Origin of the sequence: Flavobacterium denitrificans DSM 15936, assembly GCF_000425445.1 — a bacterium.
Taxonomy (GTDB): Bacteria; Bacteroidota; Bacteroidia; order Flavobacteriales; family Flavobacteriaceae; genus Flavobacterium; species Flavobacterium denitrificans.
In genome coordinates this window covers 57,096-172,438 of record NZ_AUDL01000008.1, presented here as the reverse complement: position 1 = coordinate 172,438, position 115,343 = coordinate 57,096, and the positions used below count along the sequence as shown (strand labels likewise).

92 protein-coding genes, 1 tRNA gene and 1 riboswitch (2 of these 94 cut by a window edge) are annotated in these 115,343 nt (G+C 34.5%); of the genes, 54 read left to right on the top strand and 39 right to left on the bottom strand.

All coding sequences use genetic code 11. The features are described from left to right. Positions 1 to 864: the 5' portion of an isoaspartyl peptidase/L-asparaginase family protein gene (locus tag H600_RS0104380; RefSeq protein ID WP_026727650.1), read on the bottom strand. Its footprint begins 144 nt before the window's first position; the window shows 864 of its 1,008 coding nt (coding positions 1-864); it begins with the start codon at positions 862 to 864; its stop codon lies off the left edge, out of view. 215 nt (positions 865 to 1,079) lie between these two features. Continuing rightward, positions 1,080 to 3,536: a prolyl oligopeptidase family serine peptidase gene (locus H600_RS0104375; RefSeq protein ID WP_026727649.1), complete on the bottom strand. Its 2,457-nt coding sequence runs from the start codon at positions 3,534 to 3,536 to the stop codon at positions 1,080 to 1,082. Positions 3,537 to 4,019: 483 nt separating this feature from the next. On the opposite strand from H600_RS0104375, the gene H600_RS0104365 reads away from it, so the two are divergent. The 12 genes from H600_RS0104365 (at position 4,020) to H600_RS0104305 (ending at position 24,324) form a co-directional block, all read left to right on the top strand. After that, the gene (locus H600_RS0104365; RefSeq protein WP_026727648.1) at positions 4,020 to 4,886 is read left to right on the top strand and encodes an AraC family transcriptional regulator; all 867 of its coding nucleotides are present in this window, start codon (positions 4,020 to 4,022) and stop codon (positions 4,884 to 4,886) included. Positions 4,887 to 5,252: 366 nt separating this feature from the next. Then, positions 5,253 to 6,698: an alpha-L-fucosidase gene (locus H600_RS21835; protein WP_084157347.1), complete on the top strand. Its 1,446-nt coding sequence runs from the start codon at positions 5,253 to 5,255 to the stop codon at positions 6,696 to 6,698. Between the two features lie 83 nt (positions 6,699 to 6,781). Further along, on the top strand, positions 6,782 to 7,129 hold the full coding sequence (locus H600_RS0104355) for an L-rhamnose mutarotase (protein WP_026727647.1): 348 nt from the start codon (positions 6,782 to 6,784) through the stop codon (positions 7,127 to 7,129). After that, positions 7,116 to 7,943, top strand: coding sequence for an amidohydrolase family protein (locus H600_RS0104350; protein ID WP_026727646.1), 828 nt, complete (start codon positions 7,116 to 7,118; stop codon positions 7,941 to 7,943). Before H600_RS0104355 ends, H600_RS0104350 begins: the two co-directional genes overlap by 14 nt. 71 nt (positions 7,944 to 8,014) lie before the next feature. Further along, positions 8,015 to 8,794 carry an L-fucose dehydrogenase gene (locus H600_RS0104345; RefSeq protein WP_026727645.1) on the top strand — a complete coding sequence of 260 codons (780 nt, stop codon included), beginning with the start codon at positions 8,015 to 8,017 and terminating at the stop codon, positions 8,792 to 8,794. A gap of 32 nt (positions 8,795 to 8,826) precedes the next feature. Next, the gene (locus H600_RS21830; protein WP_084157346.1) at positions 8,827 to 10,626 is read left to right on the top strand and encodes a right-handed parallel beta-helix repeat-containing protein; all 1,800 of its coding nucleotides are present in this window, start codon (positions 8,827 to 8,829) and stop codon (positions 10,624 to 10,626) included. A 44-nt stretch (positions 10,627 to 10,670) separates the two neighbouring features. Further along, complete coding sequence (gene galB / locus H600_RS0104335) at positions 10,671 to 13,220, top strand: beta-galactosidase GalB (protein ID WP_209320115.1); 2,550 nt, start codon at positions 10,671 to 10,673, stop codon at positions 13,218 to 13,220. A gap of 21 nt (positions 13,221 to 13,241) precedes the next feature. Further along, positions 13,242 to 14,579, top strand: a complete 1,338-nt coding sequence (locus tag H600_RS0104330) for an alpha-L-fucosidase (protein ID WP_026727643.1) — start codon at positions 13,242 to 13,244, stop codon at positions 14,577 to 14,579. Positions 14,580 to 14,880: 301 nt separating this feature from the next. Continuing rightward, on the top strand, positions 14,881 to 17,550 hold the full coding sequence (locus H600_RS0104325; protein ID WP_035108369.1) for a glycoside hydrolase family 3 protein: 2,670 nt from the start codon (positions 14,881 to 14,883) through the stop codon (positions 17,548 to 17,550). A 556-nt stretch (positions 17,551 to 18,106) separates the two neighbouring features. Continuing rightward, positions 18,107 to 19,120, top strand: a complete 1,014-nt coding sequence (locus tag H600_RS0104315; RefSeq protein WP_026727640.1) for a LacI family DNA-binding transcriptional regulator — start codon at positions 18,107 to 18,109, stop codon at positions 19,118 to 19,120. A 274-nt stretch (positions 19,121 to 19,394) separates the two neighbouring features. Further along, entirely contained in the window at positions 19,395 to 22,730 is a 3,336-nt protein-coding gene (locus H600_RS0104310; protein ID WP_026727639.1) for a SusC/RagA family TonB-linked outer membrane protein, read from the top strand. Between the two features lie 31 nt (positions 22,731 to 22,761). Further along, positions 22,762 to 24,324 (top strand): SusD/RagB family nutrient-binding outer membrane lipoprotein, encoded by a 1,563-nt coding sequence (locus H600_RS0104305; RefSeq protein WP_026727638.1) that lies wholly within the window; start codon positions 22,762 to 22,764, stop codon positions 24,322 to 24,324. A gap of 369 nt (positions 24,325 to 24,693) precedes the next feature. Here H600_RS0104305 and H600_RS0104300 read toward each other — a convergent pair whose 3' ends face one another. The 3 genes from H600_RS0104300 to H600_RS0104290 all read right to left on the bottom strand — a co-directional run bounded on the left by H600_RS0104300 (position 24,694) and on the right by H600_RS0104290 (position 29,007). Next, a complete protein-coding gene (locus H600_RS0104300) occupies positions 24,694 to 25,662 on the bottom strand; it encodes a M20/M25/M40 family metallo-hydrolase (protein ID WP_035108367.1) in 969 nt (322 codons plus the stop codon). A 12-nt stretch (positions 25,663 to 25,674) separates the two neighbouring features. Continuing rightward, entirely contained in the window at positions 25,675 to 27,006 is a 1,332-nt protein-coding gene (locus tag H600_RS0104295; RefSeq protein ID WP_026727636.1) for an alpha-L-fucosidase, read from the bottom strand. A 330-nt stretch (positions 27,007 to 27,336) separates the two neighbouring features. After that, complete coding sequence (locus H600_RS0104290; protein WP_026727635.1) at positions 27,337 to 29,007, bottom strand: GLPGLI family protein; 1,671 nt, start codon at positions 29,005 to 29,007, stop codon at positions 27,337 to 27,339. A gap of 391 nt (positions 29,008 to 29,398) precedes the next feature. On the opposite strand from H600_RS0104290, the gene H600_RS0104285 reads away from it, so the two are divergent. The 16 genes from H600_RS0104285 to H600_RS0104205 all read left to right on the top strand — a co-directional run bounded on the left by H600_RS0104285 (position 29,399) and on the right by H600_RS0104205 (position 53,814). Continuing rightward, positions 29,399 to 30,175, top strand: a complete 777-nt coding sequence (locus tag H600_RS0104285; RefSeq protein ID WP_209320114.1) for a GntR family transcriptional regulator — start codon at positions 29,399 to 29,401, stop codon at positions 30,173 to 30,175. An 81-nt stretch (positions 30,176 to 30,256) separates the two neighbouring features. After that, positions 30,257 to 32,038, top strand: coding sequence for a class I mannose-6-phosphate isomerase (locus H600_RS0104280; protein WP_051234364.1), 1,782 nt, complete (start codon positions 30,257 to 30,259; stop codon positions 32,036 to 32,038). A 102-nt stretch (positions 32,039 to 32,140) separates the two neighbouring features. After that, positions 32,141 to 33,526, top strand: a complete 1,386-nt coding sequence (locus H600_RS0104275; RefSeq protein ID WP_051234363.1) for a sugar porter family MFS transporter — start codon at positions 32,141 to 32,143, stop codon at positions 33,524 to 33,526. A gap of 19 nt (positions 33,527 to 33,545) precedes the next feature. Then, positions 33,546 to 35,927, top strand: a complete 2,382-nt coding sequence (locus tag H600_RS0104270) for a GH92 family glycosyl hydrolase (protein ID WP_026727631.1) — start codon at positions 33,546 to 33,548, stop codon at positions 35,925 to 35,927. Positions 35,928 to 35,990: 63 nt separating this feature from the next. Beyond that, the gene (locus tag H600_RS0104265; RefSeq protein ID WP_026727630.1) at positions 35,991 to 37,280 is read left to right on the top strand and encodes a glucosidase family protein; all 1,290 of its coding nucleotides are present in this window, start codon (positions 35,991 to 35,993) and stop codon (positions 37,278 to 37,280) included. Positions 37,281 to 37,607: 327 nt separating this feature from the next. Further along, the gene (locus tag H600_RS21825; protein ID WP_051234376.1) at positions 37,608 to 39,791 is read left to right on the top strand and encodes a glycoside hydrolase family 3 N-terminal domain-containing protein; all 2,184 of its coding nucleotides are present in this window, start codon (positions 37,608 to 37,610) and stop codon (positions 39,789 to 39,791) included. A 67-nt stretch (positions 39,792 to 39,858) separates the two neighbouring features. Beyond that, the gene (locus tag H600_RS0104255; RefSeq protein ID WP_157509874.1) at positions 39,859 to 42,120 is read left to right on the top strand and encodes a GH92 family glycosyl hydrolase; all 2,262 of its coding nucleotides are present in this window, start codon (positions 39,859 to 39,861) and stop codon (positions 42,118 to 42,120) included. A gap of 226 nt (positions 42,121 to 42,346) precedes the next feature. Next, positions 42,347 to 43,636 (top strand): L-fucose:H+ symporter permease, encoded by a 1,290-nt coding sequence (fucP, locus tag H600_RS0104245; RefSeq protein WP_026727628.1) that lies wholly within the window; start codon positions 42,347 to 42,349, stop codon positions 43,634 to 43,636. A gap of 16 nt (positions 43,637 to 43,652) precedes the next feature. Beyond that, positions 43,653 to 45,308: a UxaA family hydrolase gene (locus H600_RS0104240; RefSeq protein ID WP_026727627.1), complete on the top strand. Its 1,656-nt coding sequence runs from the start codon at positions 43,653 to 43,655 to the stop codon at positions 45,306 to 45,308. Between the two features lie 93 nt (positions 45,309 to 45,401). Beyond that, positions 45,402 to 46,166, top strand: coding sequence for an SDR family NAD(P)-dependent oxidoreductase (locus tag H600_RS0104235; protein ID WP_026727626.1), 765 nt, complete (start codon positions 45,402 to 45,404; stop codon positions 46,164 to 46,166). Positions 46,167 to 46,171: 5 nt separating this feature from the next. After that, positions 46,172 to 46,909, top strand: coding sequence for a (Fe-S)-binding protein (locus H600_RS0104230; protein WP_026727625.1), 738 nt, complete (start codon positions 46,172 to 46,174; stop codon positions 46,907 to 46,909). A 13-nt stretch (positions 46,910 to 46,922) separates the two neighbouring features. Then, complete coding sequence (locus H600_RS21820) at positions 46,923 to 49,178, top strand: glycoside hydrolase family 95 protein (protein ID WP_051234362.1); 2,256 nt, start codon at positions 46,923 to 46,925, stop codon at positions 49,176 to 49,178. Between the two features lie 2 nt (positions 49,179 to 49,180). After that, entirely contained in the window at positions 49,181 to 50,554 is a 1,374-nt protein-coding gene (locus H600_RS0104220) for a lactate utilization protein B (protein ID WP_026727624.1), read from the top strand. Continuing rightward, positions 50,554 to 51,138 carry a LutC/YkgG family protein gene (locus H600_RS0104215; RefSeq protein ID WP_026727623.1) on the top strand — a complete coding sequence of 195 codons (585 nt, stop codon included), beginning with the start codon at positions 50,554 to 50,556 and terminating at the stop codon, positions 51,136 to 51,138. Before H600_RS0104220 ends, H600_RS0104215 begins: the two co-directional genes overlap by 1 nt. 30 nt (positions 51,139 to 51,168) lie before the next feature. Then, entirely contained in the window at positions 51,169 to 52,023 is an 855-nt protein-coding gene (locus tag H600_RS0104210) for a fumarylacetoacetate hydrolase family protein (RefSeq protein ID WP_026727622.1), read from the top strand. A 159-nt stretch (positions 52,024 to 52,182) separates the two neighbouring features. Next, positions 52,183 to 53,814: a beta-N-acetylhexosaminidase gene (locus tag H600_RS0104205; RefSeq protein WP_035108362.1), complete on the top strand. Its 1,632-nt coding sequence runs from the start codon at positions 52,183 to 52,185 to the stop codon at positions 53,812 to 53,814. Positions 53,815 to 54,102: 288 nt separating this feature from the next. On the opposite strand, the gene H600_RS0104200 is transcribed toward H600_RS0104205, so the two are convergent. Beyond that, positions 54,103 to 54,176: transfer RNA gene (locus tag H600_RS0104200), tRNA-Met, on the bottom strand. Positions 54,177 to 54,329: 153 nt separating this feature from the next. Between H600_RS0104200 and H600_RS0104195 the strand changes: the two genes are divergently transcribed. Continuing rightward, entirely contained in the window at positions 54,330 to 54,722 is a 393-nt protein-coding gene (locus H600_RS0104195; RefSeq protein WP_026727620.1) for an START-like domain-containing protein, read from the top strand. Between the two features lie 54 nt (positions 54,723 to 54,776). Next, positions 54,777 to 55,616 carry an aminotransferase class IV gene (locus H600_RS0104190; RefSeq protein ID WP_026727619.1) on the top strand — a complete coding sequence of 280 codons (840 nt, stop codon included), beginning with the start codon at positions 54,777 to 54,779 and terminating at the stop codon, positions 55,614 to 55,616. On the opposite strand, the gene H600_RS0104185 is transcribed toward H600_RS0104190, so the two are convergent. The 7 genes from H600_RS0104185 to H600_RS0104145 all read right to left on the bottom strand — a co-directional run bounded on the left by H600_RS0104185 (position 55,613) and on the right by H600_RS0104145 (position 61,839). Next, the gene (locus H600_RS0104185; protein ID WP_026727618.1) at positions 55,613 to 56,173 is read right to left on the bottom strand and encodes a YqgE/AlgH family protein; all 561 of its coding nucleotides are present in this window, start codon (positions 56,171 to 56,173) and stop codon (positions 55,613 to 55,615) included. The genes H600_RS0104190 and H600_RS0104185 overlap by 4 nt on opposite strands. Positions 56,174 to 56,301: 128 nt before the next feature. After that, positions 56,302 to 56,574 (bottom strand): HU family DNA-binding protein, encoded by a 273-nt coding sequence (locus H600_RS0104180; protein ID WP_026727617.1) that lies wholly within the window; start codon positions 56,572 to 56,574, stop codon positions 56,302 to 56,304. A 180-nt stretch (positions 56,575 to 56,754) separates the two neighbouring features. After that, complete coding sequence (gene fmt / locus H600_RS0104175) at positions 56,755 to 57,702, bottom strand: methionyl-tRNA formyltransferase (RefSeq protein WP_026727616.1); 948 nt, start codon at positions 57,700 to 57,702, stop codon at positions 56,755 to 56,757. After that, on the bottom strand, positions 57,702 to 59,597 hold the full coding sequence (locus H600_RS0104170; protein WP_026727615.1) for a RecQ family ATP-dependent DNA helicase: 1,896 nt from the start codon (positions 59,595 to 59,597) through the stop codon (positions 57,702 to 57,704). The genes fmt and H600_RS0104170 overlap by 1 nt, the downstream gene beginning before the upstream one ends. Positions 59,598 to 59,662: 65 nt before the next feature. Further along, positions 59,663 to 60,196 carry an AAA family ATPase gene (locus tag H600_RS0104165; RefSeq protein ID WP_026727614.1) on the bottom strand — a complete coding sequence of 178 codons (534 nt, stop codon included), beginning with the start codon at positions 60,194 to 60,196 and terminating at the stop codon, positions 59,663 to 59,665. 273 nt (positions 60,197 to 60,469) lie between these two features. Next, on the bottom strand, positions 60,470 to 60,907 hold the full coding sequence (locus H600_RS0104150) for a hypothetical protein (RefSeq protein ID WP_026727613.1): 438 nt from the start codon (positions 60,905 to 60,907) through the stop codon (positions 60,470 to 60,472). A gap of 17 nt (positions 60,908 to 60,924) precedes the next feature. Beyond that, positions 60,925 to 61,839 carry an alpha/beta hydrolase family protein gene (locus H600_RS0104145; protein ID WP_026727612.1) on the bottom strand — a complete coding sequence of 305 codons (915 nt, stop codon included), beginning with the start codon at positions 61,837 to 61,839 and terminating at the stop codon, positions 60,925 to 60,927. A 253-nt stretch (positions 61,840 to 62,092) separates the two neighbouring features. Here H600_RS0104145 and H600_RS0104140 point away from each other — a divergent pair, with 253 nt between their 5' ends. The 4 genes from H600_RS0104140 (at position 62,093) to H600_RS0104125 (ending at position 65,560) form a co-directional block, all read left to right on the top strand. Then, positions 62,093 to 62,389, top strand: coding sequence for a DUF493 family protein (locus tag H600_RS0104140; RefSeq protein ID WP_026727611.1), 297 nt, complete (start codon positions 62,093 to 62,095; stop codon positions 62,387 to 62,389). A 4-nt stretch (positions 62,390 to 62,393) separates the two neighbouring features. Continuing rightward, positions 62,394 to 63,113 (top strand): DUF4290 domain-containing protein, encoded by a 720-nt coding sequence (locus H600_RS0104135; RefSeq protein ID WP_026727610.1) that lies wholly within the window; start codon positions 62,394 to 62,396, stop codon positions 63,111 to 63,113. Positions 63,114 to 63,214: 101 nt separating this feature from the next. Then, a complete protein-coding gene (murA, locus tag H600_RS0104130; RefSeq protein WP_026727609.1) occupies positions 63,215 to 64,528 on the top strand; it encodes a UDP-N-acetylglucosamine 1-carboxyvinyltransferase in 1,314 nt (437 codons plus the stop codon). Between the two features lie 156 nt (positions 64,529 to 64,684). Further along, complete coding sequence (locus H600_RS0104125) at positions 64,685 to 65,560, top strand: cation diffusion facilitator family transporter (RefSeq protein ID WP_026727608.1); 876 nt, start codon at positions 64,685 to 64,687, stop codon at positions 65,558 to 65,560. A 156-nt stretch (positions 65,561 to 65,716) separates the two neighbouring features. Here H600_RS0104125 and H600_RS0104120 read toward each other — a convergent pair whose 3' ends face one another. The 3 genes from H600_RS0104120 to H600_RS0104110 all read right to left on the bottom strand — a co-directional run bounded on the left by H600_RS0104120 (position 65,717) and on the right by H600_RS0104110 (position 69,567). Next, the gene (locus H600_RS0104120; RefSeq protein ID WP_026727607.1) at positions 65,717 to 68,206 is read right to left on the bottom strand and encodes a DUF5686 and carboxypeptidase regulatory-like domain-containing protein; all 2,490 of its coding nucleotides are present in this window, start codon (positions 68,204 to 68,206) and stop codon (positions 65,717 to 65,719) included. Positions 68,207 to 68,467: 261 nt separating this feature from the next. Continuing rightward, the gene (gene aroQ / locus H600_RS0104115) at positions 68,468 to 68,881 is read right to left on the bottom strand and encodes a type II 3-dehydroquinate dehydratase (protein ID WP_026727606.1); all 414 of its coding nucleotides are present in this window, start codon (positions 68,879 to 68,881) and stop codon (positions 68,468 to 68,470) included. 128 nt (positions 68,882 to 69,009) lie between these two features. Next, positions 69,010 to 69,567 carry a porin family protein gene (locus tag H600_RS0104110; protein WP_026727605.1) on the bottom strand — a complete coding sequence of 186 codons (558 nt, stop codon included), beginning with the start codon at positions 69,565 to 69,567 and terminating at the stop codon, positions 69,010 to 69,012. A 271-nt stretch (positions 69,568 to 69,838) separates the two neighbouring features. On the opposite strand from H600_RS0104110, the gene H600_RS0104105 reads away from it, so the two are divergent. From H600_RS0104105 to H600_RS0104080, 6 genes are all read left to right on the top strand, one after another. Beyond that, positions 69,839 to 70,342: a porin family protein gene (locus tag H600_RS0104105; RefSeq protein WP_026727604.1), complete on the top strand. Its 504-nt coding sequence runs from the start codon at positions 69,839 to 69,841 to the stop codon at positions 70,340 to 70,342. 158 nt (positions 70,343 to 70,500) lie between these two features. Beyond that, positions 70,501 to 71,082 (top strand): porin family protein, encoded by a 582-nt coding sequence (locus H600_RS0104100; protein ID WP_026727603.1) that lies wholly within the window; start codon positions 70,501 to 70,503, stop codon positions 71,080 to 71,082. Between the two features lie 281 nt (positions 71,083 to 71,363). Then, positions 71,364 to 71,921: a porin family protein gene (locus tag H600_RS0104095; protein WP_026727602.1), complete on the top strand. Its 558-nt coding sequence runs from the start codon at positions 71,364 to 71,366 to the stop codon at positions 71,919 to 71,921. A gap of 86 nt (positions 71,922 to 72,007) precedes the next feature. Continuing rightward, a complete protein-coding gene (locus H600_RS0104090) occupies positions 72,008 to 72,616 on the top strand; it encodes a porin family protein (RefSeq protein ID WP_026727601.1) in 609 nt (202 codons plus the stop codon). An 82-nt stretch (positions 72,617 to 72,698) separates the two neighbouring features. After that, entirely contained in the window at positions 72,699 to 73,595 is an 897-nt protein-coding gene (gene xerD, locus H600_RS0104085) for a site-specific tyrosine recombinase XerD (RefSeq protein WP_026727600.1), read from the top strand. 141 nt (positions 73,596 to 73,736) lie between these two features. Beyond that, entirely contained in the window at positions 73,737 to 75,257 is a 1,521-nt protein-coding gene (locus H600_RS0104080) for a PAS domain-containing sensor histidine kinase (protein ID WP_026727599.1), read from the top strand. A gap of 79 nt (positions 75,258 to 75,336) precedes the next feature. Here the strand turns inward: H600_RS0104080 and rny are convergent, their stop codons facing one another. The 3 genes from rny to H600_RS0104065 form a co-directional block, all read right to left on the bottom strand. Next, complete coding sequence (gene rny, locus H600_RS0104075; RefSeq protein WP_026727598.1) at positions 75,337 to 76,896, bottom strand: ribonuclease Y; 1,560 nt, start codon at positions 76,894 to 76,896, stop codon at positions 75,337 to 75,339. A 209-nt stretch (positions 76,897 to 77,105) separates the two neighbouring features. Further along, entirely contained in the window at positions 77,106 to 77,399 is a 294-nt protein-coding gene (locus tag H600_RS0104070) for a cell division protein ZapA (RefSeq protein ID WP_026727597.1), read from the bottom strand. A gap of 6 nt (positions 77,400 to 77,405) precedes the next feature. Next, positions 77,406 to 77,696: a hypothetical protein gene (locus H600_RS0104065; protein WP_026727596.1), complete on the bottom strand. Its 291-nt coding sequence runs from the start codon at positions 77,694 to 77,696 to the stop codon at positions 77,406 to 77,408. 179 nt (positions 77,697 to 77,875) lie between these two features. On the opposite strand from H600_RS0104065, the gene H600_RS0104060 reads away from it, so the two are divergent. From H600_RS0104060 to H600_RS0104045, 4 genes are read left to right on the top strand one after another with little or no spacing between them, the layout of a single operon-like run. Beyond that, a complete protein-coding gene (locus H600_RS0104060; RefSeq protein WP_026727595.1) occupies positions 77,876 to 79,558 on the top strand; it encodes a M23 family metallopeptidase in 1,683 nt (560 codons plus the stop codon). 11 nt (positions 79,559 to 79,569) lie between these two features. Further along, positions 79,570 to 82,032 (top strand): TonB-dependent receptor, encoded by a 2,463-nt coding sequence (locus H600_RS0104055; protein ID WP_051234361.1) that lies wholly within the window; start codon positions 79,570 to 79,572, stop codon positions 82,030 to 82,032. Then, positions 82,029 to 82,697, top strand: coding sequence for a hypothetical protein (locus H600_RS0104050; RefSeq protein WP_026727593.1), 669 nt, complete (start codon positions 82,029 to 82,031; stop codon positions 82,695 to 82,697). The genes H600_RS0104055 and H600_RS0104050 overlap by 4 nt, the downstream gene beginning before the upstream one ends. 31 nt (positions 82,698 to 82,728) lie before the next feature. Further along, on the top strand, positions 82,729 to 83,451 hold the full coding sequence (locus H600_RS0104045) for a hypothetical protein (RefSeq protein WP_026727592.1): 723 nt from the start codon (positions 82,729 to 82,731) through the stop codon (positions 83,449 to 83,451). A gap of 193 nt (positions 83,452 to 83,644) precedes the next feature. Here H600_RS0104045 and H600_RS0104040 read toward each other — a convergent pair whose 3' ends face one another. The 5 genes from H600_RS0104040 to H600_RS0104020 form a co-directional block, all read right to left on the bottom strand. Continuing rightward, positions 83,645 to 84,346: a DUF2971 domain-containing protein gene (locus tag H600_RS0104040; protein ID WP_026727591.1), complete on the bottom strand. Its 702-nt coding sequence runs from the start codon at positions 84,344 to 84,346 to the stop codon at positions 83,645 to 83,647. A 121-nt stretch (positions 84,347 to 84,467) separates the two neighbouring features. After that, on the bottom strand, positions 84,468 to 86,297 hold the full coding sequence (locus H600_RS0104035) for an ABC transporter ATP-binding protein (protein ID WP_026727590.1): 1,830 nt from the start codon (positions 86,295 to 86,297) through the stop codon (positions 84,468 to 84,470). Positions 86,298 to 86,536: 239 nt separating this feature from the next. Next, entirely contained in the window at positions 86,537 to 88,264 is a 1,728-nt protein-coding gene (locus tag H600_RS0104030; protein ID WP_026727589.1) for a phospho-sugar mutase, read from the bottom strand. A gap of 50 nt (positions 88,265 to 88,314) precedes the next feature. Then, positions 88,315 to 89,271 carry a glycosyltransferase family 2 protein gene (locus tag H600_RS0104025; protein ID WP_026727588.1) on the bottom strand — a complete coding sequence of 319 codons (957 nt, stop codon included), beginning with the start codon at positions 89,269 to 89,271 and terminating at the stop codon, positions 88,315 to 88,317. A gap of 9 nt (positions 89,272 to 89,280) precedes the next feature. Continuing rightward, positions 89,281 to 89,811 carry a DUF4199 domain-containing protein gene (locus H600_RS0104020; RefSeq protein WP_026727587.1) on the bottom strand — a complete coding sequence of 177 codons (531 nt, stop codon included), beginning with the start codon at positions 89,809 to 89,811 and terminating at the stop codon, positions 89,281 to 89,283. A 250-nt stretch (positions 89,812 to 90,061) separates the two neighbouring features. Here H600_RS0104020 and H600_RS0104015 point away from each other — a divergent pair, with 250 nt between their 5' ends. Further along, on the top strand, positions 90,062 to 90,316 hold the full coding sequence (locus H600_RS0104015; protein ID WP_011921626.1) for a type B 50S ribosomal protein L31: 255 nt from the start codon (positions 90,062 to 90,064) through the stop codon (positions 90,314 to 90,316). A 195-nt stretch (positions 90,317 to 90,511) separates the two neighbouring features. Then, complete coding sequence (locus H600_RS0104010) at positions 90,512 to 91,687, top strand: GlmU family protein (protein WP_026727586.1); 1,176 nt, start codon at positions 90,512 to 90,514, stop codon at positions 91,685 to 91,687. A gap of 274 nt (positions 91,688 to 91,961) precedes the next feature. Here H600_RS0104010 and H600_RS0104005 read toward each other — a convergent pair whose 3' ends face one another. Continuing rightward, entirely contained in the window at positions 91,962 to 92,405 is a 444-nt protein-coding gene (locus H600_RS0104005; RefSeq protein WP_026727585.1) for a PepSY-like domain-containing protein, read from the bottom strand. 243 nt (positions 92,406 to 92,648) lie between these two features. Between H600_RS0104005 and H600_RS0104000 the strand changes: the two genes are divergently transcribed. The 3 genes from H600_RS0104000 to H600_RS0103990 all read left to right on the top strand — a co-directional run bounded on the left by H600_RS0104000 (position 92,649) and on the right by H600_RS0103990 (position 97,115). Next, complete coding sequence (locus tag H600_RS0104000; RefSeq protein WP_026727584.1) at positions 92,649 to 94,283, top strand: ABC-F family ATP-binding cassette domain-containing protein; 1,635 nt, start codon at positions 92,649 to 92,651, stop codon at positions 94,281 to 94,283. A gap of 229 nt (positions 94,284 to 94,512) precedes the next feature. Beyond that, positions 94,513 to 95,664, top strand: coding sequence for a porin (locus H600_RS0103995; RefSeq protein WP_026727583.1), 1,152 nt, complete (start codon positions 94,513 to 94,515; stop codon positions 95,662 to 95,664). A 20-nt stretch (positions 95,665 to 95,684) separates the two neighbouring features. Then, a complete protein-coding gene (locus H600_RS0103990; RefSeq protein ID WP_026727582.1) occupies positions 95,685 to 97,115 on the top strand; it encodes an anion permease in 1,431 nt (476 codons plus the stop codon). Here the strand turns inward: H600_RS0103990 and H600_RS0103985 are convergent. Then, complete coding sequence (locus H600_RS0103985) at positions 97,112 to 97,417, bottom strand: GNAT family protein (RefSeq protein WP_026727581.1); 306 nt, start codon at positions 97,415 to 97,417, stop codon at positions 97,112 to 97,114. The genes H600_RS0103990 and H600_RS0103985 overlap by 4 nt on opposite strands. Positions 97,418 to 97,700: 283 nt before the next feature. Between H600_RS0103985 and H600_RS0103980 the strand changes: the two genes are divergently transcribed. Beyond that, positions 97,701 to 98,360, top strand: a complete 660-nt coding sequence (locus H600_RS0103980; RefSeq protein WP_026727580.1) for an alpha/beta hydrolase family protein — start codon at positions 97,701 to 97,703, stop codon at positions 98,358 to 98,360. Between the two features lie 201 nt (positions 98,361 to 98,561). Here H600_RS0103980 and H600_RS0103975 read toward each other — a convergent pair whose 3' ends face one another. After that, positions 98,562 to 99,077: a hypothetical protein gene (locus tag H600_RS0103975; protein WP_026727579.1), complete on the bottom strand. Its 516-nt coding sequence runs from the start codon at positions 99,075 to 99,077 to the stop codon at positions 98,562 to 98,564. A 169-nt stretch (positions 99,078 to 99,246) separates the two neighbouring features. Between H600_RS0103975 and rpmH the strand changes: the two genes are divergently transcribed. Beyond that, positions 99,247 to 99,408 (top strand): 50S ribosomal protein L34, encoded by a 162-nt coding sequence (gene rpmH, locus H600_RS0103970; RefSeq protein WP_008464848.1) that lies wholly within the window; start codon positions 99,247 to 99,249, stop codon positions 99,406 to 99,408. A gap of 144 nt (positions 99,409 to 99,552) precedes the next feature. Next, complete coding sequence (carB, locus tag H600_RS0103965; RefSeq protein WP_026727578.1) at positions 99,553 to 102,408, top strand: carbamoyl-phosphate synthase large subunit; 2,856 nt, start codon at positions 99,553 to 99,555, stop codon at positions 102,406 to 102,408. A gap of 277 nt (positions 102,409 to 102,685) precedes the next feature. On the opposite strand, the gene H600_RS0103955 is transcribed toward carB, so the two are convergent. From H600_RS0103955 to H600_RS0103940, 4 genes are read right to left on the bottom strand one after another with little or no spacing between them, the layout of a single operon-like run. Continuing rightward, the gene (locus H600_RS0103955) at positions 102,686 to 103,222 is read right to left on the bottom strand and encodes a DUF4252 domain-containing protein (protein WP_026727577.1); all 537 of its coding nucleotides are present in this window, start codon (positions 103,220 to 103,222) and stop codon (positions 102,686 to 102,688) included. A gap of 2 nt (positions 103,223 to 103,224) precedes the next feature. Further along, entirely contained in the window at positions 103,225 to 103,752 is a 528-nt protein-coding gene (locus H600_RS0103950; protein ID WP_026727576.1) for a DUF4252 domain-containing protein, read from the bottom strand. A gap of 19 nt (positions 103,753 to 103,771) precedes the next feature. Then, entirely contained in the window at positions 103,772 to 104,230 is a 459-nt protein-coding gene (locus H600_RS0103945; protein ID WP_026727575.1) for a hypothetical protein, read from the bottom strand. Then, complete coding sequence (locus tag H600_RS0103940) at positions 104,217 to 104,726, bottom strand: RNA polymerase sigma factor (protein ID WP_026727574.1); 510 nt, start codon at positions 104,724 to 104,726, stop codon at positions 104,217 to 104,219. Before H600_RS0103940 ends, H600_RS0103945 begins: the two co-directional genes overlap by 14 nt. Before the next feature lie 162 nt (positions 104,727 to 104,888). Here H600_RS0103940 and H600_RS0103935 point away from each other — a divergent pair, with 162 nt between their 5' ends. Beyond that, a complete protein-coding gene (locus H600_RS0103935) occupies positions 104,889 to 106,352 on the top strand; it encodes a S41 family peptidase (RefSeq protein WP_026727573.1) in 1,464 nt (487 codons plus the stop codon). 84 nt (positions 106,353 to 106,436) lie between these two features. Here H600_RS0103935 and H600_RS0103930 read toward each other — a convergent pair whose 3' ends face one another. The 8 genes from H600_RS0103930 to H600_RS0103890 form a co-directional block, all read right to left on the bottom strand. Then, the gene (locus H600_RS0103930) at positions 106,437 to 107,471 is read right to left on the bottom strand and encodes a YncE family protein (RefSeq protein ID WP_026727572.1); all 1,035 of its coding nucleotides are present in this window, start codon (positions 107,469 to 107,471) and stop codon (positions 106,437 to 106,439) included. A 5-nt stretch (positions 107,472 to 107,476) separates the two neighbouring features. Then, positions 107,477 to 109,330, bottom strand: coding sequence for a TonB-dependent receptor plug domain-containing protein (locus H600_RS0103925; RefSeq protein WP_026727571.1), 1,854 nt, complete (start codon positions 109,328 to 109,330; stop codon positions 107,477 to 107,479). A gap of 27 nt (positions 109,331 to 109,357) precedes the next feature. Further along, positions 109,358 to 109,563, bottom strand: a riboswitch (cobalamin riboswitch). 67 nt (positions 109,564 to 109,630) lie between these two features. Then, on the bottom strand, positions 109,631 to 110,167 hold the full coding sequence (gene cobC, locus H600_RS0103915; RefSeq protein WP_026727570.1) for an alpha-ribazole phosphatase: 537 nt from the start codon (positions 110,165 to 110,167) through the stop codon (positions 109,631 to 109,633). Then, positions 110,152 to 110,955, bottom strand: a complete 804-nt coding sequence (locus H600_RS0103910) for an adenosylcobinamide-GDP ribazoletransferase (protein ID WP_026727569.1) — start codon at positions 110,953 to 110,955, stop codon at positions 110,152 to 110,154. The genes cobC and H600_RS0103910 overlap by 16 nt, the downstream gene beginning before the upstream one ends. A gap of 56 nt (positions 110,956 to 111,011) precedes the next feature. Then, positions 111,012 to 112,691, bottom strand: coding sequence for a nicotinate-nucleotide--dimethylbenzimidazole phosphoribosyltransferase (cobT, locus tag H600_RS22675; protein ID WP_026727568.1), 1,680 nt, complete (start codon positions 112,689 to 112,691; stop codon positions 111,012 to 111,014). A 171-nt stretch (positions 112,692 to 112,862) separates the two neighbouring features. Next, a complete protein-coding gene (gene cobU, locus H600_RS0103900; RefSeq protein WP_026727567.1) occupies positions 112,863 to 113,372 on the bottom strand; it encodes a bifunctional adenosylcobinamide kinase/adenosylcobinamide-phosphate guanylyltransferase in 510 nt (169 codons plus the stop codon). A gap of 36 nt (positions 113,373 to 113,408) precedes the next feature. Next, on the bottom strand, positions 113,409 to 113,768 hold the full coding sequence (locus H600_RS0103895; protein ID WP_026727566.1) for a four helix bundle protein: 360 nt from the start codon (positions 113,766 to 113,768) through the stop codon (positions 113,409 to 113,411). 31 nt (positions 113,769 to 113,799) lie between these two features. Further along, the gene (locus tag H600_RS0103890) at positions 113,800 to 114,162 is read right to left on the bottom strand and encodes a C1orf53 family protein (protein ID WP_026727565.1); all 363 of its coding nucleotides are present in this window, start codon (positions 114,160 to 114,162) and stop codon (positions 113,800 to 113,802) included. 95 nt (positions 114,163 to 114,257) lie between these two features. On the opposite strand from H600_RS0103890, the gene H600_RS0103885 reads away from it, so the two are divergent. After that, positions 114,258 to 115,343: the 5' portion of an ABC transporter substrate-binding protein gene (locus H600_RS0103885; RefSeq protein ID WP_026727564.1), read on the top strand. The gene runs 57 nt beyond the window's last position; 1,086 of the gene's 1,143 nt are visible here — the first part of the coding sequence; the start codon lies at positions 114,258 to 114,260; the stop codon falls past the right edge of the window.

Sequence of the window (115,343 nt, the reverse complement as noted above, 5' to 3'; positions counted from 1 at the left end):
TTTGTTTCTGTTTTTCATCAGTTTAACTACTCGCTGAACTGCTTCTTCACAAGCTTTTTGAGGCGATCTTCCCTGGCGCATCAATTCGACAACCAAATGGCATCCCGCAATTCTAATTACTTCTTCACCATGTCCAGTTGCAGTTGCAGCTCCAATTTCGTTATCAACATATAAACCAGCACCAATAATAGGAGAGTCTCCAAGACGGCCGTGCATTTTGAAAGCCATTCCGCTGGTCGTACACGCACCTGAAAGATTTCCGGCAGCATCCAAAGCAATCATTCCAATAGTATCGTGGTTTTCGATATTGGCAATTGGTTTATATTCTGAAGTTTTTAGCCATTCTTTCCATTCTCTTTCTGAATCTGGAAGCAATAAATTTTCTTTTTGAAAACCTTGTGACAAAGCAAATTGAAGCGCTCCATCACCAACAAGCATAACGTGAGGCGTTTTTTCCATTACAGCACGAGCAACAGAAATAGGATGTTTTATATGTTCAAGACAACCCACTGAACCAATATTTGACATTTCGTCCATGATACACGCATCCAGCGTTACGCGTCCGTCACGGTCTGGTCTTCCTCCGTAGCCAACACTTCTTTCTTTAGGATCAGCTTCTGGAACTTTTACGCCGGCTTCTACGGCATCAAGAGCTCTACCGCCATTTTTTAATACTTCCCAAGCGGCTTCATTTGCTTGAAGGCCAAAACGCCATGTTGAAAGTACGATTGGTTTTCTAACTTTTCCTTCTGGAAGTTCATTATGTTCCTCTTTAAGTTCTTCCGCATTTCCGGTGAAAGAATTCAATACAACAGCAGCCGATGCGATTGCTGTTGTTTTTAGAAAATTTCTACGATTTGTCATGTCTTTGTTTATTTAATCTGACTGAATTCAATCAGAAAGTAGTTTGTTTTTTGATTGTAAATAGCGCAATTTCAGAATATTGCTTTTTCTGTGAGAATATCGCTATTAGTTTGATTCTCTGTCTTTTTTTGCTAAAAGTAGGTGTTTTTATTGAAATACTAAATCGTATTAGTAAAATTAACGCGCCTGTTATATTCTGAGTTTATTTTTTTATTCTAATTGAAAAATTCCAACGTTTTGGCAGACCAGTCGTTGTCAAAGAAACCGCTTACTTTCATATCTGGCAAGCCATTTAAAAGCAAATCGGCTTTGAAAATCATTACATCAGGAAAGCCTGTAATTCCAGAGATATAATTATTTGCCCAAGTCGCTTTCATTCCTTTTTCAGAAGTTCCAGATACAACGCCAACCATTGCAGTTTTGCTGTCGGATCTTGGTACAACAAAATATGCGGCCAAATCATCTCCTTTCAATATTTTGTTGTCAATTTTTACTTGTTGATTGTCAATTTGGATTGGAGAATTTTTCAACAACAAATTCCATGCGCTATTGTTTGAAGCATTTCCATAGATAATAACATTTCGGTCTTTGTATTTTTCCAATGAAAATTCCTTGTCGGAAATGACATCAATACTTCCATTTCCTCTGTAATAGAACGTTTCAGCATCAAATCGCGCTCTGTTTTGGTACCATTCTTTTTCCATAGCGGAACCGCCCGTTGCGTAAACGAAAACCATATTATTGTTAAAAGCGAATTTAAATCCGCCTTGACGCTCGGCATATTTTTTAGCAGTATTGATTTCGTTGATTAAATTCCATTTACCATCTTTTAAAGCCAAAATAGCTTTTTTGTTTGAAGGGGTTTTCAGAATTTGATCGTCAATATTGATTGTGATTTCTTTGTTTATTTCTAATGAAGGCAAATCAAGTTCGATGATTGAAGCATTTTTGGTTTTAACAATAATTTCTTCTTTACCGATTTTGCTATTAATATTAGAAAAATCAAAAGGAAGAATTTGCTGTTGCAATTTAATCCAATAATCTGTTGAAGAAACTGCAGGAGTTGCTGTATGGAAATCAATTTCTTTTATATTTTTATTCGCTGGAATTGTTTGACGTTTGAAAAATTCAAAAATAGGAAACCAGTCCACTGAATGATCTCCGTACCAATGTTCTCCTCCAGGGTATTCGTAGTAACAAAAGTTTGGATGAAAAGTGCCTAAAATCTGACGCATTTCGCGCACTTGCGAAATGGGAACAGTTGAATCGGCATCACCGTGAAGAATATATACTCCATCTTGTTTTAAATTTTGCACAAGACTTTTTACGCGTCCTGAATTTGCAGAACGTTTGATAGGTTCATAAGCTTTGAATTTGTCGTGCATTTCATCTCCTTTGTCAAATCCGTAAGTAGAAATATCAGGATAAGAAGCGCAAGGCGCAATTGCAGCAAATTTCCCCGGATAAGTAGTTCCCAAAAACCAAGTACCGTGGCCGCCCATCGAGTGACCTGTCAAGTATGTTTGTTCTGGAATCGTTTTGAAAACTCTTTTTGCTTCTTCTAAAACTTCTAAGGCATCAATTCTTCCCCAATCTTCCCAATTGAATCCAAAAGGGCGGCGGTTTGTCGCAGCGGCAATTGTTACCCAATCTTTTTGTTTGTAAGCACGCGCCTGATTTCTGGCTTCAACTGAAGCGCCATGAACGGATAATACTAATGCTTTTGGTCCGCTTTCTAAAGCAGGAGCAATGCTGTAATATTGTACACTATTGTCAACTTTACTTAAAAAAGTACGTTCGTGATGAACAGTTGCAAAACGTTGCTGAATTGGGAATTCTGTTTTGTCTAATACTTTTCCGCTTTTATCTGTTAATGTAAGTTCTAATTTTAGTTCGCCAGTAAAGTCGTTTTTTGCAGCTGGAACTTTAAATTTTACTTTTCTCACAAACATTGGCATAATCGCGTCGGTCGCATATGAAGTCGTTTCTCCGCTAGATAATTTCGCAACAATTTTTAATTCTTTCAAATCTTTTTCGGTTGCATTGATGACACGAACAGAAGCCCATTTTTCATCTTTTTCTCCATTGATCACATCCGGAAGGGTCAAGTCGCGTTTAGTAAATTGAATGTTTTTTGAAAGCGTAATAATTTTTGATTTCACACGGCCAAAACGTCCTTTCGTATAAACAAATTCGTTTGTTCCTTTTCGAAGTTTAAACGGAATCAAAGTATATCCAAAATCATAATGATCTCCTTCATGTGGCATTCCATTTATATAAGTGCGCGTTCCGCCTGTAGTTTCCAGAAGTACGATTTGCTCTTTTGGAGAATTATATTCGGTAAACAAAAAAGCAGATCTCAAATCCTTTCCGCTAAAAACGCCTACTGAATCCACTTTAATGTTCTTCCAATCTCCCTTTTGCTTGTTCGGATTAACAAATTTTCCCGTGGCGTATTGCCAAGCAACCGGATCTTGTCCGTTGAAAAGTGTACCGCTTTTTTTGTCAGCAGGAAGAAAATAACCTTCAGTAAATTGATGCAAAACACTTCCTTCGGCTGTTGTTTCTATTTTTTCTTTTCCAAAATATTCAACAACATTTCCTGTAGTTTTAGTTTGGGCAGTCAAATTTGAACCGAGAGCAAGAAGGAAAATTAAGAGTTCTTTTTTCATTTGTTTTTTAGTTTTTGTTTTTTTATTCCAACACTTTTCAATTAAGTTGTCGTTAAATAATTTTTAAGTTTAGAATAAAAAGGAGCGTTTGTAGATTTTTAAAACGCTTTTAAATTTTGCTTAAAAACGTTTTGTAAAATTGGTTGTCAATCCAGATATATATTTTTATCGAGAAATCACTTATTAATTCAATTCTATCATTTTATCCAAAAAAAGGACTTGATTTTTGGGCTTAATTTTAGTTCTGCTTCCAATGTTTTTAGGACTTTCGGAGCAAAAAGCAAGTCTGTTTTTTTTTCTAAAATAAGAGGCGAAAACAACTTTTTTTTGATTTTTTTATCTTATTAAAACGATTTAGTATTGTAGAATGCATTTTTATGTTATTTTTGTTTTTAGGGTAAATTAAAATTATATTTAAATCAATTTAATAATTAATTCAATTTTATCATTATTTAATTATTAATTATCATTATTATTCGGAAAATGAAAATTGTTAAAACTACTATTGCTTCCTATACAAATACGTCGCTATCTGTATTCTCTCGTGAAGAGTCGTTTTTTCAGTCTCCTTTTCATTCGCATCCAGAATTTGAATTGGTTTATATATTAGAGAGTCATGGTAAAAGAATTATTGGAAATTCGGTAGAATCTTTTCAACCTGGCGACATGGTTTTTCTTGGAGATGACATTCCACACGTTTGGCTTAACGATGAAATTTTTTATAAAGGAATAAATAGTCTTAAAGCCAAAGCCATTGTAATTTATTTTAGCCGAGATCTTTTTGGAAACTCTTTTTATGAATTGCCCGAAGCGCAAGAAGTTAAAAAGTTTTTCGCTCAAGCTATAAAAGGCGTTTCTATTACGGGAGAAACCAATACTTTGATCGCAAAAAAAATGAACAAACTTCTCAAAAAGAAGGGTTTTGAAGTGGTGATGGGACTTATGGAAATTTTGTCTCTCTTGTCTAGGAGTAAAGATTTAAGGTATATTAATGATAATTCATACGTGCCGATTAATGAGGACAATAAAAATGATCGTCTGGCAGAAGTTTTTAAATATGTAAAATCAAATTACAAAGAAGAAATTTCACTTGATGAAATTTCAAAAATTGCAAACCTGACTCCAACTTCTTTCTGCAGGATGTTCAAGGCTAAAACCAAAAAGCCTTTTGTGGAATACTTAAATGAAATCAGAGTTTCAAATGCCTGCAAATATTTAATTGAAACCGATTTGGGCATTTCTGAAATTGCCTACGAATGTGGTTACAAAACGGCTTCAAACTTCAATAAACTCTTCAAGAAATTGATAGGTACTACACCAAAAGAATATCGAAAAAATGCTTTGGTATAAGATTGGTTTTCACTTGTAATTTTGTTAAAAATTAAGGATTTGATTTTGCTAAAAATTAAAATCTTCATTTTAAGGATTTCTTTTTATAACGTACTATTTTTTTTTATCTCATAATTTATTGCAAAAAAGTGAGCTAAAAATCTGTCTTTTGGTGGTATTTATTAAAAAGATAATAAATGCTTAATTAATGATAATTTTGAGGTAAAATAAAAGATTATAATGCAATAATTTTATTTTTCTAAGATTACAATAAAACTATGTCTGATTATATAAAACGATTTAGTTAATAACTTGTACGATTTGAAAACATGAAATTAATTACTCACATTTAAAGTGTGCCTATATAATTAGGTGTCAAAATAAAATATGAAAAGCAGCATAAAATTAATACTGTCCGTTTGTTGTTTTGCAGCAGGAACCCTGTCGTATGCTCAGGGCGATATTATGCCGGAAAATGAAAAAATACCCGGAAATACTTATATAGGTCCTAAAGACAAAGCGGTAAAAGACAATTTGGCAAAATGGCAGGATTACAAATTCGGCGTTTTAATTCATATGGGATTATACAGTCAGTTGGGAATTTGCGAGTCGTGGGGATTGGCACCTGAAGACTGGGTTACCCGAAACGGGTATGACGATTACGATTCGTTTGCATCTGATTATCGCGGTGCTAGATTTAGTTTAAATCCTGTAAATCTGGATGCTGAAAAATGGGCAAAAATGTTTAAAAGCGCTGGAGCGAAGTATATGATTTTTACTTCCAAACATCATGATGGATTTTGTATGTACGATTCAAAATTCACTGATTTCAAAATTACAAATCCCAATTTGCCTAATGCCAAGAATCCAAAACCAGATGTATTGAAAAATGTTTTAGATGCATCGCGCAAAGAGGGTTTGTCTGTTGGAATTTATTTTTCAAAACCAGACTGGACTTCGCAGGATTTTTGGTGGAAATATTACCCTCCAAAAGATAGAAATCCGAATTACGATGTTAAAGCACATCCCGAGAGATGGCAGAATTTTGTGAAATACACGCAAAATCAGCTGAATGAATTGACTTCTGATTACGGAAAAGTAGATATACTTTGGCTTGATGGCGGATGGGTTCGTCCTTCAGATCCAAAACAAACTGCTGGCAAAAAAGGCCGTCAGAATTTGGATATTGATATGAAATTGATTGCCGAAACAGCACGTAAAAAACAACCCGGACTTATTGTGGTAGATCGCTGGGTTCCTGGAGAATATGAAGATTATTTGACTCCTGAGCGAAAAGTGCTTGAAAAACCAATTCCAGTGCCATGGGAAAGCTGTGTAACACTTGGAAATGATTGGGGATGGGTGCCAAATGATAAATACAAATCAGGTAAAGAGGTTATTCAGCTATTGACCGGTATTGTTGCTAAGGGCGGAAATTTATTGCTAGGTGTTGGCCCAGACGGAAAAGGAGATTTTGAACCGAAAATTCAGCAAGCGTTAGCCGAAGTTGGAAAATGGCTTGATATTAATGGAGATGCTATTTATGGGACAAAACCTGTAGCACCTTATTCTGAAGGCAATTTATGTTATACTTCGAAAGGAGAAAAAACAATCTTCGGAATTTATCTTCCACAAGCAAATGAAAAAGAAATACCTGCAGAAATTGTAATTAAAAACAATTTAAAAGGTAAAGCAAATGTGATGCTTTTGGCAAGCAAACAAAAGCTAAGTTATAAAAATGTAAAGGGCGGAATTAGTATAACAATTCCGAAAGCATTGCGCGCAGAGCTTGCAAAACAAGCCGGAGTAGTTTTAAAAGTAACGGCTCAATAACAATTTCTAATCTCTGATTTAAATTGTTTTTTAATCGATAATCAGTAATTTTAGGTTTCAACCTAAATTTTAAATAAAATACTATGGTAACTCAAAAATATTGTCTCGCTTTAGATTTAATTGAAGATCCCAATTTAATCGAAGAGTATAAAAAATATCATGAAAAAATTTGGCCAGAAATTACAGAAAGCATTACCAATTCGGGAATTGAGAATCTTGATATTTATTGTGTCGGAAACAGAATGTTTATGATTATCGAAGCCAACGAGACGTTTACTTTTGAAAGAAAAGGAGAAATGGATGCCAATAATCCCGTAGTTCAGAAATGGGAAGAATTGATGTGGAAATATCAAAAAGCTTTGCCATGGGCAAAAGAAGGTGAAAAATGGATGATGATGGAAAAAATATTTGACCTAAATGAAAATCGATAGCCACCAGCATTTTTGGAAATACGACCCTGTAAAGGATGCTTGGATTACGGATGAAATGAAAGTGATCAAGCGTGATTTTTTGCCTGCTGATTTGGAACCCATATTATTCGAAAATCAGTTTGGTGGTTGTGTAGCGGTTCAAGCTGATCAAAGTGAAGAAGAGACATTTTTTCTGCTTGACTTGGCTAAAGACAATCCTTTCATAAAAGGCGTTGTTGGATGGATAGATTTATGTGATGCGAATATTGAAGAGCGCTTGGGATATTATGCCCAATTTGAAAAGTTAAAAGGATTCAGGCATATTATTCAGGCAGAAGCTGATATTGATTTTATGCTGCAACCAAAATTTCAGCGTGGAATTTCGCAATTAGCAAAACATAATTTCACCTATGATATTTTGATTTTTCCGAAACATTTGGAAAATGCAGCAAAACTTGTAGCAAACTTTCCGGAACAAAAATTTGTTATTGACCATTTGGCAAAACCGGATTTTAAAAATAAAGAATTCACAGATTGGGAAAACGGAATACGAGCTATTGCTAAATTTCCAAACGTGATGTGCAAAGTGTCTGGATTAGTAACCGAAGCCGACTGGAATAATTGGACTGCAACAGACTTTATGAGTTGTTTAGATGTTGTTACTGAGGTTTTTGGGATTGAACGCTTAATGTTCGGAAGCGATTGGCCTGTGAGTTTACTCGCTGCTTCATACGCCGAATCATGTGAAATTGTTGAAGACTATTTTTCGAAATTTTCAAAAACAGATCAGGATAAATTTTGGAGCGAAAACGCCTTTAATTTTTATCATTTGTAAAAAAAAACGACCATGATTGTGAGTTTATGTACGCACAGTCAAAAAACTATCTAACTAAAATAGCATACAAAATGAATCTTAACCTTACTGATAAAATAATTATTGTAACTGGCGGAGCAAAAGGAATTGGACTTGGAATCTGTAAAGTTTTGGCGGGAGAAGGTGCAATTCCGGTAATTGTAGGAAGAAGTAAAGCCGATAATGAAAATGCAATCAGAGAAATAGAAGCTGAAGGCGGAAGAGCATTAGCAGTTTCTGCGGAGCTTACAAATCCCGAGGCTTGTAAAGATGCAGTTGACCAAGTTGTTGCATTATGTGGACGAATCGACGGATTGATTAATAATGCTGGAGTAAATGATGGCGTTGGTTTGGAAAGCGGCGATTATGAAAAATTCATGTCTTCAATTCATAAAAATCTGGTGCACTATTATTTAATGGCACAACATGCTTTGCCTGAGTTGAAGAAAACAAAAGGAGCTATCGTTAATATTGGTTCAAAAACGGCTGATACTGGACAAGGAAACACATCAGCGTATGCAGCTTCAAACGGTGGACGCAATGCCCTGACTCGCGAATGGGCTGTTGAATTGTTAAAATACGGAATACGTGTAAATGCCGTAATTGTGGCCGAATGTTATACACCATTATACGACGCATGGATCAATACACTTGAAAATCCAGAGCAAAAATTAAAAGAAATTACTGCTAAAATTCCATTTGAAAACAGAATGACAACAGCAGAAGAAATCGCTAATATGGCAGTATTCTTATTGTCTGACAGATCAAGTCATACAACAGGACAACTGATTCATGTTGATGGCGGTTATACACATTTGGATCGTTCATTATAATTTTAAGATTAACTATTAATCCAAAAATTAAAATGATATTCCATAAACAAATGTTCTTATCCTTTTTGTTTTTTTTGATGGCAATAAAGGTTTCGTGTCAGGTTATAGATACTGTAAAAGTGACGGAATTTGGAGTGAAACCGAATAGTTATCAGAACGCTAGTAAAGGAATTTCTGAAGCATTAAAAAAATGTTCGGGAAGGAAAAATGTAGTTGTTCAATTACCTGGTGGAAGAATTGATTTGTGGCCGGAAGATTCGGTTAAAAAAGAAATTTACATTTCGAATGCGACTGAAAGTGATACATTATCCAAGATCAAAAACATTGGCTTTTTCTTCGATCATTTAAAAAATGTGACTTTAGACGGAAACAATACATTGGTTGTTTTACATGGAAAAATGATTTCGTTTGCCTTATTCAATTGTGAAAACATTGAAATTAAGAATCTTCAGTTTGATTATGAAAGACCAACAATGTCAGAGGCGACTGTTGTTTGGGTTTCGCCATCTGCAGTAAAATTAAAAATCCATCCCGATTCTAAATATTTTATCGAAAACGGAAAAATTGGTTTTTATGGGGAAGGTTGGAAAAGTAATTCGCATCATACGATTGCACTGGATCAGCAAAACAGAATGCATTATTCCTCATTTGAACCTTTTTTGAAATCAAAAGCAATTCAGCAGGAAAACAGAGAAGTTTTATTTGAAGGTGATTTCTCAAAAGATAAATATAAGACAGGAGATGTGCTTTCAATCCGTGATACATACCGTGATAATTGCGGTGGATTTATTACATTGAGTAAAGATGTTGTGTTGTCTAATATCAAAATGCATTTTATGCACGGTTTGGGAATTGTTTCTCAGTTTGCCGAAAATATAACACTTTCAAAAGTTGTAGTGGCACCCCGCGAAAATTCGGGACGTGTAATTGCATCTTTTGCTGATTGTTTCCATTTTTCAGGTTGTAAAGGAAAAATTTTGGTCACCGATTGCAAAACATCAGGAGCGCATGATGATGCGATAAATGTGCACGGGACGCATTTAAAAATAACTGAAATTTCAGGAAACAAGAAAATAAAAGTGCAATTCATGCACCATCAGACGTATGGGTTTGAAGCTTTTTTCGCTGGTGACAGCATCAGTTTTGTAAGTCCGAAAACATTGAAAACAATTGTTTTTGGCAAAGTGAAATCGGCAAAATTGATCAGCAAAAAAGAAATGGAATTGGTTTTAGAAAATGAAATTTCAGAAAAAATAAAAATAGGGGATGTAATTGAAAATATAACTTGGACTCCGGAAGTTACAATCCGAAATTCAAGATTTGAGCGCACCAATACAAGAGGAATATTGTTGACTACGCGCAGAAAAATACGGATAGAAAATAACATTTTCTATCGAACAGGAATGCATGCAATTTTAATAGCTGACGATGCTTCAAATTGGTTTGAATCGGGGTCAGTCGCTGATGTGACGATTCAGAATAATACTTTTGAAGAATGCGCATATAATTCGGGTACGGTTATAAATATAGCGCCTGAGAATCATGAACTAGTAAAAGGGTATTTTGTGCATCATAATATCAGAATTCAGGAAAATACATTTACTGTTTTGGACAAATCTATTTTGTCAGCTCGTTCGACTGATGGATTGTTTTTTTCTAATAATACTATAAATCAGTCAGATTTAGTGGGAGAAGTTTCAAACGAAGATGCTTTTAAACTTACTGCCTGCAAAAAAGTTGTAATAAAAAACAACACATTTAATACCCATTGGAAGCCAAAAATTGCAACTTTCAATATGATGAATTTTGATATAAAGACAAATATAAAGTAAACGAATAAAGCGTAAGCTAAAATCAAAGCAAAATATATAAGAATATGAGCAATAGCATGTTTTCATTAAACAAAAAAATCGTTTTAGTACTCTGTTTAGTGATGGGATTGTCTGGTTTTTCACAGCAAAAAGCAATTAAAAGAATGGGCTCAGTTGATACGGAGTCTTTTGATGATAATTGGGTTTTTTCAAGATTCGGACTTCAGGCGGATGGATTAATTAAAGAGGAACCTAAAAATTTAGAAGCCTTTTCAACTAATGAAGCCAATTGGGAAAAATTGAATCTGCCTCATGATTGGGCGATCAAAGGCCCCTTTAGAATTGAGCTTAGAGGAGAAACAGGAAAATTGCCATGGAAAGGAATTGGCTGGTACCGAAAACATTTTACTGTTCCGGCGTCAGATGCTGGGAAACAGATTTTTGTCGATTTTGACGGCGCTATGGCAAATGCCAAAATTTATTTAAACGGAAATTATGTTGGAACCTGGCCATATGGTTATAATTCTTTCCGCATGAATTTGACACCATTTTTAAAATTTGGAGAAGAAAATGTTTTAGCAGTTCGTCTGGACACAGAAAACTGGGATTCCCGTTGGTATCCGGGAGCTGGAATTTACCGTCATGTATGGCTGGTAAAAACAAATCCGGTGCATGTTGGGCATTGGGGAACTTACATCACAACCCCAAATATTACCAAAGAAGAAGCCGCTATAAAAGTTTTAGTGAAAGTTGATAATGCAACAAATAAAACGGTTAAAGCAGTTGTAACTACCGATTTATATGAAATGGATATTGATAATAAACCGACTGTAAAAGCAGGTTCATTAATAGTTTCCACTTTAGAAATCAAACCAAATACAACCGAGGAAGCAGAAACGCATTCGATCTTAAACAATCCTAAATTATGGGATTTAAAAACGCCGAATCGTTATGTTGCGCAAACGAAAGTTAGCGTTGACGGAAAAGTGGTTGATACTTACAATACGCCTTTCGGAATTCGTACCATCGAATTTACGCCACGAAACGGATTCCTTTTAAACGGAAAAAGAGTCGAGATTTTCGGAACCTGCAATCACCATGATTTAGGAGCTTTAGGTGCGGCAATTAATACGTCGGCATTGAAAAGACAATTGGTTATGCTGAAAGAAATGGGGTGTAATTCGTTGCGAACTTCACACAATCCTCCAGCTCCGGAATTATTGGAACTGGCTGATAAAATGGGATTCTTGGTATGGGATGAAGCTTTTGATGCCTGGAAAATCGGAAAGAAAAAACTGGATTATAATGTCATTTTTGATGAATGGCATGAGAAAGATTTAATGGCTTTGGTACACAGAGACAGAAATCATCCCTCAGTATTTATCTGGTCAATTGGGAATGAAGTTCCGGATCAGCAAAATGTTAAGTTAACAAAAGAATTGGCCGATATTATGCGAAGAGAAGATCCAACGCGTCCTATTTCAAACGGATACAATGATCCAGACGGCGGAAGAAGTTCCGGAGCAGTTGTAGCATTGGATATCATGGGAGTAAATTACTTTTTTGATCAGCAGCCAAAATGGGATGTGGATCCGAGATATGAGAAAAAGCCAACATTGGGAAGTGAAACAGCTTCAACAGTAAGTTCTCGTGGTGAATATTTCTTTGATGATAAATTCAATAAAACGACCTGGCAGATTTCATCTTACGATGATGCATTTCCGGGTTGGGGTTGCTCGCCTGATACGCAGTTCAGAACCAATGCAAAATATCCGCATTTATTGGGAGAATATGTTTGGACCGGTTTTGATTATTTGGGAGAACCAACACCTTATAATTCTGATGAAACGAATTTGCTGAATTTTAGAACTGATCCTTCCAAACAAAAAGAATTGGAAGCGAAACTGGCTGAATTACAAAAAAGCAATCCGCCATCAAGAAGCAGTTATTTCGGTATTATTGATTTGGCCGGTTTCCTAAAAGATCGTTATTACAGTTACAAATCACACTGGAGACCAGATGTTCCTACAGCACATATTTTGCCACACTGGAATTGGAGTGAACGTAAAGGACAAGTAGTTCCTGTTCATGTTTATACTTCGGGAGACGAAGGTGAATTATTCCTTAACGGAAAAAGCCTTGGAAGAAAAAAAATGGTAAAAGGACAAGATTTCCGCCTTACTTGGGATGATGTAATATATGCGCCAGGTGAGCTGAAAGTGGTTTGCTATAAAAATGGAAAAGCATGGGCGACTCATATTGTAAAAACAACAGGAAACGCCACAAAACTAAAAATGACAGCTGATAGAAATACTGTAATTGCAGATGATGTTGATTTGGTTTTCATAACGGTTGATGTCGCAGACAGTAATGGTTTGGTTGTTCCTCGTTCAAATCCATTGGTTAAGTTTTCAATCGAAGGAGCAGGGGAAATTGTAGCAACTGATAATGGGGATGCTACTAGTTTTGTGCCTTTTCAAAGTACAGAAAGACCAGCTTATAACGGAAAAGTTCTTGTAATTGTTAAAGCGAAAAAAGATCAAAAAGGACAATTTACGGTAAAAGCACAAAGTGAAGGATTGCAAGCAACTTCAACAACTATCTTGATTAAATAATAACTACATAAAAACAAAAAAATGACCAAAAAGATAATCTTAGCGATTTTGGTAATTGGAACTACGATCGCAGGCTATTCGCAGAATAAAATTGCAGCGCAAGATATTGCTGAAAAAATGAAATGGTTTGAAGATGCTAAATTAGGAATCTTCATTCACGCCGGTATATATTCTGTTGCCGATGTTTCTGAATCTTGGAGTTTTCACAACGGGAAAATTTCTGTTGAAGATTATATGAAGCAACAAAAAAGCTACACTTTAAGCAATTATGATCCTGCTGCTTGGGCAGAGATGATAAAAAACTCTGGAGCAAGATATGCCGTAATTACAACTAAACACCACGATGGCGTAGCAATGTACGATACGAAGTTAGGTAAATTGAGTTCAGTAAAAACGTGTCCAGCAAAAAAGGATATGATCAAGCCATTTTTTGAAGAATTGCGTAAAAGAGATGTCAAATGTGGGGCTTATTTTTCATTAATCGATTGGACTCATAATGATTACCCAGGCTTTTTGAAAGAAAAAGCGCGTTACGATATTAAAAAAGAACCAGCACGTTGGGAGCGTTTTCAGAAATTCTTCCAAGGTCAAATCAAAGAAATTTCAGATTGGTACAATCCGGATTTATGGTGGTTTGATGGTGATTGGGAACATAGCGCAGAAGAATGGCAGGCTGAAAAAACTCGTAAAATGATGTTAGACAGAAATCCGAACACAATTATCAACGGACGTTTGCAAGGTTACGGTGATTATGATACTCCTGAGCAAAACTTTCCAGTAGTGCGTCCAGCATTCAAATGGTGGGAATTATGTATGACAATGAATGAAAACTGGGGTTACCGTGTGAGCGACAACAATTGGAAAACACCTTACGAAATTGTAACGATTTTTGTTGACGCAGTTTCAAACGGAGGAAACTTGTTGCTTGACATCGGACCAAAACCTGATGGAACTTATCCAGAAACTGTTGTGTCGACTTTAAAAGAACTTGGTGATTGGAACAGAAGAAATGGAGAAGGTATTTTTGGAACAGTTCCTGGAATTCCGATGGGACATTTTTATGGGCCAACGACACTTTCTAAAGATTCAAAAACACTTTATTTATTTGTTCACGGAAAAACTTCGGGTCAATTAATGCTGAAAGGTCTTGATAATAAAATTCAGGATATTACAGTTTTGGGTTCAAATGTAAAATTAACTCATAAAGTGGTAGGGAAAATTTCTTGGAGTGCAGTTCCAGGATTGGTTTATATTGATTTACCGGAAACTGCAATTGATAAATATGTGACTTGTATTAAAGTTACTTTAGATGCACCAATTAAATTATACAGAGGTCACGGAGGATTCCTGACAAACTAATACTAAATTTTAAAATGTCATCTCCAGAAAAGGAGATGGCATTTTTTTATCCAAATTTTTTGAATTGATTCCATAAAAATCAGTCTTTTGGATACAATTTTTGAAACATAGAAAAATAGATTTTTGGTGCTGAAGAATTAAAATAAACATAGTTGGCTATGTGTTAGAAACTAGTTTCTTTTAGTCAACTTCATTTAGATATAAATTCTATGTTTCTATGTGTTTAAAAAAAGATCAAGTATCCTCAACAGGTTAAAATCAATAAAAATATATGCCTTATCGTTATTTCAATATTATCATTATGAACAAAAAAATACTTTTACTAGGCTTATTTCTGGGATTTCAGACATTATATGCTCAGAATGCGCCAAAATATAAAAATTCAAAATTGCCTGTTGAAGAACGCGTTCAGGATTTATTATCCAGAATGACGACGGAAGAGAAATTTTGGCAGATGTTCATGATTCCCGGTGATTTGTCTGATGGAGAAGCCAATTATAAAAATGGAATTTTTGGTTTTCAAGTCAGTGCCAAAGGAAGTACCGATGCCAGCAATCAGATTTTAGATTATAGTGCAGCAAGTAATGCAAAGGAAACGGTTAAACTGGTTAATAAAATTCAGAAATATTTTGTTGAGAAAACACGTCTCGGAATTCCGATTATCGCTTTTGATGAAGCGTTGCACGGATTGGTAAGAGATGGCGCGACAGCTTTTCCGCAATCTATTTCATTGGCAGCAACTTTTGATCCCGGATTAGTGAAAAGAGTTTCAACCGCCATTGCAATGGAATCAAAAAGCCGAGGAATTCGCCAAATTTTATCGCCAGTTGTCAATCTTGCTTCAGATGTTCGCTGGGGACGAGTAGAAGAAACATACGGAGAAGATCCTTTTCTTTCTTCAAAAATGGGCGTAGCATATGTTTCCTCGTTTGAAGAAAGAGGAGTAATTACAACTCCGAAGCATTTTTTAGCGAATAGTGGAGACGGAGGCCGTGACAGTTACCCAATTGATTACAATGAACGTTATCTGGAAGAATATCAGTTTCCGCCTTTCCGTGCGTGTTTTACCGAAGGAGGAAGCCGAAGTGTGATGACTTCGTACAATACTATAAATGGAAGTCCTTGTACGGCAAACGACTGGTTGTTGAATAAAAAATTAAAAGGAGAAATGAATTTTAAAGGATTCATTATTTCTGATGCAAATGCTGTTGGAGGTGGAAATGTGTTGCATTATACAGCAAAAGATTATCCTGAATCTGGAACAAATGCCATCAACAACGGACTGGATGTAATCTTTCAAACAGCCTACGATCATTATAAATTATTCCAGCCGCCTTTCCTTGACGGAAGAATTGATATGAAAAATATTGACGAAGCTGTGGCGAGGGTTTTGCGATTGAAATTTGAATTGGGATTATTTGAAAATCCGTATGCGGATGAAAAAGAAACCAATAAATGGAATGGAAATCCAGCCCACAAATTGTTGGCAAGAGAAGCAGCCGAAAAAGGAATGGTTTTGCTTAAAAACGAAAACAATGTTTTGCCTCTTAAAAAATCGATAAAATCAATTGCCTTAATTGGAAATGATATTACCGAAGCACGTTTGGGAGGTTACAGCGGTCCGGGCAACGGAAAAGTAAATATGCTTGACGGAATAAAAGCGAAGTTAGGAGCGTCAGCTCAAATAAATTTTGCAGAAGGAGTTGCGAGAAGAAGCAAAGAATATGTGTCGGTTCCATCGTCTCAATTATCTAGTATTGAAAATGGCAAAACCAAAAATGGTTTAGTGGGCGAATATTTTAATAATGTGCAATTAAACGGAAGTCCGGTTTTGACTAGGTTGGATCAAGCAGTTAATTTTGATTGGACGCTTTATTCTCCTGATCAAGAAAAAATTAATTACGATTTTTATTCTGTTAAATGGAGCGGAAAAATAAAATCTCCAGAAACGGGAACTTATAAAATTGGTTTTGAAGGAAACGATGGTTACCGTTTGTACTTAAACGGAAAACTACTTATTGACAATTGGAAAAGCCAAACCTATTCAACTAAATTGGTTGAATTCAAATTTGAAAAAGACAAAGAATACGATATCAGAATTGAGTTTTTTGAATCACAAGGCTATGCTAAATTTAAGTTAGTCTGGAATGTTGGAGTAGATAATGATTGGCAAAATAAAATTGATGAAGCTGTAGCGGCTGCCAAAAAATCGGATGTGGCGGTAATTGCAGCCGGAATCGAAGAAGGCGAATTTAATGACAGAGCTTATTTAGGTTTGCTTGGACATCAGGAAGAATTAATAAATGCTGTTGCCGCTACGGGAAAACCAGTTGTAGTTGTTTTGGTTGGAGGAAGCGCTATTACAATGGATAAATGGATCAACAATGTGCCGTCAATTTTAGATGTTTGGTATCCAGGCGAAGATGGAGGTCATGCCGTTGCCAATATTTTGTTTGGAGATAAAAATCCTGCAGGACGTTTACCAATTACGTTTCCTGTTTTTGAAGGACAATTGCCATTGGTCTACAATCATAAGCCAACAGGACGTTCTGATGATTATACCAATTTAAACGGAGCGCCATTATTTCCTTTTGGCTTCGGATTGAGTTATTCAACGTTTGAATACAGCAATCTACGATTTGACAAAAAACAATTAGGGAAATCAGAAACAATAAAAGTGTATTGTACGATAAAAAATACAAGTAATGTTGACGGCGATGAGGTTGTTCAATTGTATGTACGCGATGTTTTGGCATCAATTGCTCAACCCATAAAACAATTGAAAGGCTTTCAGAGAATTTCGCTTAAAGCGGGAGAATCAAAAGAAATTTCATTTGAAATCAATAAAGAAACACTGAAGATGCTAAACGAATCGATGCAGTGGGTTGTGGAGCCAGGCGATTTCAGAATTATGATTGGAGCTTCTTCAAGAGATATTCGATTGAGAGACATTCTTACTGTTACGGAGTAAAATCAATTCTGAAAAACAAAAGAATGTGAGAATTGAAATAAAAAATGGAGATCAATTTTTGAGATTTAGCATTCAGGATAAAATCAAATGCAATAAAAAGCTTACAACTTTTAAAATCAAGGAAAAAGAAATCAAATTTTTTAAAAAAGTGATTTGTTATGATTTCTAAAAAAGGAATAAAAAACAAATAAAAATATTTATGGATTAAAAATTATGATTTTGCAAATACGGAAATGTTATATGAATATTAGTTAACATATATTTAAGTTAAATATGTCGCATTTTTCCTGATTTTATAGCATCATTTTTTGCAATATTTATTTTTATTGAATTTTTGTATGATTTTAGGATTTTGTGAGAAAAATAATATCTGAATTTATATCATATAGTGTTTTATTTTCAGTGGGTTAGGCTTAAAATTTGATTTTAGGTTTTTTAAATGTTAAAATAATTAAATAGATATAAAAAAAATACTAAAACGTTTTTGTAAATCGTTTTATTAAATATATATTTGTTTAAATGTATTAACTAAAGTTTAAGATAAGCTTAACGTTTCATGAAAAAAAACATCACCATTAAAGATATCGCCAAAGCTGCAAATGTATCAGTTACGACTGTTTCATTTGTTTTGAACAACAAAGGCGAAAAAATGGGGATAAGCAAAGAAGTGATTAAGAAAGTCTTCAAGGTTAGTGAAGAAATGAAATTTAAACTCAATATGATTGCCAGTAGTTTGCGAACTGGAAAAACAAGATCAATTGGGCTTATTGTGGAAGATATATCAAATCACTTTTTTTCAGATTTGGCAAAAGTGATCGAAAGAGAAGCAATCGATTCTAATTATAGAGTGTTTTATTGCAGTACTGGTGGAAGTGATGAACGAGCGATAGAGTTGGTAGATAGTTTATTGCAGGCAAATGTAGATGGTTTTATCATAACGCCTACCGAAAATATGAAAGGTACGATTGACAGATTATTAGAACTTCAATGTCCGGTAGTATTAGTCGATCGTTATTTTGAAGGACAAGATGTAAGTCATGTAGTGCTTGATAATTTTGAAGGAGCAGAGAAAGCAACGCGATTTCTGTTAGAAAAAGGATTCAAAAAAATTGCATTTGTTACCAATTATTCACAGCTGATTCAAATGGATCTGAGGAAACAAGGCTATGCACACACATTGAAAGAAGCAGGTTTGTATGATGAATCAAGAGTTTTGGATATGGATTATCAAATAACAGAAGATAAACGAATTGAAAAAATCTCTGAATTTTTGAGCCAAAATACTGATATCGATGCCATATTATTTGGCGCAAATTATTTGTTGCTTGCAGGATTACAATCTTTAAGGAAACTCGGATTGAAGATTCCAGTAGACAAAGCAGTGATTAGTTTTGATGATCACGACAGTTTCAGGCTTAATTCGCCATCTATTACAGTTTTGGCGCAGCCTATTGAAGAAATGGGAAAAAAAACAGTAAAGCTCCTAATGAAACAAATGACAGATGGGAGTGATTACAAGATTATAAAAGAAAAGAAAAAAGGAAGTTTAACTATAAGAGAGTCGGTATAGCATAATGTTCCTTTTTTTTAAAAGCCAATTGCTAAAACGTTATAGTTAACGAAAAAAAAATAATAACTCAGAAAACTTAAAACAAATTATTAAACAAAAAACACGCTTATGATATAAAAGAAAAAATAGAGATGTTACAAACAAGAAACTTAGTTATTGCCAGGTTGAGAAAATGGTAATATGGAATTAAAGGTTTTAGTATCCAATATTTTTTTAAATAATCAGAACCTTTTAATTTAAAAATAATTTAAACCAAACCAAACTAATATTAATTATGAGAAAACTGTTATACAAATCATTGTTAGTTTTTCTAATGATGTTGTGTTACCAAGGAGTAAATGCACAAAACAAGACAATCTCCGGTGTAATTACAGATAATACGAATCTGCCAGTTCCTTTTGCGAATGTTAAAGAAAAAGGAACAAAGCAAGAGACAATTACTGATGAAAATGGAGGATTTAAAATTTCAGTAAAAGAAGGAGCTACACTTATTATAAGTGCTGTGGGATTTAAAACAGTAGAATTAAGAGCTACTGACGGGATGGATGTTAGACTAGCAACTGCGACTAATGAACTTGATGGGATCACAGTTACAGCTTTGGGGCAAACTAAAAAGAATAAATCTATCGGATACGCTACAAGTATCATTAAAGCTGATGCGATTACAAAAACAGCATCGCCTACAATTGCAAACTCTTTATATGGTAAAGCACCAGGTGTACGTGTTACATCTGCACCAGGTGGAGGTGGACCAATCAATATCCAAATTCGTGGATTGAATAGTGTTTCTGGTAAAAACCAACCCCTTATCGTTATGGATGGTATTCCAATTCGTGATGGTGATGTTAATAATAGTGATTATTGGAACGCACCACGTATGAAAAACAATGGTTTAGCAGATATCAACCCTGAGGATATTGAGAACATCTCGATTCTTAAAGGTGCTTCTGCAGCTGCATTATACGGTTCTGAAGCTGTAAATGGGGTTGTATTGATTACTACAAAATCAGGTAAAGGAAAAAAAGGTTTAGGTATTGATTTCAGTACGAGTTACTCTGGAAATCAAATTGCTTACTTGCCAAGATTCCAGTATGAAAGAGGTCAAGGATATGCGAATCCAAATTTCAATCCTTCAGCATATTTGGCACCAGACGGTTTCGCACATTATGATACTAATGGTGATGGTACTGCTGATATGAGAGGGGTTCCAAATAGCTCTGTTAACTTTGGAAACTGGTTTGATGGAAAACCTATTATGACTTGGGATGGTGTGGTTCGTCCATACTCTGCTCAAAAAGATGGTTATAAAAACATGTTCCAAGATGCTTGGGATGCTACAACAAACGTTGCTCTTACAAATACTACTGACAACAGCAATATCCGTTTTTCTTATACACATATTGAATCTGACGGATTATCTATGGGTAACAGTAATAAGAAAAATAACTTAAGCTTAAATGCATCATTTAAAACGGGTAAATTCTTAAAAACAGATGTTATTGTAAACTACATGAACCAAAAAGTTCATAATCGTGCTTATGCGACGGACCGTTTGGTAAATAACTTTACAGGTATGTTAAGCCCATTTGATAATGGAGATTGGTACAAAGCTAAATACCAAACAAGTTTAGGTTATAAATATGTTACAGGAGTAAATGGTCAGAGTTTGACTCCAAGTGAAAACATTATTCGTAATGGATTCAAAGCGGATATTGGAGATTATTTTTGGAACACAAATGCTAAGCAACAAGATGAGATTACAAACCGTTTGATTGCTAGTGTTACTGAAACACTTACGTTTGGTGATTTTTCATTACGTGGACGTGTTTCGACAGATTTATCTTCTGTGAACATCGAAAATAGAGATCCTGTTGAAGTTCCGTTGATTTATCAATTCGGAGGAGACAGATCTGGTGCTTTTGGAATGGAATCTCAAGATTACAATATCCTTTATGGTGAAGTATTGTTAACATACAACAAAAAACTTAATGACGATTTTACTGTGGGAGCACAAGCTGGTTTCAACGGTTCTCAAGAAACAGGTAAGTTTTTGTCTCGTTCTACTAATGGAGGATTAAGTGTTGAAGGATGGTACGACATGAACGCTTCTATCAATATGGCAAACAGTACTTCTAGAAGATATGAAATTTTGAAAGATGCTGCATTTGGAACAATCAATGGTAGCTACAAAAACTATTTATTCCTTGAAGGTACAATCAGAAGAGACCGTACTTCTACAATGAATCCAAACAACAATTCATTTACATACCCTTCTGTTAACTCAAGTTTTGTGTTATCTGAAGCAGTAAAATTACCAGAAGTGGTTAGTTATGCAAAATTGCGTGCTTCTTGGGGAATTGTGGGTAGTTATCCAGAATCTTACCTAGCAAACGTTGCATTCAACCAAGCTACATTAGGTACTCAAGGAACAACTACTCCTGTTTTGATTACAACATCAAATGCATCATATGGTAACGAAGGAATTAAGCCTGAGATGAAAAACGAGTATGAGCTTGGTTTTGAAACTAAATTCTTTGACAGAAGACTTGGTTTAGATTTCTCATACTATAATGCAAAAATTAAAGACCAAATTCTTCCTTTGACATTAGCGCCTACTACAGGAGCAAAATCGATCTTGGCAAACGTTGGAGAATTGGCTAACCACGGTTTTGAGGTTTCATTAACAGGTTCTCCTTTTAGAACAGAAAGTTTTTCTTGGGATGTTACTTTAAACTGGGCAAAAAACGTAAACAAACTAGTATCATTAGCTGATGGTTCAACAGAATATTTACATGCGGACTATGATGGATCAGCAGCTCAATTGAAATCAGTTGTAGGTCAGCCAATGGGAGGTATTTATGCACACCCTATTAAAACAGACACTAACGGTAATAAAATGGTAGATTCTGATGGTTTCTATATAATCGATGGTGATAAATGGGAGAAATATGGATCAGCTATGCCTAAAGGTGTTGGTGGTTTGATCAATACATTTACATATAAAAACTTCACTTTAGATGTAAATATTGATTATTCTTATGGAGGTTATATAATGCCAACGGGTATCAGCTGGATGAATTCAAGAGGTTTGACAGAAGAGACTTTGAATTACAGTACTAATGAGCGTGGAGGTTTGACATATTATATGGATAATGGCAGAGGAGTTCAAGTTCCTAATAGTGCTACTGCAGGACCAGCTGGTCAAACTTTATATCGTGATGGTATGTTAATGGATGGTGTTGATCCAAATGGTAATCCAAATACGAATGTTGTTTCTCAAGCAGGATATTATGCATTGACTTACAACTGGGGTGGACCTCAATATGGCAGTATTTCTCGTTATGAATTGTATATTAAAAAGAATGACTATGTTAAATTGAGAGAACTATCAATAGCTTACAATGTACCGTCTGCTTGGGCTGCAAAAATTGGAGCTACTAGATTGACTGCTTCTTTCTTCGGACGTAACTTGTTTTTTATCTATAGAACAATTAAGGATATGGATCCTGAGGGAACTACTGCAGGAACAAGATGGGCTCAAAACGTGAACAATGCAGGATTATCTCCAGCGACTAGAAGTTATGGAGTTTCGTTAAGAGCATCTTTCTAATTTGATAAATTCTAATTTAAAAAAATACAACATGAGAAAATTATTATATATATCATTAGCGTCAGCAGGACTTTTTCTTAGCTCTTGTTCGCAGGATGATTTCGCAGATGCGTACAGAGATCCATCTAAGATTGAAACGACAACTGTGCCTAAACAGTTTGCGGGATTCTTAAAAGTTAATTTTGAGGATGTAATTCCATCATATTGGAACTATTTTACAGTTCTTAGATCAACTTCTCTTTCGTACACACAAGCACACGGATTTACGAATATAACAGGGCGTTATATTCCAGGAGCCGCTACAGTTTACAGATGGGATAGATATTACAACTTTGTTACGCAATATAGAGAATTGGAAAAAGCATTTGCTGCGCTTCCAGATGCAGATAAAGCAGATAGTAGAATCTATACTATAACTTCGACAATTTATTTGTACGATCATACGCAAAAGATGATTGACAATTATGGCGACATCCCTTTTTCTGAGGCTGGTAAAATCAGTATGACAGGAGGTGATTATACAAAAGCAGCAGCAAAGTATGACAGCCAAACTGAGATTTATGCAAAGATGTTAGATGAGTTGAAAGGTTTTTCTACTGAATTGAATACAATTACATTATCTACTAAAACAGGAGTAGAGTTCAAAAATCAGGATTTGATCAACAAAGGAAGCTTAGTAATGTGGAAAAACTATTGTAATTCATTACGTTTAAGAATCCTAAACCGAGTATCTGGAGTTTCATCTTTAGCCGCAAGAGCAAATTCTGAAATGGCTGAAATCATTGCTGAAGGAAAAATTGTTGATGAAAATGCAGAGAATATTGCATTCAGAGTATACACTCAGGATACAGATTTGGATACTTCAGGGTTCTTTGATGCTATGGAGTCAGGAAACAATATTGCACCAAAAGTAATGATTGATCACATGAATGCTAATCTTGACCCTCGTGAGCCTTGGTTGTTTGAAAAAGGTGTAAATGCGACAGTTTATACTGGACTTGACCAATCAGCAACTTCAGGAGCACAAGACCAAGTAATCGCTGATGGTAAAATTGCAATCTACAACAGATCTGTAATCAGTAGAAATGACTGGTTGCCGGGTACATTGATAAATGCTGCGGAAATGAACTTGCTTCTTGCTGAGTACTATTCAAGAAATGGTAATGCGGCTACTGCAAAAACACATTTTGAAAAAGCAATCAGACAATCTATCGAATACTACGTAAGATTAGGAGATAAAGCAGATGATTTAACTTGGAAACCAACTTCAGAGCCAACAACTGCTGAAATTGAGGCATATATTCTTAAAATCAACTTTGCAGGTGCTACCACAGCAGCAGCTCAGTTGCAGTTAATTGCTTTCCAAAAGTACATTCACTTCAACATCATGCAAGCTGACGAAGCTTGGGCAGAGCAAAGAAGATTGAAACTTCCAGCATTAACTTTCATGCCAGATGAAACAAGCTCTGCTGGGAAATTACCTCCAACACGTTGGACATATCCAAGTTCTGAGAGTGTTTATAATACAAATAACTACAATACAGTTAAAGACAAGGATAATTTAAGTACCAAAATTTTCTGGGACGTAAAATAGTTTTCATTTTTAATGTTTGATTAGTAATTGGTAAACCCCAGATTCAGGATAACCTGAGTCTGGGGTTTTTTGTTTGGAGAAATTAATTTCAACAATGTGCTAAAGTGATGTTTGAAACTCAGAAACGAATAGAAATCGAGTGAGAAAGACTCGTTACTGTTAAAGACTTTACTTTTTTTTCCTATTACACTTTTAGTATAATTTGCTAAAGTTTTTTTGGGAAGTCAGCTAAAGGTTTAAGAGATACAATCATTTGACTGCCATTTTAGAAAAGTTAAGTCATAAATAAAAACGTCGAATTTGCATTTGAATAATCGCAAATTCGACGTTTTTATTTAAAATATGTATTGTTTTCTTTTTTCGCTAAGTTTAATTCTGCTTAATGAAAGTCAGCGGTTGTTCATAATTAGCAATAGAAACTAAAGCATTATAAATATATTTAGCAACCAAAGCACCGCCTTCACTGTTAATTAAGGCAGTATCGTCTTCCGGTGTATGATATTGTGGATGCCCGCCTGTATGTAATCCTACGGCAGAAATTTCGTTTTTGTAAAAAGTAACATGATCAGAACCACCAACATCTCCAGCAAATACAACTGGATTTAGTCCGCTGCCTTCACCTAATTTTTTCATCAGTTCAACACCATCTGGAAAAGTGCCTGCACCGCCCATATAAAGTTCTTTTTTATCATTTAATCTTCCCACCATATCCATATTGATCATCACTTTTACAGCATTTTTATCTACAGGCAAATGATTGACAAAGTATTTGGAGCCTAATAAACCTTCTTCTTCAGCGCTAAAAGAAATGAAAATAATGCTTCTTTTCGGAGTGGTTTTAGAATGATGAAATTCTTCTAAAATAGACAAAAGAGCCGAAACTCCCGAAGCATTGTCATCAGCTCCATTGTGAATAGCAAGCGTGTCTTTTTTCTTGCTTCCAGAACCTTTTCCGCCCCATCCCCAATGGTCGTAATGTGCGCCAATAACAATGAATTCTTTTTTTAGATTAGGATCAGAACCTTCCAAATAGCCGACAACATTTTGGGTCGAAACGCTATCTGATTTCATTTTATTAATATCCGGTTTTATGAAAATTTTGAACGGCTGATAATAATTGTCATTGAATTTTTTTAGTCCAAATTTTTTGAAATATTTTTTGATATATGCTGCGGCTTCATTATTGCCTTTTGTTCCAGCCAAGCGACCTTCTAATTTATCCGATGCAAGATAGGTATCGTGTTTCAGAAATTTTTCAGCTGAAAATGTTGATTGTGCGTTTCCTCTTTCAGCAGTAATAAAAGCAACAGCAGAGAAGAAAATGATTTTTCTAAACATTTGAAAATTAATTTATTGTATTTGAATTTCTATTATCGTATCGATTGTGTCCATTTTGATGCCATTCAAATAAACAAAAGTTCCTTCTGGCTGTTGTGTGAATTTGATTTCTTTTTTGCTGTCCATCAAGTAGCATTTTTTGATTTTTTGCTTCATTTCTGGAATAAAAATGTAATCTGCTTGTTTTGGCGTATTGATGATGTGTGCAAACAAAGTTTTGTCTTTTGCCGTAAATACACCCCAATCTTGTGATTTTATTATGTTGCCTCTTGTTCCGTAAATGCTTTTTCCGTTTTTGTCCATCCAGATTCCTATTTCTTTTAAAGTTTGAACAAATTCGGGCTGAATTGTTCCATCGGCCATTGGCCCTACATTCAGCAGGAAATTCGCGTTCAGACTTGCGGCATTTATCATATAATGCAATAAGTCTTTTGTCGATTTGTATTTTCGGTCATTGATATTGAATCCCCAAGAATTATTCATTGTTTCGCAAGTTTCCAAAGGGAGCTGCGAAATCGATTGTCCTCCAAATCCTGTTGTATTGCCACCAGGCAAATCCTTTTCGAAAGCCTGAAAATCTTCTCCCTGAATAGGCAATAAATGATGATTGTTTGAAATCAAACATTCCGGCTGAATCGAGTGAATCAAAGAATAAATTTCATCATAATGCCAGTTGACTTTTGAAGTTAATGTTTTATCGGTATCATTGTCCAATTGATCCCAGTGACCGTCAAACCAAATACCGCTAATTTTTCCATAATTCGAAAGTATTTCGGTCAATTGTCCTTTCATGAAACGAACGTAGCTGTTCCAGTCACTTTTTTGAGTTCTGCCAGTTCCTTTTCCAGTTTTTCCGGTTTCGTATTGGTAGTCGCTTCTGGTCCAGTCTAAAAGGGAATAGTAACAGAATAATTTGATGCCTTCTTTATGACATTCATCAGCCAATTCTTTTAGCAAATCTCTTTTGAAATGTGTATTTGTAATTTTCCAGTCGGATAATTTAGTGTCAAAATTACTAAAGCCATCATGGTGACGTGTTGTAAAAGTGATGTATTTCATTCCCGCAGCTTTGGCAATACCAACCCATTTTTTTGCATCAAAATCTTGCGGATTAAATACGTTGATCAATCTTCCATATTCCGTTACCTTGATGTTTTGGTTGTTCATAATCCATTCGCCATTTCCAAGAACGCTGTACGGACCAAAATGTATGAACATTCCGAATTTATCATCCTGAAATTCTTGACGACTTTTTAGATTTCCTTCCGTTGGAGTGTAGGTTTGAGCAATTATTGTCGTTAAGCTCATGGTGAAAAACAGCAGGCAAAATGTGATTTTTTTCATTTTTTTTGAAATTAGGTGGTTTGATAGTTAGGTTTTAATAGTGAAAAACTAAAATTAATTCGTTGGTATAATTTTTAACACATAGAAACATAGTTCCTGACTTAATTTGAAAAGGCGTTTCACTTGCATCAACAAACATAGAAAGCTATGTGTTAAAAACTAGTTTCTTTTTGTCTCCTTTTTTTTGGATATAAAATCTATGTTTCTATGTGTTTGTTTTTTTGTGAATTACATATAATCAACAAGTTAATTTTAGTTTTTTCAGAAATTTAAATATAGAAAGACTTCTGCTGAATCAATAAGTCGATTTTATCTAAATTTAATTATCAATTACCTTTCTCCAATCAAAAATCCAGAAACATTCCATGCGCTGCTGCTGGTTCCTTCTGGTTTCCCCATTGGGATAGAAACGCGAATAGTATGTTTTCCAGGAGCTAGATTTCCTAAATCAATTAAATTCGGATTAGTAGTTGTTCCTGGGCACCAATTCGAACGACTCAAATCAGATGATGATAAACCATTGCCAAAGTTACCCGAAGCCGGATTGCTCAATCGATACGAACCACAATCGGTGCGCCATGGCGTAAATCCAAAAACTTCTTTTCCGTCAATGAAAATGGTGTTTTTTTTCTGTAAAAATTCATCGCCATTTTCCCAGCCACCATGTCCAGTTGTAGTGTAACTCAATTTGAAATTTTTATAGCCCTGCGGCACTTCAAATGTCAGTTCCAGCCCTTTTTCATTGTCAAACATAGTTCCGTATTCTTGTCCAGCCATTTCCATTACGTTAAGCGTGTTGAAAAGGGGCAAAATATAATCGGCTTTTGTATTGTTGTCTTCACCCTCATGAATGGTAATATTCAGACTTGCTTTATGCCCGCCTGCATCATAATTTCCAATAAACATACCGATATAAACTTCTTTATTGCTCAATTTTGGTTGCAATAAAGAAATATCCTGACGATATGAAACGCTGTCTTGCCAAACTTTATCTTTTAATTGCAAATAGTTAAAATGTTTTACACCAAAAGGAGTGAAAAAGCGCATCAATTCCAATAAGGGAGTGTATTGATCTGTTGCCGCTACACCTTGGTATTTTTTCCCATTTCCATTTTCATATTGTGGCAATGATTTCACTCCATTTTTTAATCCATCAAGAAAAGATATTTTTTTATCCGTCGGAATCATAAATACAGATCCCGTTCTGTCATAAGCATCGCCATTCGATTGTTGTGTAACGTCAACAAAAATGGCACTTCCTTTTTTTATTTCTGGCAATTTTACTTTTCGTACAATTACTGTTCCGCTGGCAAATCTTAGAATACTGTCGTTAGATTTTGCATCAGATACAAAATGAATTTGCTCTTTGTTAAAAATTGGAATATTGACAAAACGGCTTTTCCATAATAAATCTTTGTAAGTCAATTGATCAACAGCTTGTACCCCCGGAATTTTTAGAATCGAAGGGATTGTTTTTAAAATTTCGATTTTTGATGCCGTAACAACACTGTTTCCATTGCGGATAGTTTCTAAAACTAAACCTAAATCCTGTCCCAAAACTGATGGTCCGCCTTTTAATCCTAAATCATTTGTGTACCAAATTTCGATTTTATTGGAGTTTACTGAAGTTGTTGCTTTTTTGCAGGTATAGTTCAGGATTTTTTTGGTTTCATTGCTGAATTCAAATTTTTGTTTTCCTAATGCTTCAGTATCATTATTAAGAATCGATTTGTTTTTGAGCTGTGCCCATTGCGAAATGGTTTTGGTATTAAAATCAATAAAAGTCTGCTCGTAGGGTAGTGTTGCTTTTTGTTCCAAAATTTTATTGGTCGTTGTCAAACTCAGTTCTTTGGAAGCAAACAAAAATAAAGGATCTTGGTTTTCAGCAATTTTTCCATTATAGCTTCTTTGATAAGTGACTTTTATGGCTTTTGGAGTTTTTTGCCCAAAAGACATTGTCAAGATACAAAAGGCAAGAAATGTAAAAGTAATTTTTTTCATGTTGGTTTGGTTTTGCAATTGCTTCAAATGAGGGCAACGGAAATGTATTAAGTTAAAGGTGTCTAAATCATATTATTTTACTAAATCGATTTAATGAAATAAAATCGAAAAAAGATGAAAAAATCAAAAAATGGTTTTCATTGTTTTTTTTTAAAATTTAAAAATGGGATCTATACTGGAATTTCAGTACGAATTTCGTAAAAGCTAAGGTATGAAATTTTCAGCTCCGATAGGAACATAGTATTGTCTTTTAACTAAAAAAAGTCATTTATTTTATTTCATGTACTGATAATCAATGATTTCTTCTATAACGTTTTAGTACTAAATATATTTTAGTAAAATAGTTTAGTAATCAATGTATTATGATTTTTTAAAAATAATTTTGTTGATAATGAAAAATAGCTACATTTGCGATATGTATGAACATATGAACAAAATACCGTTATTAGATCATGACAGCAAAATCCCATTGCACAAACAAGTAGAGGATTTATTGCGTGAATTGATCAAACATCCCGATTTTAAAAGTGGGAAATTGTTTCCAAAAGAAGTTGATTTGGCCAAACGATGGGGAATTTCCCGGAATACACTTCGCCAAGCAATTGCTGTTTTGGTAAATGAGAAATTATTGGTTCGAAAGAAAGGATCAGGAACGCGCGTTTCTCAAAATCGAATTTCAACAAATCTGAACAATTGGATGAGTTTTACTCATGAAATGGAAGATATGGGATTGGAATTTAAAAATCTTTATTTAAATGTGGAAATCGTTCAGGCTAGTGCTAAAGTAGCCAAACATCTGCAAATCAATGAAGGCGACGATGTGCTTCTTTTGCAACGAACGCGAAGTATTGATGATAGTCCGATGGTTTATTTTGAATCTTATTTCCATCCAAGAATTGGGCTTTCAATTGATGAAAATTTTGAAACGCCTCTTTATGAAATACTTGGTAATAAGTATAACGTAGTTCCAGTTTACTCGCAGGAAGAACTTAAAGCGATCGCAGCGAATAAGCGAATTGCAAGCGTTTTGAAAATTGAAAAAAATCAGCCTGTTTTAGAAAGAAAAAGGGTAGTCCTAGATACCGCCAGAAGGCCAATTGAATATAATATTTGTTATTATCGAAATGATTGGTTTACCTACACGATCGAAATAAAACGCTCAATTTAAATTAATTATTGTTTTCTGTGATGATGTCGGACGCAACATTTTGAGTTCGATTTTTATTGCAGTGAAGAAAAGTAAAATACAATGGCAAAAGAAATTCCCTCCCAAAGAAAAACCACGCAACCATTATTGCCGATAAAAGCAGTTTTAAAAGAAGATGCATCATACAATGTTTTTCCTTCATTTTCTGTCAATTCTGAAATTTTTGTCAGATTTGATTCTTTGGCGGATCAAATTTCGGGTTATAAAACAATTGTTATTGATGGATTTGGAGGTGTTTTGTGGAATAATTTTAGGCAACAACTGAATGCGACTTTGCTTGAAAAAAAGAAAAACGTCCGTTGGTACAATATCGATTCTTGTCTGAAATATTCTGACGAAATCAATAAAATAATTGGGCCAAATCTAAACGGAGATGATCCGGTTTTTGGAAAGAAATATTTAGGTGAACTTTCGGATTTTTTCGATAGTGAAAAATTGCAAGAACTTCAACCTGATGCTTCGGCAGATATTTCTATCGTTTATGGTACGGGAGCTTCTTTGGCAAATTGGCAAGGATTTTTGGTTTATGTGGATGTTCCTAAAAACGAAATTCAATACCGAATGCGAGCAGGGGCCACAAGAAATATCGGTTGTACGACTTCTTTGCCATATTCGCAGATTTATAAAAGATTGTATTTTATCGAATGGCCGGTTTTGAATTTGCATAAAGAGCGTTTGTTGCCAAAAATAGATTTGATTGTTGATGAACAGCGAATTGATGAAATTACTTGGATGCAAGGTGATGATTTCAGAGCAGGAATGGATTTGATGCTTGAAAGCCCAATTCGCGCCCGACCTTGGTTTGAAGCTGGAGTTTGGGGTGGCGATTGGATGAAAAATCATATTGAAGATTTGAATCAGGATGAAGTGAATTATGCTTGGTCATTTGAATTGATAACACCAGAAAACGGAATTGTTTTAGAAGGAAATAATAATTTATTAGAAGTTTCTTTTGATTTTTTGATGTTTCGCGATAATAAAAAGGTTTTAGGAAAAGCGGCAGATCGTTTTGGAAATGATTTCCCAATTCGGTTTGATTATTTAGACACTTTTGATGGAGGAAATCTCTCCGTACAATGTCATCCGCGTCCCGACTATATAAAAGAAAATTTTGGAGAATCTTTTACACAGGATGAAACCTATTATATTCTGGATTGCGAAGATGATGCTGAAGTGTATCTTGGTTTCCAAAATGATATTGATCCAGAAGAATTTAAAAATGCTTTAATCGAATCTCAGGAAAAAGCTGAAGAAATTGACATCTTAAAATATGTTCAGAAATTCAAAGCAAGCAAACACGATTTGTTCTTGATTCCAAACGGAACTATTCATGCTTCGGGCAAGAATAATATGGTTTTAGAAATCAGCAGTACGCCCTATATTTTCACTTTTAAAATGTACGACTGGGTACGACCAGGATTAGATGGAAAACCACGTCCTATTAATATTGACCACGGATTTAAGAATGTCTATTTCGATAGAAAAGGAGAAAGAGTTGCTGATGAATTTATTTCGAAGCAAAATGTTGCCAAAGAATTTTCAAACGGAAGAAAAATGAGTTTGTCAACTCACGAAGAACATTTTTATGCTGTTGACCGCTATGAGTTTACAGGCGAAATCGAAATTGAAACACTCGGACAATGCCATATTTGCATGCTGGTAGAAGGCGATATTGCCGAAGTAAGTTCAGGCAAAACAAGTCAAAATTTTAAATATGGGGAGACTTTTGTAATTCCGGCGAATGTTCCAAAATATAAAATCAATCACAAGAGTGATAAAAAAGCATTTGTAGTAGTTTCCTATGTAAAAGACAGCTGGTGCTAAAAGTCATAAAGTCGCAAGTCAAAAGTCATAAAGTAGAAAAGTGAAACCCTTTTGATTAACAAAATTATTTTAATCAGCCAGAAAAAATAACCTATAAATATTATGAAAACAAAAGAACCAAGCTATTTTATTTCTCTAATAACGCTTATTGCGGCATTGGGTGGTTTTTTATTTGGATTTGACATGGCTGTGGTCAGTGGGATCATTGAGCCTTTAAAATTACAATATCAATTATCGTCTGCTCAGGAAGGATTGTTTGTTTCTTGTGCATTATTGGGCTGTATTGTTGGTGTTGCTTTTTCAGGTTATTTGAGTGATAAAATCGGAAGGAAAAAAGTATTATTTGTGTCTGCGATTTTATTTTTAATTAGTGCCATTGGTTTTGCATTTTCGGAAGCCTATTCTATGCTGATTTTATTTCGCGTACTTGCCGGTATGGGAGTTGGTGTGGCTTCGAATGTGTCGCCACTTTATATTTCAGAAATAGCACCTTCACACAAACGCGGACAGTTAGTTGTTTTTTATCAGCTTGCTATAACTATTGGTGTTCTGGCCGCATACATCAGCAATTTTTTCTTGCAACGATACGCTTCAAGCTACTCTGGAACCGGTCAAGGTTTTCTATATTGGTTGTTTGTAGAAAATGTTTGGCGTGGTATGTTCATCGTTGGAGTTATTCCTGCAGGAGCATTTTGTTTATTGCTGCTTATAGTTCCAGAAAGTCCGCGTTGGTTGGTGCAATTTGGTTTAAACGAAAAAGCTTTTGAAATACTCGATAAAATAAATGGCGCCGAAAAAGCACAACTAGAACTGCATTCTATTAAAGAAATGTCAGGACAAAAATCTGGTGGCATAAAAGAAATGCTTCGTTTGCCTTTGCGAAAACTGCTGGTTTTGGCAATGGTGTTAACAGCTCTGTCTCAATTCAGTGGTATTAATGGTGTGATTTTTTACGGTCCAACTATTTTGAAATCGGCTGGTATTGTGACTAGCGATGCCTTGTTTTATCAGGTTATATTAGGATCTGCCAATGTGCTTTTTACTTTCATTGCAATTTCAAAAGTAGATACTTGGGGACGCAGACCTTTGTATATTATAGGTTCATTATGTGCTGCTTTTGCATTAGCATTAACGGGTTTTTGTTTCCTAATGAACATCACGGGCTGGTTTATGTTGTTTAGTATTATTTTATTCCTATTGTTTTTTGCTTTTTCACTAGGGCCATTAAAATTTGTAATCTCGACTGAAATTTTCCCTACTCACATACGAGGCACGGCTTTATCTATTTGTATTATGACCATGTGGGTGTCTGATTGGCTGGTGAATTTGCTTTTTCCAATGATGAGAGACGGTCTAGGAATAGCAACGACATTTTTTATTTTCTCTTTCTTCTGTATTCTTTCCTTCGTGTACGCAAAAAAGAAATTATTTGAAACAAAAGGAAAAAGCCTTGAAGAGATTGAGAAATCTTGGAATTTGGAACAATAAAAGTTTAATAAGAAGATATATGAAAACAGTTTTAAATAAGATAATCTTACTAGTAGGAGTGTTGTCGATTTTTTCTTGTTCGGAGAAAAAGGACGATTTTAATCCTGCCTCTTGGGTAGATCCGCAAATAGGTTCGGTACACGGACGCTGGTTTTTTTATACGCCGGCTTCACTTCCTTTTGGAATGGCAAAATTAGCGCCACACACCAATGCTTACGGAAGTGGCGGCAGTTGGGCGCCTTGCGGTTACGACGATCGACATCATTCAATTGAAGGTTTTGGACATTTTCATGAATTTCAAATTGGCGGATTGGTTGCGATGCCAGTCACGGGAAAATTACAAACAACTCCTGGAACTCTAGAAAAACCTGAAACTGGCTACCGATCTTCATTTGATAAAAAAGACGAACATGCTGAACCGGGTTATTATTCGGTTTTTTTAAAAGAATATGGCATTAAGGCGGAATTGACAGCAACAGAAAGAGTTGGTTTTCATCGTTATACTTTTCCAGAATCGGCAACATCACGCATTATTTTCGATATCGGGCATCGTCAGGGGGAAAGCAGTGGCGTTACTGAAGCAACAATGAAACTTTCGGGTAAAAATACTTTAGAAGGAACGATAGAAACGTATCCAGAATATTTAAAATTCTGCGATCCTGAAAAACGCGTCAAAATGTATTTTGTAATTCAATTGAGCAAAATGCCAGTGTCTTATGGTTCTTTTGTTGAAGATAAAAGTTTTGGAGGTAAATCTCAAACAAAAGGAATTGGGAACGGAATGTATGTCAATTTTGCTACTAAAAAAGGTGAAATTATAGAAATGCAAGTGGGACTTTCGTACACCAGTATTGAAAATGCAAAATTGAACCTAAAAACGGAAGCTGCAGGACAAACTTTTGATGCTGTAAAAATCGCAGCTCATGAAAAATGGAATGAGAAATTAGGCCGAATCAAGGTTGAAACGAAAGACAGTATCAACAAAGTAAAATTCTACACTGGATTGTATCACGCGCTTTTAGGCCGTGGATTAGCTAGCGATGTGAATGGGAATTACCCGAGACATGATGGAAAAATAGGTCAGATTGCTTTAGATGGCAACGGAAAACCAAAATACAATCATTACAACACTGATGGAATTTGGGGTGGATTTTGGAATTTGGGACAGCTTTGGGCTTTAGCCTATCCAGATTATTTAAGCGAATATATTCAGTCGAATCTTGATTTTGCAAAAGAAACAGGCTGGTTGCATGATGGAGTAGCGGCAGGAGCACATTCAAATGGTGTGCAAACAAATTGTTTTGGATTGATGATCGCGGCAACTTACAATTCAGGAATTCGTGATTTTAATGTTCAAGAAGCTTATCAAATTGCTTATAAAAATGAAACCGGTTATCGAGATCGTCCATTTGGTTCCGGTAAGTATGATTTGGCTTATTTTGTAAAAGAAGGATACATTCCGTCAAAAGATACAACACTTGCCAACGGATGGGTATTTAATTTTGGAGCATCGCATACGCTTGAATTTGCATATACTTCGTACGGAGTTTCACAGTTTGCAAAAGCTTTAGGAAAAAAAGAAGATTATAAAAAACTGAGCAAGCAGGCAGGAAATTGGAAAAACATTTTTGATCCAGAAACTAAATTTATTCGTCCGCGCTATCAGGATGGAAAGTTTATCGAAAATTTTAATCCAATGCAAGCTTGGAGAGGTTTTCAAGAAGCCAATGCTTATCAATATACTTGGTATGTTCCTCAAGATCCTGCCGGATTAATCAAAACATTGGGGGTGGATTTATTCAATAAGCGTTTAGAAACTACTTTTAACGAAAGCCAAAAGTCAACTTTTGGAGGAGGAAACGGAATTGATAGTTTTTCGGGATTAGAAATGCTTTACAACCACGGAAATCAGCCTTGCCTGCATCATTCCTTTCTGTTTAATTATTCAGGTAAACCTTGGCTTACGCAAAAATGGTCCCGCATGATTTGTGATGAATTCTACGGAGCAGAACCACTTCATGGCTATGGATATGGTCAGGACGAAGATCAAGGACAATTAGGCGCGTGGTTCGTAATGGCTTCAATGGGATTATTTGATGTTCAGGGACATGCAGCAATGAATCCAACTTTTCAATTTGGAAGCCCTTTGTTTGATAGAGTAACAGTCAAATTAGATAAAAAATACTATAAAGGTGACGAATTGATAATCGAAGCCAAAAATAATTCGAAGCAAAACAAATACATTCAATCGGCTACTTTCAATGGGAAAAAAGTTGAAAATGCTTGGATAGATAGAAAAAAATTAACCGACGGTGGCGTTTTGCTTTTTGAAATGGGAGCAAAACCGAATACACATTGGGGCGTAAAAACACCACCGCCATCAATGAGTACAAGTAAATAATCTCATTTGTTAGCTTTAACTAAAATCGAAACCATCTATTGCGATAAATCAAATTTTATAAACATGAAAAAAATATTCTCGTCAGCAATGGCATTTGCTTTTGCGCTGACACTTACTGCACAACAACAGACAATTGACAAAAAGCTGTCTGAAAAGATTAAAAATGATCCTTATATTCCTTTTGTAAAAGACAAAGCTCTAGAAGTAATGAAAACCGGAGTTAATGCTGGCGATGGTTATCGAGAAGTTTGGATTCGTGATTATAATACTTTTATTGAACTTGCTGTACAGGTAAGTAAAAAGGAGGCTATAAAAGAAAATCTTTTAGTGTTTTTTAGAATGCAGGGCGAAGATGGAAATATTATTGACGGATATACGCCAAAAGAACAAATTGGAGCGGGCGAAACTGATTTTTCGTATTCTAAATTAGAGCCAAGATATGCTGCCCATAAAAATACGGTAGAAACAGACCAAGAAACTTCATTAGTACAAGCTGTTTATAAATATATTGAGTTAACCGGTGACAAATCAATTTTGACAGAAAAAGTTGGTGACAAAACTGTTGCAAAAAGATTAGAATGGGCAATGGAATTTTTGATGAAGAATCGCTATTCTAAAAAATACGGTCTGATTACAGGAGCAACAACAGCAGATTGGGGTGATGTTCAACCAGAACATGGATGGGGAGTCGATTTAGATAAAAATACTCATTTTGCCATTGATATTTACGACAATGCGATGTTTATTGTGGCATTAAATAACATGATGGAAATGCTTCCTTCGACAAAAAATAAATGGCAAAAAATCAGAAAAGAGGTGGCAAAAAACACACGTACATATCTTTGGGATTCTAAAAAACAAAAATTTATTCCGCATTTATATTTAAATGGATCGCCATTTCCAGCTGATTTTGATGAAAATAATATTTTCTATTTTGGAGGTACAACCGTTGCTATGGAAGCAGGTTTGTTGAGTAGAGAAGAAGTGAAAGCGTCTTTGGATGAAATGGTGAAAAGAGTGAAAGAGGCTGGTGCGCCTTCTATTGGCCTAACGCTTTATCCTCCTTATCCAAATGGCTTTTTTGTGAACAAAATAATGAATCCGGAGTACAGCTATCAAAACGGAGGCGATTGGACTTGGTTTGGTGCAAGAACGATTCAGCAATTAATTAAATACGGTTACATCGAAGAAGCGTATAGAGAAGTGCAGCCAATGCTAAAACGTGTAAAGGATAATAATGGTTTCTACGAATGGTACTCTATAAAAAATGAACCAAGAGGATCAGGAACTTTCAGAGGAGAGGCGGGAGTTTTGTATACAACAATTGTAATGTTTGAAAATCTGACTAAATAAGAATGTGAAAGTGTAGACAATTATAAAATTGTTTCAATAAAAAGGAGATATTGTGTCATGCAGTATCTCTTTTTTGTTTTCCGTAAAGGCAATTGTTACTTAAATTTAGATAAAATCGAATTATTATTTAATGAAAAGTTATTATATCTTTAAATTTCCGAAATTACACAAATAAATTAAGGTATTTTTAAGTTTAATGATCTTATTAAAAGATAGTTATGGTTTTTGAAAATACTTTTTTGTGTTTTTGAATTTTCCTTATCGTTTGCATTGGTAAAACGTTTTAGTGAAAAAGAAATAGATTATGAAATTTTAAATATTGCAATAATGAATTGTTTTAGCACTTACCGATTTATACTGTTTTTTTGTTTTTGCATAGGTATTGCAAATGCGCAACAAAAGACTCCAGCCTATAAAAATCAAGATTTGCCAATAGAGAAAAGGGTAGATGATTTATTGAAACAATTGACGATTGAAGAAAAAATTTCATTATTGGGTTTTGAAAGCAAAGCGGTAAAACGATTGGATATTCCGCAATACAATTGGTGGAACGAATCGCTTCATGGTGTGGCAAGAGCAGGAAAAGCAACTGTTTTTCCACAAGCATTAGGAATGGCGGCGACTTTTAACGATCCTTTGCTTAACGAAGTCGCAAATGCAATTTCTACCGAAGCCAGAGCAAAAAATAATATGGCTGTAGCCAAAGATCGTCGTCTGCAATATATGGGATTGAATTTTTGGTCTCCTAATATTAATATTTTCAGAGATCCACGCTGGGGAAGAGGTCAGGAAACGTATGGTGAAGATCCTTTTCTTACCGGAAAAATGGGAACGGCTTATGTCAAAGGACTGCAAGGAACAGATCCTAAATATATGAAAACAGCAGCGTGTGCAAAACATTTCGCCGTACACAGCGGACCAGAAAAAACAAGACATTCGATTGATGTTATTGTAGATGAAAAAGATTTAAGAGAAACCTATTTATATGCTTTTAAAAAATTGGTTGATGCTAAGGTAGAAACGGTAATGTGTGCTTATAATAGAGTGAATTCAGAACCTTGTTGTACAGGAAAAACACTTTTACAGGATATTTTGCGAAAAGAATGGAAATTCGGAGGACATGTTGTTACCGATTGTTGGGCATTGCAGGATATTTACGAAGGGCATAAAACGCTGCCAAATAGTGTAGCTGTAGCCGCTGAAGCAATTAAACGTGGTGTAAATATGGATTGCAGTGGGCTGTTGCAAAAAGATGCCATCAATGCATTGAATCAAAAATTGATTACGGCCCAAGACATTGATAATGCATTGGCACCAACCTTGAGAACCCAGTTTAAATTAGGATTTTATGATAAAGCCGAGGATAATCCGTATAGAAAATATGGAATCGATAGTATTGCCAATACATACCACAGAAATTTGAGTTTGAAAATGGCAGAGCAAAGTATGGTTTTGCTTAAAAATGGTCAATTTGGCGATAGCAAAACAAAAGTATTGCCTCTGAAAAAAGAAGATTGCAAATCAATTATGATCGTGGGGCCAAATGCGGCTTCACTAGATGCTTTGTTAGGGAACTACCATGGAATTAGCGATAAAGCGGTAAATTTTGTGGAAGGAATTGCAGGCGCCGTTGATCCAGACACGCGAGTAGAATATGACATGGGTTGTGATTTTGCTAATACCACTGATTTTGGCGGTGTTTGGGCTGCATCAATGGCAAATGTTACCATTGCAGTTATTGGTTTTACGCCAGTTTATGAAGGTGAAGAAGGCGACGCATTTTTAGCTGACGGAAAAGGCGACAGAAAAAATATGGATCTTCCTGCATCGCATATTGCCTATATAAAAGCACTTCGAAAAGGCACAAAAACACCTCTTATAGCAGTAGTTACTGGAGGAAGCGCTGTTGATATTTCAGCAATTGAACCTTATGTTGATGCTATTGTTTTTGCTTGGTATCCGGGCGAGCAAGGCGGAACCGCTTTGGCTAATCTTCTTTTTGGCAAATCTTCTCCATCTGGTCATTTGCCTGTTACTTTTTACAAATCTTTCAGTGATTTGCCAGATTACAATAGCTATGCAATGAAAGGCAGAACGTATCGCTATTTTGACAAAGAAGTGCAATATCCTTTTGGTTTTGGATTAAGTTATTCTTCTTTTGGCTACAATTGGGTTCAACAGCCTAAAGCAGTCAAAATGAGTTCGGATAAAGTTTCAATGCAAATCGAAATCTTTAATACGGGGCAATATGATGCAGATGAAGTAGCTCAAGTCTATGTAGAATATCCAAATATGGATCGAAAGCCGATAAAAGAACTGAAAGCTTTTAAACGTGTTTCTTTAGTTAAAGGAAAATCAAAAACAATCACTTTGGAAATTCCAGTAGAAGAACTTCAAAAATGGGACGATACGACAAAACAATTTAAAATTTATGAAGGAAACTACAAATTGAAAATCGGATCAAATTCAAGAGATACTATGTTGGAAGGCAGTTTTGAAATTTTAAAGTAAAACAAGGCATAAAAAAAAATCAAAAAACATTGGCTTGAATATTCTTGCCGAAAAACAAAACAAAAAAATGAATAAAAATATCAAAACCGCATTTTTTACACTTTTAGGGTTTTGTTGTCTGCAAATGCACAGTCAGACAACAAAACAAAATTTGACACAATATGTAGATCCTTATATTGGAACAGGATTTCATGGTCACGTTTTTATGGGAGCCAATGTTCCGTTTGGGGGCGTTCAATTAGGGCCAGTGAATATTTCACAGGGTTGGGACTGGTGTTCGGGTTATCATTATTCTGATCCAACTATTATTGGGTTTTCGCACACACATTTGAGCGGCACCGGAATTGGAGATCTTGGAGATTTCCTTTTTATGCCCGCTATTGGCAAAGTGAATTTGAAAAAAGGAACCGCAAAAGACATGGTAAATGGCTATATCTCAGATTTTGATCATAAAGATGAAAAGGCAAAACCTGGATATTATTCGGTTATTTTAAAGAAAAACAAAATTAAAGCCGAAATGACTGCTACTGAACGAGTAGGTTTTCAAAAATATACTTTTCCAGCTTCAGATCAATCGCATATTGTTTTGGATTTAGTAGAAGGAATTGGCTGGGATAGAGCTGTTGATACTTATATCCGAGTAAAAAATGATACTTTAATTGAAGGTTATCGTTTCTCAAAAGGATGGGCGAATGATCAACGAATTTATTTTGCAGCAGTTTTATCAAAACCAGCAAAAAAAATCCAATTGTATGACAATACAAGAGAGATGATCAATAAAGTGGTAGTTGGAGACAGCTCAAAAGCGGTTATTCACTTTTCGACTTCAAAAGATGAAGTGATTAAGATTAAAGTCGGTATTTCGCCAGTAAGTACTGAAAATGCTTTAATGAATATCAAAAAAGAAATTTCAGATTGGGATTTCGAAAAAGTGGCGAAACAAGCAGATGAAAAATGGAATAAAGAATTAGGCAAAATGGCTGTAAAATCAGCTGATCCTGCTAAAATGAAAATCTTCTATACCGCTTTGTACCATACTATGATTGCGCCTTCCATTTTTAATGATAGCAATGGCGATTATTATGGTACAGATAAACAAGTTCACAGAGCGGCAGGATTTACCAATTTGACTACTTTTTCATTATGGGATACATATAGAGGTGCAAATCCTTTATTTACGCTAACACAGACAGAAAAAGTTTCAGACATGATCAATTCGATGTTGGCAATTTATAAAGAATCGGGCCATCTTCCAGTTTGGCATTTAATGGGCAACGAAACGTATTGTATGCCAGGAAACAGCGCCATTCAAATTGTAGCTGATGCGTATTTAAAAGGAATAAAAGGTATTGATGGCGACTTGGCTTTTGAAGCTGTAAAAGCAACAGCGATGCAAGATGACCGCGGAGTTAATTTTGTGAAAAAGCTAGGCTATATTCCGGGAGATAGTTTGAGAGAATCAGTTTCTTATGGATTGGAATATGCAATTTCTGATGGTGCTATTGCCGCAATGGCAAAAAAAATGGGAAAAACAGAAGACTATAATTACTTCTTTAACCGTTCAAAAGCCTATAAAAAATATTTTGATCCTTCAGTTGGTTTTGTACGAGCAAAGTTAAGCGATACAGTATGGAGAACGCCTTTTGATCCGTTTAAGTCAATACATGAAAAAGGTGATTTTTCTGAAGGAAATGCTTGGCAATATACTTGGTTAGTACCGCAAGATGTTGAAGGACTTATTGCCTTGTTGGGAGGTGAAAAACCATTTGCGAAAAAACTGGATACTTTATTCACGATTTCCGGTGATATGGGTAAAGAAGCGTCGAGCGATATTACCGGTTTAATCGGGCAATATGCACACGGGAATGAACCAAGTCATCACATTACATACTTATATAATTTTGTGGGTCAACCTTGGAAAACTGCTGAAAAAGTGCGTTACATTGTAGATAATTTATATAGCGACAAACCAGATGGATTATGCGGAAATGAAGATGTTGGACAAATGTCGGCATGGTATGTTTGGAACGCGATGGGAATGTATTCTGCAAATCCTTACAACGGAGTTTATTGCATAGGAAGTCCTTCAATGGATGAATCGGTTTTAAAGCTGGCTGACGGAAAAACGTTTACAGTAAAAGCTTTAAACAACAGCTCAAAAAACATCTACATTCAAAAAGCAACATTAAACGGTAAAGAATATACGAAAAGTTATATTCTTCATGCTGATGTTATGAAAGGTGGCGAATTGATATTTACAATGGGAGCAAAACCTTCTAAAACTTGGGGAATTTCGTCTAAAGACAGACCTTATTCTGAAAGTAAATAAAAAATAATGAAGTAAAGAAATTCCAAATCCCAAATTCCAGTTTAAAAGCTTGGAATTTGGGATTTATTTTATTGACCATATTCTTTTCAGAAAGCGATATTTTTTATTTCTCTTTTTTCCAGAATTGACAATTAATGATTAAACAAGGACAATATTGAATTAATACATATACTTCAGATATAGTATTTTTATATTTCCAAATAACCACAATTTTAATAAAAAACATATGGCTTTACTAACTGAATTGGATGTGCAAAAAAAGGTGTCTTCTCAAGAGAATAAGAAATGGTTGTTTCCTTTTATATTGGTTACGAGCCTTTTCTTTTTCTGGGGTTTTGTACACAACCTAGACCCAATACTTATTCCACATTTGAGGAAAGCGTTCAATCTTACCGATTTAGAATCTTCTTTAATCGATTCTTCTGTATTTGTGGCTTATTTTGTTATGGCTTTGCCTGCCGGATATATAATGAGAAAATACGGTTATAAATCGGGTATTATGATCGGGTTGGTTATGTTTGGGATTGGCTCAATCTTGTTTGTGCCTGCGGCTAATTCGCTTCAGTATATTTACTTTTTAGGCGCCTTGTTTGTTATTGCCTGCGGACTTACTTTTTTAGAAACAGCAGCAAATCCATATGTTACCATTTTAGGTCCATCGGAAACAGCAACCAAAAGATTAAATTTCTCACAATCGTTTAACGGACTTGCCGCTTTTATTGCGCCTGCCTATGTGGGGCCAATGATTTTATCTGGAAAAAATCTAACGCAAGCAGAAATGGATGCTATGGCTCCAGCAGACTTGCATGCTTATATTTTAGAAGAAGCCGCAAGCGTAAAAATGCCTTATTTAATTTTAGGATTAATTATTCTTTCAGTGGCATTGGTTTTCTATTTTACCAATATGCCCGATGTGAAAGATGAAGATAAAGAGGGAGCTGAAGGCGCTAGTTTTTCAGGCGCTTTAAAGTCAATGCGCTTGCGTTGGGGAATTTTAGCACAGTTTTTCTATGTTGGAGCACAAGTTTGTGTAGGTAGTTTTTTTATAAAAATGGCAACCACTTCTGCAGGTCTTGGCGAAGGTGTAGCAGCTAAATATTTAGGTTTCTTTGGTCTGGCATTTATGTTAGGGCGTTTTGCAGGGACATTTTTCATGCAATATATTAAACCAAGAAAATTATTGATCATTTACGCCATCATTAATATTTTCTTATCCTTAGTGGCCATTTTTGGATCAGGAATGATTGTGGTTTATACTTTAATAGCAATTGCCTTTTTTATGAGTATTATGTTTCCAACGATCTTTTCAATGGGAATCGACGGACTTGGACATAATACCAAAATAGGATCTTCATTGATTGTAATGGCTATTGTTGGAGGAGCTTTACTTCCTCCGGTTTTAGGATTGATTTCAGATATTACGGGAAGCATTCAATATGGTTATGTGGTGCCACTAACTTGTTTTTTGGTAATACTATTGTTTGCATTTAACGGACATAAAACAAATAAAGCATAAATTCTATTTATATAATATGTTAGAAAACGGAGTTAAAAGATTGGTGATAAAAATGCATCCAGCTGATAATGTTTTGGTTGCCTTAACTGATTTAGCAAAAGGAGAAATAGTAAATTTTGAAGGACAAAATTATGTTCTGACGGATACTATAAAAGCAAAACATAAATTTTATACAACAGATTTAAAACAAGGTTCTGAAATCACGATGTATGGGGTTTTGGTAGGGAAGGTTCAAAGCGATGTTGCAAAAGGAAGTTTGATGACCACTGAAAATCTAAAGCATGCAGCTGAACCCTATCAATATCGCGAGGTTGATTTCGAATGGCAGGCACCAGATGTTTCGAAATATCAAAACAGGACTTTTAATGGATACAGAAGAAGTGATGGCCGTGTTGGAACAGCAAATTACTGGTTGTTTATACCAACAGTATTTTGCGAAAACCGAAATCTGGATGTCATTCGCGAAGCGCTTCATAATGAATTAGGATATTCAGTGAGTGATAAGTACACGCAATACACACATTATTTGCTTGAAGCTTATAAAAACGGAGAAGATTTGGACTCAATTGATGTTCAAATGACTCCAACAGAAAATGCAAATCGAGTATTTAAAAATGTTGACGGAATCAAATTCCTGAATCATCAAGGTGGTTGCGGGGGTACACGTCAGGATGCGGCTACTTTGAGTGCTTTATTGGCTTCTTACGCAAATCATCCAAACGTTGCCGGAATTACTTTATTAAGCTTGGGTTGTCAGCATTTGCAAATTCAGGATTTTGTCAATGATGTAAAAAAACAAAATCCAGCATTTGATAAACCATTATTGATTTTTGAACAACAACAAGCAAAAAGTGAAGAACAATTGGTTGCTGATGCAATCAAAAAAACATTCGAAGGGTTAATTGAAATAAATAAATTCGAAAGAACTCCAGCACCTTTAAGCGAATTATGTTTGGGTGTGAAATGTGGAGGAAGTGATGGCTTTAGTGGTGTTTCTGCAAATCCTGCTGTTGGTTATACTTCTGATTTGCTTGTGGCTTTAGGTGGAAAAGTGCTTTTGGCTGAATTCCCTGAGTTGTGTGGTGTAGAACAAAATTTGATTGATCGTTGTACAAACGAAGAAGTAGCGACAAAATTCATTGATTTAATGCAGTCTTACGATGCATTGGCACATAAAGTGGGATCAGGTTTTCATATGAATCCATCGCCAGGAAACATCAAAGACGGATTAATTACTGACGCCATAAAAAGTGCAGGAGCGGCCAAAAAAGGAGGAACTGCACCAGTTGTAGATGTTTTAGACTACACAGAACCAGCAACAAAAGCAGGTTTGAGTTTGGTTTGTACACCTGGAAATGATGTTGAAGCAACGACAGGAAAAGCAGCTTCAGGAGCGACATTAATATTATTTACGACAGGATTAGGAACACCAACAGGAAACCCAATTTGTCCGGTTATTAAAGTGGCGACAAATTCGGTGTTGGCAAAAAGAATGAGTGATATCATTGATATTGACTGTGGCCCGATTATTAGCGGAGAAAAATCAATTGAAGAAATGGGAGAAGATATTTTGGAATATTGCATCAAAGCGGCAAGTGGCGAAATTATTCCAAAAGCAGTTTCTTTGAATCAAGATGATTTTATTCCATGGAAACGTGGTGTATCTTTGTAAAAATGAATTTCTTATAAAGAAAAATTGAATGTCTAAAATGCTGGTTTGAAAAGGTATTAATGCTGAATTTTCAAATCTTTAAAAATTAAAAATATGTTTTCATTACAAAATAAAAAAGCAGTAGTTACAGGTGGTGGAAGTGGAATTGGAAAAGCGATTTCTGCCTTATTTGCAAAACAGGGAGCCGAAGTTCATATTATTGAATTAACGGAAGAAAGTGCTAAAGACGCTGTTGCAGAAATTACAGCTGCTGGCGGAAAAGTATTTTCTCATGCTTGTAATGTGGCTAATCAAAAGGAAATAATAGCAACATTTGAAAAAATTGGAAATATTCAGATTTTGGTAAATAATGCGGGCATCGCCCACGTTGGAAAAGTTGATAACACAGCTGAAGAAGATTTTGACCGAATTATGAATGTCAATGTAAAAGGCGTGTACAATTGTTTGCATGGCGCTATTCCGCATTTAAGAGCATCGGGTGGTGGCGTTATTTTAAATATGGCCTCGATTGCGGCTTGGGTCGGCATTCCGGATCGGTTTGCTTATTCAACAGCTAAAGGAGCGGTAATGGCAATGACTTTATCAGTCGCAAAAGATTATATGGCAGAAAATATTCGTTGTAATTCGATTTCTCCGGCAAGGGTTCACACACCTTTTGTAGATGGATTTATTTCTAAAAATTATCCAGGTAAAGAAGCTGAAATGTTCGAAAAATTATCAAAAACACAACCAATTGGCCGTATGGCGAAACCAGATGAGGTGGCGGCTTTGGCATTATTCTTATGCAGTGAAGAATCTGGATTTGTAACGGGTTGCGATTATCCTCTTGATGGTGGATTTATTAAATTGAACAATTAAATTACATGAAAATTGCCCTATTCATACCGTGCTATATTGACCAGTTTTATCCAAAAGTGGGTATTGCCACTTTGCAATTGCTGAAAAAGTTAGGGTGTGATGTTGAATTTCCTTTAGAGCAAACTTGTTGTGGACAGCCTATGGCCAACAGTGGTTTTGCAAGTTTAAGCAAAGGTTGTGATGTGAATTTTGTTAAAAATTTTTCAGGATTTGATTATATCGTTGCGCCTTCGGGAAGTTGTGTTTTACATGTAAAAGAGCATCTGAAAGATGATACAAATCCAATAGAAGCAGAGCAAATTCGTAATAATGTTTATGAACTAACAGAGTTTCTTACCGATGTTCTAAAAGTAAAAAGTCTGAAAGCAAAATTCCCTTATAAAGTTGGATTGCATAATAGCTGCCATGGACAAAGAGGATTGCATCTTTCTTCAATGACTGAAAGAATGCTTCCTGAGTTTTCCAAGCCAGAGCAATTGCTGAGTATGGTGGAAGGAATTGAACTCAGAAAACCAAAACGGAATGATGAATGTTGTGGTTTTGGAGGAACTTTTTGTGTTTTTGAAGAAGCCGTAAGCGTTAAAATGGGAAAAGACCGAATTCAAGAACATGAAGTTAATGATGTTGATTTTATTACTGGTGGAGATACAAGCTGCCTGATGCATTTGGAAGGTTTGTTGAAACGAAAAGGAAGTAAAGTGCAAACCATTCATATTGCTGAAATATTGAATAGTAGTTTATAATATTTGCGAAGTAATGAATAAAATTAAATTAGCAGCACTTTTAGTAATTGTTTTATTTAATACCTCTGGTTCTTTTGCACAGAAGAATCCAGATATAAAACTATGGTACAAGGAACCTGCCAAAAAATGGTCTGCAGAAGCTTTGCCAATTGGAAATGGACGATTGGGCGCTATGTTTTTTGGAGGAGTAGAACGTGAAATTATTCAGTTTAACGAACAAAGCCTTTGGTCGGGCGACAATAACTGGGATGGTGAATACGAAACAGGCGATCACGGCTTTGGTTCGTATCGTAACTTTGGAGACATCACAATTGATTTTACAGACAAAAGTGCTTATTCTAATTATTCTCGTTCCCTTAATATTTCAACTGGAATTCATCAAACTAATTTTACTCAGAATAATATAAAAATTAGCCGTGAAGGTTTTGCCAGTTATCCGGATCAGGTAATGGTTTTTGAATATAAAACCAATGTAAAAAAGGGTTTCTCAGGAACGATTTCGCTGCATTCTGCTCAAGGTGCAATAAGTAAAGCAGCTATAAACAGTTTAAGTTTTATTGGCGAAATGCCAAATAAACTGAAATATGCAGCCAAACTTTTAGTACAAAACAATGGAGGGAAAATACGTTTTGAAGGCGACAAATTGATCTTTGAAAATTGTAATGCATTGACATTGATTTTAGATGCCAGAACAAATTATAAAGCCGATTTTAAATCAGATTGGCGAGGAGAAGACCCAATGCCGCGTATTGAAAAAGAAATAGCTGCAGCTAAAGCCAAAGGTTATGAAAAACTGAAAGCAACTCATATAAAAGATTTGAATTCGCTGCTTTCGCGAGTATATCTCAATATTGGAAATGCCGATGCAGCAACTTCTGTTTTACCTACAGATGAACGTTTAAAAAAATACGCAGCCGGCGGCGTTGATCCCGATTTAGAAGAAACGATGTTTCAGTATGGGCGCTATTTATTAGCAAGCAGTTCTCGTCGTGGAGGCTTGCCAGCCAATTTGCAAGGTTTATGGAACGATAGCAATACACCTGCATGGGCAAGTGATTACCACAATAATATCAATATACAAATGAATTATTGGGGAGTCGAATCGACTAATTTATCAGAGTGTCATTTGCCATTGATTGATTTTATCGTTGCTGCTCAGGAACCGTGTCGTATTGCGACTCGCAGAGCTTTTGGAGAAAAAACACGTGGCTGGACAGCCCGAACAAGTCAAAATATATTTGGTGGAAATGGCTGGGAATGGAACATTCCTGCCAGCGCTTGGTATGCACAACATGTCTATGAACATTGGGCATTTACTAAGGACAATTATTATTTACGCCAAACTGCATATCCCATTATTAAAGAAGTTTGCGAATATTGGGAAGATAATTTGAAAACAATGCCAAATGGTCAATTAATGGTTCCAAATGGCTGGTCGCCGGAACATGGGCCACGAGAAGATGGCGTAATGATGGATCAACAGTTGGTTTGGGATTTATTTCAAAATTATTTGGATGCAGCGAAAGCACTTAATATCGATGCTGATTATCAAAAAAAAGTATTAGATATGCAATCTCGCTTGGCTCCAAATAAAATTGGAAAATGGGGACAATTGCAAGAATGGCAAGTAGATCGCGATGATCCAAATGATGAACACCGTCATACATCACATCTTTTTGGGGTATATCCGGGGCGTCAAATTAGTAGTTCTGTAACGCCGGAACTGGCTAAAGGAGCGATTCTTTCTTTACGCAGCCGAAGCGGAAATTTCGGAAAAAATGAGAACACACCTTTTACAGTTGAATCTACTGTTGGTGATAGCCGCCGTTCCTGGACTTGGCCTTGGCGTTGCGCAATTTGGGCACGTTTGGGCGAAGGAGATCGCGCAGAAATCATGATCCGCGGATTGCTGACTTACAATACATTGCCTAATTTATTTTGCAATCATCCACCGTTTCAACTCGATGGTAATTTTGGAATTACCGCTGCAATGGCGGAAATGCTTATCCAAAGTCAAACTGAAAAAATTCAATTGCTTCCGGCACTTCCTAAGAATTGGAAAGATGGCGATGTAAAAGGTTTATGTGCCAGAGGTGGATTTGAAATTGATATGAAATGGAAAGAAGGAAAGTTGGTGAATGCAAAAGTATTTTCAAAAACAGGTGGGGTATGTAAATTGCAAAACGGCAAAAATAATATTGAAATTAGTACACAGGCTGGTAAAATTTATACGTTTAATGCTGAATTGAAAGAGATTCTTAAAAAATAATTATGAAAATAACGCATGATGCATTAGCGGAAAAATTTATAGCAGATGAGCCAAGAACCGATTGGCACGACGAAACTTTGTGGTTTGTTCGTGCAAAACGTGATAAGGCCGCTCATGGTTTGCCGGAATGGGAACAATTAAGAGAATGGGGTTCGCAAATCAAGAATCGTACACTTTCTAATCTTTCCAATTATTTAATAGAATTTGAAAAAAATGCGCTTGCAAATGGTATAAAGGTCCACTGGGCTTCTGATGCTAAAGAACACAATGAAATTGTGCACGAAATCATAAAAAAGCACAAAATCCAGAAAATCGTCAAGAGCAAAAGCATGTTGACGGAAGAGTGCCATCTTAATGAATATTTGCATCATCACGGAATAGAAGTTGTCGATACAGATTTAGGAGAGCGAATCGTTCAATTTAGAAAAGAGCCTCCAAGTCATATTGTTTTGCCAGCGATTCATTTGAAAAAAGAAGATGTAAGTGCGACTTTCCATGAGCATTTGCAGACAGAAAAAGGAAATAACGATCCACAATATTTAACCGAGGCAGCAAGACAACACTTACGAAATAAATTTGTTGAATCAGATTTAGCGATTACGGGCGTTAATTTTGCAATTGCAGAAACCGGTGGTTTTGTAGTTTGCACCAATGAAGGAAATGCTGATATGGGCGCACATACTGCCAAAGTTCATATTGCCTGTATGGGATTTGAAAAATTGATTCCGAAAGCAGAAGATTTATCGGTATTTTTGAGATTGCTGGCAAGAAGCGCTACAGGGCAGCCTATCACAACATATTCGAGCCATTTTCATAAACCGAGACCGAATCAGGAAATGCATATTGTGATTGTAGATAACGGGCGTAGCAAGCAATTAGGAAGAGAAGATTTTAGAAACTCGCTGAAATGCATTCGCTGTGCGGCTTGTTTTAATACCTGTCCGGTGTATCGCAGAAGCGGTGGGCACAGTTATCACACGGCAGTCGCGGGGCCAATTGGATCGATTCTAAATCCAAATTTGGATATGAAAGCCAATGCCGATTTGCCTTTTGCATCTACTTTGTGCGGCAGTTGCAGTAATGTTTGTCCGGTGAAGATTAATATTCACGAGCAATTATGGAAATGGAGACAAGTAATTGTTTCAGAAGGTTATGTAGCGACGGGTAAAAAAGTTGGAATGAAGGGGGCGAGTTTTTTATTTTCGAATCCTAAAATGTATCGTTTAATTGGGAAAATAGGAAGATGGGGTATGCGTGCATTTCCATTAATGATAAATAATAAAGCAAATCCTTGGTTCAAACAAAGAGAAATGCCAGAAGCTCCAAAAGAATCATTTCGCGATTGGTATTTGAAAAACGGAAAAAATAAAAGTTGATGAGCGCGAGAGAAAATATATTGAATGCCATAGCGAGAAATCAGCCTGAATTGATTGATGTTCCTGTTATTGATCAAAATGTGATTATTCGCTATGAAGATAAATACGCTCAGTTTAAAGCGGTGTTAGAAAGTATTGGCGGTCAAACTGAATTGATTTCAGATGTAGCAATACTTAAAAAACAATTAATCGCAGATAAACAAAGCGGGGATTTTGTAGTGAATGCAATTGCAGAACTTGGCGACATTGACAATCAGATTGCTGAATTTACTGCTTTTGAACTTGAAAAAATCGAAAAAGCGTATATCAAAGGTACAGTTGGAGTTGCAGAAAACGGAGCAGTCTGGGTTTTTGAAAGCCAAATGATAAATCGATTGGTTCCTTTTATTTGCCAACATCTGATTGTGGTTATTGCGAAAAAAGATATTGTGGATACATTGCATCAGGCATATGATAAAATTGATGTCTCAAGAGAAGGCTTTGGAGTGTTCATAGCAGGCCCTTCAAAAACAGCTGATATTGAGCAGTCTCTAGTTATTGGAGCTCATGGTGCTAGAAGTGCCAAAATTTATGTAATTGAATAAGAAAAGTATAATATATTAAAAAGTAGTAAAATGAAACTAATACGATTTGGTGAAGCCGGAAAAGAGAAACCAGGTATTTTGGTAGATGAAAAAAGATTTGATGTATCATCGATAGTAACAGATTATAATGAAGCTTTTTTTGAGGAAGGTGGATTAGAAAAATTAAAAAAAGCTTTGGAAAGTAATCCTGTATTACCAGAAGTTGATGCTTCTGTTCGTTTGGGTTCTCCGGTGGCACGACCTTCAAAAATAATCTGTATTGGATTAAATTATGTGGATCATTGTCTTGAAACAAATGCTCCAATTCCAACTGAGCCCATTATTTTCTTTAAATCTAGCACTTCTTTATGTGGGCCAAACGACAATTTAATCATTCCAAAAAACAGTGAAAAAACAGATTGGGAAATTGAGTTGGCTTTTGTAGTAGGCAAAAAAGCAAGTTATGTAGAAGAAGCTGATGCTTTAGATTACGTCGCAGGTTATGCTCTAATAAATGATTACAGCGAAAGAGCTTTTCAAATAGAGCGTGGCGGACAATGGGCTAAAGGAAAAGGATGTGATACTTTTGCACCGCTTGGGCCATTCTTAGCAACTCAAGATGAAATAGAAGATGTTAACAACATTCCAATGTGGTTGACAGTAAACGGAAAAACATTCCAAAACAGCAATACTTCTAATTTGGTATTTAAAATTCCATTTTTAGTGCATTATTTAAGCCAGTTTATGACATTGCTTCCAGGTGATATCATTAGTACGGGAACGCCTCCAGGCGTTGGTTTAGGAATTAAACCAGATCCTATTTATCTTAAAGCTGGAGATGTTGTTGAATTAGGAATGCAAGGTTTAGGAAGTAGTAAACAACTAGCAGTAGCTTACACAAAATAGATTAACACAACCCCTTGGTGTAATTAATAAAAGGCACACAGAAATATAAACTTCAATGTTTCTGTGTGTTTATAAAATAGTGCTGTTTTGAGGGTAAAATGTTATCGTACAAATATCGGTATTTTTAATTTTTTCACTAATAATTAATAAAATATAAACATGGTAAAGTCATTTTTCTTTTCCCTTCTTTTGTGCAGTGCGGTGTCATTTGCTCAGGAAGTAAATATCATTCCGCAACCGGTAAAATTGGTTAAAAATGTGGGAAATTTTGTGATTAATTCGCAAACTAATTTGGTTGTTGCCAATAAAGAAGATCAAGCTACAGCAACTTTTCTTAATAAATATTTGACTGATTATTATGGTTTTGCTTTGCCAATAACACAAAAAGCAAGCAAAAATTCGATTAAATTCACTAGCAAGAAAAATAGCAGCGGACTGAAAGGTGAGGGCTATGCTTTAAAGTCAGATAAAAATGGTGTTGAGATAACAGGAAACTCGCCTATCGGTACTTTTTATGGAATGCAGACACTTATACAGTTGCTTCCGGTAGAAAAAAGCAACAGTTTGGCAATAGCAGCAGTTGAAGTAAACGATGAACCTCGTTTTGTTTATAGAGGCGCAATGTTGGATGTTGGGCGTCATTTCTTTCCGGTTTCATTTGTTAAAAAGTATATTGATTATTTGGCTTTGCACAAACTAAATTATTTTCATTGGCATTTAACCGAAGATCAAGGCTGGAGAATCGAAATCAAAAAATATCCAAAACTTACAGAAATTGGTTCAAAAAGAAACGGAAGCATCATTGGAAGATATCCTGGTAAAGGAAGCGATAATACTGTTGAGCAAGGTTTTTATACTCAAGAAGAAGTAAAAGAAATTGTAAAATATGCGGCAGACCGATTTATTACGGTAATTCCAGAAATTGAAATGCCTGGACATGGAAGTGCAGCTATCGCAGCTTATCCAGAATTGAGCTGTTTTCCAAACGAAAAAACAAATCTTCCGGATAATATGATTTCTGACCTAAGCAAAAAAGAAATGGCTAGCGGCAGAAACAAAATCGTGCAGGAAACTTGGGGTGTTCATGCCGATATTTTTATTCCGACTGAAAATACTTTCAAATTTTTAGAAGATGTTATTGATGAGGTAGTGACTTTATTTCCGTCAAAATATATTCATATTGGAGGAGATGAAGCGCCCAAAGATGCTTGGAAAAAAAGCGAATTTTGTCAGCAATTGATAAAAGAAAAAAATCTAAAAGATGAGCATGGTTTGCAGAGTTATTTCATTCAGCGTATGGAGAAATACATCAATAAGAAAGGAAGAACGCTTATTGGTTGGGATGAAATCTTAGAAGGCGGTCTCGCACCAAACGCAGTCGTTATGAGCTGGAGAGGTGAAGAAGGCGGAATTGCGGCAGCTAAAGAAAATCATCAAGTTATTATGACGCCGGGAAGCCATGTTTATTTAGATCATTCTCAAACTAAAAATGAAAAAGAAGTTACCATCGGTGGATTTTTGCCATTAGAAAAAGTCTATAGTTACGAACCGATTCCAAAAGAATTGAATGAGCAACAAGCGAAATACGTTTTAGGTGCTCAAGGAAACGTTTGGACAGAATATATGGCGAATCCGGCGAAGGTTGAATACATGATATTTCCAAGATTAAGTGCGTTGAGCGAAGTATTATGGTCTCCAAAAGAAAGCAAAGATTGGGCTCAATTTCAAACGAAGGTTGAAACTATGAAAAAGCGTTATGTTATTTGGGGTGCGAATTATTTTAAAGAGTAATCAAAGTAAATCAAAAAGACAGTTCAAAATGAGCTGTCTTTTTTTTATTGGGGAAAACGATCAAATCGTTTTTCTTTTCATAACAGAGCTTTAATCTTGAAGAAAAATTTTTTAAACGACTTATCATGTCAAAAAATGATTTTGTCGCTTCAGAATACGTTAAGTTCAAAACTGAGGTGTTTAGCAGGATAAAAAAGAGTCTTTAAAAAAAATATAGACGATAAATCTTCATAAGATCAGAGTGTTATAAACAAAAAAAAACACCACTAAAAGTGGTGTTTTGGACTGTAGCGAGGACGGGAGTTGAACCCGTGACCTCAGGGTTATGAATCCTGCGCTCTAACCAACTGAGCTACCTCGCCTGGACTGCTATTAGGAGTAATTCCTGATTGCGGGTGCAAAGATAGAAATAATATTAAAGCATACAAGCATAAAATGAAGAAAAAAAAATATTTTTAAAAACGCATTGTTTTTGGACATATATTCTTATATTTCGAAAAAATTAAACGCAGCACATGGATTCAAAAATACGTTACGAAATCGAGTTCCCGATCAATTCTTCGCCGCAATTATTGTATCAATATATATCAACGCCGTCAGGTTTGTCAGAGTGGTTTGCAGACAATGTAAATTCAAGAGGCGAATTTTTTACTTTCATTTGGAACGACTCGCAAGAAAAAGCGCGTTTAGCATCTAAAAAAACTGGAGAAAAAGTGAAATTTAAGTGGGTTGACGAAAGCAGTAAAGACACTGAATACTTTTTTGAACTGCACATTTTAGTTGATGAATTGACTAAAGATGTGTCGTTAATGGTAGTTGATTTTGCTGAAAAAGAAGAAGTAGGAGAGGCTAAACAATTGTGGGAGAATCAAATCTCAGACTTAAAACATCTTATAGGATCTGTTTAGTAAAAGTCTTTTTTATACCTTATATTTGCCCTGAACAAAATTCAGGGTTTTTTTATGATCAATTTTAACGGAAACATAGTGGCGCAAGAAGAGAATATATTAACTCAAAATCGCGCCTTTTTATATGGAGATGGTGTTTTTGAAACACTGAAAATAATCAATAACAAGATTTTGTTTCTCGAAGATCATTATTTCCGTTTAATGGCTTCAATGCGTGTAGTTAGGATGGAGATTCCTATGAGTTTTACTATGGAATTTTTTGAAGAACAAGTTTTGAAATTGGTTCAGCAAAAAAATATTTCAACATCAGCAAGAGCGAGAATTACTGTTTTTAGAAATGATGGCGGATTATATTTGCCTCATACAAACAATGTTTCGTATTTGATTCATGCAACGCCACTTGAAAACACCGCTTATGCTTTAAACACTTCTGAATACGAGGTTGATTTATATAAAGACTTCTATGTGGCCAAACAATTATTATCGTCGATTAAAACGACAAATAAGATGATAAATGTCACGGGAAGCATTTTTGCACACGAAAACGGCCTTGCAAATTGTTTGCTTATTAATGACGTTAAAAACGTAATTGAAGGTTTACAAGGCAATTTATTTATGCTTACGGGCAAAAAATTAGTGACGCCTCCAGTTTCTGAAGGTTGTTTAAATGGAATTATGCGCAAGCAGATTTTAGCTTTGGCTAAAAAAGTTGAAGGCATAGAAGTTTCCGAAGAAATAATTTCACCGTTTGATCTTCAAAAGGCGGATGAATTATTCTTGACAAATGTAATCACGGGAATACAACCGATAACTAAATATCGAAAAAAGGAGTTTAAAAGCAGTCTGGCTCATTTATTAGTGCAGAAGCTAAATGAATCCATATCTGAAAATTAATTCAGATAAGGATTTTCAGGTGCATTTGACCAAATAAGATAATCACCTCCCAGCTCAATTATTTGCTCTTTCCAAAAATGAGTGGTGGATTTTCCGATAATTTTGTTTTTGTAATTATTATCGGCAATGATCCAGGAGTTTCCCTGCATTTCATTTTCAAGCTGATTTTCATCCCAGCCAGTATAGCCTAAGAAAAAACGAATGTTATTTTTGCTAATAGATCCGTCGTTTATTAAGTCCTTCGTGGATTCAAAATCGCCTCCCCAATAAATTCCATTAGAAATCTCGACACTATTCGGGATCAGTTCAGGAATATTGTGAATAAAATATAGGTTATCCTGCTCGACAGGGCCTCCGTTGTATATTTTAAAGTTGGCATCAATTTCTGGTATCAGATCATTAATAGTGTATTTTAAAGGTTTATTAATGATGAATCCTATTGATCCTTCTTTGTTATGGTCTGCTAATAAAATTACCGATCTGTTAAATGATAAATCTCCAATTATTGAAGGCTCGGCAATAAGCAGGTGTCCTTTTTTTAATTTTTCTGAAATCATACGGCTACAATTTTTATTAAATTTAATCATAAAATTTTGAACTGCCCAAAAAAAATCGTTAAACCGCATAAAAAAACCCTCCATGAGGAGGGTTTTAATTATAATATAAGTTTAGAGAACTTTCTTACTTAGTTCACTGCACCTTCTAATTCAGCTCCAGCTTTGAATTTTACTACATTTTTAGCAGCAATTTTGATAGTTTTACCTGTTTGAGGGTTTCTACCATCTCTAGCAGCTCTAGAAGATACTGACCAAGATCCGAAACCTACTAAAGAAATTCTTCCTCCTTTTTTCAAAGTAGATCCTACATTTCCTAAAAATGACTCTAAAGCTAATTTTGCCGCAGCTTTTGTGATTCCTGCATCAGCAGCGATAGCATCGATTAATTCTGATTTGTTCATAATAATTAGTTATTAATTGTTGGTTAAAAAAAATTGTTAATACACAAATTTAGTAGGAAATCCGTTGCGTGCAAGTCTTTTCCTTAATTTTAGCTGTAATTGTTAATAACTTGCTTTTTTTGTTCATAAAGCATGTTGTTTATCGATCAAAATCAGGTAGAAACCCCTGTTTTACTGAGCTTAATACATCTTTGCATCATCAGAAAAAGTGATGCCGTTTAATATTTCTGCTGCCTGCATTCTCTTTTTTCCAGGAAATTGCAAGCTAAAAAGCTGAATGAAGCCATCTTTGACTGCAATTTTGATTTCTTTTTTACTGCTGATCAGTTTTCCGGTTTCGTAAGAATGATTTTCTGTAACCAGTTTTGCATCATATATCTTGATATTCAATTCTTCATTTTTATCTTTCAAAAAACACCACGATGCAGGATACGGACTCAAACCGCGAATCAAATTGTTGATTTCATTTCCTGATTTTGTCCAATCTATTTTGCAATTTTCTTTATTTAGTTTATATGCTGTTTTAATATCAGCGTGATCTTCTTGAATTGTAGTGCTTACATTTCCTTTTTCGATAACCTTCAAAGTTTCAATTACAGTTGTACTTCCTAAATGCATTAATCGGTCGTGAAGTTGTCCTGCGTTTTCTGTTGGTTCAATATCAATTTCCGAATTTAAAATCATTGCACCGGTATCAATTTTATCATCTATAAAGAAAGTGGTGACGCCTGTTTTTGTTTCTCCATTAATAATAGCCCAGTTTATTGGCGCTGCACCACGATAATTTGGCAATAAAGAAGCGTGCAGATTAAATGTCCCTAAACTTGGCATTTCCCAAACTACTTTTGGAAGCATTCTAAAAGCAACTACAATTTGCAGATTGGCGTTCAAAGCTTTTAATTCGGCTAAAAAGCTTTCATCTTTTAAATTGGTTGGCTGCAATAAGGTAAGGTTGTTTTCTAAAGCGTATTCCTTAACAGCCGAATATTTTATTTTTTGTCCACGTCCTGCTGGTTTGTCTGCAGCGGTAATAACGCCAACAACTTCGTAATTGTTTTTAAGAATGGTATCCAGAATGCCAACAGCAAATTCTGGAGTTCCCATAAATATAATTCGCAATTTTTCCATTATGTTTTTAAAGTGTATTTGTTATTTGCTAAAATAACGATATGATTGTTTTCTAATAATTCCTGAATCACGTCTAAGACATCTTTAGCGTCTAGTTTTATCAGATTCTGAATTTCACGCGAAGTTAAGGCAGTTGCTTTTAATAAGTGCAGAATTTTGTCAGCAATCGAATCGGCTTCTGTGATTTTTCCTTTTTGTGTAATACAATAGGAGCAAACACCGCAATTATCATTTGTTTCTTCTCCAAAATAATCCAAAACCAATCGGTTCTTACAAGTTTTGTCTTCCTTGATATAATAAAGTACAGACGAAAGTTGATCGCGTTTCAGTTTGTTTTGCTTTTCCAGATATTTTGAAACGCGGTTTATCGTTAAATCATCTTCTCGAACTTCATTAAATAAAATCGTAGCATCGTTATTTTTTGATTTATATTCGATGATTTCTTTTTCTTTTAATTTTTCTAAAAGTGTTGTGACCTGTTCTTCGGTATGATTTGATTTTTTTGCGATCAACGAAAGATTCAGTGGCGTTTTCATTTCGTGAATTCCTGGATAGGTTCTTAAAATCGCCAAAATAATTTCCTCATCATTCGGATTCAAACTCATATATCGAATCACTTCTTTTGATTCAATCAAAAATTGCATCGTCACTTTTTCTGAAAATTCCTGAGACATCGTAATGATTCCCTGTTGATTCAAAAATTGCAAAGCATTATATGTTTTCAAAGTCGGAAAATCATATTTATTGCAAAAATGATTCATTTTAAAAGAATACGAATCGTCTAAACCTTCACCGTATGCAATCTGAAAATAATTGCAAAGTTTGATATACATGGTTTTCAGAAACTTTTTATCTGGTAAAATGTTTATGAACTGCTGTTCGGTTTGAGTTGCATCTGAATTATTATAAAGTAAAACCGAAAACGCTTTTTCGCCATTTCGTCCCGCTCTTCCAGATTCTTGATAATAATTTTCCAGATTTTCCGGCAATTGCGTGTGAATAACGGTTTTTACATTGTCTTTGTCGATTCCCATTCCAAACGCATTTGTAGCCACGATAACCTGTGCTTGTTCAGACATCCACAATTGCATGTTTTTGTCTTTTTCTTGAGCCGAAAGTCCGCCGTGATAATATGTGGCTCGAAAACCTAAAGATTGCAATTGTGTCGAAATATTCAAACACGATTTTCTGTTTCGTACATATATAATAGAAGGTTGCGGATTTTTCTTTAAAATCTGCTCCACGCGATACAATTTGTCTTCAACTTCAAAAACCATGTACGCAATATTTTTTCGTTCGAAAGATTGCTGGAAAAGTTTCGTGTCTTTTAATCCCAATTCAGTTTTGATGTCTTCTACAACTCTTGGAGTAGCAGTTGCAGTCAAAGCCAAAAACGGAATTTTAGGAAAGAATTTTTTTAGTTCAGAGATTTTTAAATAAGCTGGCCTAAAATCATGACCCCATTGCGAAACACAATGCGCTTCGTCAATAGCAATCAAATTGATAGGGAGGTTTTTGATGCGTTCCAAAATCCAGTCCGACTGCAAACGTTCTGGCGAAAGATATAAGAATTTATAATTTCCGAATTGGCAATTATCCAAAAGATCAATAATTTCTTCAGTGTGAATTCCGCCGGTAAGGGCAATGGCTTTGATATCTCTTTTTTGCAAATTCGCTACTTGATCTTTCATCAAAGCAATCAAAGGCGAAATTACCAAGCAAATTCCCTCACGCATCATAGCAGGAACCTGAAAACAAATCGATTTTCCGCCACCAGTTGGTAAAAGCGCAAAAGTATCCTGACCCTCTAAAACCGAATCAATAATTTCTTTTTGCAAAGGTCGGAAACTTTGATGTTTCCAGTATTTTAAAAGAATTTCTTGTGCTTCCTGCATGGCCAAAGTGTTAAAGTTAAAAATTTAGAAATCAGTTTCTAGTTTTGCAACTTTAAAACCCGCCACTAAATTTTATCTAAGATATAAAGAATTCTGTTTTCAACGGTATCTTTTGGAACTTCAATCAAATTGTAGCCATATTTTTTATAGGTTTCAATAAGATGGTTTTGAATTTCCACTGCTTGTTCAAAATTTTCATAACGTTCTGTGTCGCTTTGATAAATTTCTTCCCAAGGCGGTAAAATGAAAGTTTTAGAATATTTGAAATCTTCGCATGCTTTTACAAAACTTTCTGGATATTCGTCGCCAATATAATCCATATAAGCCACAACATCAGGAATTCCACGATCAATAAAAACTACATTATCAGGTTCTTTCTGAGCGTTTTCAAATTGCTTGATGCGTCCTTCCAAAAGCATTTCGCTAAACAATAATGGCTGTTCCAAGAACAATTGCTCGATGCCTCTTTTTTGAGCTTCGAGTGTAACTTCTCTAGAAATTTCAGGGTAACAGCAGTAGCCACGAGCTACTAATTCGTTTATCAGCGTAGATTTTCCTGTACCAGGACCGCCAAGGAGAACTATGATTTCTTTTTGCACTATTCTAAAAATAAAGGGCAAATTTACCTAAACTTATTCATAATTAAAAAGAATATTTATCAGAAGCGAAAAATTTGGCATTTTTAGAAAAAAAACTCTTTTTGCGGGGTTGAAAAATATTACGGTCAACTGGACTGAAGTCCAGCTCTACAATATGGTTCATTCCTGCGAAATTAAATTGCAAAAAAGAGCCAAAGGCTCGGCGAATATTGTAGGGCTGGACTTCAGTCCAGTTCAGAGATGCGTGTTTGAAGTTTTGAATTGTTTAGTTTTTTAAATTAATTTCAAATTGTTGAAAAAAAGAATCTTATGCATAAATGGTTTTACTTCTTTAAAATATGCGATCTCACAGTTTTTTCCATTTTCAAAAAAGGTGTTTTCCTGGATAATTAAATAATAGAATCTGTTTTTCTTGTCAATTACCAAATAGAGATCATAAAAGATATAGCAGATTTTGATGATTCCTCCTGAATCAAGTCTGGAAAAATCATATGGTTTTTGATTTCTTTTTAAGGCTAAAGCTATATTTTTTTGCGAATCGATAATTGATTTTAAATATGATAAAACATGGTTTTTGCTCGTTTCTTTAAATGTTTTTAAATAGAAAATATGATCTCCATTTTCGAATTCATGGTATTCTTTAGATAAAGATATTACTTGTTCTAATCTTTTTCTTTTGTTGAATTCTTTAATTTCATTTGAAGTAAGCATTTTTTTCTGAAAATTAATTACTCGCAAAATAAATACTTTCCTGAATCCTTGCCTTTTTTATTAGAAGGAACAATAACATGCGATTGAAATCTTTTTCCTTTTAAAACATCATTCACAAAATCCAAAACGTATTGTTGTCCTTGGTGAAAAAGATAACCAGAGAATTCATGTCCGCCTCCACAAAAAGTAATCAATTCAACATCTTTATGCAAATCGTTCATTTGATTGTAAACAGCATAAGATCCAAAAAGAATCAACCAACCAGAAGCATTTGTTGGGCACGAACGATGTGAGCCTGCAGCATACGGAACGGTTTCATCGCTATTTCCATGCGCCAATAGCATCGGAATTGCTTTTTCTTTCGTAATCAAATTAATATCCTGAATCGCCCCCGAACCTCCAATTAAACCTTTGTATTTGAAGTTTTCTGGAAGATTGTTTTTGTAAAGATTCATCAATTTGTAATCCCAAAAAGCTGCATGGTAACTAATTTCTGCTCCGGCACTAATTCCAGAAATAAAGATTTTTGAAGTATCGAGATTGTATTTATCTGCATTTTCGACTAAATATCCAGTTGCTTGCCACATGTCGCTCACGCCAATTTGAATTGCTTTTATTTTTTCGGTTAAAGTTCCTTTGCAACCAAAATCTTTATTTTTCATGTATAAACTATACGAAATGCTCGCAACCGCATATCCGTTTTGTGCCATAAACATTGCAAATTCTTTTTCGCTGGTACGCTCTCCTCCAGAAAATCCGCCACCAAAAGCAAACATTATTAAGGGGATTTTTTCGCCAGCTTTTTTCTTTGGCAGATATAAATCTAAATCCAGTTTTAGAGTGTCGTTTTGGAAATAAGTGAGTGTTTTAACTTCTTGTGCTTGGATGTTGTTGGCTATAAGCGCGATAAAAAGTAAAAGATTTTTTTTCATTGTAATGTTTTTTTAATCTCGCAAAGACGCAGAGTCGCAAAGAAGTTTAAAAACTTTGCGTCTTCGCGACTTCGCGAGCAAATTTTGTAGTAATGCAATCTCAAATATAAGCGTAAAATTTACATTGAAATAATCTTCTAAATCTTTTTTCTCTCCACCTTTGTAACTTTGTAACTTTGAACCTTTTTTCGAAAGAAAAAATCTAAAAAGTCTAAAATCAAAAACGTATATTTGCGTTTATTTTTAATTACGAATGGAGAACGATAAAGAAAAAAATACAGCCGAATTTTACGAAAGATTAAAATTAGAGCTTGATAACGCAAATACTTGGCCAGCAGAATATTTGTACAAATTCATTGTGCCTTCTGTTGCAGATAATGTAGAGCGTGTTGAAAAAGCTTTTGACAGAATGGGAGCGGTTATTAAAACAACAAAATCAAAAACAGGTAAGTTTACCAGCGTTTCTGTAGATGTTACAATGAACAGCTCAGATGATGTGATCAGTAAATACAAAGAAGTTTCTACAATAGAAGGTATAGTTTCATTATAAACTTATGATCGAAAAATATAAAAGAGAAGCCGCAAGTGATGTTGTCTATAATCTAGAATATAATTCTGAAAGACAACGATTAATAATTCCCGAATATGGTCGTCATTTACAAAAATTGATCGATCAGGCTACCGCTATTGAAGATGATGAAACGCGCAATAAAGCTGCGAAATACATCATTCAAGTTATGGGAAGCTTGAATCCGCATTTGCGTGATGTGCCCGATTTTCAACACAAATTGTGGGATCAGCTTTTTATTATGTCTGATTTCAAATTGAACGTTGAATCGCCATATCCAATTCCGTCACGAGATGTTCTGCAATTAAAACCAGAGACTTTGCAGTATCCGCAAAACTTCCCAAAATACAGATTTTACGGAAACAACATTAAATATATGATTGATGTTGCCAATAAATGGGAAGAAGGTGAAATGAAAAACGCTTTGGTTATGGTTATTGCAAACCACATGAAGAAATCTTTCTTAAGTTGGAACAAAGACACTGTAAAAGATGATGTGATATTTGAGCATCTATATGAACTTTCTGGAGGAAAAATCAATTTGTTGCACAGTACAGAAGAGCTTTTGAACACAACAGATTTAATGCGTACCAACAAAAGAGTGTCAAATAAAACTACTCAGGGAGGACAAGCAAAAACACAGAACAATAAAAACAATAAAGGAAGTAAACAGAAAAACTTTCAAAAAAACAATAATCAGAAATAAAAAAAGCTGCTAAGCTACTAAGCTACTAAGTTGCTGAGTTTTTACTTAGAATCTTAGAGTCTCAGAATCTTAGAAACTTTAAAAGAACCTAAAAACAATCTATGGGAATTTTTAAAATCGAAGGAGGAACTCCTTTAAAAGGAGAAATCACTCCGCAAGGAGCAAAAAATGAGGCATTACAAATTTTATGTGCCGTGCTTCTAACAGGAGAGAAAGTAAAAATTAATAACATTCCTGATATTATAGACATCAATAAATTAATCACTTTGTTGGGGAATTTAGGGGTGAAGATTCAACGCAATGAGCCAGGATCAATTACTTTTCAAGCTGATGAGGTTAATGTTGGATATTTAGAAACTGAAGCCTTCAAAAAAGAAGGTGGAGCGCTTCGTGGTTCTATTATGATTGTTGGGCCACTTTTGGCGCGTTTCGGAAAAGGATATATTCCAAAACCAGGAGGAGATAAAATTGGTCGTCGTAGATTAGATACGCACTTTGAGGGTTTCATCAATCTTGGAGCAAAATTCAGATATAACAGAGAAGATCACTTTTACGGAGTAGAAACTCCTGAGGAAGGTCTTAAAGGAACAGATATGCTTTTAGACGAGGCTTCTGTAACTGGAACTGCAAACATTGTAATGGCTGCCGTTTTAGCAAAAGGAACAACTACAGTTTATAACGCAGCTTGTGAGCCATACTTACAGCAATTGTGTAAAATGCTTAACTCTATGGGAGCTAAAATCACAGGAGTTGGTTCTAACTTATTGACTATTGAAGGTGTTGAAAGCCTTGGCGGTTGCGAGCATAGAATTCTTCCTGATATGATTGAAATCGGTTCTTGGATTGGTCTTGCGGCTATGACAAAAAGTGAAATCACAATCAAAAATGTAAGCTGGGAAAACCTAGGTTTGATTCCGAATACTTTTAGAAAACTTGGAATTACAGTTGAGAAACGTAATGATGATATTTATATTCCTGCTCACAAAGATGGATATGAAGTAAAAACGGATATCGATGGTTCTATCTTAACTATTGCAGATGCACCATGGCCAGGATTTACACCTGACTTATTAAGTATCGTTTTAGTCGTAGCAACACAAGCAAAAGGAGATGTTTTAATTCACCAAAAAATGTTCGAAAGCCGTTTGTTCTTCGTGGATAAATTAATCGATATGGGAGCAAAAATTATGTTATGTGATCCGCACAGAGCAGTGGTTATGGGACATAATTTCGAATCTCAATTGAAAGCAACTACAATGTCATCTCCTGATATTCGTGCAGGAATCTCATTATTGATTGCGGCGCTTTCTGCAAAAGGAACAAGTACAATCCAGAATATCGAGCAAATCGACCGTGGATATGAGCGTATCGACGAGCGTTTGAGAGCGATTGGAGCAAAAATCGTGAGAGCGTAAAAAAGTTATAGCCACGAATTACACGAATTGCACTAATTTTTATTTTTTAAAATTCAATTGCACAAGTTTAATTCTGAAAAAATTAGTGAAATAAAACGAAATATTAATCTTCGTGTAATTTGTGTAATTCGTGGCGAAAAAAATAAAAGTCGCTAAATGACAAACGAACAAAAAGCTGTAAAAGCTACTATATTTAGTATAATAGGAAACACCTGCTTGGCACTTATAAAAGGTCTCGCAGGTTTTTTTGGCAATTCATATGCCCTGATTGCTGATGCAATAGAATCAACGACAGATATATTTGCATCTTTTTTGGTGCTATTCGGAATCAAATATTCGAATAAACCAGCAGATGAAAATCATCCTTACGGTCACGGCCGTGCAGAACCTTTGATTACCTTTTTGGTGGTTGGATTTCTAATTACTTCAGCAACCATTATTGGTTACGAAAGTATTTCCAATATTGGTACTTCGCATGATTTGCCAAAATCTTGGACTTTGTATGTTTTGGGCGCAATTATTATTTGGAAAGAATATTCATTTCGTGTCGTAATGAAACGAAGTAAACAAACAAACAGTACTTCTTTGGCTGCTGATGCATGGCACCACAGAAGTGATGCCATAACTTCGGTAGCGGCGTTTATCGGGATTTCGATTGCTTTGGTTATGGGGAAAGGTTACGAATCAGCAGATGATTGGGCAGCACTTTTTGCTGCGTTTTTCATTTTATATAATAGTTACAAGATTTTCAGACCTGCACTTGGCGAAATTATGGATGAAAATCTTCATGAAGATTTAGTAGAAGAAATTCGCGTAAAAGCTTTATTGGTTCCTGGAATTCTTGGGACAGAAAAATGCTTTATACGTAAAGCAGGAATGAAATACCATGTTGATCTGCATGCGATTGTTTCTGCAAAAATTTCGGTAAAAGAAGGGCACGATTTAGCACACTTATTAAAAGATACTTTAAGAAAAGAAATCCCAGAACTTGGGCATGTTTTGATACATGTTGAGCCAGATGATTATAGTTGAAGATACTAAGTTTCTGAGTTACTAAGATTCTAAGGTTTTATTCTGTATAATCTAAAAAAGCCTTTGGGTTTAACCAAAGGCTTTTTTTAGATCTTGTAATTTCACTTTTTAAAGGTGAAAAAACTTAGATTCTTAGCAAATCAGAACCTTAGCGCCTTAGTCCAACACATTCAAAATCTTCAACCCAAATACGACACCATTTTGCTGCACACCACCTTGGTAAGAGTGAACATAATCGATTCGGAATACTTTGAATTTTCCAAAACCTAGGTTGTCTAAACCAACGGTGAATTCAGAGTACGGTTTTCGGTCTGGAATTGCCAATGCATGAAACCCAATATTCATTGTTGACTTTAAAAGATTGATCAACGGGATTTTATTAGTTACAAATCCCATATCGTTGTGTTCTAAATGCATTTCGAAATAACTGTCATTTGTTGAATTTGTATAGTATGGCATTAGATTGAAAACATTCAAATAACGATCTGTTGTACCAATGTGCGTTTGGTTTCCGTTGAAATGTCTATAATCTATGAAAGCGATATTTTCAGCATTATAGAATTTTCCGGCTTTGAAATTTGTTCCCAATGTTCCTTTGTTACCTAACGATAAATCATATTGGACAGAAGCGCCAATTCGCTCAAATTCATATTTTTTCTCGCTGGCAGCAAAGGCTTTTTCGAAGATTAAATATACAGTTGGATATTTTTCGTTCTTGATATTAAATCTTTCGTTAGGTCTCGAAATGTATTTATTTCCAAAATTAATTCTCGCACTCAAAGCAGTTTTAAATAAATGATGCTGATCAAAGGCTGGTGTCGTGAAATCATTTGGCGCCAGCGGATTATTGGACGAATAAATATCGTCTTGTTTAAAAAACGAATAATCAGTTGTATTGAAAAGAGGTTTTCGTTGTTCGTAAGCTATTTTTGCGTTTAGGTTTATTCCGTTTGCAACATCTTGAGTGTAATTAATTTGGGCAAATTCCAAATTGTACAGTTTCATATAATTGTCTTTGAAAAACAATGAACTTATGGAGTTGACAAATTTGGTAATTGGTTCTGTACTATTAAATTGTGCTGTTTTTGTTCCTCCAGAAACAAAAATTGAAGCGTAATTTATAGTGTTGAATTGATGACTGAATTCGCCTATAATACGTAAACGATCGTCTGAAAAACCATAATTGAATGTAGTACTTATAGAGGTGCTTTTCCCTTTTTCTTCATTCCATTTTTTAAATGAAAAACCAGAATCTAAATTGAATCCCTGAACCGTATTGAAACTTAAAGAACTCAAGTTTAATAAACCTTTGTAATTAAAAGAATAGCTTTTGAAGGTATTCTTGTAATCATACCCCATTAATACATCCCAAACTTTGAATTTATTGTTTTTAGCATCAATGGAATCAGTATATTTTCTTGATTTTCTGATAGTGAGCAAGCTGTCTTTTTTTGTGTAATCAGTACTTTCTTCGATAGTTAATGGAATTGGACGAATTTGATTCCAAAAAGCTTCGTCTTTTTTATTCGCATTTGGTTCAAAAGCCACAATTTCATTTCCGAAAGTTTTCTTTTCAAAAGAAGCCGGAAATTCATAATTGGAATACACGTAATTAAATGTTCCGGAGAATTTAATTCCGAAAACACCAGCGTTAAAAGAAAGCGATTGCGCATTTTTTGACCATATTTTATTCGCCGAATTATAGCTGAAACTTTGTTTCAATTTCATTATTTCGGTAAATTCATTTTTCATGCGATAGCCTTTTATTTCTAAATCAATCGCATAAATGGCAAAACTATCATCAATAATATAAATGTAGCCTTCAAAAACGGGTTCTTTGTCTCGTTTTGGTGTTACTTTAATTTTAAAGATTTGATGTTTATTGTCATCAAAAAAACTTCCTTCAAGTTTATATTTATAATAACTAAAGGCGTTGTCGGCGATCGGAGAAATGAGTTTGATGTCGAAATCTAAAGTATTGTCATAAAAATCATAAGTCGATAGTTCGGCAGTGTTGTAGCTGTATCCGTTATCATTTCCTGAGATTTTCGAAGCGATTATTTTCTCTTTTAATTTATCGGGCTTCTCAAAAGAGATTTTTGACACGGTTTCAGATAAATATAAAATTCCTGTTCCGGTTGAATCTAGGTTGGAAGCCATATCATCGCCAAGATCCACTTTTTGCCCTAAGATTTTTTTTGGCAAATCTTTTACTTTGAACATTCCTTTTGAATAAAAATCGGCTTTGTAGCGTCCCGTTTTATCTGAATTGTCTTTTTTATTTGCAATTGCACTTTTTATGATGGCATCAGCGGGATTGTTTTTAGGGTCAATTACAACTTCATTCAAAGTAAAACTTTCCTCAAACATTTTGACGTCAAGAGTGATTGTTTTTGAATCTGAAGAAACCGTGAGTTTTTGCGTTTTAAAACCTAAATATTGAAAAAGGATCTTGTTTTTACCGGGCTCTTTTACATTTAACTGATATTTTCCTTGTTCGTTTGAAGTTGTCCCAACATAAGTGTTTTCTTCAAAAACAGAAACAAATGGCAAAGGATTTCCTTTTTCATCGGTGATAGTTCCTTTGATTTGCGCAAAGGCAGTAAACGAAAAAAATAAAAGGGCAGATAAAATAAAGTTTTTCATGTAAGTGGTTTATCCTACAAAAATAGAATAAGTTGAATCTGAGCCTATTAATAATTTGTTAAATTGTGAAAGACGTTTCGAAGTGAATTTGCAATCTAAATTGATTGTAAAAACTGATAGATAAAAAAATGTTTCTCGCAGATTTAGCAAATTGTGCAGATTTTTTTATTCTATCAGATTTAAATCTTTGAAAATATTTTAAGCGCCAGCAAGATCCGCTTGATCTGCAAAATCTGCGAGAGAAAATTTAAATTCGATACTTTATAAAAAAGATTGAATTGCCAATTCATAGCTTTTAAGTCCGAAACCTAAAATTACTCCTTTTGCATTTCCAGATAAATAAGATTGATGTCTGAAGCTTTCACGTGCATAAGTATTTGAAATATGAACTTCAATAACAGGAGTTGTAACGGCTTTCATTGCATCTCCTAAACCAATTGATGTATGCGTATAAGCACCAGCATTTAAAATAATTCCGTCAAAGGTAAAACCGCATTCTTGAATTTTGCCAATCAGTTCGCCTTCAATATTGCTTTGATAATAGGAAAGTTCAATATTTGGAAATTTTGATTTCAACGTATCAAAATAATCTTCAAAAGTTTGGCTTCCATAAACTTCGGGTTCTCTTTTTCCTAAAAGATTCAAATTGGGTCCATTGATAATGCAGATTTTCATAAGTGTTTAGTTAAATTAAAGTATTGAATCATTTTACATTTTACAGAAAACAATTCACAAGCATGTAAAAATAAAAAAACCGCTCTAAATAAATAGAACGGTTTTTATAAAAGTATGTGATATTATTTTTAGAACATGAATCCAGCAGAAATTTGGAATACTGAATTTTTAATGTCAGCATTTTTTGAAGCTTCTGTCAAACCTAAACCATAACGGCCTTGTAAAAAGATGTTTTCAGTAAGTTTTACTCCTAAACCTGCATTAACACCAAATTCGAATGTTTCAGCATCCTCAATATCAAAATCATTTCTTTGACTAACTAAGAAAGAGGCCTGTGGACCCACTTCTAAACTAAATGTTTTGTTTAAATAAAATTTAGCCATAACTGGAATCGAGATATAGCCTAATTCGTTTTTAATATCTTCACTAACATCGTCGAATTTATATGACGCACCAGTAGTAGAATATAAAAGCTCTGGCTGAATAGAAAATTTTTCCAATAATTTCACTTCCGCAACTAAACCAGCATGATAGCTTGTTATTCCTTCCTTGTCAATTGATTCTGGAAAGTCTCCTGTTTGGCTTGCAAAGTTAACCCCAGCTTTTACCCCGATTTTTAATAATTGTGCGTGTATTGCAGTTGATGTTGCAAGGAACAATACAGCTGCTAAAAGTAATTTCTTCATAAAAAATGATTTTAAAAATTGGTATTTTATTTATTTTATATAGATCAAAACTACATTAATTATAATTTATTGTTTTATATCCAAGATTATAATATTATTAAAATTCTCACTTTTATGTGGATGATTTTCTGAGTATTTATGTTAATTCCTTGGTTTCCAGTTGTTTAATTGTAGCTTAATTCTGTCTTATTTTATTATTTTTTGACCTTAGAGAGGATTTTTTTTAGTAAGCATATTTTTACTTTCGTCTTCGTAATTAAAAAAATATATTATGAAAAAAGTTATTTTGGCTGCTATTGCAGTTATGACATTCGGTTTTGCAAATGCACAAGAACAAACAGCAAAAGGGAAATGGTTAATTGAAGCTAATACCGCTTTTGGAGCGGGAACAGGTAATACCGCTTTTAGTTTGATGTCAAGAGATGGAGATACATCTTGGAATATTGGTGCTGAAGGAGGTTATTTTGTGGCAGATAATTTAGCTGTTAAATTAGGATTAGGATATGGTGATGATGGCGATAGCAATGTTTTCTCTTATAAAGTTGGAGCAAAATATTATTTATTGGATAAATTTCCGCTTGAAGCTTCTTACACAGGAGCAACTATAAAAGATGTTGATAAAAATCCTTCTTATATAGGTTTGCAAGGTGGATATGCTTGGTTTGTAGCAAAAAATGTTTCTGTTGAGCCTGGTCTTCGTTATAATATTTCTATGAATGATGATTATTATAAAAGTTTCCTACAGTTTAACATTGGATTCGCATTACATTTTTAAACAAAAAACATTTAGTTAGTTTTTGTTGGCCTTCCTCAATTTTGAGCAGGGCCTTTTTTTTTGTTACAGTACTAATTTATTTGTTAAAAATCTAATTTGTTTTTAGTAGGGATAATTTTATATTTGATTCATTAAATTTTAACCCAAAATAAATTAGAATGAAAAAACTTATTTTATCTGCCATTGCACTAATGGCTTTTGCATTTGGTAATGCTCAGGAAACAAGATTTGGAATAAAAGGAGGTTTAAATATTACAAGTTTTGCTGGTGGAGATTATTGGGACACCAAATCTTTAGTTGGTTATCAAATTGGAGGTTTTGCTGAGATTAAAATTATTGACAGATTATCAATCCAACCAGAGGTTTTGTTTTCTGCACAAGGAGCAAGAATTGAATTTGGAAACGCTGATTCAGATATTAAATTGAATTATATCAATGTTCCGGTTTTAGCGAAATTTTATATCACAAAACAATTTACTGCTGAAGCAGGTCCACAACTTGGATTTTTAGTTTCTGCTAAAAATGAAGGAGATGATGTAAAAGATAATTTTAAATCTGTTGATACAGGTTTTAACTTTGGAGTTGGTTACAATTTTACAGATAATTTCTCAGCTGGAATTCGCTATACAGTTGGTTTGTCTAACATTGCTGATTATGATGTTGACGATATTGATGAGTACTACGACAGCCCAAAAAATAGTGTTTTTGCTTTGACTTTAGCTTATAAATTCAATAAATAAAAAAAAACATTTTTAAAGCCTCCTTGTATGGAGGCTTTTTTTTTGCTCGTATATTATTGTTTTTTTGTTGTCAATCAATTTGATTAAATAAAAAATGAAAAGATTAAAGGAAATATTTTGACTGCCTTTGCAATAATGTAATTGGAGTATTGGGTTGTACTTTAATCAAATTTTTAAAAAATCATCAAATAATTTTGTTTTTACGCTTTTCCGTAATGTTTTTGATTATGGTGCTCCTATATTTGACTCATTAAATTTAACCAAACAAAAAAATCAAAAGAATGAAAAAAATTATTTTATCTGCGGTTGCAATTATGGCATTTGGATTTGCGAATGCACAAGATGTTAAATTTGGAGTAAAAGGAGGTTTGAACTTTGCTAATCTTGGAGGTGATTTAGATGGCGACGGCGTAACAAGCTTTCACGTTGGCGCTTTAGCTGAAATTAAAGTAAATGATAAATTTGCAGTGCAGCCTGAGGTATTGTTCTCTGGTCAAGGAGCAGATTTTAGTGAAGATGGTTTTGACTCAATGTTGGAGCTTTCTTATTTGAATGTTCCAATTATGGCTAAATATTATGTTATAAATAAGTTAAGCCTTGAAGCTGGCCCACAAATCGGATTTTTATTATCTGCAAAAAATGAAGGGGAGGATATTAAAGACTCTTTTAAAAGTGTAGATTTTGGTCTTAATTTTGGAGCAGGTTATGATATTACCGAGCACTTTTTCGCTGGAGTTCGTTATAATGTAGGTTTGTCAAATATTGCTGATCTTCCAGAGGAAGCTGATTTTAAAACTAATAATGGTGTATTCTCAGTATCTGTAGGATATAAATTCTAATAAAGACATAAAAAATACAGCTTAGCCTTTCGTTGATCGCGGAAGGCTTTTGCATGAAATTTAATAACCAAAAATAAAAACAAAGAATGAAAAAAATTATTTTATCTGTAGCTGCAATTATGGCATTTGGATTTGCTAACGCTCAAGATGCTAAATTTGGAATAAAAGGAGGTATGAACCTTTCTACTTTAACCGGTGATATTGAAGATCCATCGTCGAAAGTTGGTTTTCATGTTGGGGGTTTTGCTGAAATAAAACTTTCTGAAAAATTTGCTGTTCAGCCTGAGCTTTTATATTCAACACAAGGAGCAAAGGAAAAAGGAGAATTTGAATATGAAGGTAATGTATATGATGCTGAAATCGATTATAAATTAGCTTACATTAATTTGCCTATTATGGCAAAATATTATATTGTTGATAAATTTAATGTTGAAGCTGGTCCTCAAATTGGATTTCTAGTTAGTGCAAAAGCTGAAGCGACAGTGCTAGGAAATTCTGCAGAAGAGGATGTGAAAGATAGTTTTAAATCAGTTGATTTTGGGCTTAATTTGGGTGCAGGATATGATTTCACAGATAAATTTTCAGCAGGTGCTCGTTATAATATTGGATTGTCTAATATGATTGATGGCGAAGCAGCAGATTATGTTAAAGCTCACAACGGTGTTTTTTCATTATCTGTAGGGTACAAATTCTAATTTAAGAAAACATCATAAATATTTAAACCTTCCTAAATTCAGGAAGGTTTTTTTATATCTAAAAAGTGTTTACTTTGTAATTATGAACTGGAACAGATATATAAAAGATTATCAATCGTATTTGCGAATTGAGAGGGGTTTGTCTAAAAATACAATTGAAAACTACGGTTTTGATATTGAGCGGTTATGCCTTTTTCTAGAGCAAAATAAAATCGATGTGACTCCAATTAAAATTTCTGATGAAACGTTGCAACAATTTATTTATTCGGTAGCAAAAGAAGTAAATCCACGTTCACAAGCAAGAATAATTTCAGGTTTAAAAAGCTTTTTCAATTATTTGATTTTTGAAGATTACAGAAATGATAATCCTTTGGAGTTAATTGAAAGTCCCAAAACAGGTAGAAAATTGCCCGATACTTTATCTGTTGACGAAATTGATGCTTTAATCGCCGCAATTGATTTGAGTTCGAATGAAGGTGAACGCAATAGAGCAATACTCGAAACTTTGTATGGCTGTGGTTTGCGGGTTTCAGAATTAACAACACTAAAAATATCTGATTTGTATTTTGATGAAGGATTCATAAAAATTACAGGAAAAGGCAACAAAGAACGTTTTGTGCCAATCGGAAAATTAACCAAAAAATATATTGAGATTTATAAAGATGAAGTGCGCCCTGATCTTAATATCAAAAAAGGCCATGAAGATACATTGTTTTTAAACCGAAGAGGGAATCAGCTTACTCGTGCCATGATTTTTACGATTATTAAAGATTTGGCTGTTAGAATCGGATTGCACAAAAAAATTAGCCCGCATACGCTTCGTCATTCCTTTGCAACACATCTTTTAGAAAACGGTGCCGATTTGAGATCCATTCAATTAATGCTCGGTCACGAATCCATCACGACAACCGAAATTTATGTGCATTTAGATCGAAGTTTTTTAAAAGAAGTCATGCATTCTTTCCATCCTAGAAAGTAATTTTTTTGTTTCAGAGTTAATTTTTATTTCAAAAATTAATATCTTGTATGATAATTTCTACTAAAAGCAAATAAAATCGACGAACTGCACGTTTTTAGATTTAAGAGGCAAAATTAGCCTGATTTGCATAAATGTTATTATATGATTTTTGATTTATATGGAAGTGAAGATTGCTTGGAAGTGAATAATTTTTATAAAAAATTATTGGCTGAAATGCCCGATTTGCTTTTTCAATTTGTAATCGATAACAACAACAACTATTCTTTTCCACTGGTCAGCAAATCTGCTGATGATATTTTCGAGATTTCTGCTAAGGATTTTACAAATGATATCAAATTAATTGTTTACGAACGAATTTTTCCGCAAGACAGAGATTTGTTTTTCCAATCATTAGTAAAAGCGAGAAAAGAAATCAAGCCATGGGAAGTAGAGTTTAGAGCTGTTTTGCCCAAAAAAGGACTTCGTTGGTTTAAAGTGTCTTCAAAAACTGAATTATCTCCAGATGATAGTGTTATATTTTACGGGCATGTTTCAGATATTACTGATTTAAAAGATAAAGAAGAGAGGCTTCGTATTTCTGAAGAGCGTTTTCAATTTGCCTTAGATGCTTCAACAGTTGGAGTTTGGGATTGGGATATGGTAACCAATCAAGTTTTCTATTCTTCGCTTTCGCTTAAAATATTAGAATTAGAATCGACAGATGTTTTTGACGATCCAGAACGTTGGGATAAAATTGTTCATCCAGATGATCTTCCGAAATATTACTCCGATATTCATGAACATTTTGATAACAAGATTCCATATTATGAGAATTACCATCGTGTAATGACATCGAGTGGGAATTATAAATGGATTCTTGATCGCGGAAAAGTTATAAAACGTGATGAAAATGGCAAGCCTTTGCGTGTTATTGGGACACATACGGATATTTCTCAGCAAAAAGAAAAAGAGCTTGAGCTTTTAAAAACAATGAAATTATATAGTGATCAAAACAGCCGTTTGCTGAATTTCTCGCATATAGTTTCGCATAATTTAAATACGCAGGCGGGTAATATAAAATCAATATTAGATTTTATTGATGCCGATGTTGACAAGCAGACCGTTAGTGAAATGCTAATTCATTTGAGAACGGTTTCGAATGATTTGAATGATACGATTTCGAATTTAACGCAAATAGTAAAAACCCAAAGCAATATCAATATTGCGGTTGTGCCACTGAAATTGTGTGAATATATTGAAAAAACTATTGCAGCAATTAAAGGTTACGACAAACGAAAAAATGTGACGATTGTAAATAATGTTCCAAACTACTTGACCATTAATTTTAATCCGGCTTATCTGGAAAGTGTCTTGCTGAATTTTACGACTAATGCAATCAAATATGCACATCCGGATCGTGATCCTCTTATTGTTTTTGATTTTGCAATTGAGCCAGAAGGGCATAAGTCATTAAAAATAACAGATAATGGACTAGGAATCGATTTGGCAGTTCACGGCGACCTTTTATTCGGAATGTATAAAACGTTCCATAAGCATGAAGATGCGCGTGGAATTGGCTTGTATATTACCCGAAATCAAATCGAAGCAATGAAGGGAACTATTTGTGTTGAAAGTAAAGTAGGAGTTGGTACAAGTTTTAAAATTATATTTGGCGATTTGTAATTTCGTTTTCCGAATAAGATCATAAAAACAAAAAAGGCTATCTGGAAAGATAGCCTTTTTTGTTTATTTAAAAAGAGAATTACTTTGCAATGTTCACCGCTCTTGTTTCTCTAATTACAGTTACTTTCACCTGACCTGGATAAGTCATTTCTGTTTGTATCTTCTGTGAAATCTCAAATGATAAGTTTGCCGCGTTATCATCAGAAACTTTTTCGCTTTCTACAATTACGCGAAGTTCTCTACCAGCTTGAATTGCATAAGCATTTTTAACACCGCTGAATCCGTAAGCAACATCTTCAAGGTCTTTCAAACGCTGAATGTATGAATCAAGGACTTGGCGTCTTGCTCCCGGACGAGCTCCAGAAATCGCATCACAAACCTGAATAATTGGCGACAATAATGATTTCATTTCAATCTCGTCGTGGTGTGCTCCAATGGCGTTGCATACCTCTTCTTTTTCGCCATATTTCTCAGCCCATTGCATCCCTAAAAGCGCGTGTGGCAAATCACTTTCTGTATCTGGCACTTTACCAATATCGTGTAATAAACCAGCTCTTTTTGCTAGTTTAACGTTTAAGCCTAGTTCAGCAGCCATGATGCCACAAAGTTTAGAAACTTCTCTTGAGTGCTGTAATAAGTTTTGTCCGTAAGATGAACGGTATTTCATTCTTCCCACAACTTTGATTAATTCAGGGTGTAAACCGTGAATTCCTAAGTCGATTACAGTACGTTTACCGACTTCGATAATTTCGTCATCGATTTGTTTTGCTGTTTTCGCAACAACCTCTTCAATTCTCGCTGGGTGGATACGTCCGTCTGTAACCAATTTATGTAATGACAAACGAGCAATTTCTCTTCTAACAGGATCGAAACAAGATAGAATGATAGCTTCTGGAGTATCATCAACAATAATTTCTACACCAGTAGCCGATTCTAAAGCTCTAATATTTCGTCCTTCACGTCCAATAATTCTACCTTTTACATCATCAGATTCGATGTTGAAAACAGAAACGCAGTTTTCAACCGCCTCTTCAGTTCCAACTCTTTGAATTGTATTGATAATAATTTTTTTGGCTTCTTGCTGTGCAGTAAGTTTAGCCTCTTCAATAGTATCTTGAATGTGAGACATAGCTTTGCTTTTAGCTTCAGCTTTTAAGCCTTCAACTAATTGTTCTTTTGCTTCTTCAGCAGAAAGCCCTGAGATTACCTCAAGTTGTTGCAATTGGCTTTTGTGGAGTTTGTCAACTTCAGCTTGTTTTTTGTCTAAAAGCTCAATTTTGTTGTTGTATTCTTGAGTTTTAGCTTCAAAATCATCATTCACTTTTTTAGCTTTCGAAAGTTCATTCGAAACCTGAGATTCTTTATCGCGTACGCGTTTTTCTACTTCAGCAACTTTTTTATCACGTGCTAAAATAACTTGTTCGTGTTCTGATTTTAATTCGATAAAACGCTCTTTTGCTTGAAGAATTTTATCTTTTTTAATATTTTCAGCTTCTAAATTGGCATCTTTCAAAATGGAAGCGGCTTCTTTTTTAGCGTTTTTAATTAGATTAGAAATATTGCTTTTCTCGATGATTTTAGCAATTGCAAAACCTGCTGCAATTCCTACAATACCAATAATGATCGTTATGATGTTCATGTTTGTTAGGGTTTATATATAAAAAAAGCCTACATTAATTGCTTGTATAAACTCGTAAAGACAAGTTTTGAGCTAACTCACTGTTCAAGTTTCCCAGCCAAAAGGAGGGCATACTATAGTAGCGACGATTTGCTCATTCTAAATTGTTAGTGTTGAGTTTACCAATTGTGAACTAATGTAGGCAGTATCTTAGTTTCTGTAAAGAACGTTTATTTTTCGAGATATTGATCTAATAGCGAATTTAATTTCTTAATTCTTTCGATAGTTTCTTCGCCATCGATTGCGTTGTCAATTTGTTTTTGTTCAACTTGTGATGCAAATTGCAGTGCACACATAGCCAATACATCTTGTTTATCACGAACTGCGTAATTTTCTTCGAATTGCTTGATCATGGCATCAATTTTTTTTGAAGCACTTCTAAGTCCTTCTTCTTGAGATGGTTCAACCGTTAAGGGGTAAACGCGATCTGCAATTGATATTTTGATTCTAAGCTTTCCGTCCATGTTTTACTAATCTGATAGTTGTGCTATACAGTAATCAATTTCGCGAATTAATGAATTTATTTTAAGCTTTGTCTCTCTCTTGTTATTGTCGCTGCCGAGCAACGAATTGGCTATCTTAAGTGTTTCATATTGCTTCTTCAAAGCTTCAATTTCTTCAGATTGTTTCTGGATAATTTGCACAGCTTTGGCTAGTTCTAATTGTAAATCCTGATTGTTTTTCTCCAAACCTTTTGATTTCTCAAAAAGCTTCTCGACTTTATATTCAAGAGTATCAATTATTTCGGCAATTACACTCATTATAAATCCTATTCATTACTTAATCATACAAAGTTAGTATTCCTTTTTATTAATGCAATTTTTTATCGATTTTTTTGCAGTTAAAATAAACAAGTAGGTGAAATTCAGTCAATTGTATTTTTGTAGCCAAATCCTCGGATTTCGGCTCTTAATTTTTTACCTTAGCAAAAATGTTGCTTATGAGATTTACGCTGTACACCCTATTGTTTTGTCATTTTATTTTTGCTCAAACCCCATATCCTAAAGATTACTTTCGCGCTCCGCTTGATATTCCCATGCAACTTTCTGGGAATTTTGGAGAGCTGAGGCCCAATCATTTTCATGCTGGATTTGACCTAAAAACAAATCAAAGAGAGGGGCTAAATGTTTATGCTGTTGCTGATGGTTATATCTCGAGAATTAAAATTTCTACTTTTGGCAACGGAAAATGTATCTATATAACACATCCAAACGGCTACACTTCGGTTTATGGGCACTTGCAGACTGCAGTTGGAACAGTTCAGGATTATATTCAAAAAACACATTACAAAGAAAAAGCCTTTGAAATTGAAATGTTTCCAAAACCTGATGAGTTGCCTGTAACAAAAGGGCAATTGATTGCGCTTTCTGGAAATACAGGATCGTCAGAGGGACCACATTTGCATTTTGAAATTCGTGACACAAAATCAGAATTTGTTATTAACCCGATGTTTTTTGGGTTTGATAAAAATATAAATGACACTAAAAAACCATCTGTTTCCGGTCTTTATGCTTATCCAATGGATAATACGGCGGTCAATAAGTCGAAACAGCCTGTGATGCTGAATTTGGCGCTCCAAAAAGATGGGACTTATTTGGCAGGAGCAGTAAAGGCAAATGGCAAGATTGGCTTCGGGATAACAGCTGTCGATTTTGATGACGTTTCAGGAAATAGAAATGGGGTTTTTAATGTTTCTACATTTTTAAACGGAAACCAAAACTATAATTATCAGTTTAATACCTATTCATTTGATGAAATGCGATTCATAAATGCATTTATTGATTATCCTAAATATAAAAAATCAGGACAACGCGTTCAGAAACTTTTCATGAAAACGCCTTTTGCTTTGAGTATTATTAAAACCGATTCGATGCGAGGAATAATTCCCGTTGAACCAAATTTAGCTTCGATGTATCGAATTGAAGTTTCAGATTATTTTGGAAACATGACTACAATTAATGTTCCCATTGAATATGATACTGCGACACCAGTTGTTGCTGAAGCTCCTGTAACGTCGCAATATTTTATTAAGGCAAATCGTGATGCTAATTTTGAAAAAGACAATATGTCGGTATTTTTTCCAGCCGGAACTTTTTACGATGACTTTAATCTAAATTTTGATGTAAAAAATAACAAAATATATGTTCATGATGATGTTGTTCCTGTGCATTCTAATTTTACGGTGACCATCAAAGATGATACTTATGAAGAAGCTTTGAGAGATAAACTTTTCATTGGAAGAAATGGAAGTTATAATGCAACGTCAAGAAAAGGAGATGTTTTTACAGCAAAATCTAAAACGTTGGGACAATTTGGGTTGGTTCTTGATACGATTGCGCCAAAAATTACGATCACAAAGCCAATTCAAGACAAGTGGATTAGCGATGTAAAAAAAATTCAATTTACAATAAGCGACTCTGGGGCGGGGATCAAATCGTATAACGGTTATTTAAACGGGGATTGGATTTTGTTTGAATATGATAATAAAACCAGAAAAATTACGCATACTTTTGATGATGCATTAGTGGCTGAAGGTGCCAATGATTTAAAAATTGAAGTGACTGATAATGTCGGGAATGTAAAAGTTTTTGAAACTCATTTTTTTAGAAGTCAACAAAAATAAAATCACAACTTTTGAATACTTATAAGCTAATACTTGTTTTCTTTTTTTTATGCATTGGCCATGTAGCATTTGCTCAAAATGCACATGTAAAAGGAGTTATTTTGGATGCCGAAAATTATCCTGTTTCGGATGTCAATGTTTCGTGTTTGGGAAATGTTGTTCAGTCAGATTCAAATGGAGTTTTTGATATTGAACTGCCTCCAAACAAAAAAGTATCCTTGATTTTTACACACATTTCTTTAAAAATGCTGAGTTTGTCGGTAAGTTTAAAGCCTGGAGAAGTTTTTCTTTTTAATCCTGTAATGAGCAATTCAGCTGAGCAAATGGGAGAAGTTTTTGTTTCTTCTAAAAATAAAAAACGCGTTCAGGGAATTGTAACTGTAGAGACGGAAACAATTAAGAAGATTCCAGGCGCAAATGCGGGAATTGAAAATATCCTAAAAACATTGCCTGGCGTAAATTCGAATAATGAATTGAGTACACAATATGCAGTTCGCGGCGGAAATTATGATGAAAATTTGGTATATGTAAATGAAGTTGAAGTTTATCGGCCGTTTTTGATTCGTTCGGGGCAACAAGAAGGTTTGAGTTTTACCAATACCGATTTGGTTCAGAATGTTGATTTTTCTGCTGGAGGATTTCAGGCGAAATTTGGAGACAAATTATCTTCTGTTTTGGATATTACTTATCGAAAACCAACTGAGTTCGGCGCTGCATTCGAAGCTAGTTTTTTAGGAGCAAGTGCGGCGGTTGATTTGGTTTCTAAAAACAAAAAATGGTCAGCGGTAACTGGAATTCGTTATCGAAATAATAGTCTTTTGGTGAACAGCCAAGATACAGAAACGAATTACACTCCTGTTTTTGCAGATGTCCAAACGAATATTAATTATGATATTTCTGAAAAATGGCAAATGAGCTTTTTAGGAAATGTTTCTGTGAACAAATATTCCTATGAGCCATTGTCGCGTCAGACAAACTTTGGAACAATTGATCAGCCAATGGCTTTGACGGTTTATTATGACGGTCAGGAAAAAGATAAATATGAAACGTATTTTTGGGCTTTAAAAACGACTTATAAAGCATCCCCGAGTTTGACTCTTAAATTGATTGGTTCTCTTTTTCATACTACAGAGCAGGAACATTTCGATATTTTGGCACAATACCGTTTAGGAAATGTTGATGAAAATGGAAATATTGAAAATATAGATTTTACTCGTGGCATTGGTTCTCAGTTAAATCATGCACGAAACGATTTGGATGCTTTAATTGCTAATGCTGAAGTTAAAGGATTTAAAGAATGGTTAAACGATAGCCAATTGGAATTTGGTTTAAAATACACTAGAGAATCGATTAGAGATCGTGTGGTAGAGTGGGAAATGATTGACTCAGCAGGATTCTCAATTAATCCGCCTTTGGTTATTTTGCCAAAAAATAATCAGCCTTATCAGCCATACACAGGTCCGTTGCTTCCGTATCAAGATATTCGTGCCACAAATTTGAATACAATAAACAGACTTGCGGGTTATATGCAGTTCAACAAAAAGACAGCAATTGGTTCGAGTCAGGTTTGGTATCATCTAGGTGCGCGTTTTCAAAGTTGGAATGTTCAAGGGGCATCGGTTGAGGGGAAAAATCAAATTGTTGTGAGCCCGCGTGTACAATTTGCGATTCAGCCGGATTGGGACATGGATATGGTTTTCAGGATTTCGGGAGGATTGTATCATCAACCGCCTTTTTATAGGGAACTTCGCGATTTAGACGGAGTTGTAAATCCGAATGTCAAAGCACAGGAATCGGTGCATATCGTTTTAGGAAATGATTATAATTTTAAAATGTGGAACCGACCTTTTAAATGGGTAACAGAAGTGTATTATAAATCACTTTCTGATGTAAACGTCTACTCGATTGACAACGTCCGAATTCGATATATTGCCAATAATAATGCAAAAGCTTACGCTCAAGGTTTTGATTTTAGATTAAACGGAGAATTTGTGCCGGGAACTGAATCGTGGGTAAGTTTTGGATATTTGAAAACGGAAGAAAATTACGAAAACAAAGGATATATTGCCAGACCAACAGATCAGCGCTTAAAATTTGCCATGTTGTTTCAGGATTATATGCCCAATATTCCGAGTGTGAAATTATATCTGAATTTAGTTTATAATACTGGATTGCCTGGCGGTGCTCCGGCATATTCAGATCCTTATTTATATCAAAACCGATTGAATGATTACAGGAGAGCTGATGTAGGTTTTGCAAAAGTTTTTGTAGACAGCAGTACAAAAGTAGCCAAAGCAAAATGGCTGAAAGATTTTAAAGAATTGTCAATTGGATTGGAGATTTTCAATCTTTTCAATAATCAAAACGCGATTACAAATACTTGGGTTCGCGATGTGTATTCTAAAAATCAATATGCAATTCCGAATTATATGACTTCGAGAGTTTTTAATATAAAATTGAATGCAAGATTATGATCGAGAAGCGTGAAAAAAGAAAAAGAATTTTTTACGTTCCGGGAATGATTTCTTTGGTTTTTATTCCGTTATTCTGTTTTTATCATTTTTATAAAATTGATGCTTTTAAGGTTTATAATGCTATAGGATTAGGAATGCCTAATAAAAATGATTTTGAAAAGTATAAGGTTGCTACTCTGCGAAATTATAAGGTATTTAGTTTTGATGGAAGTGAGCTAGATGGGAATAAAGAGTTGAATGAAGTGAAACTTTATCTTAGAAAGATGGTAGTTGATAAAGATACTGTAAATGGAGCCAAAATACATTTTGGACCAAAAACATATTATGAAACTTTTATCAGAATTATAGATATCATTGATGAGGAGAAAGCTCCAACATGGGCTATAAATAATAATGATATTTATATTTTAGGAAGCAGTAATACTTATAAAGAAGTTAAAGATACTACTAAGCATTATAGAATGAATTGTGATACCGGAGCTATTATGGCAAAACAAAGACTCTGGATGCGAAAAAATGAAAGAGAAGAAGAAGAACGTAATTTTCAAGTTTCTTTTTTTAAACAAAAATGGAGATCACTTTCGTTAGGTTATTTAGGACTTGTACTTTTAAATATCATCGTTTTAGTAAAATTCAATAAAACCAAATTTTACAATCAAAAATAGTATATTTGATATTCTAATATAATTGCCATAAATGAAAAACTATCTAAAATATATCGCCTTAGTAATTATCGGGACTACAGTGAGTTGTAAGGATGAAGTGCAGAAGCCGAAAGTAATTTATGATGCTTCAAACAAAACAAGTGTAGTTGCCAAAACAGATTCTACACAGATTGAGATTGCAGATCTGCCTATTCAAATGGAGGGAACGAATTATTTAATTCATCCAGTTGGTGATTTGAGAGTGTATGAAAAAGGCTCAAAAGCGCGTTATGGTTCTTCAAGTGTAAATGATTTAAGTTTTACCATTTCTAATTTAGGGGAATATGAAATTACAGGCTATTTGCAGAATCTAAAATTCCAGAAAGTCGATTCAGATTCTATCAGACCTTTGTCAGACAAGCCAGTTTTGATTTTAACGGCAACTTATTTAAAAACAGTTGCAGATAAAACACAAAATAAAGTGATGGTTTATACTTTAACAGATTCTGATACCAACAAAGACGGGAAAATTGATACTGGAGACATCAAAACTTTGTACTTAAGTAATATAAGCGGAGAAAACTTTACAAAGGTTTCTCCTGATCTTCAGGAATTGGTGGACTGGAGTTTAATCGAATCAAAAAACCGTATTTATTTCAGAACAATTGAAGATACCAACCAAAACGGCCAATTTGATAAAAATGATGTTTTGCATTACAATTATATTGATTTGGCTTCTAAAAAATGGGAAGTTAAAGCTTATAAGCCAATCTAAGTTGCTAAGATTCTGAGATGCTTAGATACTTAGATACTTAGTTTTTTCAATCTTTGAACATAAAAAAATAAAACCTGCTAAATTATGCTTTTAGCAGGTTTTGTTTTTTTTAAGTATATAGAAATCCTATACATCCTTTTAATCTATGGCAAAAAAAAACTTAGAATCTAAGCATCTCAGAACCTTAGCAACTCTAAATTAATATATCACTTTCTAAATCAGATTTTTCAATTTCAAAACCAAAATCCAATCGTTCTACCAATTCGATTACTAGTTTTTTATACCAGTTTTCAGATTTTGGATGAATATAGATTTTCTCAATTAACTGATTGATGTCAACATTGATTTTTAATCCATCGTTGAGTTTTATAGTGCTTTTAGAAGTGTCGGTAATAATGCGGACTTCGCGCTCGTATTGAAAACTTTTTCGTTTAAACAAAAACGGAAAAAACAAATCATCAAACGGAATATATTCCTTTTTATAGTCGATGTAATTTACCTCGCCAATGTACTGGTCAAAATTATTTTCAGGATTCAGTGCTTTTTGGAGTCTTCCAATTGTAGATTGAATAGCCAGACCTTCACTGTTTTGTGTGAAAATTTGCCACATAGCAAACGATTCATATTCGTTGATATGCCAACTGCTTATTGCAACTTGCTCCCGATGCGTTTTGTAATAATTTAAAAAGTCGGGATTGTCAATCGCGAGCTTTTTTATCTCTTCGTAAGTGGGTTCGCTAAAAGTGCCTTCATATTGATCTTCAAATTTGTCTGAACGCGACATAAATAATTTCTTTGAAAGTAGCAAGTCAAGAAATTTGGATAAGTCTAAGTACTTCCATACAATAGTATTTGGATCTTCGGGCAGTTTTATATTCGGATTATTGAGGTACATTTTTAGGGGATTAGTCAAAAGCTACCTAAAGTTATAAAAATAAAAACAGATTAAAGAATATTAAATTGTGTTTTAATATTTCCTTAATCTGTCAAAATGATTTATTTCTTTTTTGTGAATCTTAAGACTCGAAAGACTGCATCGTAACCAGTTTGTTATAAGTTCCGTTTAATGCAATTAATTCTTCGTGTGTTCCTTGCTCAACGATTCTTCCTTTTTGCATTACTACAATTACGTCTGCTTTTTGAATAGTAGATAGACGGTGTGCAATTACGATGGAAGTTCGGTTCTGCATCATATTTTCAAGAGCAACCTGAACAAATTTTTCACTTTCAGTATCCAATGCCGACGTTGCTTCGTCCAAAATCATAATTGGTGGATTTTTCAATACGGCTCTCGCAATAGATAAACGTTGTTTTTGTCCGCCTGAAAGTTTGTTTCCGCTGTCGCCAATGTTGGTGTAAATTCCGTGTGGAAGATCTTTTACAAATTCATAAGCATTTGCAATTTTTAAGGCTTCTATAATTTCATCATCAGTTGCGTCAAGTTTTCCTAATGCAATATTGGCCTTAATTGTATCATTGAATAAAATGCTGTCCTGAGTAACCAATCCCATCAAGCTACGAAGCGATTGTAGATTCATGTCCTTGATGTTGATTCCGTCAATCGAAATTGTTCCGTCATTCACATCATAAAAACGAGTCAACAAGTTAGCGATAGTACTTTTTCCGCTTCCAGATTGTCCAACAAGCGCAACGGTCTGACCTTTTTTAATTTGAAGAGAAAAGTCTTTTAAAACTGTTTCTTCTTCGTATTTAAAATTGATGTTTTGAACACTGATATTGTTGTCAAAAGTCGTTTTTTCAACAGCATTTTCTTTCGAAGTAATTGTGTTTTCTTGTTCCAGAATTTCCAGAACACGTTCTGCAGCGGCATTTCCTCTTTTTACTCCGTAAGAAGCTTTAGAAATAGCTTTTGCGGGAGTCAGAATATTGTATGCCAATCCCATATAAGCAATAAAAGAAGGGCCGTCAAGGGTTTTGTCAATCAAAACCATCTGACCTCCGTACCAAAGCAAAATTGCGATAACTGTGATTCCCATAAATTCACTTGCTGGAGAAGCTAGGTTCTGGCGGTTTCCAATGCTATTTGATAGAGTAAAAAAGCGTTCAGTAGAATTTTGAAAAACTTTATTGAAGTAATTTTCAGAGTTATATCCTTTTACAACTTTCAATCCTCCAATTGTTTCTTCGATAGTAGAAAGAAATCTTCCCTGTTCTTCTTGAGCTCTAGTAGATTGTTTTTTAAGCTGTTTTCCAATCAATGAAATGATATATCCAGACACAGGAATGAAAATGAAAACAAATAAGGTCAGTTTAACACTAATGATGAGCATAGTGGTGATCGTAAAGATAATGGTTAGAGGTTCTTTTACGATAAGTTCTAAGATGGCTAAGAAAGAGTTTTGTACCTCGTTTACGTCTGCTGAAATTCTAGAAATTACGTCACCTTTTCTTTTTTCAGAATAAAAAGCTAAAGGAAGTTCTAATGTTTTTTTATACAATGCATTTCGCATATCCTTTAATACTCCATTTCGAAGGAAATTGATAAAAAACATCGCCAAATAATCAGCTAAGTTTTTTAGTAAAAAAATTGAAATAATAATGGCTACCATTATCGACAAAACATAACCAGGCTCGTGGTTTTTTTGCGCAGTTGTAATGTAATAAGCTAAATAGTCTTCGCCATATTCTTTTATTTTGAGAATGCCTTGGTAGACTGGTTCTACTTCGATTTTTTCTCCTTTTTCAAATAATACCTGAAGCATTGGTATTAAAGCAACAAACGAAAGTGTGCTAAAAAGTGCATACAAAATATTGAAAAAGATATTTAGGAATGCGTATTTTTTATACGGGTATATAAAAGGAACTATTTTTTTGAAATTACTCATTTATTTTTTTTGACGTTATTTTCTTTTTGTTTTACTGCTTTCTAATATTTTAACTATTTGACAAAGCAATTTTGAATGCACAAAATTAATCCAATTGAAGTGTTTTCAATTTCTTTTTGCTTTTTTTTATAAAAAAAAAACTCTGACTTGCATTTCAAGAATGTAAATCAGAGTTCATTAATAATTTGGTTATTCAATGCGGTACAAAATTGTGTGCTGATTGAAAATGTGTTAAAGATCTATTTCAATTGCATGTCTGCAATGATGTTTTGTATTTTTTGATCTAAGAATTTTTCTGCTTCTTCAAATTCTAAAACCGATTCGATTTCAGCATTTACGCTGATATAGAATTTGATTTTTGGCTCAGTTCCGCTCGGTCTTGCACAAATTTTAGAACCATCTTCAGTATAATAAATCAATACATTAGATTTCGGGATATCCATTGTTGATTCTTCGCCAGTCAATAAATTCAAAGCAATTGATGATTGGTAGTCTTCAACCATAATTACACGTTGACCGTTGATTTCTTTCAAAGGATTTTGACGTAAATTGATCATCATTTGGTTGATTTCTTCTAAACCTTCCATTCCTTTTTTAGTTAAAGAAACTAAGTATTCTTTGTAGAAACCATTTTCAACGTAAAGTTGAAGAAGCTCTTTGTAAACTGAACTTCCTGCGGCTTTCGCTTGCGCGGCAACTTCGCAGATTAATAAAGTAGCAGCAACGGCATCTTTATCTCTAACAGCGTCGCCAACCATGAAACCAAAGCTTTCTTCGCCACCTCCAATAAATTGAAGTTCTGGAAAATCTTTGATCATTTTTGCAATCCATTTGAATCCAGTCAATCCAACTTTGCATTCCACTCCGTAACTAGATGCCAATTCCATCATCATTGGAGTCGAAACAATTGTTGATCCTACAAATTGTTTTCCGTTTAGTTTTCCAGCTTTCTGCCATTGTTTCAACAAGAAAGAAGTCATTAAAATCATGGTTTGATTTCCGTTCAACAAAATCATTTTGCCTTCATTGTTACGAACAGCAACGCCTAAACGGTCGCAATCAGGATCAGTTCCAACAACGATATCAGAATTTGTTTTGTCTGCCAAAGCCAATGCCATAGTCAAAGCTTCTGGCTCTTCTGGATTTGGCGATTTTACAGTTGGGAAATCTCCATCAGGAATTGCTTGCTCAGGAACAATATGAACATTTTTGTAGCCAGCTTGTGATAAAGTATCCGGAATAGATTTTATAGAAGTTCCGTGCAATGAAGTGAAAACAACATGTAAGTTGTCTTTAGCTTCAGCCGGAGTATTGAAACTAGCATTTTCAATAGACGATTTCACAAAAGCCTTGTCAATATCAGTATCGATATATTTGATTAAGCTTTCGTTTGCGTCAAATTTAATTTTGTCGTAGCCTAAATTTTCGATTACATTGATAATAGCTTTGTCTTGTGGAGGTACAATTTGACCTCCGTCTTGCCAGTATACTTTATATCCATTGTATTCTGGTGGATTGTGAGAAGCCGTTAAGACGATTCCGCATTGACATCCTAAATATTTAAGTGCAAAAGACAATTCTGGAGTTGGTCTCAAATCTGAAAATAAATAAACCTGAATCCCATTTGCAGAAAAAACATCGGCAACTACTTTTGCTAAAGTGTTGCTGTTATGACGGCAATCATAAGCAATAACAACTTTTAAAGGTTCGTTTGGAAAAACTTCATGTAAATAATCAGATAATCCTTGAGTGTTTTTTCCTAGCGTATATTTATTGATTCTGTTGTTTCCAATACCCATAACGCCACGCATTCCACCTGTTCCAAATTCAAGGTTTTTATAAAAACTCTCCTCAAGTTCTTTAGGGGAAGTTGTCATTAATTCTTTAACTGCAGCTTGTGTTTCTTTGTCAAATGTTGGAGTTAACCATTCATTTACGGCGCTTAATATATTAGGTGCTATATTCATGTCAATTTTTTTTACTATTTATAAATGTGGGGGCAGAAGTGCTGCTCTCATTAAAAGTTAACTTCGCGAGCTACTTTATAGCGTGCTTCGTTGCTTTTGGTTCTTAGAATAATTTCTCCCAAGAATCCTGCAAGGAATAGCTGAGTTCCTAAAATCATGGTTGTTAAAGCAATATAAAACCACGGATTATTTGTAACTAAGCTGTATTTCATTCCGGTATACATATGGTATAATTTAGAAATTCCAATGTAACCTGCAGATAAAAATCCGATGATGAACATCAAAGAGCCAATTGCGCCAAACAAGTGCATCGGTCTTTTTCCGAATCTTGATAAAAACCAGATTGTGATCAAATCCAAAAAACCGTTTATAAAACGTTCCATTCCGAATTTAGTTTCGCCATATTTCCTGGCTTGGTGAATAACCACCTTTTCGCCAATTTTCCCAAATCCGGCATTTTTTGCCAAAACAGGAATATAGCGGTGCATTTCGCCAGAAACTTCGATGTTTTTTACCACGACATTTTTGTAGGCTTTTAATCCGCAATTAAAATCGTTTAATTCAACGCCGGAAGTTTTTCTAGCCGCCCAGTTGAACAATTTTGAAGGTAGATTTTTTGCTACAACAGAATCGTAACGTTTCTTTTTCCAGCCCGAAACCAAATCGTATTTCTGCTTTGTAATCATTTCATACAATTCAGGAATTTCGTCTGGACTGTCTTGCAAGTCGGCATCCATTGTAATGATCACATCGCCTTTTGCTTTTGCAAAACCAGCATGCAAAGCCTGAGATTTTCCAAAGTTTTTCATGAAACGAATTCCTTTTACATTAGGATTTTCGTTCGAAAAGCTTTCAATAATGTTCCAAGAATCATCTGTACTACCATCATCTACAAAAATGATTTCATAAGAGTAATTGTTAGATTGCATCACTTTAATGATCCATGTATAGAGTTCCTTAAGTGATTCCTCCTCGTTTAGAAGCGGTATAAGTATAGATAAATTCATTTATAATTTTTATTCTTGAGTAGTTTTGCTTTTGAAAAATGCGGCGAAAATTAGTCCGAAAACAGCACTTATTACGATTGCAAAGGCAGATCCTTTTAATAATTCAAAAGTAGAGTATGGATTGTTTTCTTTCATTTTAGCAATTGCTTCGTTTATCGACGCAGCAGGTGCTCCAAATTTCTGCATCATGTTTGCAGTGTATTTTACCATAATATCGCTTAAGGTGTCTTTTGCGCCTGGATCAATTACGTTAAATAAAAGGATATTGAAAGTTGTAGAAATTAAAACGCCAATTACAGCAGCTATAAAATAAGTAGTAAAAGCATCTTTAAAAGGAAATACGCCTTTTAATTCTTTTTTCGTTTTAGAAAGTAAGATGATGCTAATTGTTAAACTTATTACTATACCGAGAATTCCCATCCACCAAGCTGTGAACAAGTTTAAATCAATTGCATATATTGTCGCAGTAACTAATGCAGATGCAATTCCAATCATTACACCATAAGTAATACCATTCTTTTTTATAACTTCATTGATCATATTTCTATATGTTTTAAAATTAATCCACAAATATAGTAATTCCCACTATAATCGTAGATAAAAAAAGCTTTTCGAAATAAACTAAAAAAAAGTGAGTTAAGTATTTGTTTATTAAAAAAGAATTGTAAATTTGCACACTCAAAAATAATTAAATTTTTAAACAAAAAAGAGTGTTGCTTGTTTATACCTTTTTCCAACAATGAAAAAGCTTCAAAATGAAAATGCTCTAAACAATAAATAAAAAGAAAAGATGAAAAAAGGAATTCACCCAGAAAATTACAGATTAGTTGCATTTAAAGACATGTCAAATGATGACGTTTTTATCACTAAATCTACTGCAGATACAAAAGAAACAATTGAAGTTGACGGAGTTGAGTATCCAGTTGTAAAAATGGAGATTTCTAGAACATCTCACCCTTTTTATACTGGTAAATCTAAACTTATCGATACTGCAGGACGTATTGATAAATTCAAAACTAAATATGCTAAACACGCTAAAAAATAATAGCTGTTTTAAATTATACAAAAGCCTTCCAGATTTGGAAGGCTTTTTTTATGTGATGCTATTTTTGTTGTTTAGATTTTGATTGAATTCAATTCATTATGAACTACTAAAACAAGTTTAGTAAAAACATAAATATTTGTAACTTTGACCTCGATAACCAAATCAAGATTTTAACAAGTACCAAATTTTTTATTTATGAATTACATTCTTTTTGACGGTCCCGTTCGGAATGCTTTATTACCTTTTACCTTTACAAGGCCCGTGGCCGATATCTTAATCGGAATTATGACAATTCGTCAAAAATGGGAAACACGCCTTGGTTCAACAATAACAACAATTACTGAAGAATATTTGTCTGAAAAATTTCCGATGGTGGAGATGGAGGAAAACGTAATGATCAATGCTGCTTATTTGCCAAATGATAAGCTTGTTGACATGATTTCTGATCTGACCACAAATCAGGCGATTTTTAGAGGAGATGATGTGATCGCTTTTTTTGCTTCAGAAAATCAGGAAGAAGTTGATTTTGATTCGTATGAAATTATCTACTATGATGAAGATTGTTTGACGGTTGAACATACATGGGATATTTTTTCAAAAAACGATGCGGCAATTCGTGCCGATTTTGCTTTTTTGACTGAAGACAGAAAATCACAACCAATTCCGAAAAGCGTCAATGTTATTTCTCCTGAAAACATTTTTATTGAAGAAGGAGCGAAATTAGAGTTTGTGACTCTGAATGCTTCAACGGGTCCTATATATATAGGTAAGAATACCGAAATTATGGAAGGTACTGTAATTCGAGGGCCATTCGCTTTATGCGAAAATGCTATGGTGAAAATGTCAGCTAAAGTTTATGGTGCGACTACTGTAGGCCCTGGATCTAGAATTGGTGGTGAGGTTAAAAACTCAGTTCTTTTTGCGAATTCAAATAAAGGCCATGAAGGATTTTTAGGCGATTCTGTTTTAGGTGAATGGTGTAATATTGGTGCTGATTCAAATAATTCAAACCTAAAAAACAATTACGAAGAAGTAAAATTATGGAGCTATGAAACGGAAGGTTTTGCTAAAACCGGACTTCAGTTTTGTGGTTTGATGATGGGAGATCACAGTAAATGTGGTATCAATACTATGTTTAACACAGGGACTGTTGTTGGTGTAAGCGCTAATATTTTCGGTTCAGGTTTTCCTCGTAATTTTGTTCCGAGTTTTTCTTGGGGTGGCGCAGCAGGATTTACAACTTATGTAACTAAAAAAGCTTTTGAAACGGCGCGTTTGGTTTTGTCAAGAAGAAATATTGATTTTGATGCAACGGAACAAGCTATTTTAGAACATGTTTTCGAAGAAACCAAAAAATGGAGAAAAGACTAAATTAGATAATTAGTCAATTTGAAAATGAGATAATTTTTTTAACCCGACAGGTTTTATCCCGAGGCTTCGGGACTGTCGGGTTTTGTTTTTTACATATCTTTAAACTGGACTGAAGTTCAGCTCTACAATATGGCTCGAGCCGTGGGCTCTCTTGTTATTCCGCAGGAACCTGTTGTGTTGTAGGACTGGACTTCAGTCCAGTTTAGGAATATAGTGTAAAACGTTTTGTTTTGGGATTTAAGAATTATCTAATTGACACATTTTCAAATTTAACTTATTTGTCAATCTTAATAAAATCTCCTTTTAGGTTGAATTTCAATTCTAAACCGTTGCTGAGTTTTGTTTCATAACCAGAACTTTCAAGTTCTATTTTGATTACATTTTCTTTTGGGAAATTTGTTTTTATATAAGAAGCGATTTTTTTAGGAACAATAGATTTAGGAATTTTGGTGTTTTTGCCGTCAACTTCTTTCCAGTTTCCTTTCTTGTCAAACTCAATTTCGATTTCATTGTCAAATTTCACTTTGTATTCTGTAGAGAGGATTTCTTTGTCTTCTAAAATATAACTTGGTTTTTTTGACCCGAAATGTGTCTTCAAAAAAGTTTGAGCATTTGCAGGTAAGGCTTCTTTTTTAATTACCGTTTTTTGAGCATGTGCAGAAAGTCCAAACAGTAATCCTGTAATTAAGTAAATAGTCAATTTTAATTTCGTTTTCATAATTCGCTGATTTTTAAAATTATAGTACAAGGTAAGGCTAAAATTTTAAAATAGTATAAAACCTCTTAGGTTTCATTTATTATAATTAAATGGTTGTTTGACTAGTAAATTGCCTAATTAACACATTTTCAAAATTATCTAATTTTCAAATTGCCAAATTATCTAATTAATCTATCTTTGCGGCACGAAAAAAATGGGTGGTCAGGTAAACGATTAACCGATTAAACAAATTAACAAAGACAAATGATTACAGTTAACGATATTTCGGTTCAGTTTGGCGGAACTACACTTTTTAGCGATGTTTCTTTTGCTATTAATGAAAATGATAAAATTGCCCTTATGGGTAAGAATGGTGCGGGGAAATCGACACTTTTAAAAATAATTGCAGGAGTAAGTAAGCCTTCGACTGGAAATATTTCGGCTCCTAAAGAAGCTGTAATTGCTTATCTTCCTCAGCATTTGCTTACTGAAGATGGCGCAACAGTTATGGAAGAAGCATCAAAAGCGTTCAGTGAAATTTTTACAATGAAAGCTGAAATCGACAGTATCAATGAACAATTGACAGTTCGTACCGATTATGAAAGTGACGAATACATGAAATTGATCGAAAGAGTTTCCGACTTAAGCGAGAAATTTTATGCAATTGAAGAAGTGAATTACGAAGCTGAAGTTGAGAAAATATTAGTTGGTTTAGGTTTTGTGCGTGAAGATTTCACTCGTCAAACTTCTGAATTTTCTGGTGGATGGAGAATGCGTATTGAGTTGGCAAAAATTTTATTAAGAAAACCAGATTTGATTTTGCTGGATGAGCCTACCAACCACATGGATATCGAAAGTATTCAATGGTTGGAAGATTTCTTGTTGACTCAAGCAAAAGCGGTTGTGGTAATTTCTCACGATAGAGCGTTTGTAGATAATATTACAAACAGAACTATTGAAGTTACTATGGGAAGAATTTATGATTACAAAGCGAAATATTCTCATTACTTGGAATTAAGAAAAGACCGAAGAATCCATCAACAAAAAGCATATGATGAGCAACAAAAAATGATTGCTGAAAATCGTGCTTTTATTGAGCGTTTCAGAGGGACATTTTCTAAAACTGACGCTGTTCAATCTCGTGTTAAAATGCTTGAGAAGCTTGAAATAGTAGAGGTTGATGAAGTTGATACATCTGCATTGAGATTAAAATTCCCGCCAGCGGCACGTTCTGGGCAATATCCTGTTATTGTAAAGGAAATGTCTAAGGCTTATGGGGATCATGTTGTATTTAAAGATGCAAACATTGTAATCGAACGTGGTCAGAAAGTGGCTTTTGTTGGAAAAAATGGTGAAGGTAAATCAACAATGATCAAAGCAATCATGAAGGAAATCGGTGTTGATTCTGGAAGTGTTGAAATTGGTCATAATGCTCAGATTGGATATTTTGCCCAAAATCAAGCGGCTTTGTTAGATGAAAACGCAACAATTTTTGAGACAATTGATAGCATTGCCGTTGGGGATATCAGAACGCAAATCAAAAATATTTTAGGTGCTTTCATGTTTCAAGGTGATGATATCACGAAAAAAGTAAAGGTGCTTTCTGGAGGTGAAAAAACACGCTTGGCGATGATTAAATTGTTGTTAGAACCTGTTAACTTGTTGATTTTGGATGAGCCTTCGAATCACTTGGATATGAAAACGAAAGATATTATTAAAGATGCGTTGAGAGATTTCGACGGAACTTTGATCTTGGTTTCTCACGACCGTGATTTCCTTGACGGATTAGCAACTAAAGTCTTCGAATTCGGAAACAAAAGAGTAAAAGAGCATTTTGAAGATGTAGCTGGTTTCTTGGCGCATAAGAAAATGGATTCCATGAGAGAAATCGAAAAATAAAATATTTTAAATATATTTAAAAAGGCGCAAGTTGATTTTTGCGCCTTTTTTTTTGCGCTGTTAAAAATGATAACTGTATTTTAATGCAACTATTTTTACAAGTTGTTGTTTTTTTATTATTTTTATAATGCCATTTGTATTGATTTTTAAGGGTTTGTGTTTTTTTTTTGTTTTTGTATGATAGGAAAGATTGATTCGAATCCTATATCGTAATTGAATTTAAAAGCCTATGAATAGAGAGCTACTCATGAAAATTGTCTTCGTTTTTTTTATTTTGCCACTATTTTCAAATGCACAAACTGCTGAAAATCTACCAGCAGTTGATTCTGGAAACAGTATAAAATACCCGACTTTTCAGTTTAAAGGACTTATTCAGGCTCGATATTTAGAAAGTTTTGGTGAGAATGTCGATGTTTTGGGCGCTAATCATTCAACCGGCGATGTTACACAGAGTTCATTTGATATCAAAAGAATGCGTGTTGGACTCAATACAAAATTAAGTGAAACTACTGAGGTTGTGATTTTGGTGAATTTGGCTGATTTTAAATCAGATACAAAAGGGAAAGTTCTTGAGAATGCTTACGGAAAATATACTTTCAATAAATATATTGCTTTAATTGGGGGGCAATTTCGTCCTGCGTTTGGTATCGAGGAATTAGTTCCAGTTGATATTATAAAGTCGTTCGATTTTTCAAATCAATATTATGAATTTGGAAAAAATGGCTGGACAAGTTTTCAAATTGGTGCTTCGGCAACAGGTACTTTTGATGTTGGAAAAATCCCTTTGAGTTATGCTGTTTCGGTTATAAACGGAAACGGAAAAAATGCCGAAATGGATAAGGATAACGGGAAGCAATTCTCTAGTAGATGGGTTTTGCAACTATCTAAAAAATATGATATTAATTTAGGATTGAATGGTGGTTTTGGAAAAGTTTTCAAAGAAGATGTTTTTGCAATAGGCGCCGATATCACAAGTGATTTTAAGCTTACGGATCGATTTAGTTTTGATTTGCAGATTGAGTACAAACAAGGTACAAACCATAATTTGTATTTTTCTTTGCCTGCGGCTTCAAGAACTGCGGATTTGGGTGATTATCAAATGCAAGGAATCTATTTTTTGCCAAATTTAAGATATGTTGTTGATTATAAAAAACTGACAGCTTTAGAAGTGTCATGTCGTTACGAGAGGTTTGATCCGAGTTATAAAGTAAACTCTAATTTGAGACAGACCTTCACGCCAATGTTAGGTCTTGAATTTGGAAAAGCCTATTTAGGGCGAATTGAAGCGGGATTCCAAATCGATAAATTTGATCATAATATTCCTGATTCAACAACCTATGATAATGATTTGTTTTTAATACAGCTCCAGCTTAGACTTTAATTAATTTAAATCTTGTTTTTATGAAAGAAGTACAAATTCCTCAAACTCTGATTACGCTTGCCGTTGGAATTGCAATTTGGTTGATTCCTGCTCCTGAAGGTGTTGTTGTTGAAGCATGGCATTTGTTTGCCATTTTTGTCGCGACTATTTTAGGGATTATTCTAAAAGCTGCGCCAATGGGAACCATGTGTATGATTGCAATTGCGATTACGGCATTTTCTCAGGTTTTAGCACCTGGTGATGCTGGAAAATCTATTACCTTGGCTTTGAAGGGGTTTGGCGATAAGGTAATTTGGCTTATCGGAATTTCATTCTTTATAGCAAGAGGATTTATTAAAACGGGTTTAGGGAACAGAATCGCTTTTCTTTTTGTTCGAATTTTTGGAAAAAGTTCACTTGGGCTCGCTTATGGTTTAGGTTTAGCCGATTTGGTTTTGGCGCCAGCTGTCCCAAGCAATACAGCTCGAGGCGGGGGAATTGTATATCCAATTATGAAATCAATGTCAATGAGTTTTGGCTCTATGCCAGATCAGCCAGAAACACATCGAAAATTAGGAGCATATCTTACTTTGAATAGTTATAATGCCAATTTAATTGCATCATCAATGTTTTTGACGGGAACCGCTAGTAATCCAATGTGTCAAAAATTTGCAGCTAATTTGGGTATTAAAATAAGCTGGATTTCATGGGCAGTGGCGGGAATTGTTCCTGGGCTTGTTGCTTTTTTTGTGATTCCGTTTGTGTTGTATAAAATATATCCGCCAGAATTGAAAAAAACTGGAGATGCGCCACAAATTGCTGCTCAAAAACTTAAAGAAATGGGAGCAATTACCCGTAATGAATGGATGATGCTTCTCACATTCTTCATTTTGTTGTTTTTATGGATGACAGGTGATTTGTTTTCTATAGATGCAACAACCACCGCATTTATTGGCTTGGTTATTTTGCTTTTGACTTCAGTTCTGACTTGGGATGATGTAAAAGCCGAAAAAGGCGCGTGGGATACTATTGTTTGGTTTTCAGTTCTTGTAATGATGGCGAGTTCGTTAAATGAGCTAGGTTTTATTGCATGGTTCAGTGATTTGATTAAAGCTGAAATAGGAGGGCTAAGCTGGCAAATGGCTTTTCCTATAATTATTTTAGTTTATTTCTTTAGCCATTATCTTTTTGCAAGCGCAACGGCGCACGTAGCTGCTATGTATGCGGCTTTGTTGGGAGTAGGGGTTTCGCTTGGAATTCCAGGGCTGTTGTTGGCTTTTATGCTTGGTTTTGTTGGGTCGTTATATGGGACTTTAACGCATTATGGACATGGACCGGCACCAGTCTTTTTTGGAAGCGGTTATGTCGACCTAAAAAGCTGGTGGGTCAAAGGGTTAATAACCGGATTGGTTATGCTCTTTATTTACATGGTAATAGGAGGTTTGTGGCTCCGAGTAATTGGGTATTTTTAGATCCTGATTCCTGGAGGAAGCAATTCCTTGTATTTTGGGTTTTTTTTGAAAAAAGTCACAATTTTTGGATGAATCGGCACAACTCTGAATTTCTTTTCGGTATTGAGTTCCATAATGCTTTTTAGCATGTTGTCAATCACAATTTGATTGTCAAAACCTTCCGGTGTGTTGATTTTAGTTAAGAAAATTTTCTTTTCCTGAAATGAATATTCAACAGTAAGCATTCCTTCAGGGGCAATAGTTTCAAATTGTCTAGCGAAAGTGTTGTCTTTGATCGGGGCAGTAATTTCAGTTGATTCCATAATTTTTCATTTTTTTAGTAGGTTTAAAATATAAAATAGATTTGGGCGATTTGCTCTGTTTAAAAGCTTGTCGAAGAATGTTAAACACGAGCGATTTGGACTGCAAAGTTAATCATTTGATTTTCAATATGAAATTATTTTTTGCATGGCTGAATTTTTACATATTTTGTAATTTTATTTGTTTTAATATATAATTATGGTGTAGGATTTGCTGTGCATATTGTTTAAAAAAGTAAATTTATCTTGAAATTCAAATTTGTAATTAAAATCCCTTTTTTGACAAATGAGTAAAATTCCTGTTTATTTTATGCCTGGTCTGGCGGCTAGCCCAGCTATTTTTGAAAGAATTAAATTAGATGAATCTGTCTTTGAAACTCATTTGCTCGAATGGGAAATTCCAAAACAAAAAGAATCTTTGTCTGATTATGCTATTCGTATTGCTCAGAAAATCAAACATGAAAATCCGGTTTTGATTGGAGTTTCATTTGGAGGCATTTTAGTTCAAGAAATTTCGAAACATATAAAAGCTCAAAAAGTAATTATTATTTCTAGTGTAAGGAGCAATGCTGAGTTTCCAAGAAGAATGAAAATTGGGAAAACTACAAAAGCATATAAGCTAATTCCGATGAAGCTGATTTTGAATATTGAGAATCTGGCGAAATATTCTTTTGGAGAAAAAGTCAATAAACGAATTAAGTTATACGAAAAGTTCTTAGCAGTCCGTGATCTTAATTATCTGCAATGGGCTGTAGAGTCTGTTATTTTATGGGACAGAAATAAAGTTGATGAAAATGTTATTCATATTCATGGTGATCAGGATGATGTTTTTCCTATAAAGTATATTAATAAATGTATTGTGGTAAAAGGAGGAACTCATATTATGATTTTGAATAAATATAAATGGCTCAATGAGAATTTGCCTTCTATTATATTGGAGGATTAAATTCCAATTTTAAAAATTGCTTCGCCTATTTGCTATCTCTCGGGTACAAATCCCAATTCTTTGAAGATTCTAGCATAATCTTGTCATTTCAAATGACAAACTAAGCGTTGGTCTCGTGTTAGGAAGAAAATTTAAAATAAAAAAAATCCCAAATTCACAATTAATTGGAATTTAGGATTTTTAATATTGTAATTTAGAGAATTAGATTTTCTTCATTTGCTCTTTCATCATCGAGATTTGCTCTTTCAGCATTCCTTGTTTGTCTAATTTCTTAGCTTCGTTTAATAAATTAGTCGCTTCAAGCTTTCTTCTGCGTGACATAGCAACTCCAGCAAGGTTTAATTTGGCTACAGCCAAATCCATATCCATTGATAATCCAAACTCGATTGCTTTCTTGAAATGTTTCTCAGCCTGATTGATATTGGTTTGAGATAACATGATTCCGTGAAGGTAATTGAAGTATCCTTGTTGTTTTCTTACCAAAGCAGTTTCAGGATTTTTGATGTATGCTAGCCATTTTTGAGCTCCAGGAAAATCTTGTTTTCTTAATTTAAGGAAAGCCAAAAGGATAAATTCGTTTTTGAAATAAAGAAAAATTGGAATTGCAGTCAATAAAATCAAGAATATACCATTCCCGATATTACTTTCTGTAAATTGCCAAATGCCCGCCACTACTAGAAGTCCGGCCAAAATAAGTTTAATATTTTTGTTAAACATAATAGATGTATATTTGTGATTGCAAATATAGTAAAAGGAATTAAAAATATTTTTATAAAAGTGCTTGCCAGTGAAAAAAGTCTTTGTATATTTGCACTCGGTTTTTGAACAACGATATCCAAAACCAAAATAAAGAGTTAATAGATACCATTTTTAAAGATACAAAGCAATGAGCAAAAGAACATTTCAACCATCGAAAAGAAAAAGAAGAAATAAGCACGGATTTATGGACAGAATGGCTTCTGCGAATGGAAGAAAAGTTCTAGCGCGTAGAAGAGCAAAAGGAAGACATAAATTAACTGTTTCTAGCGAGCCTAGACACAAAAAATAATGTTTGTATAAACATACATAAGGCGATTACTTTTTTAGTATCGCCTTTTTTTATACCTTGTCGGTAATAAATTTGTAACATTCTAGTTTCTAAAGCACTGTGAATGTTTTTTGAATACAATAATAACTACACAATACATACAAAATGCCTAAAGACACATCAATAAAATCAGTTTTAATAATAGGTTCAGGACCTATTGTTATTGGTCAAGCTTGCGAATTCGATTATGCAGGATCTCAATCTGCTCGTTCGATTCGCGAAGAAGGAATTGAAGTTATCTTGATTAACTCAAACCCAGCGACGATTATGACCGACCCATCTATGGCCGATCATATTTATTTGAAACCTTTAACTACAAAATCGATTATTGAAATTCTTAAGGAACATCCACAAATTGATGCTGTTTTGCCGACTATGGGAGGGCAAACTGCTTTGAACTTGTGTTTGGAAGCTGAGGAAAAAGGAATCTGGCAGGATTTCGGAGTAAGATTAATCGGTGTTGATGTTAACGCAATTAATATTACTGAAGACAGAGAGCAATTTAAACAGCTTTTAGAAAAAATTAAAGTACCAACTGCGCCGGCAAAAACAGCTACTTCTTACTTAGAAGGAAAAGAAATTGCTCAGGAATTTGGTTTCCCGCTTGTAATTCGTCCTTCGTTTACACTTGGAGGGACTGGAGCTGCTGTGGTCTACAAAAAAGAAGATTTTGATGAGCTTTTAACTCGTGGACTTGAAGCATCTCCAATTCACGAAGTTTTGATTGACAAAGCTTTGATGGGATGGAAAGAGTATGAGTTGGAGCTTTTAAGAGATAAAAATGATAACGTTGTTATTATCTGTTCGATCGAGAACATGGATCCAATGGGAATCCATACTGGAGATTCGATTACAGTAGCGCCAGCGATGACATTATCGGATACAACTTTCCAAAAATTACGTGACTACGCTATCTTAATGATGAGAAGTATCGGAAATTTTGCTGGAGGATGTAATGTACAATTCGCAGTTTCACCAGATGAAAAAGAAGATATCGTAGCAATCGAGATTAATCCTCGTGTATCTCGTTCTTCTGCTTTAGCATCAAAAGCAACTGGATATCCAATTGCAAAAATCGCTTCTAAACTAGCTTTAGGATACAACTTAGATGAATTACAAAACCAAATTACAAAATCTACTTCGGCGCTGTTCGAACCAACTTTGGATTATGTAATCGTAAAAATACCACGTTGGAACTTCGATAAATTTGAAGGTTCAGACAGAACTTTAGGTCTTCAGATGAAATCTGTAGGTGAGGTTATGGGAATTGGACGTTCTTTCCAAGAGGCACTTCATAAAGCAACTCAATCTTTAGAGATTAAGAGAAACGGTTTAGGTGCTGACGGAAAAGGATACAAAAATTACGAACAAATTATCGAGAAACTAACTTATGCAAGCTGGGATCGTGTTTTTGTGATTTATGATGCTATCGCAATGGGAATTCCGTTGAGTACTATTCATGAAATTACAAGAATCGATATGTGGTTCTTAAAACAATACGAAGAGCTTTATACTTTAGAAAAAGAAATCTCAAATTACAAAGTTTCAAATCTTCCAAAAGAATTATTGCTTGAGGCGAAACAAAAAGGTTTTGCAGACAGACAATTAGCACACATGATGAGCTGTCTGGAAAGTGAAGTGCATACTTTACGTATGGAGCAAAAAATCAACCGTGTGTTTAAATTAGTAGATACTTGTGCGGCTGAGTTTAAAGCACAGACTCCTTACTATTACTCAACTTTTGAAGCTGAAATCGAGAAAGCAAACGGAGAACGTTTTGTTGACAACGAAAGTATTGTAACCGAGAAAAAGAAAGTGATCGTTTTGGGTTCTGGACCAAACAGGATTGGGCAAGGAATCGAGTTTGATTACTCTTGTGTTCACGGAGTTCTTGCTGCTAAGGAATGCGGTTATGAGACAATCATGATCAACTGTAATCCTGAAACGGTTTCTACAGATTTTGATACAGCTGATAAATTATATTTCGAGCCAGTTTTCTGGGAGCATATTTATGACATCATTCAACACGAAAAGCCAGAAGGTGTAATCGTTCAGCTTGGAGGTCAGACAGCTCTTAAATTAGCAGATAAATTATCTAAATACGGTGTAAAAATCATCGGAACTAGTTTCGATGCACTTGACTTGGCAGAAGATAGAGGAAGATTCTCAGACTTATTGACTGAGTTGCATATTCCTTTCCCAAGATTCGGAATCGCTGAAACGGCTGACGAAGCTTCAAAGTTAGCGGATACTTTAGATTTTCCACTTTTAATTCGTCCTTCTTATGTATTAGGAGGTCAGGGAATGAAAATTGTAATCAACAAAAAAGAGCTTGAAGAGCATGTTATCGATTTGTTGAAAGCAATTCCAGGAAATAAATTACTTTTAGACCACTACTTAGCTGGAGCAATTGAAGCTGAAGCTGATGCAATTTGTGATGCTGATGGAAATGTTTACATCATCGGAATTATGGAGCACATTGAGCCTTGTGGTGTTCACTCTGGAGATAGTAATGCAACATTGCCTCCTTTTAACTTAGGAGAATTTGTAATGCAGCAAATTAAAGATCATACACATAAAATTGCGAGAGCTTTAAAAACGGTTGGTTTAATCAATATTCAGTTTGCAATTAAAGATGATACCGTTTACATTATCGAAGCAAACCCAAGAGCTTCAAGAACGGTTCCGTTTATTGCAAAAGCTTACGGAGAGCCTTATGTAAACTACGCTACAAAAGTAATGTTAGGTCACAATAAAGTAACTGACTTTGATTTCAATCCACAATTAAAAGGATACGCAATCAAACAACCTGTTTTCTCTTTCAGCAAATTCCCGAATGTAAACAAAGCATTAGGGCCAGAGATGAAATCAACCGGAGAAAGCATCTTGTTTATTGATGACTTGAAAGATGATCAATTCTACGAATTGTACTCTAGAAGAAAAATGTATCTGAGTAAATAATCTCAGATCTTATTATAAAATAAAAGCTCCAATGAAAATTGGAGCTTTTATTTTATATTGAAGTCACAATTAAATGAATTCCGATTTTTCCGTAGAGACGCACTGCAGTGCGTCTACGTCCAGTATTAGTCGCAATTGGTTTTGTGTTTTGCAGATATATTTTGCGCATAAGACGCACAGCTATGCGTCTCTACAATATGCTTTGCGTGATTTTATGGATAAAAAAAGCTCCAAAATTATTTGGAGCTTTTTCTGATTTATAAAGTAAGATTGATGATTATTTTATCAATTGTTGCAAAGGCTTCAATTGATCCATGTCAATATTTGATTTTTGTAAAACCGACATCAATGTCATGATATTATTCGGGTTCATGTTTTTTCCTAGAACCCTGACAACTGCAAAACCATTTTCTTTTCTGTTGGCAAAAACTACAAACTCTTCAATATTTTCATCTGTGCCAACATAGCTTATAGAAGCGCCATCTTTGCCAGAACCCACTTTCATCAATTGCTGGTATTTCGGGTCTTTTAAAATGGCATTTACTTTTGTGCGTTCTGTTTCAAATTCGGCTTGGTTTTTATCTGTTGCTTTGAAAGCTAAAATATTCATTTTGTCAAATGATTTTATGGCTTCGTTTTGCTCGGCAGATAAATTCGCTTTTTCTAAATTCAAAATGTTAGACGAAACATCAATTGCAATAAAATCTTTCTTTTCGTTATTTTCAACAAAATATTTTTGCAATGAAGGTTCAGAATTGCAGCTTATCAAAGTCAGCAATAGTATAAGGACTGAGGTAAAAACACGAACTTTCATGATTATTTTTTGCCTTTAGAGGCTTTTTTTAAGTCAGTTCCTCCTGGCAATTGCATCTTGTCAGTAAGTACAGAGATTTCGTTTAAGTCAAAATTACCTGTTAGCGACAATAAAACTGTTTCGTCGTTTTTGGCTCCGTCAACAAACATCAACAATTCTTTGATTTGTGTGTCGCTTGCGCCAGATTTTACCATTATTTTGACGTTTTTTCCACTGTCATTCACTCGCATCAATTCTTCTAAACCAGCAGTTTTGATGTATTTATCTGCAGAAGCTTTCATGTCGGCTTCGATTTTAGGATTTTTGGTTGTAAACACTTTTAGGTAATCTAATTTTTTGATCAAATTAATGTATTGCTGTGTTTCTTTGTCAGTAGCGTCAACTTTTACTTTGCTCATTAAATCGAACATTTTTTTGTTTACAATTACAGAAGTTACATCGTCTTGACCGTCAAATTTGTCAAAAGCGCCTTGCGCGTAAAAAACGTTTGTAACGAATGCGAAAACTAGAGTTATAATGAAATTTTTCATGATTATTTTTTGTGTTTAATTACTGTTTAAAGATTTTGTTTTTTGATTGTTCATATTCGTTAATGTATTGCACACTTTCAATGCCTACATTAACATTGTTTGATAATAATGCCAAAGCTTTTTGCGTTGCTGCGAGAGCTTCTTCAGGATCATCATAGGTTCCTAATTCTGACTGCGCTACAGCCGGAGCTGCATTTTTTTCGCTGACAAAGAAATAAGTTCCAACTCCGAGTAAAACAACAGCTGATGCTGCAATTGATAACCACGCCACATTTCGTTTCTTAGTTTGTAATGGAATCTCTTGCATTGATTTTTGTTGTTTTACTTGAGAGAAATAACCAAAAATTGGCTGATATTGCTCTAAATGCTGCGCAACATTTGGAGATGAAAAGTACTCTTTAAGTTCTTTTTCTTCAGCAATTGTGGTTTCTCCCTGAAAGTATTTTTCTAATATATTTTCTATTCTATCTAATTCCATAACTATGCGTATTAATCATTGATTCTCTTATTTTTTTTCTCGCTCTAGAAAGTGCTACCCGTATAGCGGTTTCATTCATGTTGACAATTTTCGCAATTTCATCAAATTCATATTGTTCAACATCGCGAAGCTGAATTAATATTTGAAGTTGCTCTGGCAGCTCATTTATTATTTTTTCAACCCATTCCAAACTATTAGAATCTTCTAGTTTTTTGTCTAATTGTGGCTCTCGGTCTGTATAATTGTTATGCACAATTTTGAGATTTCCTGCTCTTTTAGATTTCAATTGATCCAAGCAATAATTTTTTGTCATGGTCATGGCAACTGCTTCGATATTATTATAAGAATCCAAATTGTCTTTTTTGTTCCATAATTTTACCATCACTTCCTGAGTCGCATCTTCGGCTTCTTCGGTGCTTGTGAGCAATCTTTTTGCCAGACGAAAAACTTTGTCTTTAAAAGGATTAATTAATTCTATAAACACATTCTGATTCATAAAATTGGTTGGTTTTGCGTTAGCTTATATAGTCAAGACGAGGCACTATTATTTTTGTTACAGCGACTTTAAAAAAAAATAAAGAAAAAATGAAATAAACTTGCTCCTGTTAAAACTAAAGGTAGTATTTTTACGTTAATAGATTACCAAGAGCATTTATTTATGAAAACAATATTAAAAAGTTTACTACTAATTTTTTTATTAGCATTTGCATTGCAATCCTGTGAAGACCAGGATGATGTAGAGGCTCCTGCAACTTTGCAAGTAAACGATTTTATCTGGCACGGATTAAATGAGGTTTATTTGTGGCAGGCTGATGTGCCAAATTTATCAGATGATCGATTCAGTACCAAGGCGGAATTAAATTCTTATTTATCTGGATATTCAGATCCGGAAGAATTATTTCAAGATTTATTAAATAAGCCAATCAGTAAATATCCTGCAACAGCAATTGACCGCTTTAGCTGGATTGTTGATGATTATACGGTTTTGGAACAAGAACTTAACGGAATTACAAAAAATAACGGTATTGATTTTAAATTAAGCAGAGTTTCTGACGGGTCAAACGATTTGGTAGGTTACGTGCGTTATATTATCCCAAATTCGGATGCTTCAAACAAAGCAATAAAAAGAGGGGATTTATTTACGGCTGTAAATGGTACAAAATTAACTGTTTCTAATTATCAGTCATTGTTGTTAGCTCAAGATAGTTATACTTTAAATCTTGCTGATTACAACGGTTCTACCTTTGTTTTGAATGGAAAATCAGTTGCTTTGACTAAGACAGTTTTAGAAGAAAATCCTATTTTAATAAATAAAGTCATTACATCTGGCGGTCACAAAATTGGTTATTTAATGTATAACGGTTTTTATTCTGATTACGATGTGAAACTGAATCAGGCTTTTGGGGAATTAAAAGCGCAAGGAGTTACCGATTTAGTTTTAGATTTAAGATATAATGGAGGAGGTTCTGTGCGTTCTTCTACTCGTTTGGCAAGTATGATTACAGGGCAGTTTAACGGAAAAGTGTTTTCAAAACAACAGTATAATCTTAAATTGATGGCTTCATTAACAACAGATGACTTAGAGACTTTGAATCAGAGATTCGTTAATAGTATTGATGGAACTGCTTTAAACAGTCTTAACTTGTCAAAGGTTTATGTCTTGACAACTTCAAACACGGCTTCGGCAAGTGAATTGGTGATAAACGGATTAAAACCATATATTAATGTTGTACAGATAGGAGAGACCACTACTGGTAAAAATGTAGGTTCTTTCACGGTTTATGACTCGCCGACTTTCACAAAAGAAAAAGTGAATCCAAATCATAAATATGCAATGCAACCATTAGTTTTCAAAATTACAAATGCAGAAGATTTTGGCGATTATACATCAGGACTTGTTCCTACTTATGTTCAGCCAGAATATATTAGTACTTATGGGGTTTTAGGCGATCCTTCTGAGCCATTATTGAATTTGGCAATTTCTAAAATTACTGGGGCTACAGCTAAAAAAGTTAAAACCGACAGATCTTCAGATTTGCCATATATAAGCGATTCGAAAAAAATAAATGGATTGCGAAATGAAATGTATTTAGAGAATGCTCCAAAAGGATTTTCGAGATAATTAAAGTAAAAAAAAAAGGCTTTCAGAAATGAAAGCCTTTTTTTTCAAAAAAAATCCAAAAACTAATTTAAAAATAGGTATTTATTAATTGTTGAAGTAGAAGCCATTTGGCCCAACGCCTACAGTTAATTCTTTTTGCAATGATCCACTTAAATTGTAGATAAAAGCTTTACTGTTTGATCCAAAATCTCCTCCATCTGAAACGAAAATTTTGTCATTATTAACGGCAAAACCATAAATATAACCATTTGCTGACAAGGTTGTCGTTGCGATAGGTGTGGTTGCAGCTGTTGTCGCATTGACATTGATTGCATATGTTGAAGCGTTTACAGTATAATAAATTTTATCATTGTAAACGTCCAAATAACCTGCACGTCCTTGCGCTTGCGGAATTGTGATTTTTGAAGCTGATTTGTCAGCAAGTTTTACTTTTATTATTTCGCTGCTTGTTGCAGAAGGGCTTCTTAAGATATACAATATGCCGTCTTTTGCTTCCATAGTATCCCCGCTATATCCAATAGTTAAAGGTGTTTCCAATGCTTTTGTCGCAGGATTTACAACTAGTAATTTATCGTTTGAATATGGCTCAGTAATATATAATTTGCCATTTTCTAACAAAATTCTGTTTGCTGTAGCATTTAATTCAATTTTAGATTCGAATTTGTTTGTTGCCAAATCAATTATCGCAATATAATCATCAGTAACGCTAGAAAAACTGTTTGCATTTGTTACATATGCTTTTCCGTCTTTTGCAACACCATATCTCGGGTTGACAAGTCCAGTTTCAACTTTTGCAATCAATTTAAAAGTGTAACGGTTTACAACATCAATAACATTTGATCCGCCTGCAATGATATACGCTTTGTCTCCGTCAAAAAAGATATTTTGAAGATACACTCCCGCAAAATCACCATTATTTACTGTTTTATAAACATCAGCAGTAAAGTTTGACAAATCATCACTTGCAAATGAAACTGACCCACCGCTAGAATTTCCTTCGTTTAAGATGAAAATTCCATTATCATAAGCTCCTTTTGGAGTGTTGTCGTCGTCGTCATTAGAACATGAAACAAAAAGCGAAACGCTGATTGCTAATAAAAATAATCTAGTTAATTTCATTATATTTAGAATTTAAGGTTTAAGTACATATTAAAATTTCTTCCCGGCATTGGTCGGTTTTCAAGACTTTCATAATTTTCGTTCCAAAGATTCAAAACCTGAAAACCAAGTTTGAAAGAACTCAAAAGTTTAAAGTCGTAATCGATTCCGATATTTGAAACCGTGTAAGGGTCAACAATTTGATTTGGATCATTGTCAGCTTGCGTATAAACAAAACCATTATAAAGGAATTGGTAGTAAGCTGAAATTCGACTTCTTGAGTAGGAAACTGCTGCAGTCACTTTGCTGAAAGGAACAAAAAACAGTTGCTTGTCAGTTTCTTCATTTTTTGAAACAGTATATGCGTAAGTGGCATTGGCTCCAAAATAGTTTTTGCCATATTGTTTTTTCCAGCTCAGCAAAGTTTCAGCACCATAACTGTTTACTTTGTCTGTATTTTGAGGAATCCATATTCCGTTTTTTCCTGGAACCCAACGCAATAAATCGGTGATTTTAATGTAGTAGACTGTTTGTGTAAGCGAAATATTTTTGAAAGTAAATACATTTCCAATTTCAGCCTGATACGAACTTTCTGGTTTTAAATCTGGATTTCCGCCTTCTTCCCAATATAAATCGTTGAAAGTTGGAATTCTGAAATTTCTAGATAAATTCAGTTTCAAATTATACAGTTTTCCAAATTGATAAGACGACCCTAAATTTAATAAAACAGGCGATTTGTAATTGTCTGTAAACTCTTTTCTAACACCAAATTCATTTTTCCAATCTTTTGAAAAATCTTGTTTAACCAAAATTGCAGTCGAACTGATTTCGCGTGTATTATTGCCAAAACCACTTCCAAAACCTTTTGTACGATTGTAATCTAAAATTCCGTTTACTTGTGTTGATTTAAAAATTGTATATCCGAAATCTGCTTTCGTAATAAAACTTTCTGTTTTACCATAAGTATATTGATTCAGAGAATTATCTGCGTAATATTGGTAGTTTTCAAAAATATATGCCGTTTTGAAATTGGCTGTAAACTTCCCGTAATTCCCATCGTATTCCAATAAATTTCTGTTAAAACCATTTACATATTTGCTTTTGGTTTCAGATTCGCTTATTAATGACGTATTTCGGTCGGTATTCGAAGTTTGCGTGTATAATTTCAAGCTGTTTTTAGCATTAAACTTATAACCCAAATTTGCACTCATTGTTATGACGTCATATTGCCCGTTTTGGTTCCAGCGTTGTTCACCTTTCCAAGTGTATCGATTTAAATATTTATAATCGTTTGTAGAACTGTTTTTCGAAAATCCTATTTGTGCGCTCCATTTTTCGTTCGAAATATTGGTCTTGTAATTGACTCCAATAGTATTGAAACTCCCATAATCAAGTTTTAAATTATTCTCAAAACGATTATAAAATGCCAAATCGTTATTTAAATGAACGGTTCCTCCAACCGCACCACTTCCGTAAATAACACTTCCTCCACCGGCTTTTACGCTTACAGAATTATAATCGGCACCAGAAATCGTGTTGAAATCAGTGCTTCCATTCATTTGTGAATTGATGTTGATTCCGTTCCAAATAACTGCTGTTTGAGAAGAAGTTGTTCCTCTAAATGCAACCGTCGAAAGCATTCCGCGACCGTATTCTTTAAAATAAATTGTAGAGTTGAAATTCAATAAATCAGTCAGTAAAGCCTCATTTTTATTGATAACAGAATCGTTAAGTTTTAAGACCGTTTGTGAAGCCGAATATTTTTTAAGATTGGAATCTGAAACCAAAACTTCTTTCAGACTAGTAATAGAATCTTTCTGCGCCCAAATAAATTGGCACAACAATAGTAAACTAAAAGCGAAATGTTTTTTTAAAGTCATAATTTCTACACTCTTTTTCCCGAGAGTTCGATCTTTGTTTTAAAGGCAGGTCTCCTGGCTTGCGTCTTGTTGTTTGCCTTCCCATTCGCCGAGGCGAGCAGTGGCTTTGCAGTAACAACAAGCATTCTTTTCAGAACTAAGCTTACAGTTGCGGGTACAGCTCAAGATTTTACTTGATTCCCTTTTAATGTGTTTTTGAAAATTAAAACACAACCTTAATTTTGCGCAAAGATAAAGTTAAAATTATTGAATTTTCAAATTTGTTTTACTTTTTCAGTCAAATTCTGAACAAAAGCTTTGTCAGAGCTCAATTTTAATGACTTGGCCAAAATCAACTTTATTTTGAAAGGCCTCTTTCAAAGGCAATGAAGTTTGATGACATAAGATACTTCTGATAATTCCCGCATGTGCGACAATAACAATTGGATGTTGTATGTTTTTCGGAATAGTGTTCAACAAAAAGTCACCAACACGTTCATGTAATTCCACAAAAGATTCTCCGTTTGAAACCTGTATGTTGACAAAATCTTCCATCCACGGATTGAGTTGTTCGGGCGGAATTTCATTCCAGTTTTTTAATTCCCAATCGCCAAAATTCATTTCTTTTAGTCGGTCGTCTTCGTGATAAAAAATGGTTTTGATGTTGTTTTGAATGTGTTTAGCCAAAGTCACACAACGTTTTAATGGGCTGGAGAATATCAATGCTTCAGAAGGTAATTGTGAAACAATTTCATCAAAGATTAAGTCAAAAGGAACAGCAATATCAACATCAGATTGTCCATAGCAAATTCCTTTTTCGCAGATTGTTTCAGTATGGCGAACTAGATAAATTTCCATATAAAAAGAAGGCTTAAATAAAAAATAACTTCGCATACTTGTTGTGTTGCGCCAAGGCAATCTCCAGTATAACCGTCAATCCATTTTTGGAAATATCGAGCCAAAAAATATCGAGTCAAAAAAACAGGAATAATCGCCAAAAGTGTTTTTATTTCAAAAGAAAAATAAGCAAGCGCCAATAAAGGAAGCAATCCGAAGAAAAAGGATCCGAAAATTTCTTTCCAAGTATGTTGTTTTGCAATTGGTTTGCTTTTGCTTGTTGCATCTTCTCTGGAATATTCATGAGTAAAAATAATGCTGATCGCAGCCAAACGGCTTAAAGAATGAGCCGAAATAAATAAGAGTAAAATTTTAAGAATTGCCATCGAATCATAAACTTGAAATAACAAAATAGATTCTGAAAGCAATTTGAATTTTAGAAAAAGAAGTAAAACCAATCCAATTGCACCATATGCACCAATAGCGCTGTCTTTCATGATCATCAGAATTTTTTCTTTGGTCCAGCCTCCACCAAAACCATCGCAAACATCTGCAAAACCATCTTCATGAAATGCGCCTGTTGTTAAAATAGAAGCAATTATTGCCAATGTCACGGCCGTTTCTGTAGAAAGAAATAGGGCAAATATGGAGTAAATTAGAAAAGATATAGACCCAACAATCCATCCAATTAACGGAAAATAGCGCGTGGCTTTATTTAAATAATCAGGATGATGCGTAATGTTTTTTGGACAGGGAATTCGGGTGTAAAACATTAAACAGGTAAAGAAAATGTGTAGTTCTTTTTTCATTTAAGATAATTAATTAAGAAAATTTAGTTTTAAAGACTGAAAACTGAGACTGAATACTATTTCCTGCTAACTCCAGCGCTTTCAAAACTTGCCATTTCATTCAAAAAGGCCTCAGCCGATTTTAAAATAGGAAATGCAATAGCACAACCCGTTCCTTCGCCCAAACGCAAATCCAGATTTAAAATAGGTTTTGCATTTAAGTATTGAAGCAGTTTTTGATGTGCATTTTCAGCCGAGCAATGACAAAAAACAGCATTTTTTACAATTTCGGGATTAATTTTTGAAGCAATTAAAAATGCCGTACTGCAAATAAAACCATCAACTAAAATCAGCATTTTGTGCTCAAAGGCTGTTAGCATGCCGCTTGCCATTTGAATAATTTCGAAGCCACCGAAATAAGCTAATTGTTCCTTTAATTCGGCTGGTCCGGAATAATTTTCAATTGCTTTTTTGAGAAGATTTTGTTTTTGAATCAATTTTTCATCAGCAACTCCTGTGCCTTTTCCAACACATTCTTCAATTGGAAAACCTGTCAAAAGACTCATCAAAACTGAAGCCGTTGAAGTATTTCCAATTCCCATTTCGCCAAAACCAATGCAATTTGAACCTGTTTTGGCAATATTTTCAACGATTGATTTTCCTTTTGCAAAACTCAATTGAAGTTCGGTTTGGCTCATCGCAGGCACATTTAGAAAAGATTGTGTGCCTTTGGCAATTTTAGCATCAATCAATTTTGCATTTGTTGGGAAATCATAATTGACTCCAGCATCTACGATCGATAATTGAATGTTGTTTTGTCTGCAAAAAACATTAATTGCAGCGCCTCCATCCAGAAAATTAGTAACCATTTGTCGCGTCACATCTTGCGGATAAGCGCTTACGCCATGATTTGCAATTCCGTGATCAGCGGCAAAAACAACCATATTTGGAATTATGATTTTCGGATTTAAAGTTTCAAAAACTGTTGCCATTTGAAAAGCGAGCGTTTCTAAAGCTCCAAGAGCGCCAACAGGTTTTGTTTTTGAATCTATTTTTTCCTGTAATAGTTTTTCAAAATCGGTTGCAATTTTATTTTGCGATGAAAAATTGATATTTATATCTAAAACAGAACTTTCATTGATATTTTGAATTTCGGTACAAATTGGCGTTTCTGATTTTTGTTTCCAATGCAATTGTTGCAACATTGGTTGATTGTTATAGTTTGTAGCAGGTTTCCCGATGCAGAAATAACCAAGAGGTTCAATGTTTTCAGATAAACCTAATATTTTTTTAAATTGATAATAGTTTATAATAGAAACCCAGCCCATGCCGTAGCCTTGTTCTGTCAGCGAAAGCCAGATGTTCTGCGCGGCGCAAACTGAACTGAATTTTACGGCTTCATTGCTTCCAACGGTTCCAATTGTAAACTGATTTAAAACTGAGCGATCATAAGCAATTATTAGCCCAATTGGCGCTTCTTCAATTGCTTCTAATTTTAATGAACGATAAAGTTCTTTTTGCTCCGGATTGTCTGTAAGTTCTTCGGCTTTTTTGTTGTAATCTAAAAACAGATTTTTAATAGCCGTTTTGACTTCAGAAGATTTTATGATGTAATATCTCGTAGCATCCGTTAATCCAACAGAAGGCGCCCAATGCCCAGCCTGTAAAGCTTTTTTAATTACTTTGTCAGGAACTTCATCGTTGGTAAAATGGCGGGTATCACGGCGTGATTTTAAAATATCATCTAAATGGCTCATCTTCAAAAATCGATAACAATATCAATTTCAAGCTTCAATATCAATGTCAATATTAATTTGAAACTTCAATTCGATTTAATTTTTATGTAAAGATACTTTACGATATTGGAATTTAGAATTTAAAACTTGTTTTTATTGATTTTTGAAAATTGCTATTGCTATTGAAGTTTGCTATCCTTTTATTTTAACTGGAATTCCCGAAACCATCAAAACAACTTGATCGGCATTTGAAGCTAAAAATTGATTCATCCAGCCTTGCAGTTCAGTAAATTTTCTGCCAACATGGGTGTCAGCGTGAACTCCCATTCCAATTTCATTGGTTACGATTATCAAAGTTGCGTTTTCTTGATTAGCTATCGAAAGAAATTCTTTTTTTGCTTCCTCTAATGACAGTAAAACGTCATTTTTAGTGTCAACAAAAAAGTTGGTCAGCCAAAGTGTAACGCAATCAATTAATGCTACTTTTCCCGAAAAATTAATTTCGCTTAAATGTTTTTCTTTTTCAATATTAGTCCAACGCTCATCTCGTTCCTGTTGATGACGATCGATCCTGTTTTGAAAATCCGAATCCCATTTTCTGGCTGTTGCGATATAAAGTGGCGAATCAGAAAGTTGTAAAGCTAAGTTTTGAGCATAATTGCTTTTTCCGGATCTTTCACCACCTGTTATTAGGTAAATCATGTAATAATGGTTAATTATTAATTGTTAATTATAAATTTATGCTGGAACTTGTCTTTTTGAAGTTTTAAGAATACTGGTTATTAATTTTAAAATTGCGATTGCATCATTGTGAATGTTTTCGAATTCCTTTTCATTTAAATAATCAGTTGCCTTTAATAATTCAAGCCAATAAACTGTTTCGTTGGCTTCTTTTTGAGCAATTGCAAATTTGTGAATGAAGTCACTTTTGCTTTCAGCATGTTCAGCTTCTCTCATCATTGCACCAACACTTGTTCCTGATCTCAGAAGTTGTTTCGAAAGTATAAATTCTTTTTTATCATTATTTAGATATTGAAATAGTTTTACAATCCGAATTGCAAATTCAAAACTTTTATTTTTAACAACGTTGTTTTTCATAATTAACAACTAACAATTTATAATTAATAATTTAATAAGGGCAATGGCGACAGCCGTTTCCGCAACAGCTTCCTCTTTTGAGATGGTACCAGGTTTTAAAAACCATATTGCCATTTTCCATGTAATAGTCAATTCCTTCGATAAGTTTATCTGTTTTGGGCAACAACGCGGCTTTGTTTTTTAATGCCTTTTCGGGGGTTATTGTTTCTATATAAGCATCAATTTTATCTTCGCAGGCTTCTTTGAAACAAGCAGGACACAAGCAGTCGCCTCCTTCTGAAAGATTAAAAATGTGTGGGTAATCATTGCACCAGCATTTGTTTTCAACGGAAATATCTCCACAGCTGAAAGAAGTTTCGCAGCTTGAGCAAATTTTTGTTTTTGTGGTATTCATAATGTAAAGATACAATTTGTTGAATTTTGTAAGAATAAAAGTAAACAAAAAAATCAGAAAATGATTTACCTTTGTCCCTATCCAAAACGTTAAATATGAAATTTTATTTACCTAAGTTAGTATTTTTTCTTTCTTTTTTTATTCTTACAGGATGTAAAAAAAGTGAGAATGTTGAAACACTAAAATCAGAAACTGCAAAAAATAGCATCGAATTTGCATCAGGGCTTTCGATTGTAAAACTAGAAGGATATTCTGTAGTTACAATCTCAAATCCTTGGCCTAATGCAAATAAGGATTTCAAATATGTTCTAAAAGAAAAAGATGCTAAAGTTCCAGACAGTCTTCAAAACTATACTACAATAAAAGTGCCATTAGAGTCAGTAGTGGTTACTTCGACAACAAATATTCCGTTTTTGGAAATGTTGGAAGTGGAAAATAAATTAGTTGGTTTTCCGCATACTGATTATATTTCTTCTGAAAAAACAAGAGCATTGATTGACAAAGGTTCAGTAAAAAATGTTGGACAAAATGAAAAATTAAATATCGAACAGCTTATTGAATTGTCTCCAGATTTGATTGTGACTTTTGGTGTTGACAACAACAATCCGATGTTGGATAATTTGAAAAAAAGCGGTTTGAATGTTTTAATCCAAGGTGATTGGATGGAACAATCTCCACTTGGAAAAGCCGAATGGATTAAGCTTTATGGCGCTTTATTTGGAAAAGAAGACAAAGCCAAAGAATTGTTTGATAAAATTGTTGAAAGTTATAATCAGGCTAAAAAATTAGTGAGCGAAAAACCTGCAACCACAAAGGTTTTATACGGTTCAATGTACGAAGATGTATGGTATGTGGCCAAAGGAAATAGTTGGGTTGCTCAATTCATGAAAGATGCAAAAGCTGATTATTTATGGAGTAATTTAGAAGGAACAGGAAGTGAAGGTTTGTCGTTTGAAAAAGTTTTGGATAAAGCAAAATCTGCAAATGTTTGGGTGGTTTCGGGGTCTTTTAAAACTTTAGAAGAATTACAGAAAGCGAATCCACATTATGGAGAGTTTGATGCTTTTAAAAATAAAACCGTTTATTCTTTAGAAAGTAAATTTGGAGCAACTGGCGGAACTATTTTTTATGAATTATCGCCAAGCCGTCCGGATTTGGTTTTAAAGGATTATATCAAGATT

Bases quoted from the DNA above. Each gene is read 5' to 3' on its own strand.
- H600_RS0104095 (WP_026727602.1), top strand. From the start codon at position 71,364: ATGAAAAAAATTATTTTATCTGCGGTTGCAATTATGGCATTTGGATTT.
- H600_RS0104065 (WP_026727596.1), bottom strand. From the start codon at position 77,696: ATGAGTGTAATTGCCGAAATAATTGATACTCTTGAATATAAAGTCGAG.
- H600_RS0103985 (WP_026727581.1), bottom strand. From the start codon at position 97,417: ATGGAATCAACTGAAATTACTGCCCCGATCAAAGACAACACTTTCGCT.
- H600_RS0103995 (WP_026727583.1), top strand. From the start codon at position 94,513: ATGAATAGAGAGCTACTCATGAAAATTGTCTTCGTTTTTTTTATTTTG.
- H600_RS0104375 (WP_026727649.1), bottom strand. From the start codon at position 3,536: ATGAAAAAAGAACTCTTAATTTTCCTTCTTGCTCTCGGTTCAAATTTG.
- H600_RS0104125 (WP_026727608.1), top strand. From the start codon at position 64,685: ATGACAAACGAACAAAAAGCTGTAAAAGCTACTATATTTAGTATAATA.
- H600_RS0103925 (WP_026727571.1), bottom strand. From the start codon at position 109,330: ATGACTTTAAAAAAACATTTCGCTTTTAGTTTACTATTGTTGTGCCAA.
- H600_RS0104235 (WP_026727626.1), top strand. From the start codon at position 45,402: ATGTTTTCATTACAAAATAAAAAAGCAGTAGTTACAGGTGGTGGAAGT.
- rny (WP_026727598.1), bottom strand. From the start codon at position 76,896: ATGAACATCATAACGATCATTATTGGTATTGTAGGAATTGCAGCAGGT.
- H600_RS0104015 (WP_011921626.1), top strand. From the start codon at position 90,062: ATGAAAAAAGGAATTCACCCAGAAAATTACAGATTAGTTGCATTTAAA.
- H600_RS0104110 (WP_026727605.1), bottom strand. From the start codon at position 69,567: ATGAAGAAATTACTTTTAGCAGCTGTATTGTTCCTTGCAACATCAACT.
- aroQ (WP_026727606.1), bottom strand. From the start codon at position 68,881: ATGAAAATCTGCATTATCAATGGACCCAATTTGAATCTTTTAGGAAAA.
- H600_RS0103975 (WP_026727579.1), bottom strand. From the start codon at position 99,077: ATGTTTAACAAAAATATTAAACTTATTTTGGCCGGACTTCTAGTAGTG.
- H600_RS0104090 (WP_026727601.1), top strand. From the start codon at position 72,008: ATGAAAAAAATTATTTTATCTGTAGCTGCAATTATGGCATTTGGATTT.
- H600_RS0104285 (WP_209320114.1), top strand. From the start codon at position 29,399: ATGAAAAATAGCTACATTTGCGATATGTATGAACATATGAACAAAATA.
- H600_RS0103980 (WP_026727580.1), top strand. From the start codon at position 97,701: ATGAGTAAAATTCCTGTTTATTTTATGCCTGGTCTGGCGGCTAGCCCA.
- cobC (WP_026727570.1), bottom strand. From the start codon at position 110,167: ATGGAAATTTATCTAGTTCGCCATACTGAAACAATCTGCGAAAAAGGA.
- murA (WP_026727609.1), top strand. From the start codon at position 63,215: ATGGGAATTTTTAAAATCGAAGGAGGAACTCCTTTAAAAGGAGAAATC.
- H600_RS0104305 (WP_026727638.1), top strand. From the start codon at position 22,762: ATGAGAAAATTATTATATATATCATTAGCGTCAGCAGGACTTTTTCTT.
- H600_RS0104210 (WP_026727622.1), top strand. From the start codon at position 51,169: ATGAAACTAATACGATTTGGTGAAGCCGGAAAAGAGAAACCAGGTATT.
- H600_RS0104315 (WP_026727640.1), top strand. From the start codon at position 18,107: ATGAAAAAAAACATCACCATTAAAGATATCGCCAAAGCTGCAAATGTA.
- H600_RS0104135 (WP_026727610.1), top strand. From the start codon at position 62,394: ATGATCGAAAAATATAAAAGAGAAGCCGCAAGTGATGTTGTCTATAAT.
- galB (WP_209320115.1), top strand. From the start codon at position 10,671: ATGAGCAATAGCATGTTTTCATTAAACAAAAAAATCGTTTTAGTACTC.
- H600_RS0104100 (WP_026727603.1), top strand. From the start codon at position 70,501: ATGAAAAAACTTATTTTATCTGCCATTGCACTAATGGCTTTTGCATTT.
- carB (WP_026727578.1), top strand. From the start codon at position 99,553: ATGCCTAAAGACACATCAATAAAATCAGTTTTAATAATAGGTTCAGGA.
- H600_RS0104105 (WP_026727604.1), top strand. From the start codon at position 69,839: ATGAAAAAAGTTATTTTGGCTGCTATTGCAGTTATGACATTCGGTTTT.
- xerD (WP_026727600.1), top strand. From the start codon at position 72,699: ATGAACTGGAACAGATATATAAAAGATTATCAATCGTATTTGCGAATT.
- H600_RS0104240 (WP_026727627.1), top strand. From the start codon at position 43,653: ATGTTAGAAAACGGAGTTAAAAGATTGGTGATAAAAATGCATCCAGCT.
- H600_RS0104325 (WP_035108369.1), top strand. From the start codon at position 14,881: ATGAACAAAAAAATACTTTTACTAGGCTTATTTCTGGGATTTCAGACA.
- H600_RS0104280 (WP_051234364.1), top strand. From the start codon at position 30,257: ATGGCAAAAGAAATTCCCTCCCAAAGAAAAACCACGCAACCATTATTG.
- H600_RS0104290 (WP_026727635.1), bottom strand. From the start codon at position 29,007: ATGAAAAAAATTACTTTTACATTTCTTGCCTTTTGTATCTTGACAATG.
- H600_RS0104265 (WP_026727630.1), top strand. From the start codon at position 35,991: ATGAAAAAAATATTCTCGTCAGCAATGGCATTTGCTTTTGCGCTGACA.
- H600_RS0104205 (WP_035108362.1), top strand. From the start codon at position 52,183: ATGGTAAAGTCATTTTTCTTTTCCCTTCTTTTGTGCAGTGCGGTGTCA.
- cobU (WP_026727567.1), bottom strand. From the start codon at position 113,372: ATGATTTACCTAATAACAGGTGGTGAAAGATCCGGAAAAAGCAATTAT.
- H600_RS21835 (WP_084157347.1), top strand. From the start codon at position 5,253: ATGAAAAGCAGCATAAAATTAATACTGTCCGTTTGTTGTTTTGCAGCA.
- H600_RS0103955 (WP_026727577.1), bottom strand. From the start codon at position 103,222: ATGAAAGTTCGTGTTTTTACCTCAGTCCTTATACTATTGCTGACTTTG.
- H600_RS0104255 (WP_157509874.1), top strand. From the start codon at position 39,859: ATGAATAAAAATATCAAAACCGCATTTTTTACACTTTTAGGGTTTTGT.
- H600_RS0103945 (WP_026727575.1), bottom strand. From the start codon at position 104,230: ATGGAATTAGATAGAATAGAAAATATATTAGAAAAATACTTTCAGGGA.
- H600_RS0104050 (WP_026727593.1), top strand. From the start codon at position 82,029: ATGATCGAGAAGCGTGAAAAAAGAAAAAGAATTTTTTACGTTCCGGGA.
- H600_RS0104330 (WP_026727643.1), top strand. From the start codon at position 13,242: ATGACCAAAAAGATAATCTTAGCGATTTTGGTAATTGGAACTACGATC.
- H600_RS0104070 (WP_026727597.1), bottom strand. From the start codon at position 77,399: ATGGACGGAAAGCTTAGAATCAAAATATCAATTGCAGATCGCGTTTAC.
- H600_RS0104005 (WP_026727585.1), bottom strand. From the start codon at position 92,405: ATGAAAACGAAATTAAAATTGACTATTTACTTAATTACAGGATTACTG.
- H600_RS0104145 (WP_026727612.1), bottom strand. From the start codon at position 61,839: ATGAAAAAAAATCTTTTACTTTTTATCGCGCTTATAGCCAACAACATC.
- H600_RS0103950 (WP_026727576.1), bottom strand. From the start codon at position 103,752: ATGAAAAATTTCATTATAACTCTAGTTTTCGCATTCGTTACAAACGTT.
- H600_RS0104080 (WP_026727599.1), top strand. From the start codon at position 73,737: ATGATTTTTGATTTATATGGAAGTGAAGATTGCTTGGAAGTGAATAAT.
- H600_RS0104120 (WP_026727607.1), bottom strand. From the start codon at position 68,206: ATGAAAAACTTTATTTTATCTGCCCTTTTATTTTTTTCGTTTACTGCC.
- H600_RS0103990 (WP_026727582.1), top strand. From the start codon at position 95,685: ATGAAAGAAGTACAAATTCCTCAAACTCTGATTACGCTTGCCGTTGGA.
- fmt (WP_026727616.1), bottom strand. From the start codon at position 57,702: ATGGAAAAATTGCGAATTATATTTATGGGAACTCCAGAATTTGCTGTT.
- cobT (WP_026727568.1), bottom strand. From the start codon at position 112,691: ATGAGCCATTTAGATGATATTTTAAAATCACGCCGTGATACCCGCCAT.
- H600_RS0104170 (WP_026727615.1), bottom strand. From the start codon at position 59,597: ATGCAGGAAGCACAAGAAATTCTTTTAAAATACTGGAAACATCAAAGT.
- H600_RS0104185 (WP_026727618.1), bottom strand. From the start codon at position 56,173: ATGATTTCAGAAAAATTAAAAAAAGGACACCTGCTTATTGCCGAGCCT.
- H600_RS0104295 (WP_026727636.1), bottom strand. From the start codon at position 27,006: ATGAAAAAAATCACATTTTGCCTGCTGTTTTTCACCATGAGCTTAACG.
- H600_RS0104025 (WP_026727588.1), bottom strand. From the start codon at position 89,271: ATGAATTTATCTATACTTATACCGCTTCTAAACGAGGAGGAATCACTT.
- H600_RS0103935 (WP_026727573.1), top strand. From the start codon at position 104,889: ATGAAAACAATATTAAAAAGTTTACTACTAATTTTTTTATTAGCATTT.
- H600_RS0103930 (WP_026727572.1), bottom strand. From the start codon at position 107,471: ATGAAATTAACTAGATTATTTTTATTAGCAATCAGCGTTTCGCTTTTT.
- H600_RS0104215 (WP_026727623.1), top strand. From the start codon at position 50,554: ATGAGCGCGAGAGAAAATATATTGAATGCCATAGCGAGAAATCAGCCT.
- H600_RS0104035 (WP_026727590.1), bottom strand. From the start codon at position 86,297: ATGAGTAATTTCAAAAAAATAGTTCCTTTTATATACCCGTATAAAAAA.
- H600_RS0104310 (WP_026727639.1), top strand. From the start codon at position 19,395: ATGAGAAAACTGTTATACAAATCATTGTTAGTTTTTCTAATGATGTTG.
- H600_RS0103940 (WP_026727574.1), bottom strand. From the start codon at position 104,726: ATGAATCAGAATGTGTTTATAGAATTAATTAATCCTTTTAAAGACAAA.
- H600_RS0104350 (WP_026727646.1), top strand. From the start codon at position 7,116: ATGAAAATCGATAGCCACCAGCATTTTTGGAAATACGACCCTGTAAAG.
- H600_RS21820 (WP_051234362.1), top strand. From the start codon at position 46,923: ATGAATAAAATTAAATTAGCAGCACTTTTAGTAATTGTTTTATTTAAT.
- H600_RS0104365 (WP_026727648.1), top strand. From the start codon at position 4,020: ATGAAAATTGTTAAAACTACTATTGCTTCCTATACAAATACGTCGCTA.
- H600_RS0103890 (WP_026727565.1), bottom strand. From the start codon at position 114,162: ATGAATACCACAAAAACAAAAATTTGCTCAAGCTGCGAAACTTCTTTC.
- H600_RS0104140 (WP_026727611.1), top strand. From the start codon at position 62,093: ATGGAGAACGATAAAGAAAAAAATACAGCCGAATTTTACGAAAGATTA.
- H600_RS0104020 (WP_026727587.1), bottom strand. From the start codon at position 89,811: ATGATCAATGAAGTTATAAAAAAGAATGGTATTACTTATGGTGTAATG.
- H600_RS0104355 (WP_026727647.1), top strand. From the start codon at position 6,782: ATGGTAACTCAAAAATATTGTCTCGCTTTAGATTTAATTGAAGATCCC.
- H600_RS0103910 (WP_026727569.1), bottom strand. From the start codon at position 110,955: ATGAAAAAAGAACTACACATTTTCTTTACCTGTTTAATGTTTTACACC.
- H600_RS0104270 (WP_026727631.1), top strand. From the start codon at position 33,546: ATGAAAACAGTTTTAAATAAGATAATCTTACTAGTAGGAGTGTTGTCG.
- H600_RS0104040 (WP_026727591.1), bottom strand. From the start codon at position 84,346: ATGTACCTCAATAATCCGAATATAAAACTGCCCGAAGATCCAAATACT.
- H600_RS21825 (WP_051234376.1), top strand. From the start codon at position 37,608: ATGAATTGTTTTAGCACTTACCGATTTATACTGTTTTTTTGTTTTTGC.
- H600_RS0104195 (WP_026727620.1), top strand. From the start codon at position 54,330: ATGGATTCAAAAATACGTTACGAAATCGAGTTCCCGATCAATTCTTCG.
- H600_RS0103895 (WP_026727566.1), bottom strand. From the start codon at position 113,768: ATGAAAAACAACGTTGTTAAAAATAAAAGTTTTGAATTTGCAATTCGG.
- rpmH (WP_008464848.1), top strand. From the start codon at position 99,247: ATGAGCAAAAGAACATTTCAACCATCGAAAAGAAAAAGAAGAAATAAG.
- H600_RS0104220 (WP_026727624.1), top strand. From the start codon at position 49,181: ATGAAAATAACGCATGATGCATTAGCGGAAAAATTTATAGCAGATGAG.
- H600_RS21830 (WP_084157346.1), top strand. From the start codon at position 8,827: ATGATATTCCATAAACAAATGTTCTTATCCTTTTTGTTTTTTTTGATG.
- H600_RS0104060 (WP_026727595.1), top strand. From the start codon at position 77,876: ATGAGATTTACGCTGTACACCCTATTGTTTTGTCATTTTATTTTTGCT.
- H600_RS0104180 (WP_026727617.1), bottom strand. From the start codon at position 56,574: ATGAACAAATCAGAATTAATCGATGCTATCGCTGCTGATGCAGGAATC.
- H600_RS0104230 (WP_026727625.1), top strand. From the start codon at position 46,172: ATGAAAATTGCCCTATTCATACCGTGCTATATTGACCAGTTTTATCCA.
- H600_RS0104300 (WP_035108367.1), bottom strand. From the start codon at position 25,662: ATGTTTAGAAAAATCATTTTCTTCTCTGCTGTTGCTTTTATTACTGCT.
- H600_RS0104345 (WP_026727645.1), top strand. From the start codon at position 8,015: ATGAATCTTAACCTTACTGATAAAATAATTATTGTAACTGGCGGAGCA.
- H600_RS0104190 (WP_026727619.1), top strand. From the start codon at position 54,777: ATGATCAATTTTAACGGAAACATAGTGGCGCAAGAAGAGAATATATTA.
- H600_RS0104000 (WP_026727584.1), top strand. From the start codon at position 92,649: ATGATTACAGTTAACGATATTTCGGTTCAGTTTGGCGGAACTACACTT.
- H600_RS0104010 (WP_026727586.1), top strand. From the start codon at position 90,512: ATGAATTACATTCTTTTTGACGGTCCCGTTCGGAATGCTTTATTACCT.
- fucP (WP_026727628.1), top strand. From the start codon at position 42,347: ATGGCTTTACTAACTGAATTGGATGTGCAAAAAAAGGTGTCTTCTCAA.
- H600_RS0104045 (WP_026727592.1), top strand. From the start codon at position 82,729: ATGAAAAACTATCTAAAATATATCGCCTTAGTAATTATCGGGACTACA.
- H600_RS0104275 (WP_051234363.1), top strand. From the start codon at position 32,141: ATGAAAACAAAAGAACCAAGCTATTTTATTTCTCTAATAACGCTTATT.
- H600_RS0104150 (WP_026727613.1), bottom strand. From the start codon at position 60,907: ATGCTTACTTCAAATGAAATTAAAGAATTCAACAAAAGAAAAAGATTA.
- H600_RS0104030 (WP_026727589.1), bottom strand. From the start codon at position 88,264: ATGAATATAGCACCTAATATATTAAGCGCCGTAAATGAATGGTTAACT.